This is a genomic window from Rhodococcus sp. RS1C4 (assembly GCF_002258225.1).
Taxonomy (GTDB): domain Bacteria; phylum Actinomycetota; class Actinomycetes; order Mycobacteriales; family Mycobacteriaceae; genus Rhodococcoides; species Rhodococcoides fascians_E.
Window position 1 is genome coordinate 1 of the sequence record NZ_NOXZ01000031.1, and the last position, 112,983, is coordinate 112,983.

Sequence of the window (112,983 nt, forward strand, 5' to 3'; positions counted from 1 at the left end):
GGGGTGGTCGTCGTCGGGTTCGCAGGTGCAGGCGATGTGGGTTTCGCTGCGCATGAGGGCGGTGTACGCGGCGGCGCGGCGTTGTCCTCGGGTACGGGGGTCGCGGGGGCAGAGGGTGTCGGCTACTTCGTTGATGCGTTGCCAGCTGGCGGCGGCGTCTGCGGCTTCGAGGTCGGCTTCGATGGTGGCGATCATGTCTTTGTCGCGGTATTTCACTGTGGTCAGGCGGGTGAGGTCCGCGCGTAGTTGTGCGGCTTCGTCGGGTGCGCAGCGGTGCATGATGGCGTTGATTTCGGTGGCGAGTGGTCCGGGGGACAGGTGTAGTGCGGCGGTGAGGATGTCGGTTTGTGCGTGTTCGACGGCGGGGGTGCTGTAGGGGCCGGTGACGCGGTGGATGGCGCGTACTCGGGGTAGATCGAGGTCTCCGGCGTCGAAGGCTGCTTTGATGTGTGGGAGGCGTAGGCGCAGGTCCATTCCGATGTCGGAGTAGGTGTCTGCGACTGTTTTCGAGCAGCCGAGTGCGGCTGCGGTTTCGGAGGATGCGTAGTTGCCGGCGTCGGTGATGCGTTCGCCGATGTGGACGGTCTGTTCGATGCAGGTTTCCCAGATGCGTGCGGCGTGGGCGACTTTGCGTGCGCAAGCTTTGTTTTCTTCTCTGGCTGCGTCGGCAAGTTCGGTCAGGAGTGTTGGGTCGATGGTGGGTGGTGTGTGCGGGCCCAGGTAGCGGGCGTATCTGCTGGGCGTGGTGGTGTGTGGCATGTGGTGAACCCCCCGGTTCATGGGAACGTATGTTCGAATATACCGCCCGTTCTGTTCGACTGCAAGGCCTTTCGGTTTGCGGGGCAACCGTTTTCGAAGTTCGATCTACTAGCGCACGACACCGACAAAAATGCCTACAAGGCGCCGTTCGACTAGCGGGGCTGGATCAGTCGAAAGGATTCCAGAACTACTTTCGTGTCGTCGTCGATGTCTTCTTGCCGTCGAGGACAGTCTTCACGAGGGAGTCGCGCAGCGGACCGGGGAAGGCGAACTCTACTGCGGGTGGCTGGGTCATGGCGTAACGGGCCGAGGGTCATTGCCGGTGTTCTGAATACGAAAGCTGATGGCTTCGAGTGTAATTCGGCGTATCTCGTTCACGGCCTGTCCGATCACGACGGTTCCTATGGCCATGGCCTCCACGGCGGAGGCGCGGTCCGGTCGCGTACGGGCGTAGTTCACCTCACCCCAGGCAGTTGCCTCGGCAGCGTCGGCCACGTCGTCGAAGTAGTTCAAGTCGATCGGGAAGTCGAAGCGTCTCAACGTCGCCACGAGTTCTGCCAGCCTGAAGGGAGCGGGAGCCGCAGGATCCACGTGCCAATCACGCGCGGAAATCCATTCTCGCACTTCGTCGTAGGTTCGGGCGACGTCCGGTGCCGCGTCGTCGGGGTCGATGTCGTCCAGCCCGTGCATCACGGCTCCGAACGTGTCGTGAGCGGAGGCTGATTCGTGATCGATCGTTGCCAAAGTGGCGCGGGCGACGGAAATGGAGAGTCCGCCGACGTCGATCAAGGCGCGGATGAGGCGCAACCGTCGTACGTGCTGGTCGTTGTAGTCGGCCTGATTGGGTGCGGTCTGCTTGCCTGCGGGGAGGAGGCCCTCGCGCAGGTAGAACTTGATGGAGGCTGTCGACACGCCGGAGTGCTTGCTCAGCTCGGAGATCCTCATCCGAGCACCCTTGACTTCACGAACGGAGAGTATCACTATCTATTACAGATAGTTCCTCTATCCATAGTCTGGAGGTTCGACATCGTGAACCGCAACGGAGTGCAAGCCGGCCGCTACACGGCCTCGATGGACGGCGATTTCGTCGTCTTTCTCATCGGCATGCGGATAAACAAGCTGTGGAAGGTGCACAAGTGGTTTCCGCCGTTCGTCGCCATGCCGAAAATGTTGCGCGAGTTGAGGAAGCATCCGGAGAAGGGGCTCTTGGGCGCTCGCCTGTCCTTCGGCGGACGTACGGTAACGGTGGTCCAGTACTGGCGGAGCTTCGATCGGCTCGAGGCGTTCGCCCGGAACCCGAGTGATCCACACTTGCCGTCGTGGAGGGCGTTCAACACCAGAGTCGGCAGTAGCGGTGACGTCGGCGCTTATCACGAGACCTATCGGGTGGGCCCCGGCAGTCACGAGTCGATCTACTCGAACATGCCCATCATGGGTTTGGCTGCCGCGGGAACTTCCGTCGTCGTCGGAAAACGAACCGAATCAGCAAGGGCGCGAATCTCGAAGTGACTGTGCGACGGCATCCTGCGTCAGGGCATGTCCGCAATGCTGTCGATTCTGTGGTCGAACTCGCCCCTCGCATCGTCCACCGAATGATCGATTCGGCCGAATTCCAACGGGCGATGAACGAACACGGTCTTCATGCCGACGGCCCTGGCGGCCCGGAGGTCGTACGGGTGTGATGCGACCATCGCTGCACGGTCGGGTTCGACCCCGAGGTAACGACACGTTCGCTCGTACAGGAAAGAAGCCGGCTTGAAAGCGCCGAACACTTCGGCGGTCAGCACTGCGTCCCAGTCCATCCCGGCTCGCTTGAACAGATGCACCATGGTCGCCATGTCGGTGTTGGACAAGCTCGCGACGACCGAGGTCTGTCGTAGATCTCGCAGGCCGTCCACTGAATCGGGCCACGGCCGCAGGTTCTTCCATGTATCGGCCAACGCCGTCCGGGCAGGAGAAGGGATCTGTAGCCCGAGTTTTTTCGCGACCGAATCCAGGCCGTCTCGGTAGACGTTCTGCACCGGCTGCCAATGCTCGGCCGACTGCGTCAGGGTGGACGTTCGCTCGAAATAGTCCTGACGCCAGGCTCGCACTGCATCGCCGACGACTTCGTCGTCCACCCATTCGGACAAGGCGTCGGCTACCGGCCCGAAGAAGTCGAACAGTGTGCCCTGAATGTCGAAGACATACGCGTCGTAGACCCCCATGGGCATCGATGGTACCGACGAGAGCCCTGGCCGAACCGTCAGGCGCGATCGTGGAGGGTGATGTGGTAGCCGTCGGGGTCGGCGAAGGTGAAGGTGCGGCCGAAGGGGCCGTCGATGGGTTCCGACACGATGACCTGAGTGTTGCTGTCGGGGTCGCTCTGCGCACTCCGCTCCTGGTCCGCTACGAGGGTGTCGTGGATGGATTGAACGTCGTTGGCGTGCAGCCAGATTGCGGCGCCGATGCCCGGCCGGTCCGCGGAGGCGAGATCGGTTCCGGCGACGATCTCCCGCAGAGCGAAAGCGATGGGAGTGGTCTCGAAGACCACGGAGTGGGGTGGGCCGGCGGGCGAACGCACGAGGCCGAGGTACTTCTCGTAGAACGCCTGCGATGCGGCGAGGTCGCTTACTTGGAGGGAGATGAAATCGGGACCGGTGACTACCATGGAAACTCCTTCGACGTGTGTCAGTTATCTGACACGAACGAATCTATGTCAGAATGCTGACATGAGTCAAGCCGACCGAGGGATCGACCTGAACACCTCGTTGGGGTACCTGCTGAAGGAAGCGTCCAGTGTCCTGCGGGCCGCGATGGACGAAGTCCTTCGGCCGCTCGGGATGAGCGTGACGCACTACTCGTGCCTCGAACTGCTCGCTCAGCGGCCGGGCCTGTCCAACTCCGAACTCGCCCGCGGCGCCTTCGTCACCAGGCAATCGATGAACGTGCTGTTGCAGGCTCTCGAACGGGACGGGGTCGTCGTCAGGCCGACGGAGGCTCCCGTCGGAAAGGCCCTTCCGGCCCGGCTCACCGAACGCGGCCGGCGGGAGCTCGAGAAGGCGACTGCCGCGGTCAGGTCCGTGGAGGACCGGATGCTGGCCGGTATGTCCGGCGACGAACGCGAGACGGCGTTCCGGCTCCTCGGCGGAATGATCCGATCGCTCAACGACCGCGGAGACGCATCCTGAGTCAGAGCTTCAGATCCACCCACACCATTCGGTGATCCGAGGGGTGCGAGGCATCGGTCGGCCAGAAGACCTCCGAGCCCGTGACGGTCAGGTCAGCCGACGGCAATGCGTAGTCGACGCGTAGGTCGCCGGGAGTCGGGTCGGAAAAGTCGGCGGTATCGGTGTTGCCGTCGGCTCCCGACGTCGGCGCCGGATCCTGGATGCGGGGGTTGTCGAGCAATTGCTGAATCGACCCTGCTACCGAGTCGCCGTCGACCGGATCGCTGTTCTGGTCGCCCAGAACGACGAACGATGCGTTCTGCGTCAAGCCTCCGCGAACGCCGTTGTCGTCGTACAGGTATCCAGCGCCGTCGATGTAGTCGGCGGTGAGGCGGATCTCGTCGTGATTGCGTTTTCCGTTGCGGTCCTCCGGTCCGTCGAACGACGGGGGAGTCGGGTGCGACGCCAGAATGTGCACGGTCTTGCCGTCGATGTCGACGGGCACGTCCCAGTGAGACTTGCTCGACAAGCGCAGTGCGTCCGAGTTCGCGCCGTAGTAGTCGCGAGGCAGAAGCGAATCCGGCATGTCCTTCCACAGGAAGTTCTGGAATGTCCGGACGTCGGAGGTGTCGATCGGGAACTTCGACAGCACGACCATGCCGTACTGGCCGGGAAACTGCCCGAAACCGAATGCGTCGTTCGGTCCTCCGGTAGCACCGTCGGAATCGAGGTCGAGTCCGGAGTCGACGCCGGTGTTCACGGGTGCCGTGAAGGAGTAGGGGTACGCGCCACCCAGGTAGTTCTCACGAAACAGATCCAGTGCCTCGGGCGAATAGTCGAATTCGTTGATCAACAGAACATCCGGCGAATTGTGGTCGATCACGTCGGCGACGGCTCGGGCCTGCGCGTTCTCGCCGTGCAGTTCGGTGGCCAGTTGTCCCTCGGCGGGTCGGTTGAGGCTTGCATTGAACGTCGCGACGCGTACCTGACGGGGCTCGGCGTCGCTCGCTCCCGGCGTCGAACATCCGGCGAGTAGTCCAGTGGCAAGTAGGGCTGCGGCAAGTCCGGCGGTCTTCACGATCGGAGACCGTACCGACGTTGTCTGAACAACACGTAAATTAACAAGCAGGCATGCTTGCTTTTTACGCGGTGTGGTGTGAAGCTGTTCCCATGGCCGACCTCGACTCGATCATCGATGACCTCCGCGCCGAGGGTGACGACCTCGACGCCCTGGTCAGCGACCTGACCGACCAACAATGGTCGACGCTCACGCCCGCCGAGGGCTGGACCGTCGCCCATCAGATAGGTCATCTGTCCTGGACGGACAATGTCGCCGAGCGCACGACGTCGGGTGCCGCAGGAGACGATTGCGCCAAAGCCGAGTTCGACATCGTTCTGAAGCAGGCCTGGTCCGATCCGACCGGTTTCGTCGACGTCGCGGCCGAGGAGGAAGCGCGGCGGCCCGACCTCCTCGAAACCTGGCGCTCACGTCGTCACGCAATGACGGATGCCCTCGCGACGGTGCCCGCCGGAGTGAAGATTCCGTGGTTCGGACCGCCGATGAGCGCGGCCTCGATGGCGACGGCACGACTGATGGAGACGTGGGCACACGGACAGGACGTCGCCGACGCACTCGGCGTCCGCCGCGAGCCCACCGAGCGCATCAGAGGCGTCGCGCACATCGGAGTCAGAACCCGCGACTTCGCGTACGCCGTCAACCACCAGACCCCGCCGACCGAGCCGTTCCGGGTCGAGCTGACCTCCCCCTTGGGTGAGCTCTGGACCTGGGGCCCCGGTGACGCGTCTCAGCGCGTCACCGGCTCGGCGGCGGACTTCTGCCTGCTCGTCACTCAGCGCGCCCATCGCGACGACCTCGACGTCCACGCCGAGGGCGCCGACGCCCAGCACTGGCTCACCATCGCCCAAGCCTTCGCAGGCCCTCCAGGACCAGGACGATCCCAGAAATGAGTACCCCCCACGTCAGAATCGGCAACTGTTCCGGTTTCTACGGTGACCGACTCTCCGCGATGCGGGAGATGCTCGAAGGTGGTGAACTCGACTACCTCACCGGCGACTACCTCGCCGAACTCACGATGCTCATCCTCGGCCGCGATCGCATGAAGGACGCATCCCGCGGATACGCCAAAACCTTTCTCCGCCAGGCAGAGGACTGCCTCGGTCTCGCTCTCGACAGGGGCATGAAGATCGTCGCGAACGCCGGCGGACTCAACCCGAAAGGCCTCGCCGACGCGCTGACCCAGCTCGACTCCGGTGCGAAGATCGCGTACGTCGACGGCGACGATCTCCTGTCCCGCGCGGACGAGCTCGGCCTGGGTAGCCCTCTCACCGCCAACGCGTACCTCGGCGCGTGGGGAATCGTCGAAGCGCTGAAGTCCGGCGCCGACGTCGTCGTCACCGGCCGCGTCACCGACGCCTCGGTCATCGTCGGCCCCGCGGCGTACCACTTCGGTTGGAACAGAACCGACTACGACGCTCTGGCCGGTGCCGTGGTGGCCGGTCACGTCATCGAGTGCGGCACCCAGGCGACCGGTGGCAACTACTCGTTCTTCACCGAGATCGCCGACATGGGACGTCCCGGGTTCCCGATCGCCGAGATCCATGCCGACGGATCGTCGGTCATCACCAAGCACGACGGCACCGGCGGCGCAGTCAGCGTCGGAACCGTCACCGCGCAGTTGCTCTACGAAATCACCGGCGGGCGATACGCGAACCCCGACGTCACTGCTCGTATCGACACCGCTGTACTGACTCAGGAGTCCAGCGACCGCGTCAGGATCTCCCAGGTGAAGGGCGAGGCCCCGCCGCCCACGCTGAAGGTCTCGCTCAACTCGCTCGGCGGATTCCGCAACGAGTTCACCCTCGTTCTGACCGGTCTCGACATCGACGCGAAAGCCGAACTCGCGCAGAAGCAATTCGAATCCTGGCTGCCGACCAGACCCAAGGAACTCGAATGGACGCTGGTGCGGACCGACAAGCCCGACGCGCCCACCGAGGAAACCGCAAGCGCGCTCCTGAGGTGCGTGGCCCGCGACAGTGATCCGAACATCGTCGGCCGCCAGTTCTCATCGGTAGCAGTGGAGCTCGCTCTCGCCAGCTATCCCGGCTTCTCGTTGACCGCGCCGCCCGGACACGGTGCGCCGTTCGGTGTCTTCACCGCCGGATACGTCGATGCAGGCGAGGTACCGCACACGGTCACCCTCGCCGACGGCACCCGGGTCGACATTCCACCGGCCACCGACACTGAAGTACTCGAACCGCTCCCGGAGCCCGAACTTCCACCGAAACGACCTGGCGAGTCGACGATCACAGTGCCACTCGGTACCGTCGCCGCCGCACGAAGCGGCGACAAAGGCGGCAACGCGAACGTCGGAGTGTGGGTGCGCAGCGACGACGAATTCGCCTGGCTGGCCCACGCTCTCACCGTCGAAGAACTGAAGTCGCTGCTCCCCGAAGCCGCAGACCTCACCGTCACCCGGCATGTGCTGCCGCACCTCAAGGCCCTCAACTTCGTCATCGAAGGCATCCTCGGCCAAGGCGTCGCATCGCAGGCACGATTCGATCCACAGGCCAAGGGGTTGGGCGAATGGCTCAGGTCCCGGTACATCGCCATTCCCGAAACTCTCGTATTCCAAGGACAGATATGACCGTGTGGACCACGCCGGAGCGTGAACAGCTCCGCAAGACCGTGCGCAGTTTCGTCGAACAGGACATCCTGCCGCACTTGAACCAGTGGGAGTCGGACGGTGAACTCCCACGCGATCTCCACCGTAAAGCTGCGGCTCTCGGTCTCATCGGAGCGGGCTTTCCCGAGGAGGTCGGCGGCGACGGGGGAGACCTCGCCGACGCTGTGGTCATCTGCGAGGAAATGCACCAGGCAGGCGCGTCGGGAGGACTCTTCGCTTCGCTGTTCACCAGCGGAATTGCGTTGCCGCACTTGGTGGCCGCGGGTGATCCGGACCAGATCGAGAAGTGGGTACGCCCTACCCTCGCAGGCGAAAAGATCGGATCGCTCGCGATCACCGAACCGGGCGGCGGATCCGACGTCGGCCATCTGCGGACGAGGGCCGTCAAGGACGGCGATCACTACGTCGTCAACGGTGCGAAGACGTACATCACGTCGGGGTGCCGCGCAGATTTCGTGGTGACGGCGGTCCGCACCGGCGGTGACGGCGCCGGAGGGGTCTCGCTTCTGGTCGTGGAGAAGGGCACGCCTGGATTCGAGGTGACGAGCAAGCTGGACAAGATGGGCTGGCGGGCGTCGGACACGGCCGAGCTCTCCTTCGTCGACGCCCGGGTGCCCGTGAGCAATCTGGTGGGCGCGGAGAACACGGGCTTCGCGCAGATCGCGCAGGCGTTCCTGACCGAACGCATCGCGCTCGCCGCGCAGGCCTATTCGAGCGCTCAGCGGTGCCTCGACCTGACGCTGCAGTGGGTTCGCGACCGCGAGACGTTCGGAAAGCCGCTCATCAAACGGCAATCCGTACAGAACACCGTCACCGAGATGGCGCGCAAGATCGACATCGCGCGGGTCTACACCCGCAGCATCGTCGAACGGTCCATGACCGAGAACAACGACTTCATCGCCGAAGTGTGCTTTGCCAAGAACACTGCCGTCGAATCCGGCGAATGGGTCGCGAACCAGGCCGTCCAGTTGTTCGGCGGCCTCGGCTACATGCGGGAGAGCGAAGTCGAACGTCAGTACCGCGACATGCGCATCCTCGGTATCGGCGGAGGCACCACCGAGATCCTGACCGGACTGGCTGCAAAACGATTGGGGTACCAGGCATGAGCGTGCTGAAGTCCACCCTCGACACCGCGTCGGAGCAATTCACCGGTGCCGCCGAGGCGATGAACACCAAGCTGGCGGAGATCGACGTCGAGCACGGTAAAGCGCTTCTCGGTGGCGGTGAGAAATACGTCGAGCGGCACCGCAAGCGCGGCAAACTCCTGGCGCGTGAACGAATAGAACTACTGATCGACGAGGACTCGGCGTTCCTCGAGCTGTGCCCACTTGCCGCGTGGGGCAGCGACTTTCCTGTCGGTGCGAGCACGGTCATGGGCATCGGCGTCGTCAGCGGTGTCGAATGCCTCATCGTCGCCAACGATCCGACGGTGCGCGGCGGTGCCAGCAACCCGTGGACCCTCAAGAAGGGTTTCCGGGCCAACGACATCGCGACGCAGAACCGGTTGCCGGTCATCTCCCTCGTCGAGTCCGGTGGTGCCGACCTGCCGACTCAGAAGGAGGTGTTCATTCCAGGCGGACGCATGTTCCGTGACCTGACGCAATTGTCCGCCAAAGGAATTCCGACGATTGCCCTGGTTTTCGGCAACTCCACCGCCGGCGGTGCCTACATTCCCGGCATGTCGGATCACGTCGTCATGATCAAGGAACGCTCCAAGGTTTTCCTGGCCGGACCGCCACTGGTCAAGATGGCGACCGGTGAGGACTCCGACGACGAATCCCTCGGCGGCGCCGAGATGCATGCCCGAAAGTCCGGTCTCGCCGACTACTTCGCGGTCGACGAGCAGGACGCCATCCGCATCGGTCGCAGCATCGTCAAGAGACTCAACTGGAAGAAGAAGGGCCCGGAACCGCGAGCAGAGGTCATCGAACCACTCGCCGATCCCGAGGACCTGCTCGGCATCGTGCCGACCGACTTGAAGATTCCGTTCGATCCCCGTGAGGTCATCGCACGCATCGTCGACGGCAGCGATTTCGACGAGTTCAAGCCGATGTACGGCGGGTCGCTGGTGACCGGCTGGGCCGAACTGCACGGCTACCCCATCGGCATCCTCGCCAACGCACGTGGCGTCCTGTTCAGCGAAGAATCGCAGAAGGCAACCCAGTTCATTCAACTTGCCAATCGATCGAACACGCCGTTGTTGTTCCTGCACAACACCACCGGCTACATGGTCGGAAAGGAGTACGAGGAAGGCGGCATGATCAAACACGGCTCGATGATGATCAACGCCGTCTCGAACTCCAAGGTCCCACACATCTCGATTCTGCTCGGAGCGTCGTACGGCGCCGGCCACTACGGCATGTGCGGCCGCGCCTTCGATCCCCGGTTCCTCTTCGCGTGGCCCAGCAGCAAATCCGCTGTCATGGGCGGAGCCCAACTTGCGGGCGTCATTTCCATCGTCGGACGGGCAGCAGCGGAAGCCCGCGGCCAAGCATTCGACGAGGAAGCCGACGCAGGCCTGCGCGCGATGATCGAGAACCAGATCGAAGCCGAGTCGCTGCCGATGTTTCTCTCCGGACGCCTCTACGACGACGGCGTCATCGACCCCCGTGACACCCGAACGGTGGTGGGAATGTGCCTGTCGGCTATTGCCACCGCCCCGATCGAAGGCACCGAGAACTTCGGCGTCTTCCGGATGTGAAGCGCAGATGACAAACCAATCTGGTCACTCCGCAGGCTCCGCTCCTGCCACTTCGGTACTCGTCGCAAACCGCGGTGAAATCGCCCGCCGTGTCTTCGCTACCTGCCGCGCCGAAGGCATCGACACCGTCGCAGTCTTCTCCGACGCCGACGCGAACTCCCCGCACGTCCGGGAAGCCGACGTCGCGGTCAACCTGCCGGGGAACTCGCCCGGCGAGACGTACCTGCGCGGTGAACTCGTCATCGCCGCAGCCGTACAAGCAGGCGCCGACGCGGTTCACCCCGGCTACGGATTCCTCTCCGAGAACGCCGAATTCGCCCAGCAGGTCCAGAACGCCGGACTGACGTGGATCGGACCACCCGTCAAAGCCATCGAACTCATGGGCTCGAAGGTGGAGTCCAAAGCGATGATGGCCGACGCCGGGGTGCCGGTCCTGACCCGACTCGATCCGTCGCAGATCACCGAGGACGAACTGCCGGTGCTCGTCAAGGCGTCGGCGGGCGGTGGTGGACGCGGCATGCGTATCGTCCGCGATCTGAAGGACCTGCAGCGGGAAATCGAGACGGCAGGGCGAGAAGCTCTTTCGGCCTTCGGCGACGGAACGGTGTTCGTCGAGCGGTACATCGAAACCGGCCGACACATCGAAGTTCAGGTCATGGCCGACCGCCACGGCACCGTGTGGACGGTCGGAGAACGCGAGTGCTCCATCCAGCGTCGGCACCAGAAGGTGGTCGAGGAGGCGCCCTCACCGCTCGTCGAACGTATCGACGGGATGCGCGAGAGGTTGTTCGACGCCGCCAGACTCGCCACCGAGGCCATCGGGTACGAGGGCGCAGGTACCGTCGAGTTCCTCGCCGACGAGAAGGGCAACTTCTTCTTCCTCGAGATGAACACCCGTCTGCAGGTGGAGCATCCCGTCACCGAATGTACGACGGGCCTCGACCTGGTTGCGTTGCAGATCAGCGTGGCGTCGGGCGAACCTCTCCCGGCCCATCAGCCGGCGACGCGGGGGCACTCCATCGAAGTTCGGCTGTACGCCGAGGATCCCAGTCAGGACTGGCAGCCCCAGAGCGGGCCGGTGCACACGTTCGACATCCCCGGCGAGCGGTTCTCCGTGCTGAACAAATCCGGAATTCGTGTGGATTCCGGCGTCGAAACAGGGTCACACGTGGGCACCTTCTACGACCCCATGCTCGCGAAGGTGATCTCGTTCGCGCCCACCCGAGAGCAGGCCGCGAATCTGCTGGCGAAGTCGCTGCAGAAAGCCACGATTCACGGGCTTGTCACCAACCGAGATCTGCTCGTCAACGTCCTGCAGCACCCGGCATTCCTCGCCGGTGACACCGATACGGCGTTCTTCGACACCCACGGTCTGGACGTCCTGGCGCAGCCGATCGCTCAGGGACGTGCAGTGCGGCTGTCGGCACTGGCAGCCGCACTGGCCGACGCCGCCCACAACCGGGCGTCGGCTCGCGTGAACAAGGGGCTCCCCAGCGGCTGGCGCAACCTCCCGTCGCAACCGCAGCGAAAGCAGTACGGGGATGAGATTGTCGAATACACCCTCGGGCGCTACGGCCTGAAGACCGATCTCGACGGCGTCGCGCTGATCGAGAACACTCCGAATCGAGTGGTGCTGGACGACAACAAGCTTCGTCGAACGTTCCACGTCGCGCGGTACGGACCGGATGTCTTCATCGACTCCTCGCTCGGTCCGGTGCGGCTGGTCAAGGCGCCGCGATTCGTCGATCCCACCGAGGAGGTCGCAGCCGGATCGTTGCTCGCTCCGATGCCGGGCAGCGTCGTCAGAGTGGCTGCAGCGCAGGGTGACACCGTCACGGCCGGGCAGCCGATTCTCTGGCTCGAAGCAATGAAAATGGAACACACCGTCACTGCGCCGGCCGACGGTGTGCTCACCGAACTGAACGTTTCCGAAGGCCAGCAAGTCGAGGTCGGCGCCGTCCTAGCAGTCGTAACAGCAGGAGTGGAGCCCGCGGAATGACCATTTCAACAGGAGTGGAGCCCGCGGAATGACCATTTCAAAAGGAGAATCATGAGTTTCATCGAAACCGAAGAGCAGAAGGGCCTGCGGACCTCGGTCTCCTCGCTCGGCAAGCGCTACAACTACATCGACTACGTGCTGCCGAAGGCTCGCAAGGGTGAACCCCTCAGTGAATTGTGGAACGAGGCAGGCAAACTCGGATTCCTCGGCGTGAACCTGCCCGAGGAGTACGGCGGCGGAGGCGCAGGGATCTACGAACTCGCCCTCGTCCAGGAGGAACTCGCGGCACACGGGGCGGGGTTGCTGCTGGTCGTCGTCAGCCCGGCGATCTGCGGCACCATCATCGGGAAGTACGGCACGGCGGATCAGAAGCAGACGTGGCTCACCGCTCTCGCCGACGGTTCGAAGATCATGGCCTTCGGCATCACCGAACCCGACGCCGGATCCAACTCGCACCAGATCACCACGACCGCCAGGCGAGACGGTGACGACTGGATCCTCAAGGGCAGCAAGATCTACATCTCCGGCGTCGACCAGGCCGACGCGGTGTTGATCGTCGCTCGCACCGAAGATTCCAAGACCGGCAAGCTGAAGCCGGCGCTGTTCATCGTCCCCACCGATTCCGAGGGCTTGCAGAAGACTCGGATGGAGATGGACATCATCGAGCCGGATCATCAGTTCACGTTGTTCCTCGACGACGTGCGGCTCCCGGCAGAGGCCCTCGTCGGTGAGGCCGACGCCGCGCTGATGCAGCTGTTCGCGGGTCTGAATCCCGAGCGCATTCTCGGCGCGGCGATGGCCGTCGGGATGGGCCGCTACGCACTCGACGCGGCGGTGAAATACGCCAACGAGCGCACGGTCTGGAAGACGCCGATCGGCGCGCACCAGGGCATTTCGCATCCGCTGGCGCAGGTCAAGATCGAACTCGAGCTCGCCAAGCTGATGATGCAGAAGGCCGCGGTCCTGTACGACTCCGGCGACGATTTCGGTGCTGCCGAGGCCGCCAACATGGCCAAGTACGCGGCCGCGGAAGCGAGTATCAAAGCGCTCGATCAGGCCATCCAGACCCACGGCGGGGCGGGCTTGACCGAGGAATACGGTCTCGCCGCGATGCTCGGTGCAGCGCGGATCGCGAGGGTGGCGCCGGTCAGCCGGGAGATGATCCTCAACTTCGTCTCCCAACACTCCCTCGGACTACCCAGGTCGTACTGATGGCAGTTCAGGTACATACAGCCGACGCAGTCACCACCCTCACTCTCGACACCCCGCACAACAGGAACGCCCTGTCCACGGCCCTCGTCGACGAACTGACGGCAGGGCTGCACGATGCGGGCGAGGATCCCGACGTTCGGGCAATCGTCCTCACTCACACCGGTGGAACGTTCTGCGCGGGGGCCGACCTCACCGAAGCCGGCGGAACCGTCGAAGGACGCACGGCGCAGATGCTCGGACTGCTTCGTACACTCCTCGAGACCCCGAAGCCTGTCGTCGGACAGATCGACGGCCACGTGCGCGCGGGAGGCATGGGGCTTGTCGGTGCATGCGACATCGTCGTCGCAGGACCGAACTCCACATTCGCGCTGACGGAGGCCCGCCTGGGTCTGGCCCCGTCCATCGTGTCGCTGACGCTGTTGCCTCGGATGAACTCCCGCGCGGCAGGCCGCTACTTCGTCACCGGTGAGAAGTTCGGCTCCCACGAGGCCGAGGCCATCGGCCTGATCAGCGAGGCCGCAGCCGACCCGGCATCCACCGTCGGAGACATTCTCGAGGCTCTCCGGAAAGGATCCCCGCAGGGCCTCGCCGAGTCGAAGCGGCTCACGACGTCGGCGATTCTGGCGGACTTCGACGCTCACGGAACCGACTTGTCGGACCGTTCTGCGAGGCTGTTTGCATCCGAGGAAGCGCGAGAGGGGATGATGTCCTTCTTGGAGAAGCGACCGCCCAGGTGGGTGGCCTCGCGAGTGGCGCCCGCGGAATGAGCGGGCCGGTGCAGAAGTAGGGAGAAGCAGGACCGATGGTGACGGCGCGGGAACCCAAGCAGGATCGAAGTAGGGCGACGCGTCAGCGGCTGTTGGAGTCCACTATCGACTCGCTCGCCGAGCAGGGATGGGGCCCGACGACGGTGGGCGTCGTCGCGGCGCGAGCAGGAGTCTCCCGCGGGGCGACCCAGCACCATTTTCCCACCCGAGAAGACCTGATCACCGCGGCGTTGGACTACATGTTCGACACTCGCATGGACGACGCACGCCGTGAATCCGCGGCGCTGCCACACGGCCCGGCCCGCACCGAACGCGTCGTCGAAAGGCTCGTCGAGTACTACACCGGTTCCGTCTTCAAAGCGGCCCTGCAGGTGTGGACCGCTGCCGCCGCGGACCCGGACATGCGGGCCAGGGTGCTGCCGCTCGAGGAGAAGTTCGGTCGAGTTGCCCACCGCATGGCCGTCGACCAACTCGGCGCCGACGACAGCGACCCGCAGACACACCGGCTCGTGCAGGCGACCCTCGACCTCGCGCGCGGGCTCGGCCTCGCCGACGTCCTGAGCGACGACTCACGCCGACGCAGCGAAATCGTCAAGGCATGGGCAGGCGTCCTCGACGCAAGCCTGAAGATCGACCACGCCACCACCGCGGCCGGGTAGGCGAGCGCTCGATCTGCGGCGGTGCCAGGTTCGTGGTTCGCTCTCACCGTGAGTCGGATACGCAGTGCACCTGAAAAACACAGCGCACCTGAGAAACACAGCGCACCTGAAATACATCGGGGCCATGTTTTCCATATCGCCGGATCGCCGACGGTGACCGCTGCTGCGGACGCGTTGGTCTCCATCCCCGACGGTGCCCTGGTGGTCGACGACGACGGTGTCATCACCTATTCGGGACCGTTCGACGCGGTCACGGTCGGGGGCGGCACCGTCGTCGACCATCGTCCTGGTTTTCTTCTTCCCGGGTTCATCGACACTCACGTGCATTTCCCGCAGACGTTCGCCGGCGACGCCTACGGCGGCGGGCAGCTGCTCGAGTGGCTGAACACCTGCATCTTCCCGTCGGAATCGATGTTCGAGGACCCGGAGTTCGCGGCGGAGGCGGCGGCCGCGTTCTGCGATCGACGTATCGCGGCCGGTACGACGCAGGCCATGGTGTTCGGGTCGGCGTTCCCACACGCGCAGGATGCATTGTTCGAGGAGACCCTTCGTAGAGGACTGCGCGCCGTCAGCGGCAGGGGAGTGCAGACGACGGGCCCCGACTCGGCGAAGGCACTCGTGACCACCGAACAGGACGCGGTACGGCTGGTGTCGGAGGAGATCGAGAAGTGGCATGCCGCCGACACCGGTGACGTCGACACCGCTCTGCTGCACGTCGCCGTCGTTCCGCGGTTCTCTCTGTCGGTGACCACGGAGACACTGAGGAACCTCGGCGAGCTGTACGACTCCGTACGGGACCGCGGCGTCTACTTCCACACCCACCTCAACGAGAACAACAGGCCCGGCACGGGCGAGATCGCAACGACGCTCGAGACGTACCAGGTCGACTCGTACCTCGATACCTACGACGGCAAGTTCCTCCCCGGCTCGGTGGCCGGTGGCAAGAGCTTCCTCGGCAAGCGGACGATTCTCGCCCACGCCGTGCACTGCCAGGACGACGAGCTCGCACGGATGGCGGAGACGGGCACGTCCATCGCGCACTGCCCGACATCGCAGCAATTCCTCGGGTCGGGCACCATGCCGTGGAACCGAACCGTGGCCGCAGGGGTGAACATCGCCCTCGGTTCCGACTACGGAGGCGGTGACGAGTTCCTTCTCTCTCGCGTCCTCGGCGACGCGTACAAGGTGCACATCTCCGAACCCGGAGACGCGGGCGTACCCCTGCATCCCGCCGAGCTGCTCTTCACCGGCACCCTGGCCGGCGCGCGGGCGCTCGACATGGAGGACCGCATCGGCAACCTCGACGTGGGCAAGGAAGCCGATTTCATCGTCGTCGATCCAGCGAAGTGGCAGCCCCTCGACGATCTGATTCGTCGTGGCATCCGTTCCGTCGACCCGGACATGGCTCGCGACCAGACTCTGTTCGCCCTGCTCATGGCGATGCGCGAGCCTGCGATCACGGAGGTCTACGTGCGGGGTCGACGCGTCGACTCCGTCTGATCGGTGTCGGTCCGACTGGGTAGGGTCTGAAGACCATGCGGCGGACGGTGATTCTCCTGGGTGTGCTCGCTGCCGGCTTGGCCGGATGCGGATCGGGTGACGACGCCTCGCCGCAGCAGAACTCCACGCCGGCGTCGCCGGGGGAGGCCGGTCCGTTCTTCGGGCAGTGCGGTTCGGTGAACGACGACGAAGTTCTGAGTACCTTCGCCGTACCGGCATTCACGATGATCACCAGGAATTCGGTGGGATGCGAATGGGAGGTCGCGGGCAGCACCGGCCCCTCGGTGAGTTTCTCCTGGTACCGCGGCAGCCCCATCGATCGGGAGCGATCCGGGTCCGAGCTGATCGGTCGACCCGCCGACGACATCGAGATCGACGGGAACCCTGGTTTCTCCGCGGCCACGGACAACTACCTGTGCGAGGTCGGGGTCCAGTTCGGGAAGGATTTCATGCACTGGTCGGTTACGTACGGTGACCAGCCGCCGTCGTCCGATCCGTGCGACGTCGCCACTCGATTGGCAACCCTCACCGTGGAGCGCGCGCAGTGAAACGGCTGTGGATGTCCGCGCTCGTCGTGGTGCTGGCGGGATGCAGCACGACGGTTCAGGGCACCGCGACACCCGAAACGTTCGACAGCGGCGGCGACACGGAGTTCCGAGATCTCCTGACCGAATGCGACGCCGTCGCCGACGATCGAATCGCCGCGACGGTGGGTGGCGACGCCATCGCTCGCGGTTTCTTCGGGGCGATCTGCCGGTGGGACGTGGCCGGTCCCAACGGCATCGTGAAGGTGACGTTCAACTGGTTCGAGAACGGCTCGCTCGACGCCGAGCGAGAGGCCAACGAGAAGATGATGTACCTGGTCCAGGACATAACCGTGCAGGGCCGCAAGGCAATTCGAACCCAGCCGCCGAACGAGCCGACGTCCTGCGGTGTCACGGCCGGGTCTCCGGACTCCGGCGTGGTCGGATGGTGGGTGCAGTACCTGCCTGGATCGGGCGCGCCTGATCCGTGTGAGGCTGCGACGACGCTGATGGATCTGACGATCAATCTGAGTCGGTAGCACGGCGGGGCCCGTTTTGACCCGAAGGCGCGCCGCCGGGTATCGTTATGGGTCGTGTCCGGCCTGGCCGGTCCGTCTGTGTGCCTATGCGAGGTACAGCCGTGCTCATGTTCAGTTCCGAGCGTGCGATGCGGCTGCCGTGTGGGGGTATGCGACACACCCGACCGCGGGGTGCAAGAGACCCGCGGTATGCAGTACAAGAACGACAGTAGTACGGGTGAGGAGCAGTGTTCTCTTGCTCCAACTGCTAGATCCCTGGGTCTTTCGAGAAGAAGACTCGCGACACAAAGAAAGCCGGTTCATGCCAACTATCAACCAGCTGGTCCGCAAGGGTCGCACCGACAAGGTTGCGAAGCTGAAGACCGCTGCCCTCAAGGGCAGTCCCCAGCGTCGTGGTGTGTGCACTCGCGTGTACACCACCACTCCGAAGAAGCCGAACTCTGCTCTGCGTAAGGTCGCGCGTGTGCGCTTGACCAGCTCGGTAGAGGTCACCGCCTACATCCCCGGTGAGGGCCACAACCTGCAGGAGCACTCCATGGTGCTCGTTCGCGGTGGTCGTGTGAAGGACCTCCCGGGTGTGCGTTACAAGATCATCCGCGGCTCGCTCGACACCCAGGGTGTCAAGAACCGCAAGCAGGCTCGCAGCCGCTACGGCGCCAAGAAGGAGAAGAGCTAATGCCACGCAAGGGCCCAGCACCCAAGCGGCCGCTGATCAACGACCCGGTCTACGGATCCCCGTTGGTCACGCAGCTCGTCAACAAGATCCTTCTCGACGGCAAGAAGTCCACCGCCGAGCGCATCGTCTACCAGGCTCTCGAGCAGGCTCGTGAGAAGACCGGCACCGACCCCGTCGTCACGCTCAAGCGTGCACTCGACAACGTCAAGCCGGCCCTCGAGGTTCGCAGCCGTCGCGTCGGTGGCGCGACCTACCAGGTCCCCGTCGAGGTTCGCCCCGGTCGCTCGACCACGCTGGCACTGCGCTGGCTGGTCACCTTCTCGCGCGCTCGTCGTGAGAAGACCATGGTCGAGCGTCTGGCCAACGAGCTTCTCGACGCCAGCAACGGCCTCGGTGCCGCTGTGAAGCGTCGCGAGGACACGCACAAGATGGCTGAAGCCAACAAGGCGTTCGCGCACTACCGCTGGTGACTTCCGGCCGGGAGGGTGCGGTGAAACTTTCCGCACCTTTCCGGCGTTGTACCGAGTACCTGGTCCGGCCCGGCTCACCGTTCACATACTGGTGACAAGCTGGCCCAGTCCCACTTCTTCGACTTACAAGGCGGGATGAATTCCGTGGCACAGGACGTGCTGACAGACCTCAACAAGGTCCGCAACATCGGCATCATGGCCCACATCGATGCTGGTAAAACCACCACTACCGAACGCATCCTCTTCTACACCGGTATCTCGTACAAGATCGGTGAGGTCCACGACGGCGCAGCCACGATGGACTGGATGGAGCAGGAGCAGGAGCGTGGCATCACGATCACCTCTGCTGCCACGACGTGCTTCTGGAACGACAACCAGATCAACATCATCGATACGCCCGGACACGTCGACTTCACCGTCGAGGTCGAGCGTTCGCTGCGTGTTCTCGACGGCGCCGTCGCAGTGTTCGACGGCAAGGAAGGCGTCGAGCCGCAGTCGGAGCAGGTCTGGCGTCAGGCCGACAAGTACGACGTCCCGCGCATCTGCTTCGTCAACAAGATGGACAAGCTGGGCGCTGACTTCTACTTCACCGTGCAGACCATCAAGGACCGCCTCGGAGCCAAGCCGCTGGTCATCCAGCTGCCCATCGGCGCCGAGAACGACTTCGAAGGCATCGTCGACCTCGTCGAGATGAAGGCGAAGGTCTGGAGCGGTGAGACCAAGCTCGGTGAGAAGTACGAGGTTCAGGACATCCCGGCCGACCTCCAGGAGAAGGCGGAGCAGTACCGCCAGGAACTCCTCGAGATCGTCGCCGAGTCCGACGAAGCTCTGCTGGAGAAGTTCTTCGGTGGCGAAGAGCTCTCGATCGACGAGATCAAGGGCGCCATCCGCAAGATGACCGTCAACAGCGAGCTGTACCCGGTTCTCTGTGGCTCCGCGTTCAAGAACAAGGGCGTTCAGCCCATGCTCGACGCGGTCATCGACTACCTCCCGTCGCCTCTCGACGTCGAGTCGGTCCAGGGTCACGCACCCGGCAACGAAGAGGAACTCCTCCTCCGTAAGCCGTCTGCCGACGAGCCGTTCTCGGCTCTCGCGTTCAAGATCGCGACCCACCCCTTCTTCGGCAAGCTGACCTACGTCCGCGTGTACTCGGGCAAGGTCGACTCCGGCGCTCAGGTCATCAACTCGACCAAGGGCAAGAAGGAGCGTCTGGGCAAGCTCTTCCAGATGCACTCCAACAAGGAGAACGCGATCGCGACCGCTTCGGCAGGTCACATCTACGCCGTGATCGGTCTGAAGGACACGACGACGGGTGACACCCTCTGCGATCCGCAGAACCAGGTGATCCTCGAGTCGATGACCTTCCCGGACCCGGTCATCGAGGTCTCCATCGAGCCCAAGACCAAGTCCGACCAGGAGAAGCTGGGAACAGCCATCCAGAAGCTCGCCGAAGAGGATCCCACCTTCTCGGTGAAGCTGGACGAGGACACCGGCCAGACCGTCATCGGCGGCATGGGCGAGCTCCACCTCGACATCCTGGTCGACCGTATGAAGCGTGAGTTCAAGGTCGAGGCCAACGTCGGTAAGCCGCAGGTTGCGTACCGCGAGACCATTCGCAAGAAGGTCGAAAAGCTCGACTACACCCACAAGAAGCAGACCGGTGGCTCCGGCCAGTTCGCGAAGGTCATCATCAGTCTCGAGCCTTTCGAGGGCGAAGACGGTGCGACCTACGAGTTCGAGAACAAGGTCACCGGTGGTCGTGTGCCGAGGGAGTACATCCCTTCGGTGGACGCCGGAGCTCAGGACGCCATGCAGTACGGTGTCCTCGCCGGATACCCGCTCGTCAACGTCAAGGTCACACTGCTCGACGGTGCATACCACGACGTCGACTCGTCGGAAATGGCCTTCAAGGTCGCCGGCTCACAAGCGTTCAAGGAAGCCGCCAAGAAGGCCAGCCCGGTCATTCTCGAGCCCGTCATGGCCGTCGAGGTCACGACCCCCGAGGATTACATGGGTGAGGTCATCGGCGACCTGAACTCCCGCCGTGGTCAGATTCAGGCCATGGAGGAACGTAGCGGCGCTCGTGTCGTCAAGGCACAGGTTCCGCTGTCGGAGATGTTCGGCTACATCGGAGACCTTCGGTCGAAGACTCAGGGCCGCGCTAACTACTCCATGGTGTTCGATTCCTACGCCGAGGTTCCTGCGAACGTCGCGAAGGAAATCATCGCGAAGGCGACCGGAGAGTAGATCTCTCCCGAGCTGGACACGCTGGATCCGTAACACCGCACGACCATGCAGCTCAAAAGAGCTGTACGAGACAACCGCACTGCTGCATTTCAAGCAAGCACCAACAGTCCAGGAGGACACACAGTGGCGAAGGCGAAGTTCGAGCGGACGAAGCCGCACGTCAACATCGGGACCATCGGTCACGTTGACCACGGCAAGACGACGCTGACGGCAGCAATCACCAAGGTTCTGCACGACAAGTTCCCGGACCTCAACGAGGCCTCGGCCTTCGACGAGATCGACAAGGCGCCTGAGGAGAAGGCTCGTGGTATCACGATCAACATCTCCCACGTCGAGTACCAGACCGACAAGCGCCACTACGCGCACGTCGACGCTCCGGGACACGCCGACTACATCAAGAACATGATCACCGGTGCTGCCCAGATGGACGGCGCAATCCTGGTCGTGGCAGCTACGGACGGCCCGATGCCGCAGACGCGTGAGCACGTGCTCCTCGCCAAGCAGGTCGGCGTTCCGTACATCCTCGTCGCCCTCAACAAGGCCGACATGGTCGACGACGACGAGATCATCGAGCTCGTCGAGATGGAGGTCCGCGAGCTCCTCGCTGCGCAGGACTTCGACGAGGACGCACCGGTCGTCAAGGTCTCCGCACTGAAGGCACTCGAGGGTGACCCGAAGTGGGCCGAGAGCGTTGCAGAGCTCATGCAGGCTGTCGACGACTCCATCCCGGACCCCGTCCGTGAGACCGACAAGCCGTTCCTCATGCCCGTCGAGGACGTCTTCACGATCACCGGTCGTGGAACCGTCGTCACCGGTCGTATCGAGCGTGGCGCGATCAACGTCAACGAAGAGGTCGAGATCGTCGGCATCCGTCCCGGCTCGACCAAGACCACGGTCACCGGCATCGAGATGTTCCGCAAGCTGCTCGACTCGGGCCAGGCAGGCGACAACGTCGGCCTCCTCGTTCGTGGCATCAAGCGCGAAGACGTCGAGCGTGGACAGGTCATCATCAAGCCGGGCACCACGACTCCTCACACGGAGTTCGAGGGCAACGCTTACATCCTGTCCAAGGACGAAGGCGGCCGCCACACGCCGTTCTTCAACAACTACCGCCCGCAGTTCTACTTCCGTACCACGGACGTTACGGGCGTCGTCACCCTCCCCGAGGGCACCGAGATGGTCATGCCCGGTGACAACACCGAGATGTCCGTCACGCTGATCCAGCCGGTCGCCATGGACGAGGGCCTGCGTTTCGCTATCCGCGAGGGCGGTCGTACCGTCGGCGCCGGTCGCGTCACCAAGATCATCAAGTGATCTAGTTTCACCCAGCAACACCGAGAGCGGCACTCACCTTCGGGTGGGTGCCGCTTTTCGTTGTGCCAAGGGGTGTTTCGCACAGGTTGCAGGCCCCCGCACAGGATGCAACATGAGCGAGGAACTCGAAACTGTGCGAGTAGCAGCCGTCCCCTGGGTGCAGCTGCGCGCTCAGACGTGCAGCTGCACCCGCAGGGCTACGTCGCTGCCCTCGACTGCGCCGGCGAGGTATACGGCGCGCTCTTCGGCAGTACGAGTGAATGCCTCGATGTCGATGCCCGGTGAAGTCTGCACCGTGACGGCCAACGTCGGGGTGCCGCGATCGTCGATGGCTCGACCCCGGGCCGATTCGACGCCGGGGAAGTCGGCGAGGTCCGCGGCAATGCCACGGGCCAACGCGCCCAGGTCGATTCGTAGCGAATGAGATTCGCTCGTCGAGATCTCGACGGTGCCTGTTCTTCTGGGGGAGAGGTTCCCGATCAGGAGCGCGACGCCGACGAGTGTGCCGATGACGGCGGTCGCGGCCAGTGCGGCCTCCCACCACGATTGCGCAGGAAACGCCGCGAAGACGTCACGGTCGAATCTGGACAGGGATTCCACGGCGAAGGGAACGTCGTAGTACCACGCGACCGCGAACGCCCCTGCGCCGACGAGTGCGACGCCGAGAAGCGTGACCAACAGGCGATCGATCAACGTTGTCGCGCGCTTCACGCCTTGCTCTCCTTCACTCGGACGCGGACGGTCCTCGTGTCGGCCAGCAATGCGATTGTGGGTTCCACTGCAGCGCGGACGGATTCGACCGCAGCGGTGGAACCGTTGGTACCACCGGCGGCACGATGCACGTCGACGGTCACCCGCTTCGGCGTCACGGTGGTCCGCGCGGAATCCACGCCGGGCACCGAGCCCGCATGATCGCTACAGATCCGGGCGACGTCGGTGGGACGCAACCACACCATCGGATACTGCGATGCCTTCGACCCGGCGCCAGTGTGAGTTTTCGTCCGCGGCTTCAGACCGAGAACGACGAGTATCGCACCCACCACGACGCAGGCAGCCGCCGCACCGATCATCCATGGCTGCCAATGCAACTCCGCGATCCAGTTCACGGCGTTGGCGATCCACGGTGAGCCGTCGATGGTGTCGTGCGCGATCAGGAACTCTCGTCCGGCGACGAAGGCGACACCGAGCAGAACGAGCGACAGGACAAGAGCGACCGGTACAGCGGCCGGGCTCGCCGTCGGGGGCCTCGGACGAAACGCAGCAGCGTCGGACGGCGCAGACGGTTCAGGCGAACCAGCGGGCGACGTACCGACCACCAGAACGTTGAGCTGATGCAGCGGCAGACCGATGATGTCGTTCAACGCGCGTCCGACCTTCTCGGCGATCGCAGCCCCGGCGTCGGCGATCCGGCAGGGCCAGGCCAGTGCCACGTACAGGTTGACCGACACCGAATGCTCGCCGACGGACACATCCGCACGCGGCAGTTCACGTCCGGTCAGCTTCGACATCCCGCCGACCTGCCGTACGACCGCAGGAACGGTCAGCGCCGCGGCGACCGCGACACGGGAGACGGCGCGCTCCTTGATGACCAGCGTGCCGGGGCCGCCGGTTCCCGGGACCTCCTCGGCCACGAAGTCCGGATCGACACTCGGGGTCGCTACGTCCTTGCCGCCGTCAGCCACGGCCGCGGCTGCGCAGCAGGGACGTCAGATCGAGGCGACCGTCGAAGTGAGCGCCGACAGCCAACCCGACCGCGCCGAGGAACAGTGCGAGCACGAATCCGCTGAACCCGCCGATGATCCCGGCGAGAGCGAGCAGCAGACCGGTGAGCAGTCCGACGACGGTGTAACTCATGAACCCTCCCCTGAATCGATGTCCCCTGAATCGATGTCCTCGACGACGACCGCGACGGGTACCGACACCAGCTGCCCGATCGCTGCCTGGACTCCGCGGGCGACGCCGTGTACGTCGGACGGGTATTCGGCGGTGATGTGCACTTCGCACCGCTCGTCGTCGACGCGGACACCGACGACCTTTCTGCCGGGCAGATAGGTCGCGATCTCGCCGAACTCCCCGGCGTGCAGGCCTGCTACGCCGGACACGGTCGTCGCGGCGGCGGCGATGGCGTCGGCGAGCTGGTAATCCGCTTCGGCGCTCACTGGACCCGAGGTGCGATGTCCGGGTCCACGCCGGTCTCGAGCTCGTCGAACAGGATGACGTCGTAGACGGTGATGTTCACTTCGGTGACCTCGAGGCCCGTCATCCGCTCGACGGCGGTGATGACGTTGCGTCGGATGCCCGCCGCGAGTTCGTGCAATGCGACGCCGTACTCGGCGACGATGCCGATGTCGATGGCAGCCTGTTTCTCACCGACCTCGACGGCGACGCCCTGGCTGTGGTTGACGCGGGCGCCGGGGATGCGGTCCCGGAGCGCACCGACGACCCGAGCGGTTCCGCCACCGACGTCGTGGACGCCGTCGATCTCACGCGTCGCGATTCCGGCGATCTTCGCGACGACCGCGTCGGCGATGATCGTTCGACCCTGCGTGGTGGTCAGCGCGGCCGAACTGGCGGCCGCGAAGCTGGGGTCTGTGGTCATGGTCTCGATCGTAGACGCGCAACCGAGCCTCCGTTGCTCAGTGGACGGAGTTCGTTCTCTGGTAGAGATCTCCCCATGACGATCGTGATCGTAGGAGCAGGCCTCGGCGGATTACGTACGGCTCAGGAACTGCGCAAACAGGGGTACGACGGCGGTCTTGTGCTCGTCGGAGACGAACCGCACCTTCCGTACGACAGGCCGCCGCTGTCGAAGGAGGTGATCCGCGGGGAGCGGGAGGACACCACCTTCGAAAGCGAGGAGTACTTCGCCGAGAACCGCATCGAGCTGCGGTTGGGTGTGGCAGCGGTCCGAGTGGATACCGAGAACACGACGCTCGAGCTGGCCGACGGCTCGACGCTCCCGTACGACCAGCTGGTGATCGCGACGGGCCTACGGCCGAGACGGGTGCCGTCGTTGCCGGACCTGCACGGAGTGCACGTCCTTCGCAGCCGCGACGACGCCGAGTCGTTGCGCCGTGACGCCTCTGCTGCCGCACGCGCCGTCGTGGTGGGGGCCGGATTCGTCGGGTGCGAGGTCGCCGCAGGCCTACGGCACCTCGGCGTCGATGTCACGCTCGTCGAGCCGCAAGCCACCCCTCTCGCGTCGGTCCTCGGCTCCGACGTCGGCGAGCTGGTGTCGAGGCTTCACCGCGACGAGGGCGTGACGGTGCGCACCGGAGTCGGCGTCGACACTCTGCGCGGAACGGACCGGGTCACGCACGTCGTGCTGAGCGACGGAACCGAAGTCGAGGCAGACCTGGTGGTGATCGGAATCGGGTCGACACCGGTGGTCGAGGTGCTGGAGGCATCGGGAGTCACCGTCGACAACGGCATCGTTGCCGACGCGTACGGGCGCACCGATATCCTGGGCGTCTGGGCGGTCGGCGACGTCGCAGCCTGGGATCACCCGCAGCACGGTCGCCGACGGGTCGAGCACTGGAGCAATGTCGGTGACCAGGTTCGCGTCATGGTTCCGGCTCTACTGGGCAAGGAACCGGCGGCCGCACCTCGGCCTGTCGTTCCGTACTTCTGGAGTGATCAGTACGACGTCAAGATCCAGGCGTTGGGCAGCCCATCCGCCGATGATTCCGTCGAGATCGTCGAGGACGACGGCAGAAAATTCCTGGCATACTACGTCCGTGACGGAATTCTTACGGCCGTGGTCGGCGCCGGTATGGCAGGAGCAGTGATGAAGATGCGTGCGAAGATCGGTCAGCCCACGTGAGCGGTGCGCTGCTGACGGCGTCGGACATCGCCGACGCCGAGGAATTGCTCGAGCCGGTCATGCGAAGAACCCCTGTCGTGGCGTCACGGATTCTGTCCGATACGACCGAACACGAAGTGCGACTCAAATGCGAGAATCTGCAACGCACAGGCTCTTTCAAGCCCCGCGGAGCGTACAACCGCATAGCACGGCTCTCACCGGAGGAACGCGCACACGGTGTAGTGGCCGCCAGCGCGGGCAACCACGCGCAAGGTGTCGCCTGGGCTGCGACGCAGCTGGGTACGACGTCGACGGTCTTCATGCCTACCGGCGTCTCGTTGCCGAAGCTCGTCGCCACCAAGGCCTACGGCGCGGACGTCCACCTGACCGGCCGCACGGTCGACGAAGCGCTCACGCACGCGCACGAATTCGCCGCTCGCACCGGCGCCGTGCTGATCCACCCGTTCGACCACGCGGACATCGTTGCGGGACAAGCAACTCTGGGGACCGAGCTACTTCGTCAGATGCCCGACGTCGGCACCATCGTCGTTCCGACGGGCGGCGGTGGATTGCTGGCAGGCGTCGCAGCCGCGGTTCACCTGCACAAGCCGAACGTTCGCGTCGTCGGCGTGCAAGCCGAAGGCGCCGCCGCCTGGCCGGTGTCGCTGAAAGCCGGGTATCCCGTTGCCGCACAGTCGATGTCGACGATGGCCGACGGTATCGCCGTCGGCCTACCCGGTAGCGTTCCGTTCGACCACGTGGTGGACCGCGTCGACGAGATCGTGACAGTCTCAGAAGACGCGCTGTCCCGAGCGCTGCTGCTCTGCATCGAACGGGCGAAGCTGATCGTCGAGCCCGCGGGCGCCGCCGCCGTTGCCGCGCTGATGACCAGGCAGGACCTCCGGCTGGACGGACCGGTGTGTGCCATCCTGTCCGGCGGCAACATCGACCCCCTTCTGCTGACCCACGTCATCACCCACGGATTGCGAGCCGCAGGACGCTATCTCGCTGTCCGCGTCACCATTTCGGACAGGCCTGGCGGACTGATCGGGCTCCTCGACGTCGTCAAGGGAGTCGGCGCGAGCGTCGTCGACGTCGTTCACTCCCGCACCGGCGGTCAGCTGGGACTCGAGGAAGTCGATGTCATGCTCACCGTCGAAACCCGCGGCCCGGCACATCGCCAGGACGTCCTCGACGCACTCGGCGCCGCGGGATTCGCCGTCGACATCTCGTCCTAGGCGCGACGCGGGTACTCCCGGTCCGGTCAGAAATAGCGCTTCGTGATGATCTCGAGGTAGTTCCCGCCCGGATCGAGGAAATACACTCCTCGTCCGCCGTGCTCGGTGTTGGTTTCACCCGGACGGGTCCGTTGCGGATCCGCCCAGTGTGGGGCGCCGCGCTCCCGGAGACGGGCGTACGCCCGGTCGAACAGTGCGTCGTCGACCAGAAATGCGTAATGCTGAGGGTGGTAATCGATCGGTGGAGTCGCGAATTGGAGCATCACCGAATCGTCGAGAGTGATGTTGACGAACGGACCCCAGGACGGGGCGTGTTTCGCTTCGAGAACGTCGACGTAGAACTCTGCGGTCGACCGTGTGTCGGTAGTGGCAATGATGGTGTGATCGAACGTGATCGACATGGTGTGCCTTCTGCTAGGCCCATCGGGGGCGCAGGTGCGAGACTAACGCGAGTCACGGCGGCGAAGCAAGAGATTGTCGGTGGCTGCACGTAGGATCTCCGTCGTCGGTTCTCGGGAGGGCCGATGAGTTCTCGTCGGGCATCGAGTCTGCAGTACGTAAGCACCAAATGAATGGGGAACAGATCATGGCGAACGCCATCGAAGTCGAGAATTTGGTACTCGAGTACGGCAAGAACACGGCGCTGAACGGAATCAGTTTCTCCGTGCCGGAGGGCACGGTTCTGGGCGTCCTCGGACCCAACGGGGCGGGGAAGACGACGGCGGTCCGCATTCTCGCGACCCTCCTGAAAGCGACGTCCGGGTCCGCGCGGGTGCATGGAATCGACGTCGGCGACAACCCGAACGAGGTCCGTAACACCATCGGGCTGACGGGACAGTTCGCGGCCGTCGACGAATACCTGACCGGGTACGAGAACCTGGAGATGGTGGGCAGGCTGTTCGGCCTGAAGAAGTCGGAAGCGAAGACACGGGCGGACCAGTTGCTCGCGCGCTTCGATCTGGAATACGCACGTGACCGCACCGCGAAGCAGTACTCCGGCGGTATGCGTCGTCGCCTCGACATCGCGGCCAGCCTAATCGGCAGGCCGAAGGTGGTGTTCCTCGACGAGCCGACGACAGGCCTCGACCCTCGAAGTCGAATGGCCATGTGGGACTTCATCTCCGACCTCGTCAAGGACGGTACGACGATTCTGCTGACGACGCAGTACCTCGAAGAAGCGGACCGCCTCGCCGATCGGATCATCGTCCTCGACAAGGGGTCGATCATCGCCGAGGGCACAGCGGATCAGCTCAAGGCGCAGGTCGGTGGTGAACGCCTCGAATTCGTCCTCACCGACGAATCGCAGAAGGACCGGGCGCTCGAGATCCTCACTCCCATCGGCCTCGACGCGCCGTCGTACGACGCGCAGACCCGGCGACTCGGCATGCCGGTCAGCGGCGGAGCCGACGATCTGACGACCGCTCTCGTCGCACTCAAGGAAGCCGACATCCACGTCGTCGACGTCGGGCTACGACGGCCGAATCTCGACGACGTTTTTCTCACCCTCACCGGCCGCGCCGCCGAGGACGAACAAGCAGTGGAGGAAGAGAAATGAGCGTGCTGCGCGATTCCCTCATCATCACCAAACGGAACCTGATCAAGCTCAAGCGAGTTCCGGATCTACTGTTCTTCGCGACGCTGTCACCGATCATGTTCGTGTTGCTGTTCGCGTACGTGTTCGGAAGCGCCATCGACATCCCCGGCGTCGACTACAAGAGCTTCCTCATGGGCGGCATCTTCGTGCAGACCATGATCTTCGGTGCATCCATCACCGGGTCCTCGCTCGCCGAGGATCTGCAGAAGGGCGTGATGGACAGGTTCCGGTCCCTGCCGATGGCACGGTCCGCCGTCGTGATCGGTAGAACCGCAGCGGATGTCGGCAACAACATCGTGACGATCACCATCATGTCCATCACCGGTTTGATCGTCGGGTGGCGCATCACGTCGTCGTTCCTCGAAGCCGTCGCCGGCTACGTCTTGCTGCTGCTGTTCGCGTACTCCATCTCGTGGGTGATGGCATTCGTCGGATTGACCGTCCGATCGCCGGAGATCTTCAACAACGCGTCGTTCATCGTGATCTTCCCGTTGACGTTCATCGCGAACACGTTCGTACCCATCGAAGGCTTCCCGACGGTCCTCAAGACCATCGCGGAGTGGAACCCGATCTCCTCGGTGGCTCTCGCCGTACGCGAGCTGTTCGGCAACACCAACCCGCTCGCCCCACCGCCGGAAGCCTGGCCACTGCAGAACCCGATTCTGTACACGCTCATCTGGGTTGTGCTGTTCCTCGTCATCTTCGTGCCGCTGTCGGTACGCAAGTACGAAAGAACTCTCACCGCCTGAGGCCGAGACACGAGAAAGCCCCCGACCACCAACGGTCGGGGGCTTTCTCGTACGTCGCTCTTAGGTGTGGTACGGCTCGGCACTGAGCAGCGTGACCTTCATGGTCTTGCCGTTCGGCAGAGCGTATTCGCGAGTGTCGCCGACCTTGGCGTCGATGAGAGCGCCACCCAGCGGCGAGCTGGGGGAGTAGACCTCGAGCTTGCCGTCGCGGGCACCCTCTTCACGGGTGGCGATGAGGAACGTCTCGGTATCGGACTCGTCACCGTCGTAGTAGACCTTGACGACGGATCCGGGCAGTGCCACGCCGGACTGAGTGGGCGCCTCGCCGACCTTCGCCGAGTTGAGCAGCTCCTGCAGCTGACGGATACGAGCTTCCTGCTGGCCCTGCTCCTCGCGTGCAGCGTGGTAGCCGCCGTTCTCCTTCAGATCGCCCTCTTCGCGTCGCTCGTTGATCTCGGCGGCGATGACCGGGCGATTGGAAATGAGTTGGTCGAGTTCGCTCTTGAGCCTGTCGTGGGATTCCTGGGTAAGCCAGGTCACCTGGGTCTCGGTCATCTCGATCACTCCCTTGTAGTCGAAGTCGCGGTGGACTCCCGGTCTGTTGCTGACGGAGGGCATGCCTCTAGGCGGGTCCCCCTGGAATTGGGCGGATCCCCCTGGTGCGGCCCACTGCCTGAGCCGGCTGCTCCAGCGGTCGCTGTCGGCGTCGTGCAGGGCCAACTCGGCAACCCCGCAGGCCTGAAGGGCCGTCAATGCAGCAATACACGGTTCCAGTGCGGAACCGTGTACAGGCCTATCTTACCACGAGACGGCGGGAGGTCAGCCTGCCCGTAAATACTCGGGAACATTCGTGCTGCATCCGTACACGTCACCGACGGCAGGAGGCTGCGATGTGCGCAGAACGGTGGTCACCTGGACCTCCTGATCCGAGGAACCCGGTACGAAGACCTCGCGGCGGCCGGTTTCCGAGCCGTCGCGGGAGCGCGCTCGAACGATGCAAACAGCTTCCTGCTCCGGGTCCGCCCGGGTGACGCTGAAGCTGATGGAGATGGTCTCGTCGTCCATCAGATCGAACGTCAACGCCTTGCCCTCGACGTCCTGCACCGCGAATCGCTGGTACGCGAGGTATGCGACCACGAGCCCGACCAACACGGCCACGACGAGCAGAAGATTTCTCGTCCGGGGTGCCACTCCCCGCCGCGAGCTGGACGCCGGGTAGCGGCCTTCGGGAAGGGTGGCAGTCATGGGAACGTCGCTTTCGAGGGGGAACCGTCGATTTCCTTGCGGCAGCCGGTGCGTGCAGCGTCGGCGCCAAGTGGAACTATAGGGGGAGGATAAGTTTCCGGTGAAGCTGAGGTGAGGAAAGAACGTGTCCGGACTACGGCTCATGGCGGTGCACGCCCATCCCGACGACGAGTCGAGCAAGGGTGCCGCAACGACGGCTCGGTACGCAGCCGAAGGTAACGACGTCCTGATCGTCACCCTCACCGGCGGCGAGCGCGGCGACATTCTCAACCCCGCGATGGACATTCCGGGTGTCAAGGACCGAATCAACGAAGTTCGGCGGGAGGAGATGGCCGAGGCCGCTCGCATTCTCGGCGTCCGGCAGACGTGGCTCGGCTACGTCGACTCCGGCCTGCCCGAGGGTGATCCACTACCGCCGCTTCCCGAGGGATGCTTCGCACTGGTGCCGCTCGAGGAATCCACCGAAGCGCTTGTCAAAGTAGTTCGCGAATTCAAACCCCACGTCATCACGACCTACGACGAGAAGGGCGGCTACCCGCACCCGGACCACATCCGGTGCCACGAGGTGTCGGTCACGGCGTACGAGGCAGCGGGTGATCCCAGCAAGTTCCCCGACGCCGGCGAACCCTGGACGCCGTTGAAGCTGTACTACTCCCACGGATTTCTGCGGAAGAAGATGCAGCTCTTCCACGATTGGTTCATCGACCGCGGTGAGGAAAGCCCCTTCGTCGACTGGCTGAAGAGGTGGACCACGGACCGCGACGAGATCATGGAACGCATCACCACGCAGGTCACCGTCGGCGACTACTTCGAGCAGCGGGACGACGCACTGCGCGCGCACGCAACACAGATCGATCCCAACGGATCGTTCTTCGCCGTGCCGATCGAGGTGCAGCGCAAGCTGTGGCCGACGGAGGAGTACGAGCTCGCTCGCACCCGCGTCAAGACGTCCATCCCGGAGACCGAGCTCTTCGCCGGGATCGATCCGGAGACCGCCACATGATCGTGTCGCTGCTGGCGCAGGGCGCCCCGGGCCCGGAGTTCGGTAAATCCTCGCCCGTCGGCCTGGTCATCATCGTCGCCCTGCTCGTGGGAACAGCGTTGCTGATCTGGTCGATGAACAAACAGATCAAGAAGCTGCCCGAGTCCTTCGAAAAGGACGATCCGGGGCCGGACCAGGCGCTCGACGAAGGCACGGACCGCGGCGCCGTACGCGAAGAGGCACGCGAGACCAAGCCCGGCGAGAGCTGATCGTGCTCGGGGCCAACGCGCTCGACAGGTCCACCAGCCCCTACCTGCGTCAGCACGCGGACAATCCGGTGCACTGGCAGGAGTGGACGACGGAGGCGTTGGAGTCCGCCCGCGAGCGCGACGTCCCGATCCTGCTGTCCATCGGGTACTCGGCGTGCCACTGGTGCCACGTCATGGCACACGAATCGTTCGAAGACGCCGAGACGGCCGCGTCGATGAACGCGAACTTCGTCTGCATCAAGGTCGATCGCGAAGAGCGTCCCGACCTGGATGCCGTGTACATGAGCGCAACCGTCGCGATGACCGGCCAGGGCGGTTGGCCGATGACATGCTTTCTCACTCCGGACGCCGAGCCGTTCTACTGCGGAACCTACTTCCCGCCCCGACCGCGAGCGGGAACCCCGTCGTTCACACAGTTGCTCGAGGCAGTCTCGGACACCTGGACGACCCGCCGCGCCGAGGTGTTCGACGCCTCCGCCGCGATCACCGAGGCCCTCCGGGACAACTCCGGCCGGCTCCCGGCGTCGGGCAAACCCGTCGACGCGGACCTGCTCGCGGATGCAGTGTCCTCGGTGTTGGCCGACGAGGACGCAGAGCGAGGCGGATTCGGTGGCGCGCCCAAATTCCCGCCGAGCTCGCTGTTGGAAGGTCTGCTCCGACACTACGAGCGAACCGGGTCGACGTCGGTGCGGGGCGCCGTCACGCGCACCGCGTCGGCGATGGCTCGCGGCGGGATTCACGATCAGATCGGCGGCGGATTCGCGCGATACGCCGTCGATGCGGAGTGGATCGTTCCGCATTTCGAGAAGATGCTCTACGACAATGCCTTGCTGCTCAGGTTCTACGGTCACCTCGCCCGCGTCACCGGTGACGCGCTGGCAACGCGGGTAGCCGACGCCACCGCTGCTTTCGTTCTCGGCGCGATGCGCACCGAGGAGGGGTGTTTCGCCGCTGCGCTGGACGCGGACACCGAAGGCGTCGAGGGTCTCACGTACGTGTGGACTCCCGAGCAACTCGTGGAAACCCTCGGCTTCGAGGACGGCGTGTGGGCAGCGGGGCTGTTCGCCGTCGACTCGTCGGGCACGTTCGAGGCCGGCATGTCGGTGCTCCAACTACCGGAGGATCCCGACGACACCGAGCGCTTCGAGCAAGTGCGCGCAACCCTGATGGCCGCTCGTGACCTGCGCCCACAACCGGGACGCGACAACAAGGTGATCACCGCGTGGAACGGCCTGGCCATCACCGCTCTCGCCGAGGCAGGCTCCGGACTCGGACGCAGTACCTGGGTCGATGCCGCCGCCGAATGCGGCGAACAGATCTTCGCCCGGCACGAGGAGAACGGCCGGCTGCGTCGGGCATCGCTCGGACCTCACGTGGGCGAGGCGGCCGGAGTGCTCGAGGACTACGCCTGCATGGCCGTCGGATCGCTGTCGCTGCTGTCCGCGACCGGGGACACGGTGTGGTTGGAACGCGCCGTCCGACTCGTCGACGCAGCCATCGAGCACTTCGCCGACCCGGACAACCCCGGCAGCTGGTTCGACACCGCCGACGACGCCGAAGCATTGGTCACCCGGCCCAGGGACCCCCTCGACAACGCCACCCCGTCCGGCGCGTCGACCATCACCGAGGCATTGCTCGCGATCGAAGCGCTCGTGCCGCCGGAGTCCGCCGACGCATACGGTGACCTGGCGGCAGCCGGCCTGGCTCGGGCGTCGGTCGTGATGGAACGCGCGCCTCGGTCGGCAGGGCACTGGCTGGCCGTAGCCGAGGCATCCGTACGCGGTCCGCTGCAGGTAGCGATATCGGTCGATGGTGACAGCCGACTGCTGGATGTTGCTCGCAGGCACGCACCGGGCGGCACCACCATCGTTGCGGGCGCCGTCGATTCGTCTCCGCTGCTTTCGGACCGGCCGACCGTCGACGGCAACGAGGCAGCCTACGTGTGCCGTGGGTTCGTCTGTGACAGACCGGTGACGACGGAGGAAGAACTGATTGCGGCGTTGCGCCGCTAGAACAGCACGAGCCACACCGCGACGAGGTGGCAGATCGCGGCGAGAACGGTAGCGGCGTGGAAGAACTCGTGGTGGCCGAATGTCGTCGGCCACGGGTTCGGCCACTTCGTGGCGTACAGAACAGCTCCCACGCTGTACAGAATGCCGCCGACCAGCAGCAGAACGAACGGTGCATAGCCGACGTGATCGATGAGCGTCGGCGCGACCGGGACAATCGCCCACCCCAGAATGAGGTAGAGCGGAACACCGACCCACCGCGGCGCCTGCGGCCACAACATCTTCAGCGCAACCCCGCCGAGAGCACCCAGCCAGACGATGATCAACAGGGTCCGGCCGGTGCTCGTCGGTAGGCCCAGTATCGCGAACGGGGTGTAACTGCCCGCGATGAACACGAAAATCATCGAATGGTCGGCGCGTTTCATCCACACACGGTGGGCCGGGTTGTCCCAGTGGACACGGTGGTAGGTAGCGCTGACGCCGAACACACCGCAGACGGTGACCGCGTACACGGCCGTCGCGATCCCCGCGCCGACCGACACCAGTGTGAAGGCCAACGTGACCAACACGATGCCGGACACCACCGCCACTCCGAACGCATAGAGATGGATCCAACCGCGCATGCGTGGTTTGACCGGTAGCTCGTCGATCCCGAACATCGTCATAGCCCCACCTCCGACTCGAAACGCAAGATCCGCTCCCTGGAGAACCTACGCAACCGTAAGTTCGCTGCCTACTGTACCGGCGAGTAGCTCGACACGGTCGAACGAGACGGTCATCCCGCAGGCTCCACTCCTGCTTCCCGGGTCATTCCGCAGGCTCCACTCCTGCCGGGCGTAAGGTTGTGCCCCGTGGTGATGTCTCGGTGAAGATTCTCCCGACCAAGGTGCGCAGCGTCCTCTACAACGTGTACGAGCGACGCCTGTTGACACAGCTCGACGACGTGGCGCATCCCCGCCACGTCGCTGTGATGTGCGACGGCAACCGCCGCTGGGCTCGGGAGAACGGCTTCACCGATGTCGCGCACGGGCACCGGATGGGGGCCCTGAAGATCGCCGAGATGCTGGGGTGGTGTGACGCAGCGGGCATCGAGATGGCGACGATCTACCTGCTGTCCACCGAGAACCTCCGTCGCGACCCCGACGAGTTGGAATCGCTGCTCGAGATCATCACCGACGTCGTCGAGGAAATTTCCGGCCCGGAACAGAACTGGACCGTCAAGATCGTCGGGACACTCGACCTTCTCCCGGCCGCAACTGCACGTCGTCTCAAGGAAGCCGCGGAACTGACGGCCGGTCGGACCGGAACCCACGTCAACGTCGCAGTCGGGTACGGCGGCAGACAGGAAATCGCCGACGCTGTCCAAGCGCTGCTGAGCGAGAAGATCGCCGAGGGATTGACCGGCGAAGAGCTCATCGGCTCGGTCAACGTCGACGGCATCGACACCCACCTGTACACGTCGGGTCAGCCCGATCCGGACCTGGTGATCCGGACCTCCGGCGAACAGCGGCTCTCGGGGTTTCTGCTGTGGCAGAGCGCGTACTCGGAAATCTGGTTCACCGAGGCGTACTGGCCGGAGTTCAGGCGCGTCGACTTCCTGCGCGCACTGCGCGACTACGCCGCCCGGCACCGCCGCTTCGGCATCTAGATGAGCGGAAATGTGTCTCGTGGCCACTCCGCAGGCTCCGCTCCTGCCGACCCTGGCCCACATTTCCGCTCACAGCTTGCGTAGCCGCAGCCTGTTGATGGTGTGGTCGGCGTCCTTGCGCAACACCATCGTCGCGCGCGGACGCGTCGGAAGAATGTTCTCCACCAGATTCGGCAGGTTGATCGAGTGCCACAGGTCTTCGGCCGCGATCTTCGCGTGCTCGTCCGAAAGATTCGCGTAGTGGTGGAAGTGTGCGTCCGGATCGGCGAACGACGTCTCGCGCAGTGCAAGAAAGCGTTTGACGTACCAGTGCTCGATGTCCTCGATGCGCGCGTCGACGTAGATCGAGAAGTCGAACAGATCCGACACCATCAACCGTGAGCCGGTCTGCAGAACGTTGAGGCCCTCGACGATCAGGATGTCCGGCTGGCGAACCATGTGGAACTGACCCTTGATGATGTCGTACGACACGTGCGAGTACACCGGCGCCGACACTTCCTCCGCACCGGACTTCACCTCGGTCACGAAGCGCAGAAGCTTGCGTCGGTCGTAGCTCTCCGGAAAGCCCTTGCGGTGCAGGATTCCGCGGCGCATCAGCTCGGCCGTCGAATACAGGAAACCGTCGGTCGTCACCAGGTCGACACGAGGATGGTGATCCCACCGTGCCAGAAGCGCCTGCAGCACACGGGCCGTCGTCGATTTGCCGACGGCGACGCTTCCCGCCACACCGATGACGAACGGCACCTGTCGATCCGGGTGTTTCTCACCGAGGAACGTTGCGGTAGCCGCGAACAACCGTTGCCGCGCCGCGACCTGAAGGTGGATGAGTCTGGCCAACGGCAGATACACCTCGGCCACCTCGTCGAGGTCGATCTGCTCACCCAGTCCGCGAAGCCCGACCAGTTCCTCTTCGGTCAGAACCAGCGGGGTGGACTGACGGAGCGTTCTCCACTGCGCACGGTCGAACTCGACGTACGGGCTGGTCTCGCTCATGCGCGCCGTCCACCACGATGGGTCCGTTCCTGCAGGCGTGAACTCCGGGGGAGCGCGAGTCGCATGAATGACGATTGTGCTCGGTGCCACGAGGACTCGCACGGGCGGGGTAGTTCACTGGTTGTTCACCCGGTCGGTGACGCTAGTGTCGGACAGCATGAACGCCGATTCCTTCGTCCGCGACTACCTCACCCTCGGCCTGAAATTCGATCGCCTCGAAGAGGGGTTCGTCGACGCGTACACCGGTGACCCCGAGCTACGACGGCAGGTGGAGAACGCACCGGCGCCCGAGCCGAAGGAGCTTGCGCGTCGAGCAGGGGAGCTTCGCAAGGAACTGGGCAACACAGGCCTGCCCGAGCAGCGTGCCGAGTTCGTCGACGTTCATCTTCGGGCGCTCGAATGCTCGGCCCGCAAGTTCGCCGGCGAGGACATCGGCTTCGTCGACGAGGTCTTCGCGTACTTCGACGTCCACATCGAGCCGGGCGATCAGGACGAGTACCGCCAGGCCCACCGAAAGATGGACGACGTGTTGGCCGGCCCCGGTTCGCTCGCCGAACGTCTTGCCGCACACCGGGCGCAGGACGTCGTACCCGCGGATCGGTTGCAGGAGTGCGTCGACGCCTTCTCCAGTGCCCTGCGGGACCGCGTGCGTGCCGAATACACGCTGCCGGACACCGAACAGGTCACCTACGAGGTCGTCGGAGACAAACCGTGGTCGGGGTTCAACTACTACCTCGGTGATTACAAGTCCACCGTCGCGATCAACTCCGACCTGCAGCAGCAGATGGCGAACCTGCCTCACCTGATCGCGCACGAGGCGTACCCGGGTCATCACACCGAGCACTGCCGCAAGGAAGCCGGGCTGGTGGCGTCGGGCCAGACGGAGCAGACCCTGTTCCTGGTCAACACTCCGCAATGCCTGATGGCCGAGGGGCTCGCCGACCTCGCGTTGAAGTCGATCGTCGGGCCGGGGTGGGGTGTGTGGGCGCAGGAGATCTACGCCGACCTGGGGCTGCGCTTCGACGGTGAGAAGGCGGAACGGTTGTCCGAGGCGTCGGGGCAGCTGCTCGGTGTGCGTCAGGACGCGGCGTTGCTGCTGCACGATCAGCACAAGTCGCAGGACGACGTCGCTGCCTACCTCGAACGCTGGTCGCTGACGTCGCCGCAGCGCGCCCGGCAGAGTCTGAAGTTTCTGTCCTCGCCGTTGTGGCGCGCGTACATCAGTACCTACGTCGAGGGCTACAAGCTTCTCGGTGGGTGGCTCGACAAGGGCAAAACGGTCAGCGAGCGATCCGCGCTGTTCGGCCGCCTGCTCGACGAACCGCTCATCCCCAGCGCGCTGCGTGAGCACTGAGGTGCATCTCGTAAACTGAATGCGCCAATCCCGCAGCTCACCCTTGGAGACACCTGTAATGACCGACGTCAACACCCAGTCGCTCGCCGAACTCGACCCCGAGGTAGCCGAAGCCATGGCTGGCGAACTCGGTCGTCAGCGCGACACGCTCGAGATGATCGCGTCGGAGAACTTCGTTCCACGCGCAGTCCTCCAGGCACAGGGCAGCGTGTTGACGAACAAGTACGCCGAGGGCTACCCGGGACGCCGCTACTACGGCGGGTGCGAGCACGTCGACGTCGTCGAGGATCTGGCGCGCAATCGTGCCAAGGAACTGTTCGGTGCCGAATTCGCCAACGTGCAACCCCACGCAGGCGCGCAGGCCAACGCCGCGGTCCTGATGGCACTGATCAACCCGGGTGACAAGATCATGGGCCTCGACCTGGCGCACGGCGGTCACCTGACGCACGGTATGAAGCTGAACTTCTCCGGCAAGCTGTACGAGGTCGAGTCCTATGGAGTCAGCAAGGAAGACCACCGCATCGACATGGACGAGGTACGCAAGCAGGCACTGACGTCCAAGCCGCAGGTTCTCATCGCCGGCTGGTCCGCCTACCCGCGCCACCAGGACTTCGAGGCGTTCCGTTCCATCGCGGACGAGGTCGGTGCGCTCCTGTGGGTCGACATGGCCCACTTCGCCGGTCTGGTCGCCGCAGGTGTCCACCCGTCCCCCGTGCCGTACGCCGACGTCGTGTCCTCGACGGTGCACAAGACGCTCGGTGGCCCCCGCTCCGGCCTGATCCTCGCCAAGAAGGAATGGGCCAAGAAGATCAACTCCGCCGTCTTCCCCGGTCAGCAGGGTGGGCCGCTCATGCATGCCGTCGCAGCGAAGGCCGTTGCCTTCAAGATCGCGGCGACGCCGGAGTTCAAGGAACGTCAGGAGCGCACCCTGCTCGGTGCATCCCTCCTCGCCGATCGGTTGAACGCCAAGGACGTCGCGGACAAGGGCATCTCCGTCCTCACCGGTGGCACCGACGTCCACCTCGCGCTCGTCGACCTGCGTAGCTCGGACCTCGACGGCCAGCAGGCAGAGGATCTGTTGCACGAGGTCGGAATCACCGTGAACCGCAATGCCGTTCCGTTCGATCCTCGCCCGCCGATGATCACCTCGGGTCTGCGCATCGGAACAGCGGCACTCGCTACCCGCGGATTCGGCGAAGCCGAGTTCACCGAGGTCGCGGACATCATCGCCACTGCTCTCGCCACCGGCGAGGCAAGCGACTCGCTCAAGGAGCGCGTCGTCAAGGTCGCTCAGTCCAAGCCGCTCTACGACGGTCTGGAGGACTGGGGACTGCTGGGCTAGGCACCCGTCGTCGCACGAAAGGCTCACTCGTTCGAGTGGGCCTTTCGTGCGTTCTGGTCCGTTTTTCGCCGTTCGGTCCCGCCCGGACAGTGCGGAGGTGGTACATGTAGAAGAAGGAGCAGTCGAACGCCGAGTGCTCACCGACCGGGCGCCGCAGAACGGACGCGGACACGCCTGGTTTCGTTGCGTTTCAGCGATTCTGGTACGCCTGACCCGGTTAACGTGTTGTTCACCGACACGCCCTGAACTCGCCGAGCCAATTGCTGGTTTCGGCTGTACCGTCGGCAGTAACAGGCAGCGGGGAAGCTACCTGTGCGGGAGGTTCTGATACGTGACTGAGCTAGTGAGCGCGAGAGGGCCGGCACCCGGCCCTCGTGTCATCTGACACGCCAGGACCGACCGGCCGAGCGACAAATGTCCGCGCGGTGCCGCGCCGGACGTAGGAGCCCCACGTGACCACTTCACGCTCCGTTTCCGCCCCCCTTCGGACATTCGTGCTGGACACCTCGGTTCTGCTGTCGGATCCCTGGGCTGTCATCCGGTTCGCCGAGCACAATGTGGTTCTTCCGCTGATCGTGATCAGCGAACTGGAGGGTAAACGCCACCACCACGAATTGGGATGGTTCGCGCGGGAATCCTTGCGTATGCTCGACGATCTTCGCGTCGAGCACGGCCGCCTCGATCAGCCGGTTCCCATCGGAACCGACGGGGGCACACTGCAAGTCGAGCTCAACCACACCGATCCGTCCGTGCTTCCCGTCGGGTTCCGCACCGACTCCAACGACTCTCGCATCCTCGCCTGCGCCCTCAACCTCGCCGCCGAAGGCAAGGACGTCGTCCTGGTCAGCAAGGACATCCCACTTCGCGTCAAAGCAGGTGCCGTGGGCCTCCCCGCCGACGAGTACCACGCACACGACGTCGTCCCGTCGGGCTGGACCGGAATGGCCGAGCTCGACGTGCAGGCAAGCGACATCGATCGACTGTTCGCCGAAGGCGTCATCGACCTCGACGGTGCACGGGACATGCCGTGCCACACCGGTGTTCGACTGCTCGGTGGACGCTCCAGCGCACTCGGACGCGTCACGGCGGACAAGCAGATCCAGCTCGTCCGCGGCGAGCGTGAAGCATTCGGGTTGCACGGTCGATCAGCGGAACAGCGCGTCGCACTCGACCTTCTGCTCGACGAGAGCATCGGCATCGTCTCGCTCGGCGGCAAGGCCGGAACCGGCAAGTCCGCGCTGGCGTTGACCGCAGGTCTCGAAGCCGTCCTCGAACGCCGAACCCACCGGAAAGTCGTCGTGTTCCGACCGCTGTACGCCGTCGGTGGTCAAGAGCTGGGTTACCTGCCGGGCAGCGAAAGCGAGAAGATGGGTCCGTGGGCCCAGGCCGTCTTCGACACCCTCGACGGTCTCGCCAGCCCCGAGGTGATGGAAGAGGTCATTGCCCGCGGAATGCTGGAAGTGCTGCCGCTGACGCACATTCGCGGCCGTTCGCTGCACGACTCCTTCGTGATCGTCGACGAGGCACAGTCACTCGAACGCAACGTGCTGCTGACCGTACTGTCCCGGCTCGGAAGCGGCTCACGCGTCGTCCTCACCCACGACGTCGCGCAGCGAGACAACCTGCGCGTCGGGCGTCACGACGGCGTCGCTGCCGTCATCGAAAAGCTCAAAGGTCATCCGCTTTTCGCGCACATCACCCTCACCCGAAGCGAGCGGTCCCCGATCGCGGCACTGGTGACCGAAATGCTCGAAGAGTTCGGCCCCGCCGGCGCCTGACGTGAGTGGAAATGTAGGCCCTGGCCTACATTTCCACTCACAGCGCGCGGAGCGCGCCTCTGATCAGGCCCTTGAGGAAATCGACGTTGTCGAAGTAATCACGCCAGACGAGGATTTTGCCGTCGCGTAGTTCGAAGGTGCCGCACACCCAGAACTCGATGCGCAGCCGCCGCCAGATCAGCACGTCGGTTCGTTCGGTGAGCACGGTGTCGCCGTCGGACGCGATGTTGTGGATGGTGACGTCGAAGCCGTACTGGGGTTTCGCGAGAAGTCGCATGAACTTGCCGACCCTTCTCTTGCCGCGAACCCGAGGCAATCCCACGTTGTGCCACACCACCGCGTCGTCGAGACGGTCGACGACCCTCTCGACGTCGCGGTTCCTCAGGGCGTCGAACATGCCCTCCACTACCTCGTTCGCCTTCGTCGTATCGATCACTCGGTCCGCTCCTTCACCTAGGACGTGAGCCCGCAGTCTATGAAAGTTCACAGACGTCCGGGGCACTACTCCGCGCTCACCGGGCCAGACGCTACGGTTGCTGGTATGTCTACGAATCTGACGGACGGTGACCTGCTGCTTCGACTCGAGCCAGCCGTCGAAGAGAACCTCAGCCGCCACATCGAGGAGGCGGAGGACTGGCATCCGCACGACTTCGCACCCTGGGACGAGGGCCGCAACTTCGCGTTCCTCGGCGGCGAGGACTGGGCTCCCGAGCAGTCGCACCTGTCCGATGTGGAGATCCTGTCCGCAACCGTCGGGGTGCTGGTCGCAGACAATCTGCCCGCATACCACCGCGAACTCGCTCGTGCGCTCTCCGGCCTCGGCGCCTGGTGGAAGTGGACGGGTCGCTGGACGTCGGAAGAGAACCGTCAAGCCATCGTGCTGCGCGACTACCTGGTACTGACGCGCGCAGTGGACCCCGTCGCGCTCGAACGGGTGCGCATGGAGGAAATGACGAGGGGCTACAGCGCCCCGAGCCTGCACGTCCTGGACATCATCTCGCACTTCGCCATCGACGAGACCGCGGCAGCGTTGCGCAACACCAACACCGTCGCCCTCGGCGGCGACGAGGTGCTGGGCAAGATCCTGACCAAGATCGCGGCCGACGACACCCGTCAGGCAACGTTCTACGTCAACGTCGTCAACGAGGCGTTCGGCGTCGCACCGGACCAGATGGCTCGTGCTATCGCGGATCGAGTGAGCGGCTTCGCGATCCCCGTCGTCGACCTGCCGAGCAAGAAGAACAGCACCGAGGCTCTCGCGGAAGCCGGCATCTACGACGAGGACCAGCAGCGAGACAAGGTGTTCAAGCCGCTTCTGGAGCGCTGGAACTTCTTCGGCCGCGACGACCTCGGCGACGACGGCAAGAAAGCTCGTGAGGAGCTAGCTCACCTCGCCTGAGCTCGACCCCCCGAACATGACTGTGCCACCGCAACTGTATGACCGTTGCGGTGGCACACTCATGCCGGAAGGGAGCGGACGAAACTAGTCCTTGACCTTTGCCATGGCGAGGACGTCGAGACGCTTGTCGAGTTCTTCCTCGCTGAGCTTGTCGCCGATGAGCCCGCGGTCGATGACGGTCTGACGGATGGTCTTCTTCTCCTTCAGAGCCTGCTTGGCGACGGCGGCTGCTTCCTCGTAGCCGATTGCGGAGTTCAGCGGCGTCACGATGGACGGCGAGGACTCGGCGAGGGTCTTGAGGTGGTCGACGTTGGCTTCGAGGCCGACGATGCACTTGTCCGCGAAGAGGACCGAGACGTTGGCGAGTAGCTTGAACGACTCGAGGACGTTGCGCGCCATCATCGGGATGTAGACGTTGAGCTCGAAGGCACCCGATGCACCGCCGAATGCGACGGCGGCGTCGTTGCCGATGACCTGTGCGGCGACCTGCGTGACTGCCTCGGGCAGAACGGGATTGACCTTGCCGGGCATGATGGAGCTACCGGGCTGCAGGTCGGGGAGGGCGATTTCGCCGAGGCCGGTGAGTGGTCCCGAGCCCATCCAGCGGACGTCGTTGGCGATCTTGGTCAGCGACACGGCGATGGTGCGCAGTGCGCCCGATGCCTCGACGAGGCCGTCGCGTGCTGCCTGTGCCTCGAAGGAGTCCTTCGCGGCGGTCAGGGCGTCGATTCCGGTCGACTTCACCAGTTCGGCAACAACTTTGGGGCCGAAGCCGTCGGGTGCGTTGAGACCGGTGCCGACGGCGGTGCCGCCGATGGGCAGCTCGCCCAGGCGGGGAAGGGTGGCCTCGACGCGCTCGATGCCTGCTTCGATCTGACGGGCGTAGCCGCCGAATTCCTGACCGAGCGTGACCGGCACGGCGTCCATGAGGTGCGTGCGGCCGGACTTCACGACGGTCTTCCACTCGGTCGCCTTGGCGGCCAGTGCCTCGTGCAGGTGCTTCAGCGCAGGCACCAGTGAGGTGACGGCTGCCTCGGTGGCGGCGACGTGCGTGGCCGTCGGGAAGGTGTCGTTGGAGCTCTGCGACATGTTGACGTGGTCGTTGGGGTGAACCTCGACACCGTTGGCCTTGGCGATGGACGCGATGACCTCGTTGGCGTTCATGTTGGAGCTGGTGCCGGAACCGGTCTGGAAGACGTCGATGGGGAACTGATCGTCGTGCTTGCCGTCGGCGATCTCGGTTGCCGCGGAGATGATGGCGTCGGCGAGGGTGCCGTCGAGCAGCCCGAGGTCCTTGTTGACCTGTGCGCAAGCAGCCTTCAGCAAGCCCATTGCGCGGATCTGAGTGCGCTCGAGGGGGCGGAAGGAGATGGGGAAGTTCTCCACCGCGCGCTGCGTCTGTGCACGCCACAGCGCGTCGACGGGGACGCGAACCTCTCCCATGGTGTCGTGCTCGATCCGGTACTGCTGTTCGTCTGTCTGCGTCATGAGCCTTACTTTGCCAGTTGAAGTTGCGGAGGGGTGAGCGCGCCCTGGGCCGGGAGTGGAGCCTGCGGGAACGACCCGGATCAGAACGACGGAGCTTGCCCTGATTCGTCGCCGTCGAAGTCGACGGAACTGTATTCGCGTAGCTTTTCGAGGCGGTGGTAGGCGTCGATCATGCGCACGGTGCCGGACTTGGAGCGCATCACGATGGACTGGGTGTGTGCACCCCCGCCTGCGTAGCGGACGCCGCGCAGAAGGTCGCCGTCGGTGACGCCGGTGGCAGTGAAGAAGACGTTCTCGCCGGAGACCAGGTCGCGGGTGTTCAGCACGCGATCGAGGTCGTGACCTGCGTCGATGGCCTTCTGGCGCTCGGCGTCGTCGGTCGGGGCGAGGCGTCCCTGCAGGGCGCCGTCCATGCACCGCATCGCGGCGGCGGCGATGATGCCCTCGGGAGTTCCGCCGATACCGATGAGCAGATCGGTGCCGGAATCGGGTCGTGCTGCGGCGATGGCGCCCGCGACGTCACCGTCGGAGATGAGGCGGATGCGGGAGCCGGCGTCGCGGACCTGCTGGATCAGTTCGGCGTGGCGCGGACGGTCCAGGATGCACACCGTGACGTCGGATGCGGAGCCCTTCTTGACCTTCGCGATCCGAGCGATGTTCTCCTTGACCGGTGCAGTGATATCGACGACATCGGCGTACTCGGGGCCGACGGCGATCTTCTCCATGTAGAACACCGCCGACGGATCGAACATCGCGCCGCGCTCGGCGACAGCCAGCACCGAGATCGCGTTGGGCATGCCCTTGGCCATCAACGTGGTTCCGTCGACGGGATCGACGGCGAAGTCGACGTCGGGACCGTTGCCGTTACCGACCTGCTCGCCGTTGTAGAGCATCGGCGCTTCGTCCTTCTCGCCTTCGCCGATGACGACGACGCCGCGCATCGAGACGGAACTGACCAGCTGACGCATGGCGTCGACAGCGGCCCCGTCGCCACCTTCCTTGTCGCCACGTCCCACCCAGCGACCCGACGCGAGCGCACCGGCCTCGGTGACACGAACGAGCTCGAGGGCGAGGTTGCGATCTGGCGCCATGGCGCGAGTGGACTCGGTGCTGGCCGTCATCGGTTTGTAGCCTCCTGGTAGATGGGGGTCTTACCCAGGCGCGATTATCTCATTCGTGAGCCGCGTCATGCGAGCTAGGGCATGCGCCGACCGAGCGCTGGCATGCAGCGGACACCCTGGGTCGTTCCGCAGGCTGCTCTCGCGGGATACTGGAGGCGTGGCGAACAGCAAACCCCGGATCCTCAACAACAACCGCGACATGGTGTGGTCCCTCATTCCGCTTGTCATCGCCTGTCTGCTGATCGCCGGTATCGCCTCCCAGTGCTCTCTCAGCCCCGGCGGACCGACGCAGGGCCCCATCCCGAACTTCGACGTCGACGCTGCCCTGCAGTACGACGCCTCCGAGCTGAACTTCCCGGTCCGCAACCCTCGGGTGCCTGAAGGGTGGACTCCGAACTCCGGCAGCCGCCAGTCCATCGCGGGGGATCAGGGCGGCGACGTCAGCAACGTCGGTTTCATCTCCGACGCTGGTCGCTACATCAAGTTGACGCAGTCCAGCGCGAGCGAGGAGGTCCTCGTTCCGTTCGCCGTCGGCGAGGCGCGCTACGCGTCGGGCACCGAATCGATCGACGGTGCGGAGTGGATCGTCTACGACCAGGAGGGAAGCGAGGCGGTATGGGTCACCGATCTGGGTGACGTCCGATTGTTGGTGACCGGTAGCGGCAGCACCGAGGAATTCACGACGCTTGCCGCCGCAACGACGAGCGCCGAGCCGCTCACTCCCTAGTTCTCTTCTTCCTCGATGTGCGCGAGTGCGTTCTCGACGCGCTTGCGTGCACCGGCAAGGTGTTCCTCGCACCGGGTGGCCAACTGTTCGCCGCGCTCCCACAGCGCAAGCGAGGCGTCGAGATCCAGTCCGCCCTGCTCCAGGACCTTCACCACGTCGACCAGTTCGTCGCGGGCTGCTTCGTAGCCGAGTTCGGTGACCGGTGTTTCCTCGCTCATGGTGTTCCTCTCATTTGACTTTGCCCATGACCGCGGCGGTGACTGCGCCGTCGGCCACTCGTACTCGGATCTGGGTACCCGGAGGGGCGTCGTCCACCGACCTCAACACCTCTGGATCGGTGCCCGCCACCACGCGCTGGACGACGGCATAACCCCTCGCCAGCGTCGCTGCGGGCCCGAGCGTCTGCAGACGTGCCCGCAGATGTTCGACGAGAGTCTCCTGCTTCGCCAACTCGCGCAGGACGTCGCGCCTCCCTGCGTCGACGAGTCTGGTGATCTCTTCGCTGCGCCGGTCGATGCCCGCGACGGGGTCGGCCAGTGCGGGCCGGTGTCGGATCATCTCGAGCGCACGTGCTTCGCGTTGGACCCAGTTGCGCAGTGCAGCAGCTGTTCTGGAGCGCAGCTCGGCGATCAGATTCTGTTCGGCGACGGCGTCGGGAACCACCAGCTTGGCCGCGTCGGTCGGTGTTGCGGCGCGGAGATCGGCGACGTGGTCGCTGAGCGGGCTGTCGGGTTCGTGTCCGATGGCGCTGACGATCGGGGTCGTGGCCTTCGAGATGGCACGGCACAGGGCCTCGTCCGAGAACGGCAGGAGGTCTTCGACGCTGCCGCCGCCGCGAGCGAGGATGATGACGTCGACATTGCCGTCGAGGTCGGAGAGTGCGTCGAGGATCGCCGGTACTGCGGTCGGCCCTTGGACCGGGGTGTGGCGAACCTCGAAGTGCACTGCGGGCCAACGCCGTCGGGCGACAGTGAGAACGTCCTTCTCGGCTGCCGACGCGCGGGCCGTGACCAGTCCGATGGTGCGGGGGAGGAACGGCAACGGGCGCTTGAGGCGAGGATCGAACAGTCCCTCGGCGGCGAGAAGGGCCCGCAGGCGTTCGATGCGTGCCAGCAGTTCGCCGACGCCGAGGGCACGAATGTCGGTGGCGCGCAACGAAATGGTTCCACGGCCCGTGTAGAACGACAACTTGCCGTACAGGATCACCCGCGCGCCCTCGGTGAGCGGGACGGGGGAGCGGTCGAGCAACTGAGGCGAACACGTCACCGACAGCGACATGTCCGCGGACGGATCACGAAGAACGAGAAATGCAGTGCGTGTACCCGGCCGAGCGTTGATCTGCGTCAGCTGACCTTCGACCCATACGCTGCCGAGCTTGTCGATCCATCCCGCCACCTTCATGGCGACGGTTCGGACAGGCCACGGCTCCTCTGCAGTACTTGCGGTCACTTGGCCTTCGCGGTGGTGATTCGATTGTCGAGCATGGTCAGAAACGGAGCGCGGCGCAGCGACGCATCCTCGTACTCACGCAGGGCCTCGAGGTCCGCGAGAGACAGCGACCGCAGCCGGGCACGCAGCTGAGCGAGGGCGAGGGTGTCGTAATCCACCATCTCGACGATTTCCGGACGGTCGGCTGCGACCGTCGGCACGTCGTCTTTCTGGATCTCCTCCGGAGGCGTCGAGTACAGCGCGAAGCGCCCTGACGCAGCGACCGGCTCGCCGGCGACATCGTCGTGATCGGGGATGTCGACGTCACCGTCGGTGGCCCCGGGAACGTCGTCCTCGAACACCGCCCAGGACGGCTGCTCCTGATCCGGTGTCCCGATGAGCGGAAGCGACGAGATCGCCTGATCGCCCTTGATGGCCAGCGCCGTCACTTGCTGCTGAAAGCGCATCGTGCTCGCCAGAACTTCGCTGACGACGGTCATCGGAAGCGTGATCGCAGTACTGGGGAGTTTGCGAGCTTCTTCGACGACCGTCACGGCCACACCGGCAGCTACGCGTGCGGCGAACGGAACACGAGTCATGCGCACCAGAGTGCCTGAATTCCGAGTGTTTGGGTAGCCGACATGCTGTGCTCGGCCGGTGAAGCCGAGCCGGGCACGTATCCTTGGGGACATGTCTTCGGCTGTTCCCTTGAATCTCGGTATCGCACGTCCGTCCGGCGACGGCGCACCTGCGTACTCCGGTGCCAAACGAGTCCTCCTCGCAGAGCCACGCGGCTACTGCGCTGGGGTGGACCGCGCCGTCGAGACGGTGGAGAAAGCGCTGGAGAAGCACGGTGCGCCCGTCTACGTCCGCAAGGAGATAGTGCACAACAGGCACGTCGTGGAGACGTTGGCGGACCGCGGCGCCGTCTTCGTCGAGGAGACCGACGAAGTTCCCGAGGGCTCTCTGCTCGTCTTCTCCGCGCACGGGGTGTCCCCGGCTGTGCACGCATCGGCGGCCGAGCGCCAGCTCCGCACCATCGACGCCACCTGCCCGCTGGTGACGAAGGTGCATCAGGAAGCCAAGCGCTTCGCCCGTGACGACTACGACATTCTGCTGATCGGTCACGAAGGACACGAAGAGGTCGAGGGCACAGCAGGCGAGGCTCCGGACCACGTTCAGCTCGTCGACGGCCCCGACTCGGTCGACAACGTCACCGTGCGCGACGAGAACAAGGTGATCTGGCTGTCCCAGACGACGCTCAGTGTCGACGAAACGATGATGACGGTTGCTCGCCTGCGCGAGAAGTTCCCGACGCTGCAGGATCCGCCGAGCGACGACATCTGCTACGCGACGCAGAACCGTCAGGTCGCCGTCAAGGCGATGGCACCCGAGTGCGACCTCGTCATCGTGGTGGGATCGAAGAACTCGTCCAACTCGGTGCGCCTCGTCGAGGTCGCACTGACGGCAGGCGCTCGCGCCAGCTACCTCGTCGACTACGCCAAGGAGGTGGACACCGCCTGGTTGGACGGCATCACCACCGTGGGCATCACCTCGGGCGCGTCGGTGCCGGAGATCCTGGTGCAGGGCGTCATCGAATTGCTCGCCGAGCACGGCTTCGGGGATGTTCAACCGGTCACCACGGCCAACGAAACCTTGGTGTTCTCCCTTCCCCGCGAGCTGCGCCCGGCGAAGGCCTGAGCCGGTTCCGGTCAGCCCCGATCGCGACGCCTCAGGCGTCTCCGCGATCGCGGTAGCGCACCTGCGGTACGGGATGCGGCGGGATGTGCGCGCCGCCTTGCGAAGCGGGTCGGGGTGTCGGAGTCGGTCTGGGTGTAGCTGCCGGCCTCGGTGTGGCAGCGCGAGGGGCCGAGTACGGGTCCACCTCGGGTGGCCGAGGAACCCGCGGGGGCTGTGACCTGGGGACGGGTCGGCGCGCGGGATCTGCAGCAGGCTGTTCGGTCCGCGCTGGCCGGTACGGATCAGCGGCCGGCCGATCGAGCAGAGGGTCGACGCGTTCGCGACGGCTCCTGCGACCCTCGCCTGCATCGGCACGTGTCGCGGTCACGGCTTCGCCGCGGCCGTGGGCAGCGCGAGTGTCGGCGCCCCGGCGCCCGGCAGCTCTGGTCTGCGTCCGCTGGCCGCCGTCTCGGGACGTCCGACGACTGTCCTGGGCCGCCCGGCGGTTGTCTTGTGCCGTCTGACGGTTGTCACGGGCGCGCTGGCGGGTTTCCTGCGCTCGGTCACGGATGGTTCGTTTGGCAGCGCCTGCCGGTGCGTGGCTCGCCTGCTTCTTCAGGAAGATGCGTGCCCCGCCGACGGCAAGGGCAAGTACCGTGCCGAGCAGCATCAGCGGGAACCGGTTGACCAGCGGAATCGCGACGTTCAGCAGAATGTCGCGCAGGCTCGTCCCTGCGTTCTCGATCATGAACTGATACGAGAGCGGCACAGCGACGAACAGAATCAGCGGTGCTTGCACCATCGCGGTGAACAACCCGCGGTAGCGCACCAGCACGACGGCAGCGACGGTGCCGACGATGTAGAAGGACGCGAAAGCCGACGTCAGTTCCGATCCGCGTGCAGCATCGATGGCGACACCGAGAAACGTCGCGCCGACGGCGATGGCCACTGCCCCCCAAGCAGGGACGCCGGGCACGGAAGCGAGAGCTGAACGTTGATCCAGCGGTACCCCGGAACGGGCACGTTGGGAGGTAGACACCCCTCGAGGTTAGCGGCTGTTCACCCCACCGCGTCGCTGACATGACCGAACTGCCCCCGAGAGTGCGACGAATCGGACGTTCTCGGGCGTTGATCGATCCGCTTCACGTCCACGACGTCCGCGTCGAACAGTTCCAGTTCGTGAAGCTTGCGGGCGGTGACGCCTACACGTGCGTCCACCGAGGACACCGTCGAGTTGAAGGAGTCGACGGCCTTGCCGAGATGCGATCCGAGCTTGTCGAGGTGCGAGGACACGACGCCGAGCCGGGTGTACAGCTCGCGTCCGAGCTGCTGGATACGAGCAGCGTCCTCGGCGAGTGATTCCTGCTTCCACGTGTACGCCACCGTCCGCAGCAGCGCGACCAAAGTGGTCGGGGTGGCAAGTATCACGTTCCGGGTGAAGGCGTACTCCAGAAGCGACGAATCGGATGTCAACGCTGCGTCGAGGAACGGGTCTCCGGGAACGAACAGAACGACGAACTCCGGCGTCGGCTCGAACGAACGCCAGTACTCCTTGGCCGCCAACTGATCGACGTGGGTCCTGAGGTGGCGTGCGTGACGCGTCATCGCTTTGCCGCGCCGCTCCGGGTCCTCCTCCTGCGCTGCGTCGAGGTAGGCGGCGAACGGAACCTTGGCGTCCACGACGATCTGCCGACCACCGGCGAGCCTGACGATCATGTCCGGACGAATCCCGTCCTTGGAGACCTGCGTGTCGAAGTCGCAGTGTTTGACCATGCCTGCCAGCTCGACCACACGCTCCAGCTGCATCTCACCCCACCGGCCGCGGATCTGCGGAGCCCGCAGCGCAGTGACCAATTGCGAAGTCTGGGTCGACAGCTGCACCGACGCACGGTGCATACCCGTCACCTGCTCGCTGAGCCCCGCGTAGGCGCGGATGCGACTGTGCTCGACCTGGCGAACGTGCTCGGTCAACGCGTCGACAGCGTCGTGCAACGGCTCGACGAGGTGCGAGACCTGCTGGCCGATGGCTCCCGAGTGTCTGCGTGCCGAGTCCTCGTTCACCGCAGCGAGAGACCGACGAAGAAGCGCCTCGTTGTCCCGCAACGCGGCCAACTGCGCTTCGGCTCGAACCGCGCGATCCCCGGTGCGGGACGCGTGCAGCAGCCACCCGATGGCGGCCCCGACGAGCAGCGCCAGCATCATCCCGAGGGCAGTCAGAGCGTTCATGACGCCGATGATGCACGAGGGCACCGACACACCCGCCGCTCCGCAGGCTCCACTCCCGACCCTGTAGGTCGTTCCGCAGTCCGACGATTGCGGCACACAGTTCCGCCGGACGCTCCACTCCCGCCCCCCGGGTCGTTCCGCAGGCTCCACTCCCGCCGACAGGCCGCGCCACGTCACGGAGTTTGTCGGTAGGTGAAGTTAGCGTCTTGTTCCATGAGGATCCTGCACACGTCGGACTGGCACATCGGCCGCACGTTTCACGGCACCGATCTGCTTGCCGACCAGGCTGCTGCGTTGAGCGCCATTGCAGATCTGGTTGCCGAGCGCACTGTGGACGTCGTCGTCGTGCCGGGCGACATCTACGACAGGGCGGTGCCCAGCGCCGACGCTGTGCTCGTGTGCAACCGCGGGCTCGAGGCCATCCGTGCCGCGGGAGCGGTCATCGTCGCGACGTCGGGCAACCACGATTCGCCTGCACGCCTGGGCGCTGGGTCCGCGTTCGCCGCTGCAGGCGGGTTGCATCTGATGACCCGCGTGTCCGAGGTGGGCACACCGGTGCTGCTCGAGGACCGGTTCGGCCCCGTCGCGTTCTACGGCATCCCGTATCTCGAGCCGGAGACCACCCGCGGCGAGCTCGACATCCCGGGCGCACGTAGCCACGCCGAGGTGCTCGAGGCCGCGATGAGTCGAGTGACGGCAGACCTGGAGCAGAGACGCAGCAACGGTGATGCGGTGCGGTCGGTCGTACTGGCGCACGCGTTCGTCGTCGGCGGGGAAGCAACCGGCTCGGAACGGTCGATCTCCGTCGGCGGGGTGGAGACGGCGCCGGCATCGGCGTTCGACGGTGTGGACTACGTGGCGCTGGGTCACCTGCATTCTCCGCAGACTCTGACGGACCGGGTCCGCTACTCCGGGTCGCCGCTGCCGTATTCGTTCGGCGAGCGCAGCCACCGTAAGGCCGTCTGGATTCTCGATCTCGACGCTCAGGGTCTCGCCGACGTCGAACGCGTGGACCTTCCCATCGTTCGCGGACTGAGCCAGGTCCAGGGGACGGTCGAGGAACTGCTCACCGACGATCGCTTCACCGAGGCCGAGGATCATTACGTCTCTGCCGTGCTGACCGACGCCGTACGGCCGGTCGACGCGATGCGTTCCTTGCAGACGAGGTTTCCCCATGCAATTCACCTCGAATGGAAGCGTCCCGCAGACGATTCCACTGTTCGCTACCGTGACCGCGTGCGCGGCCGGACCGACAGCGAGATCATGGCCTCGTTCGTGACGGACATGCGCAGCGCGCCCAGTGCGTCGGAGATCCGCTTGCTCGAACGCGCCCTGGCCAGCGTTCAGCGAGACGAGGTCACAGCCGACGAGGCGACCGGCCAGTACGAGCTGTTCGGGAAGTCCGCGTGAGGCTGCATTCTCTGGAGATCACTGCATTCGGGCCGTTCGCCGGTACGGAGAAAGTGGATTTCGACGCTCTCGGAGCAGACGGGCTTTTTCTGCTGCACGGTCGTACCGGCGCCGGCAAGACCACTGTGCTCGACGCCGTTGCGTTCGCCCTGTACGGGACGGTGCCCGGTGCCAGGAAAGAAGGCAAGCGTCTGCTGTCCGATCACGCGGAGATCGGCGCCGTCCCCACGGTCACATTGGAAGCGACGTTGGGCGGCAGGCGGATTCGCATCGTTCGCAGCCCGGAGTTCCACCGCCCGAAGAAGCGCGGAACGGGCACCACGAAGCAGAACGCCAAGGCGTCGATGACGTGGCTGGACGGCAAGAGTCAGAACTTGACGCGGCTGGACGAGATCGGCGACGCCGTCGGCGCGGCTCTTGGTATGAGTGCGGATCAGTTCTTCCAGGTGGTGTTGCTTCCCCAGGGTGAGTTCGCCCGGTTCCTCCGGGCGGACAGCGACGAGCGCGGCAACTTGCTCGAGCGATTGTTCGACACGGCACGGTTCGGTGACATCGAGGAATGGTTCGCGGAGCAACGTCGTACCAGCGCCGCGGCTCTCGAATCGAGCCGGATTGCAACGGACAAACTACTGGGGCAGATTTCCACGGCGTCGGGCGTGGCGGAGGAGCTGGATCGACCGCCGGTGGAGTGGGCGGGCGACGTTCTCGAATCGGCGCGGCACGCATCGGTGGACGCTGCGCGCACGCTGGCCCTCGCCCGTGAGGTGTCCGAGTCGGCAACCAAAGAACTCGCGGCACTGGACGCAACTCGGCAACTGCAGACACGCAGAGAGCTGGCCCGGCAGCAGCTGGCGGAATTCCACGCCGCCGCGTCCGCGAGGGACGCACTCGCCAAGGAACTGGAGCAATCCGCAGCGGCAGGCCCCATCGCAGCTCTTGCCGCGGACTGCGCGCGTATCACCTCGGCGAGCGAGGCCGCGACGCGGGAATTCGACTCCGTCCGAACGCTGTTCGAGCGCACCGAAGGATCGACCGTCGTGCTCGACGCCCTGGCGGTGGATCGGTCGCCCGACGCCTCGGACACGCCCGAGGCCCGGGCCGTCGTCGCGGCAGCAGTACGGCAGTGGACGACGGAGGTCGCGGCCTTCGAAGAGCTTCGTGTGCTGACGCGCAAGGCCGACGCAGCGGACAGATCGGCTCGGTCTCTTCTGGCCGAGCACGCAGCCGTCGAGAAGAAGTCGAGCGCTCACCGCGCCGATCGCAACGTCCTGCCCGAGCAGATCGCTCAGGCCGAATCGTCGTTGCGCGCGGCCGTGCACGCGGCTGCCGAAGTGCCTGCGCTCGAGGCAGAGTGGTCTCGTATCACGAGCGCCGTGGAAGCAGCGATCGAACTCGCGAAGACTCGGAAGCGGCTCGTTGCTGCGGAGAAGGCGCATCACGTAGCGGTCGCGTCGTTCAACGATGCGCGCGCTCACACCCTGGACCTGCGCGAGCAACGGCTGTCCGGAATGGCCGCCGAGTTGGCGTCGAGCCTGGTCGACGGTGCGCCGTGCGGAGTGTGTGGGTCACTGTCGCATCCCGCGCCGACCCGCGCCGAGGAGTCGACCGTCACCAAGGACGACGAGGCGGACGCCGCAGCCAGCGAGCGTCGGGCGGGAACCATCGCCGAGAAGAAGGCGGAGGAGGTCACCGCCCTGCTGCGTACCCGCGACGTGCTGGTTCAGCAATCGGGAGACCGTGACAGCGCAGAGTTGGTCGCTTCCCTGGACAAGGTCTCCGTAGCGCTCCGATCCGCACGGACGGCCGCGGAGCAACGAGAGAGCCTGGACGCACGGCTGACGCACCTGCGCGGCGAGGATCAGAGACTCGCCGCCGCGATAGCCGATGAGCAGGCCGCGGCAGCAGGATTGAGTGCGCGGGCCGCGCAGATGGCCGACGACGTGGCGCAGATGAGAGCCACGATTGCCGCAGCCGTCGACGGGACGGAGGGAATCGACGCCGAGGTGAAGCGGCTGGAGACGCTCATCTCACTGTCGTCCGTCGTCGTCGAGCGGCGAGAGGAGGCTTCGCGCGCGCTCCTCGACATGGAGGACGTGACTCGAAGGCTGGATGCGCTGATCGCGGAGTCGGGCTTCTCGACTGCCCGCGAGGCTGCGGCCGCCGTGGTGTCTCCGGCGCGGGCGCAGTCCATCGAAAAGCAGCTCGCGCAAGCCAACGACATCCGCGCCCACGCCGAGCAAGTGCTCGCCGAACCCGCGATCGCGGCCGTCGCGAACCTCGACCCCGTCGACACCGCGGCGGCGCGGGTCGCCGTCGAGGACGCGCAAGTACGCTTGCATGCTGCCGTTGCCGAGCACGCCGAGTGCAAGCGGCGGGCCGAACAGTTGGAGGAGTTGACGGCAGGCTTGTGGGCGGCCATCGACCGTGCTGCGCCCATGCAGACCAAGCACGACGAACTCGCGGCACTCGCCGACGTAGTGGCCGGACGCGGTCAGAACTCGCGGAAGATGTCCCTCCGGTCGTACGTGTTGGCGTCGCGGTTGGAGGAGGTCGCGGAATCCGCGTCGGCGAGACTGCGTCGAATGTCCTCGGGCCGATACGATTTCGTCCACTCCGACGAGGCGGAATCGCGGGGTCGACGCGGTGGGCTCGGTCTCGACATCCGCGACGACTACACCGGTGCCGTGCGCTCGGCGAAGACTCTGTCCGGGGGTGAATCGTTTCTGGCCTCGCTGGCTTTGGCACTCGGCCTTGCCGACGTCGTCGCAGCGGAGAGCGGCGGTGTCGTCCTGGACACCATGTTCATCGACGAGGGCTTCGGCACGCTGGACGCCGACACCCTGGAATCGGTGATGGGAGTTCTGGACGAACTACGTGCAGGCGGCCGGGTGGTGGGCATTGTCAGCCACGTCGACGAGATGCGTCAACGCATCCCGACGCGCCTGCACGTCATTCGTGAGCGAGAGGGATCGAGGCTTCAGCTCTTCGCGGCGTCCTGATCCTTCTGTTTCTTCTCCTTGGAATCCTTGTTGACACCGTCCTCGTCGGTGACGAGATCCTCCGTGTCCGGAGCCTGTTCCTCGAGCTCCACTCGGTCTGATTCGTTGGAGTGCCTGTCGATCTGTTCCGACACGTAGCGGATCAGCACAGCTGCCACGGCTGCTGCGGGGACAGCCAGGAACGCGCCGATGATGCCGAAGACGGAACCACCGCCGGTGACCGCCAACAGAACGATCGCGGGATGCAGGTTCATGCTGCGGCTCTGCAGAATCGGTTGCAGCACATTACCTTCGAGTTGCTGCACCGCGATGATGATGACGAGCACGATGAGTGCCGTAGTCGGCCCGTTCGCGACGAGCGCGACCAACACGGCCAACGCACCTGCGACGAACGCACCGACGATCGGGATGAAGCCACCCAGGAACGTCAACGTCGCCATCACCAGGGCCAGCGGCACGCCCAGAATGACCAAGCCGAGGCCGATGAAGAAGGCGTCGATCAGACTCACGATGGCCTGAGTGCGGATGAAGCCGCCGAGCGTCGCCCACATACGCGCGAGGACCTCGGCGAGGTGGCGACCAGCGCGGCCGCCGGCGATTCCGTGCAGCCACGGAATGAACCGGACGCCGTCCTTGACGAAGAAGAACGACAGAACGAGCACCAACGCGAGCGTGACGAGAATCGAACCCGCAGCGGAGACGCCGGTGAACACGCCCGAGGCGATCGCGGTGCCACTGTCCTGCAGTCGCGAGGTGATCGCCGACACGGCGTTGTCGATCTGCTCGTCCTGCAAGTTGACCGGCGGGCCCTTGAGCCAATCCTGAACCTGCGCGACGCCGTCGGTCGCCTTGTCAGCGAGTTCGGGTGCCGAGTCCACCACCGACGGCACGATCAACGTGATGATGCCGCCGATGACGAGGAAGAACACGACGAGTGCGGCAGTCGCGGACAACGCCGGAGGCAGCCCGACGCGCATCATCCATTTGGTCGGTGGCCACAGGACCGTCGCGACGATGATCGCGAGCAGAGCCGGCAGGATCACCACCCACAACGCCGAGATGAGCCAGCCGAGAACCCAGGCACCCGCCGAGACGGACACCAGGATCAGCGACCATTTCGCCAACCAGATTCCGCCGACACCGATGAGGTCGCCACGATCACGCCCCGGTTTCACTTCGGGCGCTGTCTTGTCCGTCACGCTGCACGTTCCTTCCGTCGCCCCGCCGCTCGGTGCATCGTTCGATCCACCCGAGTGACCTTAACGTTTCATGACTCCACTCCCGCTCCCCTGGTCATTCCGCAGGCTCCACTCCTGCCTCCACCGGTCATTCCGCAGGCTCCACTCCTGCGTGCCTGGTCATTCCGCAGGCTCCACTCCTGCCTCCACCGGTCATTCCGCAGGCTCCACTCCTGCGTGCCTGGTCATTCCGCAGGCTCCACTCCTGCTTCCCTGGTCATTCCGCAGGCTCCACTCCTGCTTCGTGTGTCAGGAGCCATTCCTTCGCCGGCAGACCCCATCTGAATCCGCCGAGCGCGCCGCCGATTCGGAACACTCGGTGGCACGGCACGAACAGTGCGGCAGCATTGCGCGCGCAGGCGGACGCAGCCCCTCGAATTGCCGCCGGGCGCCCGGCCATTTCCGCGAATTGCGAGTACGTCACCGGCGACCCGGCAGGCACTGTCCGCAGAACCTTCCAGGCGTGGACCAGAAATTCTCCCGACTGTTGCGATACCGGTACGTCGTCGATGGCGTGCACGTCGCCGCGGTGATAGGCGTCGACGGCTGCGGTCACGCTGCCGAGCGTCGAGGCCTGCCGAAGATCGGTAGGCCGGAGACTTGCGTGGATCAGCGGGCCCAGATTGTCGATCGAGTCCGTCCATCCGGCGGCGAGCACCGACCCCGCGTCGTCGACGACGGTCGTGAACGGGCCGATCGGGGTGTCGGTGGTGGCGAACGATGCAGTCATGCTGCTCTCCTTGTCAGGGCGATGTTCCACAGGTGCATGGAGACGTAGGACCGCCACGGCGCCCAGCGGTCCGAGTCCTTCAGCGAAAGTCCGAGTGCCTCGGCGCCCTGGCGGACGACGAGATCGGTGTCGAGCAATACATCCGGGTCGGCGAGAGTGCGCATGACGACGTACCGCGCCGTCCACGGGCCGATCCCTTTGAGCGCGAGCAAGTCCCGTTCCAGCTCCTCGGCCGGCCGGGCCGGATGAAGGACGATCTTGCCCGACGCCACCGCGTCGGCGACCCCGATGATCGAACTGACCCGTGCACGCGGGCCGGTGAGTACCTCGTGTCCGCGTTCGGCGATGACGGCCGCGCTGGGAAACAACCGCGTGACGGTGCCGCCGAGTGGATCCTCGATGTGGTCGCCGAGCGCGTCGACCAGGCGCGCGGTGTGGGTGGCGGCGGCGCGTAGTGAGATCTGCTGCCCGATCATGGTGCGCAGCAACAGTTCCTCACCGTCGATGCTGCCGGGCGCTCGCATCCCGCGGTGTGCGGCGATGTTCGACGCCAACGCCTGGTCCTCGGACAGCGCGGAGTCGACGGCTTCGGGGTCGGCGTCCAGATCGAGCAGGTGACGGATCCGGGCGACGGCGGGGGCGAGGTCTCGCATGTCCATCAGGCTCAGCGTTGCCTCGACGTACCCGTCGACGAAGCGCATCCCGACGACGGCATGACCGTGGGGGAGACGCAGTGACCGCCGGTAGAGGCCGTTCTCGAACGATTCGATGCCGGGTACCGCGTGGCCTTCGAGGAACCACTCGAGCCACCCGGTGTCCATCGGCTGCCGATAGGGGAGTCTCACCGACACGGTTCCGTTGGACGAGATGGTCTTTCGGCGATTCGCTTCGTCGCGCAACGTCGTGGGGTTGACGGCGAATACTTCCCGAACGGTGTCGTTGAACTGCCTGATGCTCGAGAACCCCGATGCGAATGCGATGTCGCTCATCGACATGTCGGTCGTCTGGATCAGGGTGCGGGCCGTGTGGGCGCGGTGGGCCCTGGCCAGCGCGAGCGGGCCCGCGCCGATCTCTGTGGTCAGCACCCGCGTCAACTGCCGGGTCGAGTACCCGAGAGTATCGGCGAGGGCGTCGACGCCACCGCGCTCCACCGCGCCGTCGGAAATCAAGCGCATGGCGCGCGACGTCAGATCCGAGTGGATGTTCCATCGCGGTGAGCCCGGAGTGGCGTCGGGCTGACAGCGTCGACACGCACGGTATCCCTCGTGCTGCGCGGCGGCAGCGGTCGGAACGAACGTGACGTTCTGTGCCTTGGGGGTGGTCGCCGGGCACGACGGGCGACAGTAGATGCCCGTCGTGCGCACGGCAGTGAAGAACTGCCCGTCGAAACGGGTGTCTCGTGCCGAGACGGCGCGGTAACACCGGTCGAAGTCCAATTCCATGGACTCCACTGTGTCACCGCGCCCCCTGTAGTCGCTAGCGGGAATCGGACACGCATGTACGACGCCAGTTCACCTCAACAGCAGCGGGCGCCGGGGTTCGTGTCGGCGTCGGCGTAGCGGTCCCGCCAGAACTGACGTTCGGACGGAACCGGTTCGTCGGGGTGGACCCGCTGCATGTGGGCGACGTAGCGCTCGTAGTCCTTGTCGCCCATCACCGAAGTGATCCACCACAGAAGCCCGCGCATGTCAGTGATGCCCTGCGTGCGCCGCACCCGGTGCGCGGACGGTGCCGTCGGCGATGAGCTTGTCCCATTCGCCCTGGATTTCCTTCTCTGCCGCGGTCGGGACGAAGCCTGCGGGTCCGAAGATCTTCGACGGAACCTCGGGTTCTTCGTTGTCCGGGAGTCCGCCTGCTCGAACAGCCTTGATGCAGACCAGAATGCCGGCTGCGGCGACGATGATGACCAGCACGGCGAAGATGATCGACAACGTTCCCTGGATGAACGTGTTCCTGATGACGGCGTCGATTGCTTCGGCGGACTTGGCGCTGCCGAATTCGGTGAGGCCCTGGTTCTTGGCGTCGACGAACTGGGAGTGCTGCGCCCAGTATCCGATGGCGGGCACCGACGAGAAGATCTTCTGGTACGACGCGGTCATCGTCACGATCAGATCCCAGGCAAGGGGGACACCGGGAATCCAGGCCCACTTGAACAGGCCGCGCTTCATCACGATGGTCAGGACCACCGTCAAGGCGATCGCGGCGAGCAACTGATTTGCGATGCCGAAGAGCGGGAACAGCGTGTTGATGCCGCCGAGCGGGTCGGTGACGCCCATGAGAAGGATTGCGCCCCACGCTGCGACGACGATGAATGAGCACACCCATGCGCCGGGTCGCCACGACGGGTCCTTGAACTTCTTGGCCGACGAGCCGGGCAGGTTGCCGATGCTGTCGGAGAGCATGAAGCGTGCAACGCGCGTGCCTGCGTCGACCGTCGTGAGAATGAACAGTGCCTCGAACATGATCGCGAAGTGGTACCAGAACGACTTGAGGCTTTCGCCGCCGAAGACCTGATGCAGCACCTCGGACATACCGAATGCGAGCGTCGGTGCACCACCGGTGCGGGAAATGATCGATTCCTCGCCGACGTCGGATGCCGCCTGGCTCAATTCCGCTGCGGTGATGTCCCCGCCGCTCAAGCCGAGCCCGTTGACGTAGTCCGCCGCGGTTTCCGGGGTTCCGCCGGTGAGCGTCGCCGGAGCGTTGAGCGCGAAGTAGATGTGCTGATCGAGAACACATGCGGTGACGAGCGCCATGATCGCGACGAAGGATTCGGTGAGCATGCCGCCGTAGCCGATCATCCGCATCTGCTTTTCCTTCTCCAGCAGCTTCGGAGTGGTGCCGGAGCAGATGAGGGCGTGGAACCCGGACAGGGCGCCGCAGGCGATGGTGATGAACAGGAACGGGAACAGCGAGCCGGAGAACGCAGGACCGTTGCCCTCGGTGGCGAACGACGTCATCGCGGGCATCTGGATCTCGGGCCGTGCGATGAGGATGCCGACGGCCAGCAGTGCAATGGTGCCGACCTTCATGAACGTGGACAGGTAGTCACGCGGAGCGAGAAGCAGCCACACCGGCAGGATCGAGGCGGCGAGGCCGTATCCGATCAGGCACCAGGCGACGGTGACCTTCGAGAGAGTGAACCAATCGGTGCCCCATTCGGTTTCGGCGACCCAGCCGCCGGCGACGATGGCGAACAGCAGCAGCACGACGCCGATCAACGACACCTCGGACACCTTGCCGGGACGCAGGTAGCGCAGGTAGACGCCCATGAACAACGCGATGGGGATGGTCAGTGCGATGGAGAAGACGCCCCACGGGCTCTCCGCGAGAGCGTTGACGACCACCAGCGCGAGCACGGCGATGATGATGATCATGATGACGAAGACGCCGATGAGTGCCGCGGTGCCGCCGACCACTCCCAGCTCGTCGCGGGCCATCTGGCCGAGGCTGCGGCCCCGGCGTCGCGTCGAGATCCACAGGACGAGGAAATCCTGCACGGCACCGGCGAACACGACGCCGATGATGATCCACATCGTGCCCGGAAGGTAGCCCATCTGAGCGGCCAGAACAGGGCCGACGAGGGGGCCTGCACCGGCGATCGCGGCGAAGTGGTGACCGAAGAGCACCCGCCGATCCGTCGGCATGTAATCCTTGCCGTTCTCGAGGATCTCGGCAGGCGTGGCTCGGTCGTCGCGAGGGAAGACGATCTTACGCTCGATCAACCGTGCGTAGAACCGGAACGCGATGATGTAGGTGCAGACCGCTGCGATCACGAACCACACCGCATTGGGGTTCTCGCCTCGGACGATCGCGACGACCGTCCAGGCCACACCACCGAGCAATCCGATGAGGACGAACAGGACGCGTTTGGCGGGAGTCATCGGAGATTTGTCGACTACTCCGACCGGGGGCAGATCCGCATCGGTCTTCAACAACTCGATGTTCGGATCGTCTGCCGCTTTCAAAGCCATGGGGACCGCTTTCAGCATTCGCGAATGTGACAGCGATCACCCTAGACGCTCCTGGTGACAGCCCGGCCACATTCCGGTGTAGCTGCGGTCAATGGTTCCGATCCTGCGCCGAACGGGAGAAGCGCCGTGGGCGGACGTCAGCCGCCCAGTGCGTCGTCGACCGCTCGCGCGCTCAGTACCTGGTCCAATACCATTGCCGCGCTACCTATGACACCGGAGTAGTCGCCGTGTGTTGTCGCTTGAATGGTCAAGGCCTTGGTGGCCAGTGCCGTCGCATTTCCGTAGACGGTCTCACGTAACCCGGCGACGAAGATGTCGTAGGCCTTGGCCATGTCTCCGCCGACGATGAGGACCTCGGGGTTGAGTAGGTTCACGGCGCCTGCCAGCGTCTCGCCGATGTGGCGGCCGCTGTCGCGAATGAGCCGACGCGCCTCGGGGTCGCCGCTCACCGCCAGGTCGACGACGCCTCGAATGTGGCCGACACTTCTGCCCTGTTCCTGCAATGCGCGTACCAGTGCCCAGCCGCCTGCGATGGCTTCCAGGCAGCCGCTGTCTCCGCATCGACATGCGACTCCGGCCGCGGCGGAGGTTTTGGTATGGCCGAATTCTCCTGCTGCGCCGAGCGATCCGCGCTGCAGTTCGCCGCCGGCGACAATCCCCGCGCCGAGACCCGTCGACGCCTTGACCAGCAGCGCATTCGTGAATCGATGCCGGTTGTCGCGGCGTTCGGCCAGCACCATCGCGTTGGCGTCGTTGTCGAGAAAGACCGGCGCGTCGGTCGTGTCGGCGAAGAACGGTGCGAGGGGAACTCCGTCCCAGCCGTGCATGATCGGGGAGTCGAGACTGCACCCACGAGCGGTGTCCGCGGTGCCGGGGATGGACAGGCCGACTCCGAGAATGCGGTGATCACTGCGTGCAGCGTCGTCGACGAGCGCTTCCAGTCGCTTGGTGATCTGCGGCATCAACTCGTCCGGTCCGATGCCGATCTCCTGGTCGACGGTGTCGCCGAGGAGGAATTCGCCACCGAGGGTGAACACGCCCAGTTGTGAACGACTTCGGCCGATGGCTGCAGCGAGCACGATTCCCGCGTCGACGTCGAACGACAACCGGGCAGGTGGCCTGCCCCCGGTCGAGAGAGTGTCCTCGGTTTCGACGATCAATCCGAGTGTGGTGAGCGCAGTGACGCGTGCGGCGACGGCCGATCGCGACAGGCCGGTCGTCTTTCCGAGGTCCGCTCGGGTGTCGGCATCACCGTCACGGATCAGCGCGAACATCTCACCTGCTGTCGCAGGTGGAGCACTTGCACGTGACATTCGCATATACGTCATTCAACCAATCCGCAACCTTTGCGGCAACAACGCAAGATCGCGGACTTAGGACTTTGAAAAACGTAAGTTGGGTTGTCGTGACGCGTAAGTGCCTCTAGTCTGAATCGTGAAAGACCGAACAGGGAGACACCTCATGGACACCATCCACCCGGTCCTGCGTCAGGTCACCGACCGCATCGCAGCCCGCAGCCAGTCCGCCCGGGCCACCTACCTCGATCGCATCGCCGCAGCAGGAAGTCGAGGCCCCGCTCGCGGGCGGCTTGCCTGCGCCAACATCGCCCACGGTTTCGCCGCGTCGGGAAAAGCCGACAAGCAAGCCCTGCGCGGCATGGTGAAGCCGAACATCGCCATCGTGTCCGCGTACAACGACATGCTCTCGGCGCACAAGCCGTTCGAGACCTACCCGGCTGCACTCAAGGCCGCTGTCATCGAAGCAGGCGGAATCGCGCAGTTCGCCGGGGGAGTGCCCGCGATGTGCGACGGCATCACCCAGGGCCGCGACGGGATGCAACTCTCGCTCTTCAGTCGTGACATCATCGCGATGTCCACCGCAATTGCGCTGTCGCACGACATGTTCGACGCCACCCTCATGCTGGGCGTGTGCGACAAGATCGTGCCAGGAATGCTCATGGGCGCCTTGAGCTTCGGCCACCTGCCCGCCGTGTTCGTCCCCGCGGGCCCGATGACCTCCGGACTTCCCAACGGCGAGAAGGCGAAAGCTCGCCAGCTCTACGCCGAAGGCAAGGTGGGACGAGAAGCGTTGCTGGACGCGGAGGCGGCGTCGTACCACGGCAGTGGCACGTGCACGTTCTTCGGAACTGCGAATTCCAATCAGTTGCTGATGGAGGTCATGGGTCTGCACCTACCCGGCTCGTCCTTCGTCAATCCCGGAACCCCGTTGCGCGACGCCCTGACTCGCGAAGCCGCCCATGTCGTCACCGGTCTGACCGATCTCGGTGAGAACTACACACCGGTCGGCGAAATCGTCGACGAGAAGGCGATCGTCAACGGCTGTGTTGCACTCCTGGCCACCGGCGGCTCGACCAACCACACCATGCACCTCGTTGCGATCGCCCGCGCCGCCGGTATCACGCTGACCTGGCAAGACCTGTCGGATCTATCGGCTGTCGTGCCACTGATGGCACGGATCTACCCCAACGGCAAGGCGGACGTGAACCACTTCCACGCCGCAGGCGGCCTCGGTTTCGTGATCGGTTCGCTTCTCGATGCCGGTCTGATGCACGACGACGTGAAAACCATTGCGGGATTCGGTCTTCGGCGTTACACGCAGGAACCCAAGCTCGACGGCGAGGGTGTGATGTGGCAAGACGGTACGCGAATGAGCCACGACGACAGTGTGCTTCGCGGCGCCGACGAACCGTTCAGCGCCGACGGCGGCCTGAAGATGCTGACCGGCCCGATCGGGAAGAGCGTCATCAAGACCTCCGCGCTGGCGGCCGAGCACCGCGTGGTCACCGCGCCCGCGAAGGTGTTCGACGACCAGGCGGACTTCCTTGCAGCGTTCGACGCAGGAGATCTGGAAGGCGACTTCGTCGCAGTGCTGCGTTACCAGGGGCCGCAGGCCAACGGAATGCCTGAACTACACAAGCTGACGCCGGCCTTGGGAATCCTGCAGGATCGCGGCTACCGCGTCGCGCTCATCACCGACGGGCGCATGTCCGGAGCGTCCGGGAAAGTTCCTGCAGCAATTCATCTCACGCCCGAAGCAGCCAGTGGGGGTGCGATCGCGAAGATCGAGGACGGTGACATGATCACCCTCGACTCCGTCGCCGGAACGCTCGACATCGACGTGCCACTTGCGGACTTCGAGGTCAGAGTGGTCACCGGCCGGGCGCCGGCGCAGGACGAGTGGGTCTCCACCGGCCGAGACCTGTTCTCCGGCATGCGCGCTCTTGTCGGCCCCGCCGACGAAGGCGCCATGTTCGTGATGCGCTGACAGTTCCGCCGTTCAGAAGACCCGACGCACAGAAGAAGGACTACACATGACCGAATCCCTGCTGGACCGCGTACCCGTCATCCCCGTGGTGGTGGTCGAAAATCTCGACCACGCCGTGCCGATCGCCCGCGCCCTCGTCGCCGGCGGCCTGCCCGTCATCGAACTCACCCTGCGCACCCCGGTGGCCCTCGACGCGATCGAACGCATTGCCGCCGAGGTGCCCGAGATCCTTCTCGGTGCGGGCACGATCGTCACGCCCGGCCAGGCGAAGCAGGCATCCGACGCCGGCGCGCAGTTCCTCGTCTCACCCGGCAGCACACCAGGGTTGACACAGGCGATGCGCGACACCGGTCTGCCCCACCTACCCGGTGCCGCCACCGTGTCCGAGGTGCTCGCCCTGCTGGAAGCCGGCTACACCGACCTGAAGTTCTTCCCGGCCGAGGCGTCGGGCGGCGCGAACTTCCTGAAGTCGATCCACTCACCCGTTCCAGCGGCCCGCTTCTGCCCGACGGGCGGGATCTCCACGGCCAATGCGTCGACGTACCTGTCGCTGCCGAACGTCGGATGCGTCGGAGGGTCATGGATCACCCCGGCGCCCGTTCTCGCTGCCGAAGATTGGGACGCCGTGACCACCCTCGCCCACGCGGCACGCGCCCTCACCTAGGGTGGCGATGATTCTCCCGTCGTCACGTCCTCCGACGAAGATCCTGGGCGACGCGGTGCTGGTCCCGACGTCAAAGTAGACTCCATAGACCGTGAGCCTCACCCTCGGAATCGTCGGACTGCCCAACGTCGGCAAGTCCACCCTCTTCAACGCATTGACCAAGAACGATGTGCTGGCCGCGAACTACCCGTTCGCGACCATCGAGCCCAACGTCGGTGTCGTGCCGTTGCCGGATCCGCGGCTGGGCAAGCTCGCTGAGGTCTTCGGCTCCGAGAAGGAGGTTCCGGCGCTCGTGTCGTTCGTCGACATCGCCGGCATCGTCAAGGGCGCGTCCGAAGGCGCTGGCCTCGGCAACAAGTTCCTCGCCAACATCCGTGAGGCCGACGCTATCTGCCAGGTGGTGCGCGTCTTCGCCGACGACGACGTGGTGCACGTCGACGGCCGCGTCGATCCCGCCGCCGACATCGAGGTCATCGAGACCGAGCTCGCGATCGCCGACCTCCAGACGCTCGAAAAGGCCATCCCGCGCGTCGAGAAGGAAGCGCGGATCAAGAAGGACCGCAAGCCTGCACTCGACGCCGCCATCGCTGCGCAGGCAGTACTGAACGACGGCAAGACTCTGTTCTCCGCGAAGGACAAGCTCGACTTCGAGCTCCTCAAGGAGTTCCAGCTGCTCACCACGAAGCCGTTCCTCTACGTCTTCAACGCCGATGAATCGATCCTCACCGACGACGCACGCGTCGGCGAGCTCGCACGATCCGTCGCACCCGCAGACGCGGTGTTCCTCGACGCCAAGATCGAATCCGAGCTCCTCGAACTCGACGCCGAATCGGCCGCCGAACTGCTCGAGAGCGTCGGCCAGACCGAACCGGGCCTCGATGCTCTCGCCCGCGCCGGCTTCCACACCCTCGGTCTGCAGACCTACCTCACGGCAGGACCGAAAGAAGCCCGCGCGTGGACGATCCACCAGGGCGACACCGCTCCCCAGGCTGCGGGAGTCATCCACACCGATTTCGAGCGTGGCTTCATCAAGGCCGAAATCGTCAGCTACGACGACCTCATCGAAGCCGGCTCCATGGCCTCGGCCAAGGCCGCAGGCAAAGTCCGTATGGAGGGCAAGGACTACATCATGGTCGACGGCGACGTCGTCGAATTCCGCTTCAACGTCTAGACAACGCCTAACCCGCTTCGAATATCCTTTCGGAGAACGGAACGTACGGCGGTCGGTGATCACGGACGAGGCGATCGATGAAGAAGACCTTGGCGGCAGTGGCGTGTGTGCTGTTGGTAGGCGGATGCGCTACTGCGACGGACAACCAGCCCGAACCACGGGACCCTCTGTCCGTGGACACCACGACGGGCCTGCTGCGCGGTAGCGAGGTCGGTGGCACGCGGCAGTTTCTCGGAGTTCGATATGCGCAGCCACCAGTCGGTGATCTGCGGTGGGCGTTGCCGGAAGCTGCTCCGGACACCGAGGACACCGTCGACGCCACGTCGTTCGGCGCGCGGTGCCCGCAGGGGACAGGTCCGGATGTGCAGACCGACGAGGACTGCCTGTTTCTGAACGTGACGGTTCCTTCGGACGCGGGTGACGGTCAGCTCCCGGTCGTCGTGTGGTGGCACGGGGGCGGTTTCACCAGCGGCGCGGGCTCGGACTACGACGCCACGCGTTTCGCCGAACAGGGCAACGTGATCGTAGTGACGGTCAACTATCGGCTCGGAATGCTCGGCTATCTCGGTCTTCCCGGCCTGGAGGGCTCCGGTAACTTCGGGCTCGCCGATCAGCTCCTTGCGCTGAAGTGGGCGAACGACAATGCCGAGGCGTTCGGTGGCGATCCCGACAACGTGACCGTGATGGGGGAGTCGGCCGGAGGAATGTCTGCCTGTGCAGCGCTGGGATCCCCTGCTGCGGAGGGGCTCGTCGACAAAGCGATCATCCAATCGGGGTCGTGCCTGATCGACTGGCCCGCCGGAACTCTCTACCCGGGGCTGCCCGAGTTGACGCCGTACGCTCCGCTTGCCGAAAGCGAAGCAACGGGCAGTGCAATCGCAGACGCTCTGGGCTGCACCGACGATCGGCTGCGTTGCCTGCGGGAGTTGCCCGTCGAGAAGGTTGTCGAGCAATCGTCGTCGTTCGGCAATGGTCTGGCCTACGGTACGGACCTACAACCGACAAATCCGGCAGACGCAGTTCGAGACGGACGCACGATGCCGATCCCAGTGATCATGGGTGGTAACGCGGACGAGCACCGATCGTTCGTCGGGGGTGCATTGCTGGCAGATCCGACGTCCGTCACCGACGAGACCTACAGGTCGCTCATCCAGCAGGCATTCGGCACGCGTGCGGGCGAGGTGGAACAGCGCTACCCGAGAACCGAATTCGACAGTGCAGCGCTGGCATGGTCCACCCTGGTCACCGATGCGGCCTGGTCGTGCCCGATGCTGAACACGTCCGCGTTGCTTTCTACGAACGCCGACGTGTGGTCCTACGAATTCGCCGACGAGACAGCCCCGGATGTGAGCGGTGTATCGGCCACGGGATTGGCTCAGGGCGCTGCACATGCGACCGATCTGCCGTACACGTTCGACCTGAACGGCAGTGACCTTCTCACCGGTCCCGGCCAGAAAGACCTGTCGGAGAAGATGATCGAGGCTTGGTCCGAGTTCGCACGATCCGGCGACCCGGGGGAGGGCTGGCCGAAGACAACGGACGCCAGCGGTCCGGTGTTGGAATTCGGCAACCCGGACACCGTCGTGGGCAACTACTACGACGCGCACCAATGTGGGTTCTGGAGCGATCGGGGTTAGCCCATCATCGGCTTCGCGTCACCGCGTCTTCGACCATTTCGACAGCCTCTGCCGCTGTCGACGCCAGTCGCACTGTGTCGAACCGATGTAGGTATGCGCTGTAGATGCCGGACACCTTCTTGTTCGCGTTGTCGAGTGCAACCACTCGCTTTCCCATCATCGCGGCCAATACGGCCGCGTGAAGTCTGTCCGTCAGGACGACGGAACCTTGATTCAGAATGCGTTGAGCAACACGAAGATTGAGCTGCGCGGCGAAGGGGTAGGACCGGGCGAGAGCCGGACAGAGAATCCGGGTGGTTCGTGGCACGTTGTACGCAATTCTGGTGGGCAGCGTGATCGCGTTCCACAGCGCGCGATCCGGTCCGCGTAGACCCCAATCTGCTTGGACTGAAGACGCGCCGAGGTCGAGGGCGCCGTGGTCGATGCCCTCGGAATCGACGCGCAGCAGCTTCACGACATCCACCGCCGAGCCGCCTGGACTGCTGTCGATCTGCGCGCCGAAGGCCAGGTCGGGGCAGTATTCGACCCGATTGTCGGGGAATGCGGCTATGGCGAGATCGTAGGATTTTCGTTCACGGAGCAAGAGCGTCAGATCGGAATGCTTCGAGTACAGGTCCGCCGTCCGCCTCAGTGCCGCGGGATCGGCGTAGTCGATTCCTTGCGGAAGGCACACGATCGTGTTGTGCGGGAAGCGCTCTACGATCCCCTCACGAAACCGTTGATGCGCAGGCCATCGGTCGCCGAAGTTGCCACCGCCGTGCAACAAGATCGTTCGGCTGCCCACTCGCTGTCGAAACAGACTGTCGTCATGAGTGACGAGATCCGAGATGAAATCGACTCGAACATTCAGTTGCGACAGGTAATCGATCTCGCCCGCATAGATGAGCGAGTCGCCTGCGTTGTCGTGAATGGGGAAGTCCAAGAGAGCAATACCCTCGCCGGGAGCGACGTGATTGCGCAAGACCGCCAATGTCTCGTCTCGAATGGATGCGAGTGCGCGCTGGGTCATGAGGCGCTCACGATTCCTGCCATTGTCCCTCGATTTCGGTTCGAACACGCGGATTGAGCAGGCGCAGACGCATCACCATCGCGCCGTACTGAAGGCCGAGGTGCTGAGCCCAGATCTCGCGCGGCACTGAGTGGGATCGTCTGCGCAACCACGGATTTCGAGCGACCAACATGAACGCAAGGCTGGCCAGATGTGCCGGAACCTGTACGAACGGGGACAACTGCGGGCAGCCACGCGACCGATGCTTGACGGCAACCACGCAGGCTGCCCCACCGTATTTGCGTCCCTGTGCGAAACATCCACCGAGCGTAGTCCTCAGGCGGTACGCGACGACGGCTTCCGGTGCGTGCCCCAGCGTCAATCCGGCCTCTTGAATCCGCCACGAATAGTCGACGTCGTCGCCGCCGCTGGTCAATTCTTCGTCGTAGTAACCGACCTGTTGCACGACGTTGCGCCACATACCGAAGTTGTTGCCCTGAGCCCACGGAAGGTGGAAGGTGTCGAGGCGTTGTTCCGGAGTGGGGGCGCCTGGCCAGGACGCGACCTCGGGGGAATTCAGTGAATACAGCTCGATCGGGCCCCCTACTGCGTCGAAGTTCTCCGCTTCGCGGGTCAGGGCGGTCAGCCAACCGGGATGGACCGAATCGTCGTGGTCGACGATGGCAATGAACTCGCCTCGGGCGGCGTCCATGCCGACGTTTCGTGCATGCGACACACCCCGGATCCGGGACGCGTCGACGCAACGGACTGTGAGGGATGAAGACAGGCAGGCGACGTACTCACGCGTACCATCGGTCGAGCCGTTGTCGCTCACGATCACCTCGAACGCGCCCTTGTAATCCTGAGCCTCCAGGGCCCTGAGCTGCACGTCCAAGTGCGGCAAGCCGTTGTAGACCGGCACGATGACGGAAACGAGACTGATCGGCATGGTTTAAAACTGTACTGGGTGCACTTTCGCATCGAGTCGCTTACCTACCGCGCAGTCGTTTTTCCAACGGCGTCGGGAAGGACGGTACGACGGCGGTGCCGTCGAGGAGTGTTGTGATCCGCTCGGCTTCGGCGGTGACGTCGGCGGTGTTGGATCCGATGTCCTCGAACAGTTCGGTCGCGACTTCGCCTGCCGGAGTGACTGCCCATCCGCCGACGATTCGGCCGTCGAGCCAGATGGTCGGACCGATGTTGCCGAAGGTGTCGAACAACGGTGGCTTGTAGTCACCGAGGTACCAGTCGCGGTGCTTCCAGCCCATCGGCGTCGGGTCGAGGGCGGGGAGCAGCACGACGCCGCGCGCGCAGCCGGACAGGTCTGTATCCGGCAGCATGATGCCTTCGCCTGCGGTCAGTTCGACGGCGACCGTGTCGATGGCTGCCGCCGCCGCACGTGTCTGGGTCTTGTTCCATCCGGTCCACCATTGGATGTCGTCCATGGTGGCCGGACCGAACACTTCGAGCCACCTGCGCACGAGTTCTCGGCGACTGTCGGTCTCGTCGACGGCGGGGATGCCGCCTGGCCACCAGTGATCGATCGGAGCCCATGCGTGCCGCCGTGACGTCCAGGCGCCGCGAGGTTCGACCCTCACCATTTTTCCTTCGGCTGCCGTCATCACCAGGACTTCGGAGGTGACGTAGCGCCTGACGTCGTACGATTTGTCGGTCGTGGGCAGAAACGCGGTCTTGAGCAGTGGAACCGCGGCGGACAACTCGGCTCCCGTTGCTGTGCCGACGGCCTTCAGGCGTGTCTCGGTCTCCTGTTCGACCTGCGCGATCCATGCCGCGGGGTTCTCGACCACCGGATCGGTCGGTCCCTTCTCGACTTGGGTGAGCAGCCGTTTGCGCATCGTTCGTGCGACGCCGAGACTCGCTGCGGCATGGACGAGCGGTAGGTCGTCGTGTGCGAGAACGAACAGCGTGCGGCGCATCGCCATCGAGCGGACCAATGTCCGACGCTCGTACATCGCGGCGCGGACGTCGTCGATGCCCAGCGACCGGGCACGCGCGAGAACGGACAGGTAGACCGTCGCCGGATCGGTGGCGTGCAGGGCCAACACGGACTCGACGACGGCCTCCGGCGTCGATGCCGCCGCGAACTGCCGTGACACCAACCGGGCGCGGCGTTGTGCATCGGTGATCTTCATCCGAACAGTGTGCCTCGCGGGGCCGACATGGCACGATCCGTGCGTGGACGAATCGCAGAACTTGAAGGATCTCGCGCGGCTGCGACGCGTGCGCGACCGGATGGATCGCGACTACGCTCAGCCGCTGGACGTCGAGGCGTTGGCGCGCGGTGTGCACGTGTCGGCCGGCTACCTGAGTCGGCAGTTCAAGCGTGCCTACGGCGAATCTCCTTACTCGTACTTAATGACTCGCCGGATCGAACGTGCAATGGCGCTGCTGCGACGAGGAGATCTCTCGGTCACCGACGTGTGCTTCGAAGTGGGGTGTTCCTCGCTCGGCACGTTCAGCACGCGCTTCACCGAGCTGGTGGGAATGTCGCCGAGCGTCTACAAGCGACGTGCGGCCGGAGACGCGGCAGGCATACCGTCGTGCGTCGTGAAACAGGTGACGAGGCCGATCAGAAGCGGCGCACGCCGATGACGTGTCGAGATGCTCGCCCGTACAGCTCCGTCTACAACTCGATTCCGGTTGCCTCCACCACCGTCGACCACAGGGCATCCCTGGCGTCGGGGGAGTCCTTGCGCCACGACGGGTAGTGGGTCGGCCGAATGGCTCGGTCGTGCCAGAACTTTCCGGTGCTGGTGAGCGCTTCGTCGCCGGCGGCGAGCCAGACGATGGTGTCCGCGCCTTCGTCGGGTGTGCGGAGGATGGGTTTCATGACCGTGCCGAACATCGGAATCGAATCGGTCACTCCCGGTGTCGCGGCCCAGCCGGGGTGCATGCTGTGCACCACCGGATCGTGTTCTTCGGTCATTCGCTGAGCCAGCTGCTCGGCGACGACCACCTGCATACGTTTGGTGCGGGCGTACGCCGTCATGCCGGAGTACTTTCCGGAGGCGAACTCGAAGTCGCGCGTGTGCAACGGCACCGGATACATGCCGCCGCTGGAGACGAAGACGACTCGGGATCCGGCGTCGAACAGTTCCCTGGCGCCGACGGTCAGGGCGACGGGGCCGAGGACGTGGGTCGCGAATGCGGCCTCGTGGTTCTGTGCTGTCGACGTGCGCTCCTCGGGCATGACGCCCGCACAGTGGACGATGGCATGCAGCCCGGTCAGCTCCGACGTCAGGTCCGTCACCAGCCGTGCGACGGAATCGAGATCGCTGACATCGCATTCTCGGACGACGATCGACGCTTCCGATGCAGCTGTCTTGATGATCCCGGCGGACTTCTCGAGTCTTTCGGCCGATCGCCCGACGAGGTGTACCCGGGCGCCGAGTTTCGCGAGGGACGTCGCTGTGGCGGCCCCGAGCCCGGAGCTGCCGCCGGTGACGACGACGTCGATCGGTTCGGGAAACGGTGCCGGGTCCGACGCCCAGAACCTGCTGCGCACCGTCGACCCGATGCGGGAGTAACCGGGTACGACGGTTCGATCGAGGACGGTGTCGAGGATGCGCGTCACGGAGACCATGCGTCCTTCGTACCCCACCGTGTCATCATGCAAGCATGGTTCTCTCCGAGGAGGCACGCGATCTGCTCGCGGATCTACCTGCGCACAGACGTCAGACGTTCGAGCTGCGTCTGCAGCAGTGGGGGCCGGATCTGCTCGACGCGGTGACCGCGCTGTATTCCGCACCGGACGACGTGGCGTCGGCTCTCGTCACCGTCGCGGCCCGGGGGTTCGCCGCGCGGTCCGACGAGTTGCACCGGCTCGACGAACGCAGGTTGTTGCAGCCGGACTGGTTCCAGCGGCCGAACATGTTCGGGTACGCCTGCTACGTCGACAGGTACGCGAAGACGTTGAAGGGCTTGGGGGACAGGCTCGATCATCTGACCGACCTGGGGGTCACGTATCTGCACATGATGCCGTTGCTGAAGCCTCGTCCCGGTGACAACGACGGCGGATATGCCGTCATGGACTTCTCCTCGGTGCGTGAGGATCTCGGTACCAACGAGGATCTGGCGCAATTGGCCGCCACGTTGCGTAGCCGCGGAATCAGCCCCGTCGTCGACCTGGTTCTCAATCACGTTGCTCGCGAACACGACTGGGCGGTCGCCGCGCGCGCAGGTGACGCGAAGTATCGTGACTACTTCCTGATCTATCCCGATCGCGACACTCCCGACAGGTTCGAGCGCACCCTGCCCGAGGTGTTCCCGGACTTCGCGCCCGGTAGCTTCACCGAGGTCGACGGCGAATGGGTGTGGACGACGTTCAACGAGTGGCAGTGGGACCTGAACTGGGCGAATCCCGCCGTGCTGCTCGAATTCGCCGAAGTAGTGGTGCATCTGGCGAACCTGGGAATCGAGGTGCTGCGCCTCGACGCCATCGCATTTCTGTGGAAGAGGCTCGGGACCAACTGTCAGAACCAGCCGGAGGTGCACGCCGTCACGCAGGCGCTGCGGGCGACCTGCCGGTTGACCGCTCCTGCGACGTTGTTCAAGGCCGAGGCCATCGTCGGGCCCCGCGAACTCATGCCCTATCTGGGCGAGGGGCGCCATGCGGGACGCGTGTCGGACATCGCCTATCACAACAGCCTGATGGTGCACGTGTGGTCGATGTTGGCGTCCGGCTCCACCGATCTGGCCCGGCACGCGCTCGCTGGGTTGCCGCCGACACCGCCCGGCGGTACCTGGGTGACCTATGTCCGCTGTCACGACGACATCGGCTGGGCCATCGATGATTCCGACGCCTCCGCCCGGGGTGTCACCGGCGTCGGGCATCGGCAGTTCCTCGCGGACTGGTACTCCGGCGAGTTCGACGGATCGTGGGCGGAAGGGCTTGTCTTCCAACACAACAGGGAGACCGGTGATCGGCGGATCAGCGGCACGGCCGCGGCCCTCACCGGTCTCGGCCCGTCGAGGAAGGATCCCGCGGGCGGGTTCGCGCGCATTTTCCTCGCGCACGCCGTCGTCGCCGCATGGGGAGGCATTCCCGTCGTGTGGAGCGGCGACGAGATCGGGTCACCGGGCGACCCCGAGTGGGCGTCGGAGGACGGACACTCCGCCGACAACCGCTGGGTTCACCGGCCGCGGATGACCGACGCCGACCGAGCCCGCCGCCACGAACAGGGCTCCGACGCCCAACGCGTTTTCGACGGTGTAGCTCACATCGCACGTGTCCGAGCCGGCCTGCCGATGCTTCATTCCGAGGCTCCGACGCGGGTCCTCACCGACGCGGACATCGACGACGGCCTCCTCGTCGTACAGCGTCGACACCCGAGCGGGACTCTCGTCGGTGTCTTCAACGTGACTGCCGATCACCGACCACTCGCCCGTGCCCGGTTGGCGGACCTGGGGTCGGTCGATGTCCGCGAAGTGCTGTCCGGCCACGATCTGGCAGAGCACGGACTGCACGATCCCGGCGGAACGCTGTGGGTCCCGCCGTACGCCGCGTGGTGGATCGTCTGAGAATCGGCGAAGAGGCGCAGGCGTTATATCCCTGTTACCCTGCCTCCCGAAGGTCGTCGGATTCGGACGTTAGGGACTCGTTGATGTTTTCTCGTGCTCGTAGCTCGGTCGGCGTGCTCCGGGGGCTGCGCTCCCGCCTGCTGTTGGGTCTCGTCACCGTGCTGGTCGCTGCATTCGGCGCCACCTTCGTGGGGACGGGTGTTGCGCAGGCCGATTCCGCTCTGGTCTACGTCCACTCGGATGCAATGAACAAGGACATCCCCGTCAAGGTCCTGAAGGCTGCAGGTGAGGGTCCTGCTCCGACGATCTACCTGCTCGACGGCCTGCGCGCGCCGGACGACAACAACGGCTGGCTCATCGAGACCGACGTGGAGCAGTTCTTCGCCGACAAGCACGTCAACGTGGTCATCCCGTTCGGTGGCGGCGGAACGTTCTACACCGACTGGGAGCGCCCCGACCCCAAGCTGGGCGTCGTGAAATGGGAGACCTTCCTGACGCAGGAGCTGCCGCCGGTCATGTCCGCGCAGTTCGGCAGTGACGGCGTCAACAATGCAGTCGCCGGTCTGTCCATGAGCGGCACCTCCGCGCTGAACCTGGCCGCGAACCACCCCGACTTCTACAAGGCCGTTGCATCGTTCAGCGGCTACCCGACGGCCAGCAGCCCCGGCTACGCGCAGGGCATCCAGGTGTCGGTCGGCGAGATGGGCGGCAACGCGCGCAACATGTGGGGCGCATGGCCGTCGGCGTCGTGGCTCGCCAATGATCCGCTGCTCAACGTCGGCAAGCTCCGCAACACCAAGGTGTTCGTCTCGGCCGGTACCGGTTCGCCGTTGACCGACCCGACCGTCAACCCGGTCAGCGCCAGCTTCGACCCGGTCAAGTTCGCACAGATGGTTCCACTCGAGACTGCGTCGGGTCTGTCCAGTCGCGCCTACGTCGGAGCTCTCCGCGCAACCGGCAACAACCCGGAGGTGCGCATCACCGGAGTCGGAACGCACTGGTGGAACTTCTGGGAAGAGCACCTGAAGGACGCGTGGTTCACCACCTTCGCACCGTCCCTGGGACAGTAGGCATTCCCTCGTATTAGCGTGCACGCATGACTGCACCCAAGATCGAGGTCGACTACACCGTTCTGGACTGCCCGGACCCGGCTGCACTCGCCGGGTTCTACGCGAAGGTTCTCGGATGGAAGCCCACGAGTGACGACGGCGACTGGGTCGTGATTCAGGGACCGGGGGAACTTCGCCTCGCGTTCCAACGAGCCCCCGAGTTCACACCGATCGACTGGCCGTCCGACGGCATCAAGATCCACCTGGATTTCGTCGTCGACGACATGAAGGAAGCCGAGGACTACGTTCTCGAAATCGGCGCGACGAAGGTCGAGGGCAACGAGAACCACCCCGGCTTCGCCGTGTTCCGGGATCCTGTCGGCCATCTGTTCTGCCTGTGCCGCAGAGGGTGACTACTATTCGCGCATGAGTTCCTTCCTGGTACAACGCACTACGGTGGTCAACGCGTCGCCGGACAAGATCCACCCGTTGATCAACGACTTCCGTGAGTGGCGTACCTGGTCACCGTGGGAAGGCGCCGATCCTGATCTGTCACGGACCTACACGGGTCCGAGCAGTGGCGTCGGCGCCTCCTACGCCTGGTCCGGCAACCGCAAGGCAGGAGCGGGATCGATGACGATCACGGATTCGAAGCCGGGGCAGATCGTCGTCCTCGACCTGGTGTTCACCAAACCCTTCAAGGCGAAGAACGTCACCACGTTCACCATCGACCCGGGCGCGAACGGATCCGAGATCACCTGGTCCATGACCGGCGAGAACAACCTCTTCTTCACTCTTCTCGGGAAGATCTTCCCGATGGACAAGGTCGTGGGGAAGGACTTCGACAAGGGTCTGGCTCAGCTCAAAGCACGGGCGGAAGGTCAGGCGACCAGTTCGTGACTGCGGGGTGACCGATGATCGGCGTGCACCTGCAGCCACTGCGCGAGTAGCTGGCAGCCGGTGAGGCCGCTTCCGTCGACATCTGCGGCGTCGAGCGGTTCGGTCGCGTACGCGATGTGGCGGTCGCCCGACGGATTGGCCACCGACCAACGACGCCACGCCAGGGTCTTCGGAAGGTACCCCGAAAGTTCCCGCAGGGCGACGCGTACGCGTCGGGCATCCTTTCTCCATTGCCGCGGCGAGAAGCTGGTCTTCGACGCGTTCTGAAAACCGTTGGTGCGGATGAGATGCCACACCTGTCGAAGCCACAACCGGGTCGTGCGGAACGACATCCACCTCGTGAGATCGGCGATGTCGCGGATGTAGCTGTCCTCGCTGGCGTTGCAGATCATGTCGTGTGGGTGCCCGATCCACATCGTCTCGACCTCGGCCGGTACGTTCGGGCCGACGCCCGCGACTCCGCGACCGGTACAACCGTCGACGGCACCCGCGGGTTGCTGAGGATCGGAGATCAGCCCCGCTGCCGTCACCGTGGGCAGGTGGATCGCCCCGGAAGCCATCTGTCCCAGAACTTCGCGGATGACCGAGCAGCCCTGCGAGTAGCCGATCAGTGCGACCGGGCCTGGGGTCGCTTCGACGGCAGCGATGAGTCGGCGGACTCCCAGTGCGGTGCTGTGCCGATAGCTCAGCCCACCGACCGCGACGGGACCGTACGACGCCGGGTATCCCACCCATCGGCAGGCGAACCGATCGTCCAGCGCGCCGGTGACGTGGCCGAGCAGTCCCGTGACGAAAGTACGGTGGTCGTCCGGTCGGGACTCTCCGGTTCCACCTACGGCGAGAACGGTCAGCTGGGTCATGTCCTCGACTATGACGCGGCATTCTGTGAAATCTCTGGGAAGACGACCGCTACCGGGCGCAGCTCCGGCGAAGCGCGGTCGAGACCTCGTCGATCGCGCGGTCCAGGAACGAGCAGTAGACGTCGGGATCCGGCATCGCCGACGCCGCCGATGTCACGCTGACGGTCACGGCGTCGCCGATGCCGTGGACTCCGTGCGTGAGGCCCATGATCGGAGACAGCGCGGGGAAGCCGGCGGTGAAACGAACCGGTCCGCCACCGACCTCGAGGTCCGCGGCACCACGCGCGACGCTCGACAGGACCGTGTTTCCGGTGACCGTGTCCGGAACGGCGGTGGCGTCGAACTGGCGGACACCCCAGTGCAGCAGTACAGCTGGAACGGCTTCGGATGCGAGCGACTGAGCCTCGGCTGCGGGATGGGCTGCGCGGCGACGACGAGCCTGCAGTGACTCGGAGATGGCGTGCGCTCGGGCGGCGAGATCGGTGATGTCGGGGCGTAGGTCCACTCCGGCATTGCCGAAGTGGTTGCGCGCCCGGCGTTCACCGTGCTTGCCTAGTGTCGCCTCGGCACCGAGCTCGGGAGGTACCGGGTCTCCGTGGTGTGCGAGGTAGCGTTCCAGGGCGAGTGATATCGCGGTTGCGGCACCGACCGTGACGCTGATGCCCGGGGCGGTGAAGTCGCTGCGATCACGAACGAGGCATCGCACGGACGTGCGGCCCGCCGGTGCGACGTTGACTCGGATCCTGGGCCTACCCGGCGCAGAAGCGGGGACGGTTCCCGCGGCGGTGTCGGCTGCCAGTTGTCGTTCGAGATCGTATGCGCGAGTAGCTCTTCGGAAGAATTCGCGCGGGCCGATTCGGGTCCGGTCGGCGATGGGGGCCGGCGCGGACCGGTCGTCTCCGAAGAGTCTTCGGGCCAGGCTCGACGCGACACGGCCGTCGCCGAGCGCATGTGAGATCTGCAGTATCGCAACGAGTGCCGGGCCGTCGCACCGCGGAGCGCCGGTGACGCCACCGACAAGGTGCAGACGCCAGACGGATCGGTGGGGGTCGAGCTGATCGGTGAATGCCTCGGCAACGGTGTCGAGGCAGTCCCTCCACGTGCGGCCCGTCTCCCGGATGTGTACGAGGTCCGTTGTGTCGGGTGCCCGAAGAAGACTCGGATAGCGAAGCGAGAGTGGGAAATCGACGATCCGCATACCGAGGTCGCTGATCTGTTCCGCGCGGCGCAGCAGTTCTTCGCGGACGGACTCCGCAGGCGAGTCGGTGTCGAAGCAGTACAACAGAAATTGATCGTTGGGAATCTTCGCGGACATCCAGTACGTCTGGGCATCGGTGGGATGCAGACGAACGGTCACCTGCCGAGACCAGCTGCGGCAGGTGACCGGTGCGTGGACGACGTGAGAGACGTCAGGCTACGTTCACCAGCCCGACCGTCGGGAAGAAGAAGCAGCTCTTGTCGCTACCGTCGACTGCCTTGTGGTTCACGGTGCCGAAGACCGCGGCGAGTACGGTGCCGGCGCCGGTCTCGACCGGGACGGCCCGCGCGCCTGCAGCGGGCAGCACGGCGAGTGCGTCGGTCAGTGGTCCGCGAACCAATTCCTTGACGGCCGGGTTGACGTCGAGGTTGTCCAGAATCGACTGCACCAGAGTCGATGTCGCGCCGCCGAAGTCCGCGAAGCCGCCCTTCAGGGTGTTGACGTTGAACCACGCCACCTGCATGCCGCTCTTGTCGCCGGAATCGTCGACGATGCCTGCCGGAACGAATGCGAACAGTGTCTCTCCGGCCTCGGCCGCATTGAGTGCCGGCAGCGGGACGGGCGAGGGGATGGTCAGGTTGGGCCACGGGCCTGCGGCCCCGCCTGCCACACCGGGCACGATGCCGAGCGGTGCGCCGGGCGCGGCGGCGCAGTTGATTGCAGCCGTCGGGTAGAAGAACGGCGTGATGCCGACTTCAGTCAGAATGCCGTTCACCGTGTCGAGTGCAGCGAGCGGATTGGCGCCGGTCGGTTCGGCGACCTCCGTGCGAGTCGCCGCGATGGCGTCGGCAGCAGCCTGGGACACGGCATCGAGAGCTGCGGGTGCAGGCGACGCGGGGCCGGGATCGGCCGCCGCGGTCGCGGGAACCGCGAGTAGAGCCGCGCACGACAATGCGACGGTTCCCGCTAAACGGCTGAGGCGACGAGACATATGTGACTCCTGGGACTCATGAGGTTAAAGTTACGAATGGGGTGATAGGACCACAATTCTTACGAAGTTCTCAAGCCCAGGAGTTCACGGTTATGCAATTGCAACGTCCGCCTACGCGGAGTTCGGTGCGTCAGCTTGCGTTGATTCCGTAGTCACGCACAATGCCGGCGAGGCCGGAGGCATAACCCTGGCCGATAGCTCGGAACTTCCATTCCTGGCCGCGGCGGTAGAGCTCGCCGAACACCATCGCGGTCTCGGTGGAGGCGTCTTCGGTCAGGTCGAATCGCGCGAGTTCACGACCGTCGGCCCGGTCCACGACACGAATGAATGCATTGATGACCTGGCCGAAACTCTGCCCCAACGCGTCGGCGTCGTGGATGGATACCGGAAAGACGATGGAATCGATCTGCGGGGACAGTGCGACGAGGTCGATGTCGATCGACTCGTCGTCGCCCTCACCTTCACCGGTGCGGTTGTCGCCGGTGTGCTCGATGGCGCCGTCGGGGGAACGGAGATTGTTGTAGAAGACGAAGAACTGATCGCCCGCGGACTTCTTGTCCGCGCCGAGTCCGATGGCGCTGGCGTCGAGGTCGAAATCCCCGCCCGTCGTGCTGCGCACATCCCAGCCCAATCCGATGGTCACGGCAGTCAGGTTCGGGGCTTCCTTCGACAGCGATACGTTTCCGCCCTTGGCCAGGGTGACGCCCATTCACTTACTCCTTCATTCGTAGATGAATTGCCTGCTCTCCACAGTAGGTGGTGAAGAGAGGGGAGGGTGTGACTAGCGATGCTGGAGTGATTGTGGTGAAATACCGAAACCGAAAAAGTTATCAGGGCGGCCGGCGTGCGCGTCGGCGACACGCCGAGCGAAACTATCGATCTGGGGACTTACGTGCACGTATCGCGTCGAGACTTGTTCAAGTACGCCGCTGTGGGATCGGCGGCCGCCGTCGGTCTGGCCGCAGTGTCCACCCAGGCGGCACGCGCCGACGGGCTGGGGACGTTGATCGATTACTCGGGCGGGGTTCCGTCGCCGGAGTCCATCCGCGCTGCCGGGCACCTGGGCGCGATCAGATACGTGTCGGACCGTAGGCCGGGAGCCGAATGGATGCTCGGCAAGCCCATGAAGCGTGACGAGGCGGACGCCCTCACCGAGGCAGGCCTCGAAGTGGTGTCCAACTACCAGTTCGGCAAGGGCGAAACCTCGGACTGGAAGGGCGGATTCGCGGCCGGCGTCAAGCATGCGAAGCGCGGCCTCGAACTGCACCGAGCAGCAGGGGGACCGGAGAATCGCCCGATCTACGTCTCCATCGACGACAACCCCACCGCGGTGCAGTTCGCGACCCTGATCGCGCCGTACATCCTGGGCTGGGAATCGATCGTCGGCCCGGAGAACACCGGCATCTACGCCAATTCGCCCACGATCGAACTGGCGTCCATCGCCGGGCTCGGTCAGTGGTACTGGCAGCACAACTGGGGCACTCCGAAAGGATTCCGCCACCCGGCTGCGCATTTGCATCAGGTTCAGATCGACAAAGCGAAAATCGACGGAATCGGCATCGACCTGAATGTAATTCTGAAGCCCGATTACGGCCAGTGGTCGTTGGCCTGAACCGGAAAGAATTCCGCAATGAATCTCATCGATGTCATTTATTCGATCGCGGCGTATTTTTATCAGCTACTCTCGGATTCGCTCGGCTCCTGATTCGCTGTCGTTCTTCCGAACAGCAGAATCAACGACACGACGGCCAATGCTGCGACCGCCGCAGAGAACACGACACCTGCGGTGACCAGACCCCACGCCGTCGCTGCAGCACCTGCGCCGATGACGGGGACAGAAATGGCGATGTAGAGGACGACGAACAGCGTCGACGTCACCTCGGCGCGGCGGTCCGGGGGTAGTTCCTCGGTCACCGACGCCAATCCCTTGCTGAACGTGATGCCCTGACCGATGCCGCACACCACCGCGGCGACCAACAGTACGGGCAGGGATGCGGTGGCCAGAGCCAGGCACAGAGCGCCGACGCCGACGATCAGCGTGACGCACCCACCGCGTAGTGCGACGGTGGTGTCGAGACCGCGCAGGGCGATCTGCGCGGCCGCCGAGGACGCGAACGTCACGAAGACGACGGCGCCGACGACGGCGTGGTTCTGCACTCCCAGAATCTGCGTGACGAAGCCGGGGGAGACGCCCGTGAACAGCCCGAGAACGGCGAAGCCGGCGAACCCACCGATCGATGCCCGGACGAACGTGGCCCGGACCGGGCCGGGCACGGACAACCTCTGCATGTGCGGACGCGCTCCGGGCAGCACGGTCACCGGCTCCGGAGTCAGGAACACGGCGACGCCTGCGACCGCCAGCAGGACGAGGTTCACGACGAACGTCAGCTGCGTCGGCTCGGGGAGGTACTCGACCAGCAGTCCCGCCACGAGCGGTCCGAGCCCGAGTCCGCCGATGTTCGCTGCCGTGGCTATCGCGGGAGCCCGGGACTTCCACGTCGAGGCGCTCGAACCTGCAGGCCTCGGACGTGGATCGGGAGCCAGTTCCACCAGGGTGACCGTGGCCGTGCCGACGAAGATGCCCGCGGACAGGCCGGACAGGACACGTCCGACGAGAAGGGCAGCGAGGGACCCGGCGAAGACGAACACCAGTGCGCTGGCGATGCCGAGCGCAATGCCTGCAAGCAGGAGCGGGCGCCTACCCAGCGAATCGGACCAACGTCCGAACGCCAGGAGGGCGGCGAGGACGCCGAGCGCGTACGCCGCGAAGATCACGGTCACGACGAACACCGAGAACCCGAACTCGGCCTGGTACAGCGAGTACACCGGGGTGGGCATCGTCGTGCCCATCATCGCGATCGTGAACGCGTAGGTGATCGCTACGAATGCAACAGGTTTGCTCACCAGCAAACCTTAGTGGGCAATGCCGGCCAGGGAACGACCAGGCTCGGTCGATCAGGGAACGAACACGGTCCCGATGGTCGGCAGGAATCCGCACGTGCGTGCCGGAGCGGCCGGATCTTCCTTGGACTGCGTCGTGATGGAACCCGAGACGACGGCGAGCACGCGGCCGGGGCCGGTGTCGGCGATAGCCGAGACGGTGGCCGGTCCGTCCGGGTTGATGTTCGATGCCCCGGTGAGTTCCGTGGTGCCTGTTCGACGGTTGTCGAGGTTGAGCCACGTGACCGTCAGCGGAGCTTCCTGGACCTGCGCGATGGGCGCGGTGCCGAGCGCGGTGAAGACGAAACCTGCCTGGCCGGCGGGCGGACCGGGAGGGGGCAGCGTTGCCGGGCCGGGTACTGCGAGTGCTGTGCCGACCGAGTCCGCGCTGTCGGAGATGCATCCCTTACCGATGGTGGGGTACAGGAACTGCGCGATGACCGGACCGTCCGCGGGAGGAAGCTCCGGGCCACCGCCGCCGGAACCGTCGAGGAACGTGATGACCCGCTCGAGGGTGGACTTGACCTGATCCGGCAGAGCCGAGTTCTCGAGGAGCGCGCGCGCCTGGGCGAGAAGATCCGCCTGAGGTGCGGCGGCGACATCCGTCGGACCGGCTGCAGCGCCGAGAATGGCCGGCGCGAACGAGGCGAGAGCTTCGATCTGTGCGTAATCGGGAAGCGGCTGATCCGGAGTAGGGAGGAAGAAGGGAGGTACCTGCGTCCCGGGAGTCGGGGACTCGGGAGCGGTGGGGGCCTGCAGTGCAGGTTCGGCCGATGCGGTGGCCGGCACTGCCAGCGCGGCAGCGATTGTCACAGCCACTGCGGTGACGGTCCTGCGCGTTACCCCGTTACGAAGCACTTGATTTCCCCATCCTCATCGAAAGCGGGCCGTGGAACTGTTGCTGGCTCGAGGGGTCACTCTATGTATACGGCCCATCGTTGTACAGCCGATGCCGATGCCAGACTGCCACCGTAGATTAGCCTGTTACAGAAGTGAATAGTGTTACTGGTGATGAAACTGTTATTTGTGACAACCCAACACGAGGCCGCGGAATTGTTGTGAACGGCTGTTTCGGAACCGGATCCGGCGGCCTATAGGCTCAGGCGTCAATCGCGGTCGAATCGAACGGGAGCAGTTACTTCAGTGAACCCCCCGCCCCGTCTGTCGCTCCTCCGGCTCGCACCTCTCCTGCTGGCTGTGTCGGTGATCGCGCGTCTCGTCTGGGCGTTCGCAACCGAGAACGGCATGAACCTCGTCGACCTGCACGTCTACGTCGACGGATCCGCGGCGCTGCTGCGGGACGACCTCTACGACTTCACGTATTCCGAAGAGACTCCGGACTTTCCGCTTCCGTTCACGTATCCGCCGTTCGCGGCACTCGTGTTCTTCCCGCTGCACTACCTGCCCTTCACGTTCGTCGGCGTGTGCTGGCAGCTCGCGACGATGGCCGCACTGTGCCTGCTGATCAAGCTCGCACTCGAGATGATCCTCGGCGACGACGCGGCAACCGTGCGACCCGCCATGGCGTGGACCGCGCTGGCTCTGTGGACCGAACCGGTACGCACCACGCTCGACTACGGGCAGGTCAACGTCTTCCTCGCCCTGGGGGCCGTGCTCGCGGTACGCAGCTCCAGATGGTGGGTCGCAGGCGGCATCGTCGGTTTCGTCGCCGGCATCAAGCTGACGCCCGCGATCACCGGACTGTTCTTCCTCGCAACCCGACGATGGAAGGCCGCTGCATTCTCGGCCGTCGCGTTCGGGGCGACTGTCGCCGTCAGTTACGCGGTCCTCGGACACCAGGCGGGCACGTACTTCACGACTCTGCTGGGCGACGCCGACCGCATCGGTCCCGTCGGATCGGTGTGGAACCAGTCGCTCCGAGGGGCGATGAGCCGCATCGCGGGATACGACGTCGAATCGTCCGTCGCCTGGATCGCCGGCGTACTGGTGATCGCTGCCCTCGCGGTCGCTGCGTGGCGGGCGCTGCCCCCCGGTGACCTCCTCGGCACGCTGATCATCGTCCAACTGCTCGGGCTCGCCGTCTCGCCCATCTCCTGGTCCCATCACTGGGTCTGGGTCATGCCGATGCTCGTGTGGTTGCTGCACGGCCCCGACCGCCGACGAATCGGAACCCGCATCGTCGCCGGATACTGGCTGCTCACGACGCTCGTCGGAGTGCCGTGGATACTCAGCTTCTTTCAGGAATCGATCTGGCTGGTCTCCCGGCCCGGAGTGCTCGCCTGGTTCGGTGCCGTCGACATCGTCGGAATCGTGCTTGTCTACGGCTGGGTCGTCTACCTCGGTCGAGATCGCCTGCGCGAGCAGTTGCTCAGTCTTCGGGCAGCAAGGCGTCGATCCGATGCGCCAGATCCACATCCTTCTGCGTGAGCCCGCCCGCCGAATGCGTCGACAGAGCGAACGTCAGCTTGCGCCATCGAATGTCGATGTCCGGGTGATGGTCGGCGGCCTCCGCGGCAGCCGCCACACTGGAGACGAACTCGATCGCGGACGGGAAGGTCGGAAGTTCGACGGTGCGGACGATCGACGAGTCCACCCGTCGCCACTGGGGGAGGGCGCGAAGGGCGTCGTCGACATCGGAATCGGAGAGTAGGTCGTCCATGACTGACGATGGTGGCACGAAGAAGCGTCTCGTGGTGGCAGGAGCGATCGTCTCCGACGGATTGTTGCTGCTCGCGCAGCGCTCGCGGCCCGCCGAACTCGCCGGCCTGTGGGAGCTTCCCGGCGGGAAAGTGGAGCCGGGCGAAACCCCCGAGGCGGCGTTGGCGCGCGAGCTGCGTGAGGAACTGGGCGTCGAGACCGCCGTAGGCGATGCGTTGACCGGTGATGTCGGTCTGGCCGAAGGCCGTGTGCTCCGCGCCTACCGCGTCGAGTTGATCTCCGGTAACCCGGTACCGCTCGATCACTCCGCGCTTCGCTGGGTGGATGCGTCGGCGCTGTCCACAATGGACCTCGTCGACGCCGATCGCGCCTGGGTCCCCGAATTGAGTGCCTTTCTCAGGCAGCCCGGGCCTTCTTGAGGCCCTTCTTCAAGTCCTTGCCGGTGGCGCCAGCATCTTCGAGTTTCTTCATACGCATGATGACGACGGGGCACTTCAAGCACCGTGTTTTCTTGCGGCAACACTTCTTCTTGGGCTTCAGACCCGAGATGTCCTTGGCCTTGACCTTGCCCATTTTGGTGGCTCCGCTTTGCTCGACTCGAAGGTGAATTCCTACCCAACAGTACTGCGTGGTGCAGGTCACCCTGTGCGAGCGGGTAAACTCGATCGGTCGCGAGAACCTCGCGGTGCAGCGCGCTTCTCTAGCGACATAAGCCCGCTAGCGAACAAGAGCCCGCATTCGACCCAGGAGAATTTTTCGCGTGAGCGCCCCAAGCAGTGCAGACAACATCGACAGCACCACAACCTTCCGCAACGTAGCCATCGTTGCACACGTCGACCACGGCAAGACCACGCTGGTCGACGCCATGCTGCGGCAGTCGGGAGCGTTCGAGGAACGCGCCGAACTCGTGGACCGAGTCATGGACTCCGGTGACCTCGAGAAGGAAAAAGGCATCACCATCCTGGCGAAGAACACCGCCGTTCACCGCCACAACCCGGACGGCACCATCACCGTCATCAACGTCATCGACACCCCCGGCCACGCCGACTTCGGTGGAGAGGTCGAACGCGGCCTCTCGATGGTCGACGGCGTCGTCCTGCTCGTCGACGCGTCCGAAGGCCCATTGCCGCAGACGCGCTTCGTGCTCCGCAAGGCGCTCGCCGCGTCGCTGCCCGTCATCCTGGTCGTGAACAAGACCGACCGTCCCGACGCGCGCATCGAAGAGGTCGTCTCCGAGAGCCACGACCTGCTGCTGGATCTGGCGTCGGACCTCGACGACGAAGCGTCCGAGGCAGCCGAGCTCGCCCTCGACCTTCCCGTTCTGTACGCCTCCGGCCGTGAGGGCAAGGCATCGAAGGTGCAGCCCGAGAACGGCAGCGCACCGGACGCCGAGAACCTCGACGAACTGTTCGACGTCCTCCTCAACTACGTTCCCGCGCCCAAGGGCAACGTCGACGCGCCGCTCCAGGCGCACGTCACCAACCTCGACGCGTCGGCCTTCCTCGGCCGCCTCGCGCTCGTCCGTATCCACAACGGCACGCTCAGCAAGGGCCAGACCGTCAGCTGGATGCGTGAAGTCGACGGCGAGCCCGTCGTCCAGAAGACCAAGGTCACCGAGCTGCTCAACACCATCGGTGTCGAGCGCGTCCCCGGCGAGAAGGGTGTCGCGGGCGACATCGTCGCTGTGGCCGGTTTCCCGGACATCATGATCGGTGACACCCTGGCCGACCTGGAAAACCCGGTCGCCCTGCCCCGCATCACTGTCGACCAGCCGGCCATCTCGGTCACCATCGGCACCAACACGAGCCCGCTCGTGGGACGCGTCAGCGGCCACAAGCTCACCGCTCGCATGGTCAAGAGCCGTCTGGATTCCGAGCTCGTCGGCAACGTCTCGCTCAAGGTCCTCGACATCGGTCGTCCCGACGCCTGGGAGGTGCAGGGTCGTGGTGAGCTCGCCCTCGCCATCCTCGTCGAGCAGATGCGCCGCGAAGGCTTCGAACTGACCGTCGGCAAGCCCCAGGTGGTCACCCGCCAGGTCGACGGCAAGATCCACGAGCCCTTCGAGGAGCTCACCATCGACACCCCCGAGGAATTCCTCGGCAGCGTCACCCAGCTCCTCGCGGCACGCAAGGGCAAGATGGTGCAGATGACGAACCACGGCGCAGGCTGGGTTCGGATGGAGTTCATCGTCCCGTCGCGAGGCCTGATCGGTTTCCGCACCGACTTCCTCACCGACACCCGCGGCACCGGTATCGCCAACGCCGTCTTCCACGGCTACGCACCGTGGGCAGGCGAGATCCGTGCACGCCACACCGGCTCGCTCGTCTCGGACCGCAGCGGAAGCGTCACCCCGTTCGCCATGATTCAGCTGGCCGACCGCGGAACGTTCTTCGTCGAGCCCGGCGCGGACACCTACGAGGGCATGGTCGTGGGTATCAACCCGCGTCAGGAAGACCTCGACATCAACGTGACCCGCGAGAAGAAGCTGACCAACATGCGTCAGTCCTCCGCCGACGTCATGGAGACCCTGGCCAAGCCGAAGAAGCTGGACCTGGAAATGGCCATGGAGTTCTGTGCAGGCGACGAGTGCGTCGAGGTGACCCCCGAGGTCGTTCGCGTCCGCAAGGTGCACCTCGACTCCAACGAGCGCGCTCGCGAGCGTTCGCGTAGCAAGTCCCGCGACAAGGCTGCTCTGTAATCAGCCTGTTTCGGTAAATTCTGGGCTGATGTCTCAGGTTCGAGCGTGGTGACCCTGCAGAGGGCCACCACGCTCGTGACAGGAGTGGAGCTCGAGGAGTGGACAGGTGCTGTGACGACGAAGGAGCGGCCATAGTGCGGCGGACGAAGAGTGGCATTGCAGTCGCAGCCATTGCACTGGCGTTGGCAGCCTGCACGGCCAATCCGCCGCCTCCCGTCGAGAGCGAACCCACTCCCGAGACCACGACGACCACTCCGGCGCCGACCGAAACCGGCGATCGGGTGGTCGTGGCCATCGACGACGTGGGGATCGGTTTCAATCCCCACCTGCTCTCGGATCAGTCGCCGGCCAATTCTGCTGTCAGTTCCCTCGTCCTACCGAGCCCCTTTCGTCCGATCGCCGATCCGAACGATCCGGCGAGCACCGTCTGGGCTCTGGATTCGACTGTCCTCGTGTCGGCCGAGGTGACGTCGCAGAACCCGTTCACGGTCAGATACCAGCTGCGCAACGACGCACAGTGGTCCGACAGTGCGCCGATCGCCGCCGAGGACTTCAGATACCTGTGGCAGCAGATGATCTCGCAGCCAGGCGTCGTCGATCCCGCTGGATACGCGCTGATCGAGGACGTCGCCTCGTCCGGTGGAGGCAAGACCGTCGACGTCACCCTGTCTCAGCCGTACCCGAACTGGCAGCGACTGTTCACCGACCTGCTGCCGAGTCATCTGCTCAAGGACTCGCCCGGCGGCTTCGAGACCGGCCTCAGCGACAACGTTCCCGTCTCCGGCAGTCAGTTCAACATCAAGTCCATCGACCGTGGGCGCGACGAAATCCTGCTCGAGCGCAACGACCGCTATTGGGGTGAGCCCGCCCTGCCGTTCCAGATTCTGCTTCGCCGGGGCGGAACTCCAGCTCAGCTCGCGGATTCGCTGCGTTCGGGCGACGCACAGGCTGCGCAGGTCCGAGCAGGAACGGCTACGGAAGCGCAACTGTCGGCAATCCCCGGTATTCGCACCGGCATTCGGTTCCAACCCCGCGTTCTGGATCTGACGCTGAACGGGCGCACGCCCGTGCTGGCCGACCCGGTCGTGCGGCGAGGGATGCTGGGTCTGCTCGACTCCTCGCTGTTGTCCACCGTCGCAGCAGGATCCGGATCTGCCGATCATCCTGCCCGTGCGCATCTGACCTCTCCGTCGGACACGCGCTACGACGCCACCGCGCCGGCTCCGATCTCTCGCGAGGCCGCGGTGACGCTGCTGGAACAGGCCGGGTACGTTCCCTTGGCCGACGGGTCTCTCGGAAAAGCCGGTGTGCCTCTCGATTTCGTGATCGGTGCCGTGGAGAACGACACGGTGTCGATCGCCGTCGCGAACACCGCGGCGGACCAGCTGTCCGGCGCAGGAATCAAGGCAACGGTCACTGCGCTGCCCGCGGAGGAGTTGTACAGCACCGCTCTGACCGACAGCGAGGTCGACGCGATCGTCGGGTGGTCCGCGGCCGGAGTGGATCCGGCAACCGTCATGGCGTCTCGATTCGGTTGCCCGGCAACGCAGACCGACGCGCCCGCGCAAGTGGAGACCGAGGGCGACGACGCGCCTCTGCCGTCACCGAGCAATCTGTCCGGGCTGTGTGTGCCGGAGCTCGAAGGCTCGGTGGACCGCGCGCTTCGAGGGGAACTACCGGTCGACCGCCTCGTCGCCGAAGCCGAGCCGAAGCTCTGGGAGTTGGCCGCGGTGCTCCCGATCATGCAGGATTCTTCCGTCGTCGCAGCGGGCACCGGCGTGGAAGGTGCGTCGTTGACCGGTCCCATCGAAACGGGGATCTTCGGCGACGCATCGAAATGGGTGAGGACACCGACCAAGTGAAACTGCTACTCGTTCACGCACATCCGGACGACGAGACCATCACCACCGGAGGCACCATCGCGCGTTACGCGCGAGCAGGCGTGGAAGTGACGGTCCTGACGTGCTCGCTCGGCGAGGAGGGCGAGGTCATCGGAGACACGTGGGCACACCTCGTGGTCGACGAAGCGAACCAGCTCGGTGGATACCGCATCCTCGAATTGGACAGGGCGCTGGCAGTTCTCGGTGCACAGCCTCCGAGATTCCTCGGTGGAGCAGGGAAGTACCGCGACTCGGGAATGGCCGGAACGGCGGCGGCGGCCAATCCGCGGGCGTTCGTCAACGCGAATCGAGACGAGGCGCTCGAAGCGATGCTGTCGGTGGTACGCAGTGTGCAGCCGGACGTGATCGTCGGCTACGACCCGGAGGGCGGCTACGGTCACCCGGATCACCAGCAGGTGCATTCTCTGGTGACGGAAGCGTTCGACCTGGCGGGAACGGACCACTATCCGGACGCGGGTGCGCCCTGCACGCCGAGGAAGTTCTACTGGACCGTCACCGGCGAGAAGCAGCTGCACGACGGTATCGACGCGATCGGCGAGGTGCCCGACGGTTGGAGGATGCCGGAGGACGGTGAACTCCCCTCGGTTCCGGAGAGTGTCGTGACGACGTCGATCGATGTGCGTGAGGTCTTCGACCTCAAGCGTGATGCCCTGCGTGCCCACGCCACTCAGGTGACCGTGGCGCCGTCGGGTGTCGAGTACGCGCTGTCCAACAACATCGTGCAACCCATCCTCGCCGACGAGCAGTACGTGCTGGTCCGCGGCGAGCCGGCGGACCTCGATTCGTCGGGTAGGGAAACGGATCTGTTCGCCGGCGTACTAGGATATGGCGTGAATCACTAATTTGATTGCATCTGGGGTGGGTCACACATGTACAACTGGATCGTGCAGGACGCCATAGTCGCGTTCGTCAACTCGCTCATGCCGGACTTTCCGCGGCAGGAAATGCTCTACCAGCAGGGACTGACCGATATCGCGTCGGCGCTGAGCAACCTACTGACCTCGTTGGGATACCCGCCGGTCTCCTGATCGATCTCGATACGTCAGTATTGGACGCATGATCTCGAAGGCCGCATCCAATGCTGTCGTCCTCGTGTCGAGGGCAACTCTCGCAGTACTGATCTTCGACGGTTTTCTGTGCGGCGTTCTGTCGATCCTGTTTCTTCCCACCTACCTCGGCTCGGTGCCGTTCCCGGTGAGTGCGCTCCTTGCCGGGGCTGCGAACGTTGCGTTGCTGTTCGCGGCCCGCAAGGTCGCCGAGGAACCGGTTGCCGTCGCGTCGCCGCTGATCGCGTGGTTCGTGGCCGTCCTGCTGTGCATGTTCGGTGGCCCCGGCGGAGACGTCCTGCTCCTGGCGGACTGGCGCACGGCGGTACTGCTTCTCGGCGGACTCGTTCCACCGGGTGTCCTGCTGTTCAGCTGGAGGCTGCAACGCCTCACAGCAGCCCCGCATGCTCACCCGCATCCCGGAGCACATTCTCGATCATCGTCGGGGTCAGCCTCCCGGTGAACGTGTTCTGCTGGCTGACGTGGTAGCTGCCGAACAAGCGGACGCCGTCGAGTTGGACGTGCACGCCGTGCCCGAACTTCGGCCGCGGTCGCGGGACTTCCCACCCGTTTCGTTCGAGCATCGGCAACAGTGATTGCCAGCCGAAGCCGCCGAGGACGACGATCGATCGCAGTGTCGGCTTCAGCAGGCGCAGTTCGATATCGAGCCACTTCTGGCACCGGTCACGCTCGGTGACCGTCGGCTTGTTGTCCGGGGGAGCACAGTGCACGGGAGCCGTGATCCGTACACCTCGTAGCTCGAGGCCGTCACCGATATGGGTCGACGTGGGCTGGTTGGCCAGCCCGACGGCGTGCAGCGCCGCATAGAGAAAATCTCCGCTTCGGTCGCCGGTGAACATGCGCCCGGTGCGATTGGCTCCGTGAGCTGCGGGCGCGAGCCCGACTATCAGAACGCGTGCATCCGCCGGCCCGAATCCAGGGACCGCTCTGCCCCAGTAGGTTTCGTCGCGGAACGCCGCCCGCTTCTCGACGGCCACCTTTTCACGCCAGTTCACCAGGCGTCGGCAGGCCCTGCACTGCGATACCGCCGCGTCGAGCTGAGGAATGTCTCGTGGGGTCATCGAGCCCACTTGTCACCGGCTCCCGGAGTCACCGCCTCGACGAGTGACCACGCCTGGTCGACGGGTACGTCGAGGATTTCGTAGTGCCCGACACCTGCGGGAGTCGCGGCGACGATGGTCGCGACCCCGGCGCGGCGCTGGAAGAAGCTCTGGCGCACGGTCCACCCGATGATTCCTGCAGCCTCGAGGCTGTGGCGCTTGCGATCCAGCGAACCGTGCTGCGTGATCAGCCAACCCGGTAGAACGGCGTGGCCGAGACCCCGACAGCGGTCCCAGGCAACCAGGAGTGCGCCGACGAACAGAACGGCCAGTGCGGCCCAGACGAGGATGGGGATCGGTGCACCTGCATACTCCGCGACGCCGACGCCTGCTGCGACGACGGCGACAGGTAGCACCGCCCGTGTGTAACGCCGACGCTGTGCAGCCGGGCCGTGCACCACCAAAGGTTTTCTGGCGTCCCCGTGAAGTCCCGCGTCACCGAGGACGACGGTCATCATTCGTCTGGCTTCGACAGCGGGAGCCTGGGGGAGCAGCAGTGACGACTCCTTCTTCTCCGCACTGACACCGGTCATGATGGCGTCGAGCTTCGCGCCTTTCGCGACCCGCAGCAGCAGCGGCTCGGACAGTGACGTCCCGCGCAGACGTTTACGGTCCAGTGTCGTCGACCGGGTCCTCAGCAGTCCGTGTGCGACGTGCAGTCGAGTGCCGTCGTCGGTGACCGTCAGGTTGCCGTACGCGATCAGGTAGCGGACGCAGGCGAACACGCTCGCTATCGCCAGCAGGACGAGGAGTCCGACCACGATCACCACTGCGATCCCGAATCGCTCGGCGGAGTCGATGCTGTCGGTGACGACCGAGGACTCGGTGATCGTTTCCGCGAATCCGTACTGGAACAGGACACCGATCGCTGCGGCGATGGTGACGACGCCGGTGAACGAGAACGGTGCATAGCGCACCCACGACGTCCGCCAGTGCGCGATCTCGTTCTCTGCCGGTGGCGCTTCGTTCGGAGAGTCCGGTCGTCTCGTGACTCGCTCGAGCAGCTCTTCGCGCAGGGCAGGTACGACCTTCGAGTCGAGTGCGTTCAGCTCGAACTTCTCACCCTTGCCCGCCTGCTGACCCGTGCCGATGCGCAGGATCGACAGACCGAGCACGCGGTGGAGCACACCGGCCTCGATGTCCACGGACCGAATGCGGCTGCGCGGCACCGACAGGAGCTTCTTCTGAAAAACGCCGGTACGCAGCTGCACGTGCACCGGGCCGATTCGGTAACTCGTGGTGAACCAGCGCAGAATCGCGAACACGACGACCACCGCGACGATGATCAAGCCCCACAGATGATTGCCGCTCTGACTACCGACGATGAACGACACCAGCAGGACCGGCAGAACCTTCACTGCCTCGTTGACCGGATGCACCAGCAGCATCCGCTTGTCGAGCCGCAACCACGGTTGCTGCTCTTCCTCGGCGAGAAGTTCGTTGCTCATGTGGCGTCGCCCAACGTCCGTCCCGCGATGTCGGTCAGCTGTGCGACGGTCTTGTCTGCAACCTCCTTGTCGAGGGCCGTGATCTTGACAGCACCCGCGGAGGACGCCGTCGTCACCGTCACCGTGGACAACCCGAGCAGGCGATCGATCGGACCACGCTCGGTGTCCACTGTCTGCACCCGGCTGATCGGGGCGACACGTCGCTCCTGGTTGAACCACCCCGTGCGGGTGTAGACCGCGGTGTCGCTGATCTCCCAGCGGTGCACTCGATACCGCCAGATCGGCGTCACCACGATGTCCAGTACCGCGAGCACAACCGACACCCCGAACACCGTGACGTGCGGCCACGTCGTCCACGTATCAACGACCACCGCCCACACGACCTGTGCGACGAACACCGGAATCCAGATCAACGTCGCATTGATCGCCCACAACTGCTTGGCACGGGGACTCGGACGCCACGCCGGGTCGGTCATCGTGATCATGCCTACAGACCCTATCCGCACACCCTGGCCGCGCGGGTTGTAGCGGGAGCGCGGGTTGCAACCTGCGCGGTGGAACGGAACGTGCGCGGGGAGTGCGGTGACGAGGGATGTTGCGCCGAGCACGTTTGCAGCGGGAAACCCCTGCAGGGTGATCCGGTCGTTGTCGTGACGATTCACCCGCGAAGCGGTCCCGGTGGCACGTCCGTGTGTCGGAGGAGCATGATCGACTAGTGACCATGTTGCCCGATCCCGTTTCCGTGCCGTCCGCAACAGAGAAAGCTTCCGCAGCCGAGAAAGCTCCTGCACCGTCCGCTATGCGTCGGGTGCTCCGGCGCGCGCGTGACGGTGTCAGCCTGAACGTCGACGAAGCCACTGTGCTGCTGCATGCTCGCGGTGACGACTTGGTGGACCTGATGGCGTCGGCGTCTCGGGTTCGCGACGCCGGTCTTCTTGCGGCCGGGCGGGAAGCCACCGTCAGTTATTCGCGCAAGGTGTTCGTGCCGATCACGCGGTTGTGCCGGGACAAGTGCCATTACTGCACGTTCGTGACGGTCCCGGGAAAGCTGAAGGCAGAAGGCCACGGGCTGTTCATGGATCCCGACGAGATCGTCGAGGTCGCTCGGCAGGGTGCGGCATTGGGCTGCAAGGAGGCGTTGTTCACGCTCGGTGATCGTCCCGAGGAGCGGTGGCCGGAGGCGAAGGAATGGCTCGATTCGCGTGGCTACGACTCGACGTTGGATTACGTGCGTGCCATGGCGATCAAGGTGCTCGAGGAGACCGGTCTTCTGCCGCACCTGAATCCGGGTGTGATGTCGTGGCAGGAACTCTCGCGTCTCAAGCCTGTCGCGCCGTCGATGGGCATGATGCTCGAGACCACGTCCCGTCGGTTGTTCGAGGAGAAGGGGCAGGCGCATTACGGCAGCCCTGACAAGGATCCCGAGGTGCGCTTGCGCACGCTGACCGACGCGGGCCGGTTGAACATTCCGTTCACCACGGGAATCCTCGTGGGTATCGGCGAGACCATCCGTGACCGCGCGGAGTCGATCATGGCAATCCGTAAGGTGCACAAGGCGTTCGGGCATGTGCAGGAAATCATCGTGCAGAACTTCCTCGCCAAGCCGGACACCGCGATGCGCCAGGCGCCGAATGCCGGCATGGAAGAGTTCCTCGCGACCATCGCGGTGACCCGGATCCTGCTGGGGCCGGCCATGCGAATTCAGGCTCCGCCCAACCTCGTCGAGGCAGCGGAGACGGCTGCGTTGCTGGGCGCGGGCGTCGACGACTGGGGCGGTGTGTCACCGTTGACGCCGGACCACGTCAATCCCGAGCGGCCGTGGCCGAATCTGGACACCCTCGCCGAGCTGAGCCAGGCCGCGGGATACACCCTCGTCGAGCGGACCGCGGCGCAGCCGCAGTACATCCTCGCCGGCGCGCCCTGGATCGATCCGAGGATCTCCGCGCACGTCAAGGCGCTGGCCGACCCCGAGACCGGGATGGCGCGCGAAGGCGTCATCCCGGAAGGGCAGCCGTGGCAGGAGCCGGACGAGGAGTGGGAATCGTCGGGACGTGTCGACCTGAACACCGAGATCGACACCGAAGGCCGAAACACCGACACTCGAAGCGATCTCGCGAACGCGTTCGGTGACTGGGAGTCGATCCGTGAGCAGGTTCGTGACCTGGCGGGCCTCGAGCGGGTCGACCGAGACCTGGTGTCGGCGTTGAATGCGGCGGAGAAAGACCCGGCAGGGCTGTCGGACGAGCAGTATCTCGCGTTGGCGACGGCCGAGGGCCCTGGCATGGATGCCGTTGCGGCGTTGGCCGACGATCTGCGCAAGCAGGTCAACGGAGACACCGTCACCTACGTCGTCAACCGGAACATCAACTTCACCAACATCTGCTACACCGGTTGCCGATTCTGCGCGTTCGCGCAACGTAAGGGCGACGCCGACGCCTTCACGCTGTCGACGTCCGAAGTCGCCGATCGTGCATGGGAGGCGCACGTCGCGGGGGCGAGCGAGGTGTGCATGCAGGGCGGCATCGATCCGGAGTTGCCGGTCACCGGCTACGCGGATCTGGTGCGTGCGGTGAAGGAGCGGGTGCCGTCGATGCATGTGCACGCGTTCTCTCCGATGGAAATCGTCAACGGGGCCTCGCGCGGCGGTCAATCGATCCGTGAGTGGCTGACGGAACTCCGGGCGGCAGGCCTGGACACCATCCCCGGCACCGCCGCCGAGATTCTCGACGACGAGGTCCGCTGGGTGTTGACCAAGGGCAAGTTGCCTGCAGCCGAGTGGATCGAGGTCGTCACCACCGCCCACGAAGTGGGACTGCGCTCGAGCTCGACGATGATGTACGGGCACGTGGACAACCCGTCGCACTGGGTCGGACACATGAACGTGCTCAAGAAGATTCAAGACAAGACCGGGGGATTCACGGAATTCGTGCCGCTGCCGTTCGTGCACCAGTCCTCGCCGTTGTACTTGGCGGGTGCGTCGCGTCCCGGCCCGACAAATCGGGACAACCGCGCTGTTCATGCGTTGGCGCGCATCATGCTGCACGGACGGATCGACTCCATCCAGACGTCCTGGGTCAAGCTCGGTATCACGGGAACTCAGGTGATGCTGAACGGCGGAGCGAACGACCTCGGCGGAACGCTGATGGAGGAGACCATCTCGCGGATGGCGGGCAGCCAGAACGGGTCGGAGAAGACCGTCGCCGAGTTGCACGAGATCGCTAACGGCATCGGGCGCCAGGCACGCGAGCGCACGACGACCTACGAACTCGTCGACCGTGTCCCTGCCGTGGAGCTGGTCTGACATGGAGGATCGCACCGTAGCGGCGGCTCTGGGGCGCGCCGTCGCCATCATCGACCCCGTACTCGACCTGCTGGCCCAACGGGACCCGGTGGGACTCAAAGGCAGAACGTTCAGGACATCGACGGACACCGACACGGCGCTCGACAAGGTTCTGGACACACTGGCGTCGGCGCTCGATGCGACCGACTTTCCGGGGACCAAGGGGTGGGAGGCTCTCGACGAGGACGCGCGATCGCAGTGGTGGGTGGCGCGCATCGGCGCGTTGAACACCGTCGCGGTCGCGTTCCCCGGAGTGTTCGGCGTTCTCGTCAACCGGCTTCCGCTGCAGGACCTGCTCGGTTTCGCCAACCAGGCGATGGTCCTGGTCGCGGTGGCGCGCGAGAGCGGCGTCACCGACCGAGCGGATCACGTCCGGATGCTCGCGTCGGTGCTGTGCGAACGTGAGATCGATCTCTCCGCCCCCGAACCCGAGCGTCCTGCCACACCGAGAGGTCGCGGTCCTTTCGCGTTGTTGCGCGGAATGTGGGACGTGGCGAACGTGCTGCGCGATGTGTCGGGCGAGCTGGCGAAACGCCCACGTAGCCGGGGTGTGCTCCGGGTGCTCTCCGCCATCCCGGTCGTCGGGGGCGTCGCCGGATACCTGGGAGAACGTGGTGCCCTGTCCCGGGCTGCGGAACAGGGGAGGCAGTGGATCCGTGCGCACCGGAACGACGCGAGCCACGTAGGCTCGAAAGTGACTGTGCGTAAGTGAGGACACCCTGCGCTGGTTGTCGGAATTCTCCGGCGCGATACTAGGATCTTCAGGGCGCCAGGTTCGATCGGATCGTGGCGCCGACTTTGCGGAAAGGGAGGGAGAGCAGCAGTGCCCTACACGATTGCGGAACCGTGCGTGGATGTGATGGACAAGGCATGCATCGAAGAATGCCCGGTGGACTGCATCTACGAGGGCAACCGAATGCTGTACATCCACCCCGACGAGTGCGTCGACTGCGGTGCCTGTGAGCCGGTCTGCCCGGTCGAAGCCATCTTCTACGAGGACGACGTTCCGGATCAGTGGAACGGCTACATCAGCGCCAACGTCGACTTCTTCGACGAACTCGGTTCGCCCGGCGGCGCGGCCAAGCTCGGCCGAGTCGACCACGACTCGCCGTTCGTCAAGGCACTTCCCCCCATGGCCGAGAACTGACGTTGGCGCGCATCTCCGTTGCCGCTGGACTCCCGGATTTTCCGTGGGATTCGCTGACCGCGGCCAAGGACAAGGCGTCGGCGCACCCGGACGGCATCGTCAATCTGTCGGTGGGCAATCCGGTCGACCCCGTCGCTCCGATCATCCGTGACGCTCTGAACTCGGTCTCGGACCAGCCCGGCTACCCGACGACCCTGGGAACGGATGCGCTGCGGAGCGCAGCAGCCGAGTCGTTGGCTCGCCGCTACGGAGTCACCGGTATCGACCCGTCCGCGGTGCTCCCGGCCATCGGTACCAAGGAAATGATCGCCTGGTTGCCGAAGCTGCTCGGCCTCGGCGCCGACGATCTCGTGGTGATCCCGGAACTCGCCTACCCGACGTACGAGGTCGGCGCTCTGCTCGCCGGCGCGCGCGTCACCCGGGCCGACGGGCTCAACCGTCTCGGGCCCGAGAACGCGTCCCTGGTCTTCGTGAACTCGCCGTCCAACCCCACCGGCAAAGTGCTGCCGGTCGATCACCTGCGGAAGGTGGTCGCGTGGGCGCGGGAGCGGGGTGCCGTCGTCGTGTCCGACGAGTGCTACCTCGGTCTGACGTGGGAGGCGGACGCCGTGTCCGTCCTCGACCCGCGTGTGTCCGACGGAGACCACACCAACTTGCTGGCGGTGCATTCGCTGTCCAAGACGTCGAACCTGGCCAGCTACCGTGCCGGGTTCGTGACCGGTGACCCGGTGCTGGTGAAGGATCTGCTCGAAGTGCGTAAGCACGCAGGCATGATGGTGCCTCTTCCGGTGCAGGCGGCCATGACCGCGGCCTTGAACGACGACGCGCACGAGAACGAGCAGCGTGAGCGATACCGTGCACGCCGTACCGAACTGAAGTCTGCCGTCGAGAAGGCCGGATTCACCGTCGACCACTCCGAGGCCGGTCTGTACCTGTGGGCGTCGCGCGGCGAGTACTGCCGTGACACGGTCGACTGGCTCGCCGAACGGGGCATCCTTGCTGCGCCGGGGGAGTTCTACGGCCCGGGCGGGACCCAGCATGTGCGCATTGCGCTGACGGCCACCGACGAGAGAATCCACGCGGCAGCGGAGCGGTTGCTCTCCTGACGTCGAACTCTACCCTCACGTGAGGGTAGAGTAGCGCTACGTGCCGACCGACGTACTGAGCGCTCTGCGTTCACCCAAGATCCTCAAAACCGAGATCCTCGCCGGACTCGTCGTTGCCTTGGCGTTGATTCCCGAGGCGATTTCGTTCTCGATCATCGCCGGTGTCGATCCGCGAGTCGGTCTGTTCTCCGCCTTCACGATGGCCGTCACCATCGCGATCGTCGGCGGCAGAACCGCAATGATCTCCGCCGCGACGGGTTCCGTCGCACTGGTCATCGCCCCGATCGTCCCGAAGTACGGTCTCGACTATCTGGTCGCGACGGTCTTGCTCGGTGGACTGATGCAGATCGTCCTCACCGCGTTCGGGGCAGTGAAGCTGATGAGGTTCATTCCCCGCAGCGTCATGGTCGGATTCGTCAACGCGCTGGCGATCCTGATCTTCATCGCCCAGATCCGATACTTCGTCGACGTGTCGTGGCTGGTGTTTCCGATCGCCGCGGCCGCGATCGTCATCATGGTGGTTCTGCCCCGACTCACCACCGCGATTCCGGCGCCGCTGGTTGCCGTCGCGGCTCTGACCGTCGTCACCATCGTGTTCGGAGTTCAGGTCCCGAACGTCGGCGACGAAGGGGAGTTGCCGTCGTCGCTGCCGTCGCTGTTCTTCCCGGACCTTCCGATGAACCTCGAGACGCTGAAGATCATCGCGCCCTTCGCTTTCGCCATGGCGCTCGTGGGACTGCTCGAATCCCTGTTGACCGCGAAACTCGTCGACGACGTGACCGACACACCGTCGAACAAGACGAGGGAAGGCGCCGGGCTCGGTGTCGCGAACATCGTGACCGGCACGTTCGGAGGCATGGGCGGGTGCGCATTGATCGGCCAGACGATGATCAACGTGAAGATCTCCGGAGCCCGGACGAGGATTTCGACGTTCCTCGCGGGAGCGTTCCTGCTCGTCCTCGTGGTGGTCTTCGGCGACGTCGTCGCGCGCATACCGATGGCCGTTCTCGGAGCCGTCATGATCATGGTCTGCTTCGCGACGTTCGACTGGCACTCGATCGCGCCGAAAACCCTGCGCCGCATGCCGCTCAGCGAAACCGCAGTGATGGTGGCGACGGTGGCGGTCACGGTCGCCACCGACAATCTGGCCTACGGCGTCATCGTCGGTGTCGTCGTCGCGATGATCCTGTTCGCACGTCGCGTCGCGCACGTCACGGAGGTCGTCGAGATCGCGCATCCCGACGACGACACTCGGGTCTACGGCGTACGCGGCGAACTGTTCTTCGCGTCGAGCAACGACCTGATCCACCAGTTCGACTACGCGACAGACCCGGCCAACGTCGTCATCGACCTGTCCGACGCGCACATCTGGGATGCGTCGACCGTTGCTACCCTCGATGCCGTGACGACGAAATACGCCAAGTACGGCACGCACGTCTCCATCGTCGGACTGGCCGGGGCAAGCAAGGAAAGGCATGATCGACTGACCGGACGCCTCGGCGGAGAAGGCTGAATCATGGCTGCGCACATGCAGATCGGTGAAGTCGCCGAACGTACCGGCTTGTCCATCAGAACGCTCCGCCACTACGACGAGGTGGGCTTGGTGCCGCCGTCGGAGCGCAGCGCCGGCGGGTTCAGGTTGTACACCGACACGGACGTCGAGCGACTGCTGGTGATTCGGCGCATGAAACCACTCGAATTCACGCTCGACGAGATGAGCAGACTACTGGCCTCGCTGGACACCATCGAGTCGGGCGGCGACGACGCCCAGGAGGCAGGCGCTTTCGTCGACGAATGCCATGCCAGGGCCGAGGCAGCGTGCGCGAACCTGCGGAAGAAGCTGGCGTACGCCGAGGAGTTGACCGCGGTTCTGGCCGCTAACCGACATCCCAGCCGCCGCGCCTGATACGCAGGATGTACACCAGCTCGGTGCTGCCGAACGCCTCGACCGTCGTGAACCTCTTCGGTTCGGTGTTCGTGGACGGGTTGCGGGCGAACTGCTCCTCGTAGAGTTGCCCGGCCCGAAGGTCGGCAAGTTCGACGCGTGTCCAGAAATCGTCGGACTGCACCGAATACACAAGCCGCGGCGCACTGTCGGTGACATGGTCGAAGTCGAGATCGTCGTCGTCGGCGGTGTCGTCCGCCAGTTCGTCCGACTCCTCGTCGGTATCGACGTCCTGTTCGGCGTCGGTGCCGATGAGGTACACCCCGGGTTGCAAGCTGCCGGCCGGGACCGTCAAATACTCGGCGTAGTCGCCGGAGTCGATTCCATCGGCGTCCATGTATGTACGGTAACCATGTGCTGCTTCGTTCACTGAACCCACTCGCCGTTGCGCGCGGAGACGATATTCCCGACGCCGTCACCATCGACGGAGTCTCGCTGTCACGAGGAGACATTCTCGGGGCGGCGACGTCGGTGGCGGAGCGTGTCGCCCAGGCGGACCGGCTTGCCGTGCTGGCGACGCCGTCGGTGAAGACGGTGCTGGCAGTGGTCGGGTGTCTGATCGCAGGCGTGACGATCGTTCCCGTGCCCCCGGACGCGGGGCCGGCGGAACGGGCTCACATTCTTCGAGACTCCGGTGCCCAGGCGTGGCTCGGAGCCGCTCCCGACGACACCGCCGGGTTACAGGTGCTGCCCGTGCGTCAACACGCTCGGTCGTGGCACAGCTACCCGGACCCGCATCCGTCGTCGACGGCGTTCGTTCTCTACACCTCGGGCACCACCGGCCCACCGAAAGGCGTGCTCCTCTCGCGTGAGGCCATCGCGGCGGGAATCGACGCCCTCGCCGAGGCCTGGCAATGGACGTGGAAAGACACACTGGTGCACGGTCTTCCGCTGTTCCACGTACACGGACTGATTCTCGGTCTGCTGGGACCGCTCCGGGTGGGAAGCCCCGTGATCCACACCGGCAAGCCGACGCCGGAGCTGTACGCCGCCGCGGGTGGCTCGCTCTACTTCGGAGTTCCGACTGTCTGGTCGAGGGTCGCCGCGGACGCCGACTCCGCTCGCGCACTGTCCGGTGCTCGTCTGCTGGTATCGGGGAGCGCGCCGTTGCCGGTACCCGTGTTCGAGAAACTGCGCGAGTTGACCGGTCAGGCACCGGTCGAGCGGTACGGCATGAGCGAAACGCTGATCACACTGTCGACGCGTGCCGACGGAGAACGCAGGCCGGGATCGGTGGGTCTTCCCGTTGCCGGCGTCGAAACCCGGTTGGTGGGCGAGGACGGCGCGGTGCTGCCGCACGACGGTGACTCCATCGGTGCGCTCCAGGTCCGCGGACCGATGGTGTTCGACGGCTACCTGAACAACCCCGAGGCAACGGCCGAGTCCTTCACTGCCGACGGCTGGTTCGACACCGGGGACGTCGCGGTGATCGAGCCCGACGGCTTCCACCGAATCGTCGGCCGCGCGTCGACGGATCTGATCAAGTCCGGCGGTTATCGCGTCGGGGCAGGGGAGATCGAGACGGTACTGCTCGGTCACGCGACGGTCGACGAGGTGGCCGTGGTGGGGCTTCCGGACGAAGACCTGGGGCAGAAAATCGTTGCATTCGTCGTCGGGACGGGTGTGGAGCCGACGGTGTTGATCGACCTGGTGGCGTCCGAATTGTCGAACCACAAGCGGCCCAGGGAAATTCGTGTCGTGGATTCGCTCCCGCGGAATGCGATGGGGAAAGTGCAGAAGAAGCAGCTCAGCTAGGAAAGTCGGCCGAAACCGACTATCGCGGAATCGGACAGAACGTCGACGGAGTGCACACGAATCTTTCCGAGTTCGTTGCCTCCCACCGTCGTTGCGGTGTCTCCGTCGACCGCCACGACGATGTTGGTGTGCTGGCCGACCCAGCTGCTGTTGTCGTACAGCACGACGTCGCCGACGGAGGGAACGTAACCCTTGGGCTCGAACGAGCCCTGCTGCTGGTAGTACTCGGTCAACGTGTACACCCCGGGGATGCGCCAACTGCCGGAATGCGGGTTGCTCAGCGGGCGGCTCGCTTCACGCATGATCCAGCTGACGAAGTTCGCGCACCAGGCCTCATCGACGCCCTCGGAATAGAAGGTGCCGGGGCGTTGCCGTTCGTGCTCCGCCCGAGTGAGGTCGACGACGGCCGCCTGCTCGGCAGTGAGCGTGGACGTGTCGACGTCAGGAAACGGCGTCGTGTCCCACGGCAGGTACCGGCTCGGGGCCGACCACAGCACGGCGCCCGCCACCACCACGACGACCGCGACGAACGCCACGAACCAGCGGCCGACGCGTCGGCGACCGCGTTGCGGGGCGGTGGGGACCTCGATGCTCATTCCTCGAATGTACCGGCAGGTCCGTTCGAGCCGACGGTGAAGAACCACGCTTGACCTTCGACCGACCGGAGACCCCAGGATGGGCTCGTGACCACATCGGAATTGATGACAATCGGCGCATTCGCCCGCGCAACAGGGTTGACCCCCGGTGCCCTGCGCTTCTACGCGGACTCGTCTCTCCTGGAGCCCGCCAGGATCGACGAGACCACCGGCTACCGCTACTACGCGCCGGGGCAGCTCGAGCAGGCCGAGGTGATCCGGAGCCTGCGGCAGATCGACATGCCGTTGGACATGATCGAGTCGGTCCTCGCCGGCGACGCCTCACCGATCGATCGGCACGTTGGCACCCTGACCGATCACGCGCGGCTGGCGGCCCGTTCCGCCACCGCCGTACACGCAACACTCGACACCGAAAGCAGGAAGCCAATGTTCACTGTCAACGGCCCGGTTCTCGCCGCCGCACTCGATCAGACCCTCACCGCGACGTCGCATCACCCCGAGCATCCCGTCCTCGCCGGGGTGTCCCTGGAATGGCGGGACGACACGCTGACCATGACCGCGACCGATCGATTCAGGCTGGTGTCCCGGTCGCTGGTCGCGAAAGCGGTTGCAACCGAGACCGAATGGACCGCAGTGGTCGACGGGGACGATCTGCGGTCCGCGGTCCAATCCATCAGGCAGCACCATCGAGTGCAGGTGGATCGCACCCCCTCGGCGGTGACCTTCCGGCCGGGCGACGACCGTGCCCGCATCCTTGCGGCCGAGTTTCCGGACTACCGCGCAATGCTCGGCGCGCTGCCGGACGTCACCACCCGGATGGTCGTCGCCAAGTCGACGTTGCTGTCCATGCTCGACACCGAGAACGAGTACATCGATTTCACCACGTCCGACATGGATGCAACCGTGTCCGGACCCGACGTGGACATGGCGTTCGCCGTGACCACCCTGTACCCGGCCGTCGTGGCAGCGCTCGGCCCCGACGTCATGATCGACGTGTCGGGTCCGGAGTACCCGGTGGTGATTCGCTCCGCGGACAGCGGCGACCTCACCACTCTCGCGATGCCCGTCGACCGGAAGCTGCTACTGTCGCGTTCGTGACCGCGACCCACGTGACAGCCGATGTGCTGGTGAGGCGTCGCACCGTCGATTTCGGACTGGTCTGCTCTTCGCGTTGTTGCGCGTCCTGATCCAACCAATCAGGTCAGCACCCAACACACCTCACGAAGGGGACAGTCATGTCCACAGCTCTGTCGCACCTCGGATCCGTCACCAGCGCAACCAAGAACGCAGTCGACGCCGATCCACACAACGCCCTCGTCGTCTTCCGTGCATCCGCAGCCGCGCACGATGCCGTCGCCAGCACGGTCACGCTCGGCAAGTTCAGTGTCGAGGTGGACGAACCGCCCGCCCTCGGCGGCGAGAACACCGCGGCCAACCCCGTCGAGTACTACCTGGCGTCTCTGCTGTCCTGCCAGGTCGTGACCTACCGGGTATGGGCGGACAAGCTCGGTATCGCGGTCGACGACATCACCGCGCGTGCCGAGGGTGACCTCGACGTTCGGGGCTTCTTCGGCTTCGACGACTCGGTTCGGGCCGGGTTCGGCGAGGTCCGAGTGATCGTCAAGGTCACCGGGCCGGAATCGCGTGAGCGCTACGAGGAACTGCAGGAAGCGGTGGACGCGCACTGCCCGGTCCTCGATCTCACACGCAACCGGACGCCGGTGCACACGACCCTCGAAACGGCCTGACGGATGAGCGAGAGGTCGTTCGGTCTCCGAACGCGCGCGATACATGCAGGTGCCAGACCCGATTCCGAGACCGGCGCGCGGGCGGTACCGATCTACTCGACCGCGAGCTACGTGTTCGAGGACTCGGCGGACGCCGGCGACCTCTTCGCTCTGCAGAAGTACGGAAACGTCTACAGCCGGATCGCCAATCCCACCGTCGCCGCCTTCGAGGAGCGCATCGCCAGCCTCGAAGGCGGCATCGGGGCGGTCGCATTCGCCAGCGGCCTGGCTGCGGAGTTCGCAGTGTTCGCCGCGCTCGCCGGCACCGGTGACCACATCGTCGCGGCAGCCGGGTTGTACGGCGGCACCATCACACAACTCGACGTCACGCTGCGACGGTTCGGTGTGGACACCACGTTCGTTCCGGGTACCGACCCGGCGGACTACGCAGCAGCGGTGACCGACCGGACGAAGCTGATCTACGTGGAGGTCATCGGCAACCCGTCGGGTGACATTGCCGATTTGGAAGGCCTCGCCGTCGTCGCCCACGAGCACGGAATCCCGCTCGTCGTGGACGCCACCATGGCAACGCCGGTGTTGTGCCGGCCGATCGAGTTCGGCGCCGACATCGTCGTCCACTCGGCGACGAAATTTCTCGGCGGTCACGGGTCGACGCTCGGAGGAGTGGTCGTCGAATCCGGCAGATTCGACTGGGGCTCGGGGCGATTCCCGCAGATGACCGAACCCGTCGCGTCGTACGGAGGCCTGTCCTGGTGGGGGAACTTCGGCGAGTACGGCTTCCTGACGAAACTTCGCAGTGAACAACTCCGCGACATCGGTGGGTCCTTGGCCGCGCAGTCGGCGTTCACCCTGATACAGGGCGTGGAGACCTTGCCGCAGCGGATGGAGGCACACGTGCAGAACGCCCGCGACGTGGCAGCCTGGCTCGACGCCGATCCGCGAGTGGACTACGTCGCGTTCTCGGGTCTGCCGAGCCATCCCCACCACGAGCGTGCCGCGAAATACCTTCCGTCGGGACCTGGTGCAGTGTTCACCTTCGGGGTCGACGGCGGCAGGGACGCCGGCCGAGCATTCGTCGAGAACCTCCGAATCGCGAGCCACGTAGCGAACATCGGCGATGTGCGCACACTCGTCATTCACCCGGCCAGTACGACACACCGCCAGTTGACCGACGATCAACTACACGAGGCCGGTGTCCGGCCCGAGGCCGTCCGCATCAGCGTCGGGCTCGAGGACGTCGACGACATCGAGTGGGACCTCGACCAGGCGCTCACGGCGGCAACGGGACGGGAGCGGTCATGACCATCAGGCAGATCCTTCAGCAGACCACGTCGGTCGCGATCGTCGGCGCATCGAAAAATCCATCGCGTGCAAGCTATTTCGTGAACAAGTATCTGTCGTCGACGAGCGCGTACGACATCTACCTCGTCAACCCCACGATCACCGGGATCGAGGGCACGCCGGTGTATCCCACACTTGCCGACCTCCCGGTGAGACCGGACCTCGTCGACGTCTTTCGCAAACACGACGACCTGCCGGCCGTGTTGGCGGAAACAATTGCCGTCCAAGCGAAAACGATCTGGCTGCAACTCGGACTCGTACACGACGAGGTCGCGCGCGACGCCGAACGCGCAGGACTGTCCGTGGTGATGGACAAGTGCCTGAAGATCGAGCACGCACGGTTCCACGGCGGACTTCACCTTGCCGGTTTCGATACCGGCGTCATCGACTCACGGAGGCGTCTAGCATTATGACCATGACCGAGCAGCCCCGAACCGTCGCATTCGTGCAAGCCACCTGGCACAAGGAACTCGTCGATCGCGCACGCGAGGGTTTCGTCGCCGAATTCGGTGCCGACGTCGAGATTTTCGAGGTACCGGGCGCGTTCGAAATTCCGCTGCACGCCCAGCGACTCGCACGGACCGGCCGCTACGCGGCCATCGTCGCCGCAGCCCTGGTGGTCGACGGCGGAATCTACCGACACGAATTCGTGGAAACCGCCGTCATCGACGGCCTCATGCGGGTCCAACTGGACACCGACGTTCCCGTCTTCTCGGTGGTGCTGACTCCGCACCACTTCCACGAACACGCCGATCACACCGACTTCTTCGCCGACCACCTCGAGAAGAAAGGCGTCGAGGCGGCACGGGCAGTCACACGAACCCTGGTATCGCTGAACTCGATCGGCTAGAGCGCGCACCTGGCATCGCCGGCGCTCGGGGTGATCGAGCGCTGCCGAACCCTCATGCGCATGTTCTGCGGCTTCAGCGTCAACGATTCCTGGATGTCCAGTTCGTAGCCGTCTTCGAGGTCGAAGTCGAAGGACCGCACCAAGTGCGCGAGCGTCAGCACAGATTCGTGCAGCGCGAACTGACGCCCGATGCAGCCGCGCATTCCGGTTCCGAACGGCTTGTACGCCTGCGCCGGGCGAGATTTCGAGCGGGCCGACGAGAAACGATCAGGATCGAAGACGTGAGAATCCGGGCCCCAGATCGGGTCGCGGTGCAACCCGAGTGTCAGTACGAATGCCCACTCACCGGCCTTCATCGGATATTTGCCGTCCGCCAACGACGTGTCCTGACGCGCCTTACGGAAGTAACCGGGAGCCGACGGCCAGAGACGTAGCGTCTCGTCGACGACGCTGCGGGTGTAGCGCAACTTGGAGACGTCCGCGTAGCTCACCACGTCGGATGCGTGGTCCGCCTCTTGGCGGACTCGGGCGGCGACATGGGGATGTGTCGCGAGGAAGTACAACGCGAACGCCAAGGTACCCGCGGTGGTTTCGTTTCCCGCGACGAGGAACGTCAGAACCTGGTGGCGAATGTTCACCTTGTCGAGCAGTTCCCCGGTCTCGGGATCGGGGGTGTGCAGCATGAGATCGAGCAGGTCGTCGTGACGAGTCTCTGTGTCCAGCATCCTTTTCCGAATGACGTCGTCGACCACGCCGTGCACGTACTCGATGTCGCGCTCGTTCCGGACCCGAGCTTTCCTGTCGAACAACCGCATGAACGGCAGGTCGTTCGACGTCCGGTTCACGTGACCGAGCACGCGGACTATCGCGGATACGAATGCGTCGTCGTCTCGTCGGAACGAGTCGAAGCTGTAGCCGAACCCGGCGCGGGCCATGTTCTCCAGTGTCAGCTTGGTCAGATCCGCCGTCACGTCGATCGACTGGTCGGAGCGCGTCCGCCAGTGCGAGGTGAGCTCGTTCGCCACGCCCTGCATGACGTGGTGATGACGTTGCATTGCATCCCGGCTGAATCCTGGCATCAGAACTCGATGTGCCGCACCCCAGTTGGGCTCGGAGTTGAACGCGGTGAACAAGCCGTCGCCACCCAGTGCGCGCAGCTTGCGATGCGGGAGTGCGAGAAACTTGGCGAACCGTGTCTCGTCGTTCAGCTCGGCCACCAGATCAGCACCGCTGACCACGACAAGGCGGTGCGACAGGATCTCCCGTTCGAATATCGGTCCCAATTCCGACGCCATCTTCAGTTCACGCTGGGTCGGTTTTGCCGCATCGATGCTGAGGATGTCACCCACTATCGGGAGGCGGAATCGAGGTTTGGGAATTGTCACGCCGACAGTGTGCCCCATACCGAGCGGATGGTCGATGTGAGAATGCGCGCGTAAGCCTGTGTCGTGGAAGGCGACAGATCAGCTGCGGTGACAGTGGATCCGGACGAGAGGTGCGGATCGTAGGGCACCTCGAGAACGTCGAAGACTCGGTCGAGGTCGCGCCGCACGTCGTCGACCGCCGAGGTGTTCGGTCCTGGAGTGCACTGCGCGACCACAACAGTGGTGCGGCGCAGTGCTTTCTCACCGGCAGCCAACCCGATCGTGTGGAGCGCAGCCCTCGAGCGTCGAACGGCATCGGGCCTCGCAGGGACCACGAGCACCACAGCTGCCGACGGCCCGCTCCGCAGTGGGCTCGCACTGTCGCGTTCCACACTTCCGTGCCCGAAATCGTAGATCGCCGCGTCGGTCGTGCAGGTCAGATGCCAATCGAGACGGCCGAAGTCGGGGTCGATCGAGTCCGGCCACGCCCGACCCAGCACTTGTGCCCCGGTACTGGTGGTCGACAACTCGACGCCGACATACCCCGATTCGACGGTCGCTGCGGTGACAGTGTTGTCGGCGGCGCGTTCGACGAGATCACCGCCGCCGACGGTCGCGTCGACGACCACCACGGACTTCCCGTGCAGCGAAAGAGCATTGGCAAGACCGACCGACGTCGTCGTGGTCCCGGCCCCGCCGCACGCCCCGAGTACCAACGTCACACTCATGGAGCGCCTTCTCGACAGATTCGGTGCAACGTCCGGGCCGAGCGTCAAGCCGCGGGAAGCTCCCAAGCGGAAGCGCGGGGGTCAGTATACAACCGGCAAATCAGTCGTTCGCGTGCAGAGCAGCGTTCAACTCGACGCCGGTGCCCTTCCACGGAACGACCTCCACCGCACCGGACACGGAGTTCCGACGGAAGAGCAGATTGCTCTTTCCGCTGAGCGTCGCAGCCTTGACCACGGTGCCGTCGGGACCGGACACCTTGGTGCCCGCGGTGATGTAGAGACCGGCCTCCACCACGCAGTCGTCACCGAGCGAGATACCCAGACCGGAGTTGGCGCCGAGCAGGCAGCTCTTACCCACCGAGATGACGTTCTTTCCGCCGCCGGACAACGTACCCATGATGGACGCGCCGCCGCCGACGTCGGAGCCGTCGCCGACGACGACTCCGGCCGAGATGCGACCCTCGACCATCGAGTTACCGAGCGTCCCGGCGTTGAAGTTCACGAAGCCCTCGTGCATGACGGTGGTACCGCTGGCCAGGTGTGCACCGAGGCGCACACGGTCGGCGTCGGCGATCCGCACGCCGGAGGGGGCGACGTAGTCGACGAGGCGGGGGAACTTGTCGATCGAGTACACGGTGACCTGGCCGCGGGCACGAAGGCGAGCGCGAACGGTCTCGAAGCCCTCCACCGCAGCCGGGCCGAAGTTGGTCCACACGACGTTGGCGAGGAATCCGAACTGGCCGTCGAGGTTGACACCGTGCGGCTGTACGAGCCGGTGAGAGAGCAGGTGAAGGCGAAGGTAGACGTCGTGCGCATCGACAGGTGCATCGTCGACGGACGCAATGGTGGTGCGCACGGCCACGACGTCGACGCCGCGAGCCTCGTCCGGGCCGACGAGTGCCGCGAGCTCGGCGGGGATGTCCGCACCGTCGAGTCGGGTGGTGCCGGAATCGGTGTAGTCCCCGAGCTCAGGGCTCGGGTACCAGGTGTCGAGTACGACTCCGCCGGTGGTGATGTTGGCAAGACCGATTGCAGATGCTCCCTGTGCGCTCACAGGTATCGAGAATACGGTGTGGGTCCGCAGGGTGTGGACACGGCCGATGGATGTCACCGCCGGGGTGTAGACATGAACGTGGGTAGCGGGGAGCCATCGACGTGTGGGGGACGAACGTGCGCGTAGCGAAACGAATTCGGACAGCAGTGACAGCAGTGACCGCGGCGGCGGTTGCCGCCACGGGCGCGGTGCTCGTCGGGACACCGGCCGCGTCCGCGGCACCGGACTGCGCGGCCGCTGCGGCACCGGTCCGAGTCGGTTCGGTCGGCGGCGCGGCGCTCGAAGGACTCGCCGTCGACTCGGCGGGCAGGCTCTACACGACGGACATCATCACCGGAGGCGTCTTCCGGATCGACGCACCTGGGCTTCCCGCCTACGAGATCGCGCGTGTCCCCGGCGGCGGTGGCGCGCTCGCCTGGATGCCCGACGGCACCCTGCTCGTCGGCTACGGAGCCAACCCGACCGTCATCGTCGGCGACATCGTCAAGGCAGCCGGGATCGTGCGGTTGAATATCGACACGCTCGAGACCAGCACGTTCGCCACCGGCCTCAGTGCGGCCAACGGTCTTGCCGTGGCCGACGACGGAACTGTGTACGCGACAAACGATTTCGGTAGCCTGGTCGGCCAGGTCGCGACGGACGGGACGGTGAACCCCGCGTGGGCGCGGCTACCCAGTGCCAACGGCGCGGTGCTGGACGAGGCTGGTCGGTACCTGTACGTGTCCAGAACGTTCGTGAACTCGGGCGTCAGCAGAATTCCCATCGCGAACCCGTCCGCACCGGAGAGCATTCTCGACCTGAACGGACTCGACTCGCTCAGCGCACCGGACGGGCTCACCCTCGATTCCGCCGGCCGTCCGGTCGTGCCGCTGAACACCCGAGGCCAGATCGTCCGAATCGATGCGCCCGGGCAGTACTGCGTCCTCGGCAGCGGAATCCCCACCTCGAGCGTCGTGATCTACGGACGGGGCGAGCAGGGCTTCTCCAGCGGACGGCTGTTCCGGGCGGGCTTCGACGGGTCGGTGTACGAGATCCCCGGCGGCCGCGACCTCGGCTAGAGCTTAAAATCGTCCGATGAGTGTTTCCCGCCTGGATTTGCACGCCGACCCGATCGACCTGACCGCCGCACTCGTCGACATCCCCAGCGTCTCCGAGGACGAGTCGGTGATCGCCGACGCCGTCGAAGCCGCACTGCGCGAGCAGACAACCGGGTTCGAGATCGTCAGGAACGGCAACGCTGTACTCGCGCGGACACACCGCGGCCTGCCCACTCGCGTGATGCTCGCCGGGCACCTCGACACCGTTCCGATCGCGGACAACGTGCCGAGCCGTCGTGAACGCGACCACGCCGACGGCGACGTGATCCACGGTTGCGGCACGGTCGACATGAAATCCGGGGACGCAGTCTTTCTGCACCTGGCGGCCACCGTCGACGCTGCCCACGACCTGACCTTGGTCTTCTACGACTGCGAGGAAATCGCGGCGTCCAAGAACGGGCTCGGCCGCATCGAACGTGAATTACCGGAGTGGTTGCAGGCGGACGTCGCCGTTCTGGGTGAGCCGTCGGGAGGGTTCATCGAGGCCGGCTGCCAGGGCACTCTGCGGGTGCGCCTGACGGCGAGTGGCACCCGTGCGCACAGTGCCCGATCATGGCTGGGAGACAACGCCGTTCACAAACTCGGTGCAGTGCTGGACCGACTGGCGGCGTACGAAGCCCGGCAGGTCGACATCGACGGCTGTGTCTACCGCGAAGGACTGCAAGCGGTGCGCATCTCCGGAGGTGTCGCGGGAAACGTCGTCCCCGACGCCGCCGAGCTCGACGTCAACTTCCGATTCGCCCCCGACCGCAGCGTCGAGCAGGCCGTCGGTCATGTTCGCGACGTGTTCGCCGGGCTCGATGTCGGCGTCGAGGTCACCGACTCCTCGCCCGGTGCACTGCCCGGCCTCGGAGCTCCTGCCGCGGCTGCGCTGATCGAGGCCGCAGGTGGCCAGTTCCGCGCCAAGTACGGGTGGACCGACGTCTCCAGGTTCTCCGCTCTCGGTATCCCCGCCGTGAACTACGGGCCGGGCGACCCGAATCTGGCGCACAAGCGTGACGAGCGGGTGCCGACAGCACAGATCACCGACGTCGCAGCAGTCCTTCGTGCCTATCTCTCGAAGTCGTGAAGGGCCGCCGGATAGCCTGTCCGCATGGACGACGACAAGGCAGCTAGGCACAAGGGTTCGGTGGTGTTGCGGCGCGGACGCAACTCCGAGACGTCCACGTCGGATCAGCGTCTGCTGGATCAACGCGGCCCCGGCAACTGGAT

Annotated in this window: 114 protein-coding genes (1 of these 114 only partly in view); 65 read left to right on the top strand and 49 right to left on the bottom strand. The window is 65.1% G+C overall.

What is annotated here, in order from left to right; translation table 11 throughout:
* Both CH289_RS15035 and CH289_RS15040 read right to left on the bottom strand, forming a co-directional pair.
* Positions 1-759, bottom strand: a 759-nt coding sequence (locus CH289_RS15035) for a DUF222 domain-containing protein (protein WP_143545085.1), incomplete at its 3' end; no start/stop codon positions are given.
* Positions 760-1,050: 291 nt separating this feature from the next.
* Positions 1,051-1,704: a MerR family transcriptional regulator gene (locus tag CH289_RS15040; protein ID WP_019665509.1), complete on the bottom strand. Its 654-nt coding sequence runs from the start codon at positions 1,702-1,704 to the stop codon at positions 1,051-1,053.
* Between the two features lie 84 nt (positions 1,705-1,788).
* On the opposite strand from CH289_RS15040, the gene CH289_RS15045 reads away from it, so the two are divergent.
* Complete coding sequence (locus CH289_RS15045) at positions 1,789-2,268, top strand: DUF4188 domain-containing protein (RefSeq protein ID WP_020112662.1); 480 nt, start codon at positions 1,789-1,791, stop codon at positions 2,266-2,268.
* A gap of 20 nt (positions 2,269-2,288) precedes the next feature.
* Here CH289_RS15045 and CH289_RS15050 read toward each other — a convergent pair whose 3' ends face one another.
* The gene (locus CH289_RS15050) at positions 2,289-2,966 is read right to left on the bottom strand and encodes a haloacid dehalogenase type II (protein WP_019665507.1); all 678 of its coding nucleotides are present in this window, start codon (positions 2,964-2,966) and stop codon (positions 2,289-2,291) included.
* 38 nt (positions 2,967-3,004) lie between these two features.
* Entirely contained in the window at positions 3,005-3,409 is a 405-nt protein-coding gene (locus CH289_RS15055; protein ID WP_094728102.1) for a VOC family protein, read from the bottom strand.
* 61 nt (positions 3,410-3,470) lie between these two features.
* On the opposite strand from CH289_RS15055, the gene CH289_RS15060 reads away from it, so the two are divergent.
* Positions 3,471-3,929: a MarR family winged helix-turn-helix transcriptional regulator gene (locus CH289_RS15060; protein WP_020112660.1), complete on the top strand. Its 459-nt coding sequence runs from the start codon at positions 3,471-3,473 to the stop codon at positions 3,927-3,929.
* 1 nt (position 3,930) lies between these two features.
* Here CH289_RS15060 and CH289_RS15065 read toward each other — a convergent pair whose 3' ends face one another.
* A complete protein-coding gene (locus tag CH289_RS15065; protein WP_094710109.1) occupies positions 3,931-4,986 on the bottom strand; it encodes an endonuclease/exonuclease/phosphatase family protein in 1,056 nt (351 codons plus the stop codon).
* A gap of 92 nt (positions 4,987-5,078) precedes the next feature.
* Between CH289_RS15065 and CH289_RS15070 the strand changes: the two genes are divergently transcribed.
* From CH289_RS15070 to tuf, 15 genes are all read left to right on the top strand, one after another.
* Positions 5,079-5,876 carry a TIGR03084 family metal-binding protein gene (locus CH289_RS15070; protein ID WP_094710111.1) on the top strand — a complete coding sequence of 266 codons (798 nt, stop codon included), beginning with the start codon at positions 5,079-5,081 and terminating at the stop codon, positions 5,874-5,876.
* Positions 5,873-7,573 carry an acyclic terpene utilization AtuA family protein gene (locus tag CH289_RS15075; RefSeq protein ID WP_094728103.1) on the top strand — a complete coding sequence of 567 codons (1,701 nt, stop codon included), beginning with the start codon at positions 5,873-5,875 and terminating at the stop codon, positions 7,571-7,573. Before CH289_RS15070 ends, CH289_RS15075 begins: the two co-directional genes overlap by 4 nt.
* Positions 7,570-8,718, top strand: a complete 1,149-nt coding sequence (locus CH289_RS15080) for an acyl-CoA dehydrogenase family protein (protein ID WP_019665501.1) — start codon at positions 7,570-7,572, stop codon at positions 8,716-8,718. The genes CH289_RS15075 and CH289_RS15080 overlap by 4 nt, the downstream gene beginning before the upstream one ends.
* Entirely contained in the window at positions 8,715-10,313 is a 1,599-nt protein-coding gene (locus tag CH289_RS15085; RefSeq protein WP_019665500.1) for an acyl-CoA carboxylase subunit beta, read from the top strand. The genes CH289_RS15080 and CH289_RS15085 overlap by 4 nt, the downstream gene beginning before the upstream one ends.
* Positions 10,314-10,320: 7 nt before the next feature.
* Positions 10,321-12,312 carry an acetyl/propionyl/methylcrotonyl-CoA carboxylase subunit alpha gene (locus tag CH289_RS15090; RefSeq protein WP_020112657.1) on the top strand — a complete coding sequence of 664 codons (1,992 nt, stop codon included), beginning with the start codon at positions 10,321-10,323 and terminating at the stop codon, positions 12,310-12,312.
* 51 nt (positions 12,313-12,363) lie between these two features.
* Positions 12,364-13,524 (top strand): acyl-CoA dehydrogenase family protein, encoded by a 1,161-nt coding sequence (locus CH289_RS15095; RefSeq protein WP_019665498.1) that lies wholly within the window; start codon positions 12,364-12,366, stop codon positions 13,522-13,524.
* Positions 13,524-14,291 (top strand): enoyl-CoA hydratase family protein, encoded by a 768-nt coding sequence (locus tag CH289_RS15100; protein WP_019665497.1) that lies wholly within the window; start codon positions 13,524-13,526, stop codon positions 14,289-14,291. The genes CH289_RS15095 and CH289_RS15100 overlap by 1 nt, the downstream gene beginning before the upstream one ends.
* A 35-nt stretch (positions 14,292-14,326) precedes the next feature.
* A complete protein-coding gene (locus CH289_RS15105; RefSeq protein ID WP_026347861.1) occupies positions 14,327-14,950 on the top strand; it encodes a TetR/AcrR family transcriptional regulator in 624 nt (207 codons plus the stop codon).
* 111 nt (positions 14,951-15,061) lie between these two features.
* Positions 15,062-16,450 (top strand): guanine deaminase, encoded by a 1,389-nt coding sequence (locus CH289_RS15110; protein WP_094728181.1) that lies wholly within the window; start codon positions 15,062-15,064, stop codon positions 16,448-16,450.
* A gap of 35 nt (positions 16,451-16,485) precedes the next feature.
* Positions 16,486-16,998 carry a DUF3558 domain-containing protein gene (locus CH289_RS15115; protein WP_037159383.1) on the top strand — a complete coding sequence of 171 codons (513 nt, stop codon included), beginning with the start codon at positions 16,486-16,488 and terminating at the stop codon, positions 16,996-16,998.
* Positions 16,995-17,513, top strand: coding sequence for a DUF3558 domain-containing protein (locus CH289_RS15120; protein ID WP_037159380.1), 519 nt, complete (start codon positions 16,995-16,997; stop codon positions 17,511-17,513). Before CH289_RS15115 ends, CH289_RS15120 begins: the two co-directional genes overlap by 4 nt.
* 301 nt (positions 17,514-17,814) lie before the next feature.
* Positions 17,815-18,189: a 30S ribosomal protein S12 gene (rpsL, locus tag CH289_RS15125; protein ID WP_008714048.1), complete on the top strand. Its 375-nt coding sequence runs from the start codon at positions 17,815-17,817 to the stop codon at positions 18,187-18,189.
* The gene (gene rpsG, locus CH289_RS15130; RefSeq protein ID WP_003941856.1) at positions 18,189-18,659 is read left to right on the top strand and encodes a 30S ribosomal protein S7; all 471 of its coding nucleotides are present in this window, start codon (positions 18,189-18,191) and stop codon (positions 18,657-18,659) included. Before rpsL ends, rpsG begins: the two co-directional genes overlap by 1 nt.
* Before the next feature lie 135 nt (positions 18,660-18,794).
* Complete coding sequence (fusA, locus tag CH289_RS15135) at positions 18,795-20,906, top strand: elongation factor G (RefSeq protein WP_019665492.1); 2,112 nt, start codon at positions 18,795-18,797, stop codon at positions 20,904-20,906.
* Between the two features lie 123 nt (positions 20,907-21,029).
* On the top strand, positions 21,030-22,220 hold the full coding sequence (gene tuf, locus CH289_RS15140; protein WP_019665491.1) for an elongation factor Tu: 1,191 nt from the start codon (positions 21,030-21,032) through the stop codon (positions 22,218-22,220).
* Positions 22,221-22,391: 171 nt separating this feature from the next.
* Here the strand turns inward: tuf and CH289_RS15145 are convergent, their stop codons facing one another.
* Genes CH289_RS15145 through CH289_RS15165 form a run of 5 tightly spaced genes read right to left on the bottom strand, consistent with a single transcriptional unit; the run spans position 22,392 to position 24,819 of the window.
* Positions 22,392-22,931 carry an Asp23/Gls24 family envelope stress response protein gene (locus tag CH289_RS15145; RefSeq protein WP_094728104.1) on the bottom strand — a complete coding sequence of 180 codons (540 nt, stop codon included), beginning with the start codon at positions 22,929-22,931 and terminating at the stop codon, positions 22,392-22,394.
* Entirely contained in the window at positions 22,928-23,902 is a 975-nt protein-coding gene (locus tag CH289_RS15150) for a DUF6286 domain-containing Asp23/Gls24 family envelope stress response protein (RefSeq protein ID WP_094728105.1), read from the bottom strand. Before CH289_RS15150 ends, CH289_RS15145 begins: the two co-directional genes overlap by 4 nt.
* Positions 23,895-24,074 carry a hypothetical protein gene (locus tag CH289_RS15155; RefSeq protein ID WP_019665488.1) on the bottom strand — a complete coding sequence of 60 codons (180 nt, stop codon included), beginning with the start codon at positions 24,072-24,074 and terminating at the stop codon, positions 23,895-23,897. The genes CH289_RS15150 and CH289_RS15155 overlap by 8 nt, the downstream gene beginning before the upstream one ends.
* Positions 24,071-24,379 carry a hypothetical protein gene (locus CH289_RS15160; protein ID WP_019665487.1) on the bottom strand — a complete coding sequence of 103 codons (309 nt, stop codon included), beginning with the start codon at positions 24,377-24,379 and terminating at the stop codon, positions 24,071-24,073. The genes CH289_RS15155 and CH289_RS15160 overlap by 4 nt, the downstream gene beginning before the upstream one ends.
* On the bottom strand, positions 24,376-24,819 hold the full coding sequence (locus tag CH289_RS15165) for an Asp23/Gls24 family envelope stress response protein (RefSeq protein WP_019665486.1): 444 nt from the start codon (positions 24,817-24,819) through the stop codon (positions 24,376-24,378). The genes CH289_RS15160 and CH289_RS15165 overlap by 4 nt, the downstream gene beginning before the upstream one ends.
* Before the next feature lie 75 nt (positions 24,820-24,894).
* On the opposite strand from CH289_RS15165, the gene CH289_RS15170 reads away from it, so the two are divergent.
* A complete protein-coding gene (locus tag CH289_RS15170) occupies positions 24,895-26,043 on the top strand; it encodes an NAD(P)/FAD-dependent oxidoreductase (protein WP_094728106.1) in 1,149 nt (382 codons plus the stop codon).
* A gap of 59 nt (positions 26,044-26,102) precedes the next feature.
* Positions 26,103-27,260, top strand: a complete 1,158-nt coding sequence (gene ilvA, locus CH289_RS15175) for a threonine ammonia-lyase (RefSeq protein WP_256977263.1) — start codon at positions 26,103-26,105, stop codon at positions 27,258-27,260.
* A 26-nt stretch (positions 27,261-27,286) separates the two neighbouring features.
* On the opposite strand, the gene CH289_RS15180 is transcribed toward ilvA, so the two are convergent.
* The gene (locus CH289_RS15180) at positions 27,287-27,661 is read right to left on the bottom strand and encodes a VOC family protein (RefSeq protein ID WP_019665483.1); all 375 of its coding nucleotides are present in this window, start codon (positions 27,659-27,661) and stop codon (positions 27,287-27,289) included.
* Between the two features lie 185 nt (positions 27,662-27,846).
* Between CH289_RS15180 and CH289_RS15185 the strand changes: the two genes are divergently transcribed.
* Positions 27,847-28,815 (top strand): ATP-binding cassette domain-containing protein, encoded by a 969-nt coding sequence (locus CH289_RS15185; protein ID WP_026347857.1) that lies wholly within the window; start codon positions 27,847-27,849, stop codon positions 28,813-28,815.
* Positions 28,812-29,603: an ABC transporter permease gene (locus tag CH289_RS15190; RefSeq protein WP_019665481.1), complete on the top strand. Its 792-nt coding sequence runs from the start codon at positions 28,812-28,814 to the stop codon at positions 29,601-29,603. The genes CH289_RS15185 and CH289_RS15190 overlap by 4 nt, the downstream gene beginning before the upstream one ends.
* Before the next feature lie 60 nt (positions 29,604-29,663).
* On the opposite strand, the gene greA is transcribed toward CH289_RS15190, so the two are convergent.
* The gene (gene greA, locus CH289_RS15195) at positions 29,664-30,158 is read right to left on the bottom strand and encodes a transcription elongation factor GreA (protein WP_026347856.1); all 495 of its coding nucleotides are present in this window, start codon (positions 30,156-30,158) and stop codon (positions 29,664-29,666) included.
* Positions 30,159-30,422: 264 nt separating this feature from the next.
* Positions 30,423-30,848 (bottom strand): DUF4307 domain-containing protein, encoded by a 426-nt coding sequence (locus CH289_RS15200; protein ID WP_094728108.1) that lies wholly within the window; start codon positions 30,846-30,848, stop codon positions 30,423-30,425.
* A 124-nt stretch (positions 30,849-30,972) separates the two neighbouring features.
* On the opposite strand from CH289_RS15200, the gene mca reads away from it, so the two are divergent.
* Genes mca through CH289_RS15215 form a run of 3 tightly spaced genes read left to right on the top strand, consistent with a single transcriptional unit; the run spans position 30,973 to position 34,111 of the window.
* Positions 30,973-31,851 (top strand): mycothiol conjugate amidase Mca, encoded by an 879-nt coding sequence (gene mca, locus CH289_RS15205; protein ID WP_179276812.1) that lies wholly within the window; start codon positions 30,973-30,975, stop codon positions 31,849-31,851.
* Positions 31,848-32,099: a hypothetical protein gene (locus CH289_RS15210; RefSeq protein ID WP_019665477.1), complete on the top strand. Its 252-nt coding sequence runs from the start codon at positions 31,848-31,850 to the stop codon at positions 32,097-32,099. The genes mca and CH289_RS15210 overlap by 4 nt, the downstream gene beginning before the upstream one ends.
* Before the next feature lie 2 nt (positions 32,100-32,101).
* On the top strand, positions 32,102-34,111 hold the full coding sequence (locus CH289_RS15215) for a thioredoxin domain-containing protein (RefSeq protein ID WP_094713752.1): 2,010 nt from the start codon (positions 32,102-32,104) through the stop codon (positions 34,109-34,111).
* Here the strand turns inward: CH289_RS15215 and trhA are convergent.
* The gene (gene trhA, locus CH289_RS15220) at positions 34,108-34,773 is read right to left on the bottom strand and encodes a PAQR family membrane homeostasis protein TrhA (RefSeq protein WP_019665475.1); all 666 of its coding nucleotides are present in this window, start codon (positions 34,771-34,773) and stop codon (positions 34,108-34,110) included. The genes CH289_RS15215 and trhA overlap by 4 nt on opposite strands.
* A gap of 200 nt (positions 34,774-34,973) precedes the next feature.
* On the opposite strand from trhA, the gene CH289_RS15225 reads away from it, so the two are divergent.
* Positions 34,974-35,756, top strand: a complete 783-nt coding sequence (locus CH289_RS15225) for an isoprenyl transferase (protein ID WP_094728110.1) — start codon at positions 34,974-34,976, stop codon at positions 35,754-35,756.
* 69 nt (positions 35,757-35,825) lie between these two features.
* Here the strand turns inward: CH289_RS15225 and coaA are convergent, their stop codons facing one another.
* Entirely contained in the window at positions 35,826-36,749 is a 924-nt protein-coding gene (gene coaA / locus CH289_RS15230) for a type I pantothenate kinase (RefSeq protein ID WP_026347854.1), read from the bottom strand.
* A 157-nt stretch (positions 36,750-36,906) separates the two neighbouring features.
* Here coaA and CH289_RS15235 point away from each other — a divergent pair, with 157 nt between their 5' ends.
* From CH289_RS15235 to CH289_RS15245, 3 genes are all read left to right on the top strand, one after another.
* Entirely contained in the window at positions 36,907-38,103 is a 1,197-nt protein-coding gene (locus CH289_RS15235) for a hypothetical protein (RefSeq protein ID WP_026347853.1), read from the top strand.
* Between the two features lie 58 nt (positions 38,104-38,161).
* A complete protein-coding gene (gene glyA / locus CH289_RS15240) occupies positions 38,162-39,445 on the top strand; it encodes a serine hydroxymethyltransferase (RefSeq protein ID WP_019665471.1) in 1,284 nt (427 codons plus the stop codon).
* Positions 39,446-39,897: 452 nt separating this feature from the next.
* Positions 39,898-41,223 carry a PhoH family protein gene (locus CH289_RS15245; protein ID WP_170947447.1) on the top strand — a complete coding sequence of 442 codons (1,326 nt, stop codon included), beginning with the start codon at positions 39,898-39,900 and terminating at the stop codon, positions 41,221-41,223.
* 37 nt (positions 41,224-41,260) lie between these two features.
* On the opposite strand, the gene CH289_RS15250 is transcribed toward CH289_RS15245, so the two are convergent.
* Positions 41,261-41,629 (bottom strand): limonene-1,2-epoxide hydrolase family protein, encoded by a 369-nt coding sequence (locus tag CH289_RS15250; RefSeq protein ID WP_020112644.1) that lies wholly within the window; start codon positions 41,627-41,629, stop codon positions 41,261-41,263.
* Positions 41,630-41,764: 135 nt separating this feature from the next.
* Between CH289_RS15250 and CH289_RS15255 the strand changes: the two genes are divergently transcribed.
* Positions 41,765-42,622, top strand: a complete 858-nt coding sequence (locus CH289_RS15255; protein ID WP_020112643.1) for an acyl-ACP desaturase — start codon at positions 41,765-41,767, stop codon at positions 42,620-42,622.
* An 84-nt stretch (positions 42,623-42,706) separates the two neighbouring features.
* On the opposite strand, the gene CH289_RS15260 is transcribed toward CH289_RS15255, so the two are convergent.
* Positions 42,707-44,110 (bottom strand): class II fumarate hydratase, encoded by a 1,404-nt coding sequence (locus CH289_RS15260; RefSeq protein WP_019665467.1) that lies wholly within the window; start codon positions 44,108-44,110, stop codon positions 42,707-42,709.
* Between the two features lie 80 nt (positions 44,111-44,190).
* Positions 44,191-45,231 carry a class II fructose-bisphosphatase gene (gene glpX, locus CH289_RS15265; RefSeq protein ID WP_026347852.1) on the bottom strand — a complete coding sequence of 347 codons (1,041 nt, stop codon included), beginning with the start codon at positions 45,229-45,231 and terminating at the stop codon, positions 44,191-44,193.
* Between the two features lie 157 nt (positions 45,232-45,388).
* Between glpX and CH289_RS15270 the strand changes: the two genes are divergently transcribed.
* Complete coding sequence (locus tag CH289_RS15270) at positions 45,389-45,958, top strand: DUF4245 domain-containing protein (RefSeq protein WP_020112642.1); 570 nt, start codon at positions 45,389-45,391, stop codon at positions 45,956-45,958.
* Here the strand turns inward: CH289_RS15270 and CH289_RS15275 are convergent.
* The 3 genes from CH289_RS15275 to CH289_RS15285 are packed head-to-tail and all read right to left on the bottom strand — an operon-like array spanning position 45,955 to position 47,985.
* Entirely contained in the window at positions 45,955-46,176 is a 222-nt protein-coding gene (locus CH289_RS15275) for an exodeoxyribonuclease VII small subunit (protein ID WP_019665464.1), read from the bottom strand. The genes CH289_RS15270 and CH289_RS15275 overlap by 4 nt on opposite strands.
* Positions 46,177-46,186: 10 nt before the next feature.
* Positions 46,187-47,407 (bottom strand): exodeoxyribonuclease VII large subunit, encoded by a 1,221-nt coding sequence (xseA, locus tag CH289_RS15280; protein ID WP_094728111.1) that lies wholly within the window; start codon positions 47,405-47,407, stop codon positions 46,187-46,189.
* Positions 47,404-47,985 carry a lipid droplet-associated protein gene (locus tag CH289_RS15285; protein ID WP_020112640.1) on the bottom strand — a complete coding sequence of 194 codons (582 nt, stop codon included), beginning with the start codon at positions 47,983-47,985 and terminating at the stop codon, positions 47,404-47,406. The genes xseA and CH289_RS15285 overlap by 4 nt, the downstream gene beginning before the upstream one ends.
* Positions 47,986-48,076: 91 nt before the next feature.
* Here CH289_RS15285 and CH289_RS15290 point away from each other — a divergent pair, with 91 nt between their 5' ends.
* Positions 48,077-49,087, top strand: coding sequence for a 4-hydroxy-3-methylbut-2-enyl diphosphate reductase (locus CH289_RS15290; protein WP_019665461.1), 1,011 nt, complete (start codon positions 48,077-48,079; stop codon positions 49,085-49,087).
* A 31-nt stretch (positions 49,088-49,118) separates the two neighbouring features.
* Here CH289_RS15290 and CH289_RS15295 read toward each other — a convergent pair whose 3' ends face one another.
* Together CH289_RS15295 and CH289_RS15300 are read right to left on the bottom strand one after the other, a co-directional pair.
* Entirely contained in the window at positions 49,119-50,105 is a 987-nt protein-coding gene (locus CH289_RS15295; RefSeq protein WP_179276813.1) for a DUF6542 domain-containing protein, read from the bottom strand.
* A 20-nt stretch (positions 50,106-50,125) separates the two neighbouring features.
* Positions 50,126-51,292 (bottom strand): DNA recombination protein RmuC, encoded by a 1,167-nt coding sequence (locus CH289_RS15300; protein ID WP_094724317.1) that lies wholly within the window; start codon positions 51,290-51,292, stop codon positions 50,126-50,128.
* A 213-nt stretch (positions 51,293-51,505) separates the two neighbouring features.
* On the opposite strand from CH289_RS15300, the gene CH289_RS15305 reads away from it, so the two are divergent.
* Both CH289_RS15305 and CH289_RS15310 read left to right on the top strand, forming a co-directional pair.
* Complete coding sequence (locus tag CH289_RS15305; protein ID WP_020112637.1) at positions 51,506-52,702, top strand: metallophosphoesterase family protein; 1,197 nt, start codon at positions 51,506-51,508, stop codon at positions 52,700-52,702.
* Positions 52,699-55,701 (top strand): AAA family ATPase, encoded by a 3,003-nt coding sequence (locus CH289_RS15310; RefSeq protein ID WP_020112636.1) that lies wholly within the window; start codon positions 52,699-52,701, stop codon positions 55,699-55,701. Before CH289_RS15305 ends, CH289_RS15310 begins: the two co-directional genes overlap by 4 nt.
* On the opposite strand, the gene CH289_RS15315 is transcribed toward CH289_RS15310, so the two are convergent.
* From CH289_RS15315 to CH289_RS15340, 6 genes are all read right to left on the bottom strand, one after another.
* Positions 55,680-56,900, bottom strand: a complete 1,221-nt coding sequence (locus tag CH289_RS15315) for an AI-2E family transporter (RefSeq protein WP_094728113.1) — start codon at positions 56,898-56,900, stop codon at positions 55,680-55,682. The two genes, CH289_RS15310 and CH289_RS15315, sit on opposite strands and share 22 nt — an antisense overlap.
* Positions 56,901-57,156: 256 nt before the next feature.
* Positions 57,157-57,669 (bottom strand): methylated-DNA--[protein]-cysteine S-methyltransferase, encoded by a 513-nt coding sequence (locus CH289_RS15320; RefSeq protein WP_020112635.1) that lies wholly within the window; start codon positions 57,667-57,669, stop codon positions 57,157-57,159.
* Complete coding sequence (locus tag CH289_RS15325; RefSeq protein WP_037158478.1) at positions 57,666-59,111, bottom strand: DNA-3-methyladenine glycosylase 2 family protein; 1,446 nt, start codon at positions 59,109-59,111, stop codon at positions 57,666-57,668. The genes CH289_RS15320 and CH289_RS15325 overlap by 4 nt, the downstream gene beginning before the upstream one ends.
* A 74-nt stretch (positions 59,112-59,185) precedes the next feature.
* Complete coding sequence (locus CH289_RS15330; protein ID WP_442978572.1) at positions 59,186-59,356, bottom strand: YbdD/YjiX family protein; 171 nt, start codon at positions 59,354-59,356, stop codon at positions 59,186-59,188.
* Between the two features lies 1 nt (position 59,357).
* Positions 59,358-61,643, bottom strand: a complete 2,286-nt coding sequence (locus CH289_RS15335; protein WP_026347850.1) for a carbon starvation CstA family protein — start codon at positions 61,641-61,643, stop codon at positions 59,358-59,360.
* A gap of 137 nt (positions 61,644-61,780) precedes the next feature.
* Positions 61,781-62,956 (bottom strand): ROK family protein, encoded by a 1,176-nt coding sequence (locus tag CH289_RS15340; RefSeq protein WP_020112630.1) that lies wholly within the window; start codon positions 62,954-62,956, stop codon positions 61,781-61,783.
* A gap of 148 nt (positions 62,957-63,104) precedes the next feature.
* Between CH289_RS15340 and edd the strand changes: the two genes are divergently transcribed.
* The 4 genes from edd (at position 63,105) to CH289_RS15360 (ending at position 68,400) form a co-directional block, all read left to right on the top strand.
* Positions 63,105-64,928 (top strand): phosphogluconate dehydratase, encoded by a 1,824-nt coding sequence (gene edd / locus CH289_RS15345; RefSeq protein ID WP_020112629.1) that lies wholly within the window; start codon positions 63,105-63,107, stop codon positions 64,926-64,928.
* A 46-nt stretch (positions 64,929-64,974) separates the two neighbouring features.
* Positions 64,975-65,592: a bifunctional 4-hydroxy-2-oxoglutarate aldolase/2-dehydro-3-deoxy-phosphogluconate aldolase gene (eda, locus tag CH289_RS15350; protein WP_020112628.1), complete on the top strand. Its 618-nt coding sequence runs from the start codon at positions 64,975-64,977 to the stop codon at positions 65,590-65,592.
* Positions 65,593-65,683: 91 nt separating this feature from the next.
* Complete coding sequence (gene ychF, locus CH289_RS15355; protein WP_019665448.1) at positions 65,684-66,763, top strand: redox-regulated ATPase YchF; 1,080 nt, start codon at positions 65,684-65,686, stop codon at positions 66,761-66,763.
* Between the two features lie 77 nt (positions 66,764-66,840).
* Entirely contained in the window at positions 66,841-68,400 is a 1,560-nt protein-coding gene (locus CH289_RS15360) for a carboxylesterase/lipase family protein (RefSeq protein WP_020112627.1), read from the top strand.
* A gap of 4 nt (positions 68,401-68,404) precedes the next feature.
* Here CH289_RS15360 and CH289_RS15365 read toward each other — a convergent pair whose 3' ends face one another.
* From CH289_RS15365 to CH289_RS15375, 3 genes are read right to left on the bottom strand one after another with little or no spacing between them, the layout of a single operon-like run.
* Positions 68,405-69,409 carry a polysaccharide pyruvyl transferase family protein gene (locus tag CH289_RS15365; RefSeq protein WP_020112626.1) on the bottom strand — a complete coding sequence of 335 codons (1,005 nt, stop codon included), beginning with the start codon at positions 69,407-69,409 and terminating at the stop codon, positions 68,405-68,407.
* Between the two features lie 7 nt (positions 69,410-69,416).
* Positions 69,417-70,337, bottom strand: a complete 921-nt coding sequence (locus CH289_RS15370) for a glycosyltransferase family 2 protein (RefSeq protein WP_094728114.1) — start codon at positions 70,335-70,337, stop codon at positions 69,417-69,419.
* 40 nt (positions 70,338-70,377) lie between these two features.
* Positions 70,378-71,541, bottom strand: coding sequence for a winged helix DNA-binding domain-containing protein (locus CH289_RS15375; protein ID WP_094728115.1), 1,164 nt, complete (start codon positions 71,539-71,541; stop codon positions 70,378-70,380).
* Positions 71,542-71,641: 100 nt separating this feature from the next.
* On the opposite strand from CH289_RS15375, the gene CH289_RS15380 reads away from it, so the two are divergent.
* Entirely contained in the window at positions 71,642-72,001 is a 360-nt protein-coding gene (locus CH289_RS15380; RefSeq protein WP_230620848.1) for a helix-turn-helix transcriptional regulator, read from the top strand.
* Between the two features lie 31 nt (positions 72,002-72,032).
* Here CH289_RS15380 and CH289_RS15385 read toward each other — a convergent pair whose 3' ends face one another.
* Positions 72,033-72,992, bottom strand: a complete 960-nt coding sequence (locus CH289_RS15385) for an SDR family NAD(P)-dependent oxidoreductase (RefSeq protein ID WP_020112623.1) — start codon at positions 72,990-72,992, stop codon at positions 72,033-72,035.
* 35 nt (positions 72,993-73,027) lie between these two features.
* On the opposite strand from CH289_RS15385, the gene CH289_RS15390 reads away from it, so the two are divergent.
* The 4 genes from CH289_RS15390 (at position 73,028) to CH289_RS15405 (ending at position 76,878) form a co-directional block, all read left to right on the top strand.
* Positions 73,028-74,929, top strand: a complete 1,902-nt coding sequence (locus tag CH289_RS15390; RefSeq protein ID WP_020112622.1) for an alpha-amylase family protein — start codon at positions 73,028-73,030, stop codon at positions 74,927-74,929.
* 83 nt (positions 74,930-75,012) lie between these two features.
* Entirely contained in the window at positions 75,013-75,999 is a 987-nt protein-coding gene (locus CH289_RS15395; RefSeq protein WP_019665440.1) for an alpha/beta hydrolase, read from the top strand.
* A 26-nt stretch (positions 76,000-76,025) separates the two neighbouring features.
* The gene (locus CH289_RS15400; protein ID WP_020112621.1) at positions 76,026-76,391 is read left to right on the top strand and encodes a VOC family protein; all 366 of its coding nucleotides are present in this window, start codon (positions 76,026-76,028) and stop codon (positions 76,389-76,391) included.
* 13 nt (positions 76,392-76,404) lie between these two features.
* Positions 76,405-76,878 carry an SRPBCC family protein gene (locus CH289_RS15405; RefSeq protein WP_027498958.1) on the top strand — a complete coding sequence of 158 codons (474 nt, stop codon included), beginning with the start codon at positions 76,405-76,407 and terminating at the stop codon, positions 76,876-76,878.
* Here the strand turns inward: CH289_RS15405 and CH289_RS15410 are convergent.
* The 4 genes from CH289_RS15410 to CH289_RS15425 all read right to left on the bottom strand — a co-directional run bounded on the left by CH289_RS15410 (position 76,860) and on the right by CH289_RS15425 (position 80,636).
* The gene (locus CH289_RS15410) at positions 76,860-77,738 is read right to left on the bottom strand and encodes a PE-PPE domain-containing protein (protein WP_020112619.1); all 879 of its coding nucleotides are present in this window, start codon (positions 77,736-77,738) and stop codon (positions 76,860-76,862) included. The two genes, CH289_RS15405 and CH289_RS15410, sit on opposite strands and share 19 nt — an antisense overlap.
* Before the next feature lie 49 nt (positions 77,739-77,787).
* Complete coding sequence (locus tag CH289_RS15415) at positions 77,788-79,095, bottom strand: wax ester/triacylglycerol synthase domain-containing protein (RefSeq protein WP_020112618.1); 1,308 nt, start codon at positions 79,093-79,095, stop codon at positions 77,788-77,790.
* Positions 79,096-79,147: 52 nt separating this feature from the next.
* Complete coding sequence (locus CH289_RS15420; RefSeq protein WP_019665435.1) at positions 79,148-79,927, bottom strand: hypothetical protein; 780 nt, start codon at positions 79,925-79,927, stop codon at positions 79,148-79,150.
* A 130-nt stretch (positions 79,928-80,057) separates the two neighbouring features.
* A complete protein-coding gene (locus CH289_RS15425; RefSeq protein WP_019665434.1) occupies positions 80,058-80,636 on the bottom strand; it encodes a TerD family protein in 579 nt (192 codons plus the stop codon).
* A gap of 135 nt (positions 80,637-80,771) precedes the next feature.
* Here CH289_RS15425 and CH289_RS15430 point away from each other — a divergent pair, with 135 nt between their 5' ends.
* Positions 80,772-81,539 carry a DUF1906 domain-containing protein gene (locus tag CH289_RS15430; RefSeq protein ID WP_019665433.1) on the top strand — a complete coding sequence of 256 codons (768 nt, stop codon included), beginning with the start codon at positions 80,772-80,774 and terminating at the stop codon, positions 81,537-81,539.
* A gap of 62 nt (positions 81,540-81,601) precedes the next feature.
* On the opposite strand, the gene CH289_RS15435 is transcribed toward CH289_RS15430, so the two are convergent.
* Both CH289_RS15435 and CH289_RS15440 read right to left on the bottom strand, forming a co-directional pair.
* Positions 81,602-82,831 carry an MFS transporter gene (locus CH289_RS15435; RefSeq protein WP_020112617.1) on the bottom strand — a complete coding sequence of 410 codons (1,230 nt, stop codon included), beginning with the start codon at positions 82,829-82,831 and terminating at the stop codon, positions 81,602-81,604.
* Between the two features lie 51 nt (positions 82,832-82,882).
* Positions 82,883-83,725, bottom strand: a complete 843-nt coding sequence (locus CH289_RS15440) for an Rv1157c family protein (protein ID WP_027498957.1) — start codon at positions 83,723-83,725, stop codon at positions 82,883-82,885.
* A 285-nt stretch (positions 83,726-84,010) separates the two neighbouring features.
* Between CH289_RS15440 and CH289_RS15445 the strand changes: the two genes are divergently transcribed.
* The gene (locus tag CH289_RS15445) at positions 84,011-85,255 is read left to right on the top strand and encodes a mannosyltransferase (RefSeq protein WP_020112615.1); all 1,245 of its coding nucleotides are present in this window, start codon (positions 84,011-84,013) and stop codon (positions 85,253-85,255) included.
* Here CH289_RS15445 and CH289_RS15450 read toward each other — a convergent pair.
* Complete coding sequence (locus tag CH289_RS15450; RefSeq protein WP_019665429.1) at positions 85,197-85,487, bottom strand: 4a-hydroxytetrahydrobiopterin dehydratase; 291 nt, start codon at positions 85,485-85,487, stop codon at positions 85,197-85,199. The genes CH289_RS15445 and CH289_RS15450 overlap by 59 nt on opposite strands.
* On the opposite strand from CH289_RS15450, the gene CH289_RS15455 reads away from it, so the two are divergent.
* On the top strand, positions 85,486-85,905 hold the full coding sequence (locus CH289_RS15455; protein WP_020112614.1) for a (deoxy)nucleoside triphosphate pyrophosphohydrolase: 420 nt from the start codon (positions 85,486-85,488) through the stop codon (positions 85,903-85,905). The two genes, CH289_RS15450 and CH289_RS15455, sit on opposite strands and share 2 nt — an antisense overlap.
* Here CH289_RS15455 and CH289_RS28305 read toward each other — a convergent pair.
* Positions 85,883-86,059, bottom strand: a complete 177-nt coding sequence (locus tag CH289_RS28305) for a hypothetical protein (protein WP_019665427.1) — start codon at positions 86,057-86,059, stop codon at positions 85,883-85,885. The two genes, CH289_RS15455 and CH289_RS28305, sit on opposite strands and share 23 nt — an antisense overlap.
* Before the next feature lie 187 nt (positions 86,060-86,246).
* Between CH289_RS28305 and typA the strand changes: the two genes are divergently transcribed.
* From typA to CH289_RS15480, 5 genes are all read left to right on the top strand, one after another.
* Positions 86,247-88,184, top strand: a complete 1,938-nt coding sequence (gene typA / locus CH289_RS15465) for a translational GTPase TypA (RefSeq protein WP_020112613.1) — start codon at positions 86,247-86,249, stop codon at positions 88,182-88,184.
* A gap of 134 nt (positions 88,185-88,318) precedes the next feature.
* Complete coding sequence (locus CH289_RS15470) at positions 88,319-90,046, top strand: ABC transporter family substrate-binding protein (protein WP_019665424.1); 1,728 nt, start codon at positions 88,319-88,321, stop codon at positions 90,044-90,046.
* Entirely contained in the window at positions 90,022-90,927 is a 906-nt protein-coding gene (gene mshB, locus CH289_RS15475) for an N-acetyl-1-D-myo-inositol-2-amino-2-deoxy-alpha-D-glucopyranoside deacetylase (RefSeq protein WP_020112612.1), read from the top strand. The genes CH289_RS15470 and mshB overlap by 25 nt, the downstream gene beginning before the upstream one ends.
* A gap of 27 nt (positions 90,928-90,954) precedes the next feature.
* Entirely contained in the window at positions 90,955-91,113 is a 159-nt protein-coding gene (locus tag CH289_RS28310; RefSeq protein ID WP_019665422.1) for a hypothetical protein, read from the top strand.
* Positions 91,114-91,141: 28 nt separating this feature from the next.
* The gene (locus CH289_RS15480) at positions 91,142-91,594 is read left to right on the top strand and encodes a hypothetical protein (protein ID WP_019665421.1); all 453 of its coding nucleotides are present in this window, start codon (positions 91,142-91,144) and stop codon (positions 91,592-91,594) included.
* Here CH289_RS15480 and CH289_RS15485 read toward each other — a convergent pair.
* The 3 genes from CH289_RS15485 to CH289_RS15495 are packed head-to-tail and all read right to left on the bottom strand — an operon-like array spanning position 91,521 to position 94,185.
* Positions 91,521-92,213, bottom strand: coding sequence for a uracil-DNA glycosylase (locus CH289_RS15485; RefSeq protein ID WP_170947449.1), 693 nt, complete (start codon positions 92,211-92,213; stop codon positions 91,521-91,523). The genes CH289_RS15480 and CH289_RS15485 overlap by 74 nt on opposite strands.
* Positions 92,210-93,700, bottom strand: a complete 1,491-nt coding sequence (locus tag CH289_RS15490; protein WP_020112611.1) for a PH domain-containing protein — start codon at positions 93,698-93,700, stop codon at positions 92,210-92,212. Before CH289_RS15490 ends, CH289_RS15485 begins: the two co-directional genes overlap by 4 nt.
* Complete coding sequence (locus CH289_RS15495) at positions 93,697-94,185, bottom strand: PH domain-containing protein (protein WP_019665418.1); 489 nt, start codon at positions 94,183-94,185, stop codon at positions 93,697-93,699. Before CH289_RS15495 ends, CH289_RS15490 begins: the two co-directional genes overlap by 4 nt.
* A gap of 236 nt (positions 94,186-94,421) precedes the next feature.
* Between CH289_RS15495 and CH289_RS15500 the strand changes: the two genes are divergently transcribed.
* The 6 genes from CH289_RS15500 to CH289_RS15525 all read left to right on the top strand — a co-directional run bounded on the left by CH289_RS15500 (position 94,422) and on the right by CH289_RS15525 (position 101,199).
* Positions 94,422-97,001, top strand: a complete 2,580-nt coding sequence (locus CH289_RS15500) for a bifunctional FO biosynthesis protein CofGH (protein WP_051104911.1) — start codon at positions 94,422-94,424, stop codon at positions 96,999-97,001.
* Position 97,002: 1 nt separating this feature from the next.
* On the top strand, positions 97,003-97,752 hold the full coding sequence (locus CH289_RS15505) for a hypothetical protein (protein ID WP_020112609.1): 750 nt from the start codon (positions 97,003-97,005) through the stop codon (positions 97,750-97,752).
* A 111-nt stretch (positions 97,753-97,863) separates the two neighbouring features.
* On the top strand, positions 97,864-98,187 hold the full coding sequence (gene fdxA, locus CH289_RS15510; RefSeq protein ID WP_019665415.1) for a ferredoxin: 324 nt from the start codon (positions 97,864-97,866) through the stop codon (positions 98,185-98,187).
* Between the two features lie 2 nt (positions 98,188-98,189).
* Positions 98,190-99,293: a succinyldiaminopimelate transaminase gene (gene dapC, locus CH289_RS15515; RefSeq protein WP_094728116.1), complete on the top strand. Its 1,104-nt coding sequence runs from the start codon at positions 98,190-98,192 to the stop codon at positions 99,291-99,293.
* 40 nt (positions 99,294-99,333) lie between these two features.
* Positions 99,334-100,806: a SulP family inorganic anion transporter gene (locus tag CH289_RS15520; protein WP_020112608.1), complete on the top strand. Its 1,473-nt coding sequence runs from the start codon at positions 99,334-99,336 to the stop codon at positions 100,804-100,806.
* A gap of 3 nt (positions 100,807-100,809) precedes the next feature.
* Complete coding sequence (locus CH289_RS15525; RefSeq protein WP_019665412.1) at positions 100,810-101,199, top strand: MerR family transcriptional regulator; 390 nt, start codon at positions 100,810-100,812, stop codon at positions 101,197-101,199.
* Here the strand turns inward: CH289_RS15525 and CH289_RS15530 are convergent.
* Positions 101,171-101,575 (bottom strand): hypothetical protein, encoded by a 405-nt coding sequence (locus CH289_RS15530; RefSeq protein WP_033188048.1) that lies wholly within the window; start codon positions 101,573-101,575, stop codon positions 101,171-101,173. The two genes, CH289_RS15525 and CH289_RS15530, sit on opposite strands and share 29 nt — an antisense overlap.
* Positions 101,576-101,577: 2 nt before the next feature.
* Here CH289_RS15530 and CH289_RS15535 point away from each other — a divergent pair, with 2 nt between their 5' ends.
* Entirely contained in the window at positions 101,578-102,993 is a 1,416-nt protein-coding gene (locus CH289_RS15535) for an acyl-CoA synthetase (RefSeq protein WP_094728117.1), read from the top strand.
* Here CH289_RS15535 and CH289_RS15540 read toward each other — a convergent pair.
* Positions 102,990-103,589 (bottom strand): CHAP domain-containing protein, encoded by a 600-nt coding sequence (locus CH289_RS15540; RefSeq protein ID WP_094728118.1) that lies wholly within the window; start codon positions 103,587-103,589, stop codon positions 102,990-102,992. The two genes, CH289_RS15535 and CH289_RS15540, sit on opposite strands and share 4 nt — an antisense overlap.
* Positions 103,590-103,676: 87 nt before the next feature.
* Here CH289_RS15540 and CH289_RS15545 point away from each other — a divergent pair, with 87 nt between their 5' ends.
* The 5 genes from CH289_RS15545 (at position 103,677) to CH289_RS15565 (ending at position 107,528) form a co-directional block, all read left to right on the top strand.
* Positions 103,677-104,687, top strand: coding sequence for a DNA polymerase III subunit beta family protein (locus CH289_RS15545; protein WP_094728119.1), 1,011 nt, complete (start codon positions 103,677-103,679; stop codon positions 104,685-104,687).
* Between the two features lie 137 nt (positions 104,688-104,824).
* Positions 104,825-105,337, top strand: a complete 513-nt coding sequence (locus tag CH289_RS15550; protein WP_019665406.1) for an OsmC family protein — start codon at positions 104,825-104,827, stop codon at positions 105,335-105,337.
* Positions 105,338-105,340: 3 nt separating this feature from the next.
* Positions 105,341-106,639 carry an O-acetylhomoserine aminocarboxypropyltransferase/cysteine synthase family protein gene (locus CH289_RS15555; RefSeq protein WP_094728120.1) on the top strand — a complete coding sequence of 433 codons (1,299 nt, stop codon included), beginning with the start codon at positions 105,341-105,343 and terminating at the stop codon, positions 106,637-106,639.
* Entirely contained in the window at positions 106,636-107,091 is a 456-nt protein-coding gene (locus tag CH289_RS15560; RefSeq protein ID WP_094728121.1) for a CoA-binding protein, read from the top strand. Before CH289_RS15555 ends, CH289_RS15560 begins: the two co-directional genes overlap by 4 nt.
* Positions 107,088-107,528 (top strand): 6,7-dimethyl-8-ribityllumazine synthase, encoded by a 441-nt coding sequence (locus CH289_RS15565; RefSeq protein WP_094654518.1) that lies wholly within the window; start codon positions 107,088-107,090, stop codon positions 107,526-107,528. The genes CH289_RS15560 and CH289_RS15565 overlap by 4 nt, the downstream gene beginning before the upstream one ends.
* Here the strand turns inward: CH289_RS15565 and CH289_RS15570 are convergent.
* The 3 genes from CH289_RS15570 to dapD all read right to left on the bottom strand — a co-directional run bounded on the left by CH289_RS15570 (position 107,525) and on the right by dapD (position 110,674).
* Positions 107,525-108,931: a cytochrome P450 gene (locus tag CH289_RS15570; protein ID WP_094728122.1), complete on the bottom strand. Its 1,407-nt coding sequence runs from the start codon at positions 108,929-108,931 to the stop codon at positions 107,525-107,527. The genes CH289_RS15565 and CH289_RS15570 overlap by 4 nt on opposite strands.
* Positions 108,910-109,620: a MinD/ParA family ATP-binding protein gene (locus CH289_RS15575; protein ID WP_037158391.1), complete on the bottom strand. Its 711-nt coding sequence runs from the start codon at positions 109,618-109,620 to the stop codon at positions 108,910-108,912. Before CH289_RS15575 ends, CH289_RS15570 begins: the two co-directional genes overlap by 22 nt.
* A gap of 100 nt (positions 109,621-109,720) precedes the next feature.
* Positions 109,721-110,674 (bottom strand): 2,3,4,5-tetrahydropyridine-2,6-dicarboxylate N-succinyltransferase, encoded by a 954-nt coding sequence (gene dapD / locus CH289_RS15580; protein WP_019665400.1) that lies wholly within the window; start codon positions 110,672-110,674, stop codon positions 109,721-109,723.
* A 155-nt stretch (positions 110,675-110,829) separates the two neighbouring features.
* Here dapD and CH289_RS15585 point away from each other — a divergent pair, with 155 nt between their 5' ends.
* The 3 genes in view from CH289_RS15585 to CH289_RS15595 are tightly spaced (at most 24 nt apart) and all read left to right on the top strand, a layout consistent with a single transcriptional unit that may run on beyond the window.
* Positions 110,830-111,732 carry an SMP-30/gluconolactonase/LRE family protein gene (locus CH289_RS15585; RefSeq protein ID WP_256977264.1) on the top strand — a complete coding sequence of 301 codons (903 nt, stop codon included), beginning with the start codon at positions 110,830-110,832 and terminating at the stop codon, positions 111,730-111,732.
* Between the two features lie 16 nt (positions 111,733-111,748).
* Positions 111,749-112,840 carry a succinyl-diaminopimelate desuccinylase gene (gene dapE / locus CH289_RS15590; RefSeq protein ID WP_094728124.1) on the top strand — a complete coding sequence of 364 codons (1,092 nt, stop codon included), beginning with the start codon at positions 111,749-111,751 and terminating at the stop codon, positions 112,838-112,840.
* 24 nt (positions 112,841-112,864) lie between these two features.
* Positions 112,865-112,983, top strand: the 5' portion of a protein-coding gene (locus CH289_RS15595; RefSeq protein ID WP_019665397.1) for an LOG family protein. It continues 625 nt past the right edge of the window; the window shows 119 of its 744 coding nt (coding positions 1-119); it begins with the start codon at positions 112,865-112,867; the stop codon falls past the right edge of the window.

Excerpts from the sequence above, each read along its gene's own strand:
- CH289_RS15185 (WP_026347857.1), top strand. The coding sequence starts at position 27,847 with ATGGCGAACGCCATCGAAGTCGAGAATTTGGTACTCGAGTACGGCAAG.
- CH289_RS15070 (WP_094710111.1), top strand. The coding sequence starts at position 5,079 with ATGGCCGACCTCGACTCGATCATCGATGACCTCCGCGCCGAGGGTGAC.
- CH289_RS15550 (WP_019665406.1), top strand. The coding sequence starts at position 104,825 with ATGTCCACAGCTCTGTCGCACCTCGGATCCGTCACCAGCGCAACCAAG.
- rpsG (WP_003941856.1), top strand. The coding sequence starts at position 18,189 with ATGCCACGCAAGGGCCCAGCACCCAAGCGGCCGCTGATCAACGACCCG.
- CH289_RS15255 (WP_020112643.1), top strand. The coding sequence starts at position 41,765 with ATGTCTACGAATCTGACGGACGGTGACCTGCTGCTTCGACTCGAGCCA.
- CH289_RS15105 (WP_026347861.1), top strand. The coding sequence starts at position 14,327 with ATGGTGACGGCGCGGGAACCCAAGCAGGATCGAAGTAGGGCGACGCGT.
- glpX (WP_026347852.1), bottom strand. The coding sequence starts at position 45,231 with ATGACGGCCAGCACCGAGTCCACTCGCGCCATGGCGCCAGATCGCAAC.
- CH289_RS15480 (WP_019665421.1), top strand. The coding sequence starts at position 91,142 with ATGATCTCGAAGGCCGCATCCAATGCTGTCGTCCTCGTGTCGAGGGCA.
- CH289_RS15260 (WP_019665467.1), bottom strand. The coding sequence starts at position 44,110 with ATGACGCAGACAGACGAACAGCAGTACCGGATCGAGCACGACACCATG.
- CH289_RS15565 (WP_094654518.1), top strand. The coding sequence starts at position 107,088 with ATGACCATGACCGAGCAGCCCCGAACCGTCGCATTCGTGCAAGCCACC.
- CH289_RS15075 (WP_094728103.1), top strand. The coding sequence starts at position 5,873 with ATGAGTACCCCCCACGTCAGAATCGGCAACTGTTCCGGTTTCTACGGT.
- CH289_RS15400 (WP_020112621.1), top strand. The coding sequence starts at position 76,026 with ATGACTGCACCCAAGATCGAGGTCGACTACACCGTTCTGGACTGCCCG.
- CH289_RS15325 (WP_037158478.1), bottom strand. The coding sequence starts at position 59,111 with ATGGAATTGGACTTCGACCGGTGTTACCGCGCCGTCTCGGCACGAGAC.
- CH289_RS15490 (WP_020112611.1), bottom strand. The coding sequence starts at position 93,700 with ATGAGCAACGAACTTCTCGCCGAGGAAGAGCAGCAACCGTGGTTGCGG.
- dapE (WP_094728124.1), top strand. The coding sequence starts at position 111,749 with ATGAGTGTTTCCCGCCTGGATTTGCACGCCGACCCGATCGACCTGACC.
- CH289_RS15170 (WP_094728106.1), top strand. The coding sequence starts at position 24,895 with ATGACGATCGTGATCGTAGGAGCAGGCCTCGGCGGATTACGTACGGCT.
- CH289_RS15485 (WP_170947449.1), bottom strand. The coding sequence starts at position 92,213 with ATGACCCCACGAGACATTCCTCAGCTCGACGCGGCGGTATCGCAGTGC.
- CH289_RS15210 (WP_019665477.1), top strand. The coding sequence starts at position 31,848 with ATGATCGTGTCGCTGCTGGCGCAGGGCGCCCCGGGCCCGGAGTTCGGT.
- CH289_RS15155 (WP_019665488.1), bottom strand. The coding sequence starts at position 24,074 with ATGAGTTACACCGTCGTCGGACTGCTCACCGGTCTGCTGCTCGCTCTC.
- edd (WP_020112629.1), top strand. The coding sequence starts at position 63,105 with ATGGACACCATCCACCCGGTCCTGCGTCAGGTCACCGACCGCATCGCA.
- CH289_RS15535 (WP_094728117.1), top strand. The coding sequence starts at position 101,578 with ATGTACGGTAACCATGTGCTGCTTCGTTCACTGAACCCACTCGCCGTT.
- CH289_RS15095 (WP_019665498.1), top strand. The coding sequence starts at position 12,364 with ATGAGTTTCATCGAAACCGAAGAGCAGAAGGGCCTGCGGACCTCGGTC.
- CH289_RS15190 (WP_019665481.1), top strand. The coding sequence starts at position 28,812 with ATGAGCGTGCTGCGCGATTCCCTCATCATCACCAAACGGAACCTGATC.
- CH289_RS15055 (WP_094728102.1), bottom strand. The coding sequence starts at position 3,409 with ATGGTAGTCACCGGTCCCGATTTCATCTCCCTCCAAGTAAGCGACCTC.
- CH289_RS15570 (WP_094728122.1), bottom strand. The coding sequence starts at position 108,931 with ATGGGGCACACTGTCGGCGTGACAATTCCCAAACCTCGATTCCGCCTC.
- CH289_RS15360 (WP_020112627.1), top strand. The coding sequence starts at position 66,841 with ATGAAGAAGACCTTGGCGGCAGTGGCGTGTGTGCTGTTGGTAGGCGGA.
- CH289_RS15080 (WP_019665501.1), top strand. The coding sequence starts at position 7,570 with ATGACCGTGTGGACCACGCCGGAGCGTGAACAGCTCCGCAAGACCGTG.
- CH289_RS15235 (WP_026347853.1), top strand. The coding sequence starts at position 36,907 with ATGAACGCCGATTCCTTCGTCCGCGACTACCTCACCCTCGGCCTGAAA.
- CH289_RS28305 (WP_019665427.1), bottom strand. The coding sequence starts at position 86,059 with ATGGGCAAGGTCAAGGCCAAGGACATCTCGGGTCTGAAGCCCAAGAAG.
- CH289_RS15100 (WP_019665497.1), top strand. The coding sequence starts at position 13,524 with ATGGCAGTTCAGGTACATACAGCCGACGCAGTCACCACCCTCACTCTC.
- CH289_RS15425 (WP_019665434.1), bottom strand. The coding sequence starts at position 80,636 with ATGGGCGTCACCCTGGCCAAGGGCGGAAACGTATCGCTGTCGAAGGAA.
- CH289_RS15090 (WP_020112657.1), top strand. The coding sequence starts at position 10,321 with ATGACAAACCAATCTGGTCACTCCGCAGGCTCCGCTCCTGCCACTTCG.
- CH289_RS15085 (WP_019665500.1), top strand. The coding sequence starts at position 8,715 with ATGAGCGTGCTGAAGTCCACCCTCGACACCGCGTCGGAGCAATTCACC.
- CH289_RS15505 (WP_020112609.1), top strand. The coding sequence starts at position 97,003 with ATGGAGGATCGCACCGTAGCGGCGGCTCTGGGGCGCGCCGTCGCCATC.
- greA (WP_026347856.1), bottom strand. The coding sequence starts at position 30,158 with ATGACCGAGACCCAGGTGACCTGGCTTACCCAGGAATCCCACGACAGG.
- CH289_RS15300 (WP_094724317.1), bottom strand. The coding sequence starts at position 51,292 with ATGAACGCTCTGACTGCCCTCGGGATGATGCTGGCGCTGCTCGTCGGG.
- mshB (WP_020112612.1), top strand. The coding sequence starts at position 90,022 with ATGGGTGAGGACACCGACCAAGTGAAACTGCTACTCGTTCACGCACAT.
- CH289_RS15285 (WP_020112640.1), bottom strand. The coding sequence starts at position 47,985 with ATGACTCGTGTTCCGTTCGCCGCACGCGTAGCTGCCGGTGTGGCCGTG.
- CH289_RS15050 (WP_019665507.1), bottom strand. The coding sequence starts at position 2,966 with ATGGGGGTCTACGACGCGTATGTCTTCGACATTCAGGGCACACTGTTC.
- CH289_RS15380 (WP_230620848.1), top strand. The coding sequence starts at position 71,642 with ATGGATCGCGACTACGCTCAGCCGCTGGACGTCGAGGCGTTGGCGCGC.
- CH289_RS15560 (WP_094728121.1), top strand. The coding sequence starts at position 106,636 with ATGACCATCAGGCAGATCCTTCAGCAGACCACGTCGGTCGCGATCGTC.
- trhA (WP_019665475.1), bottom strand. The coding sequence starts at position 34,773 with ATGACGATGTTCGGGATCGACGAGCTACCGGTCAAACCACGCATGCGC.
- CH289_RS15540 (WP_094728118.1), bottom strand. The coding sequence starts at position 103,589 with ATGAGCATCGAGGTCCCCACCGCCCCGCAACGCGGTCGCCGACGCGTC.
- CH289_RS15335 (WP_026347850.1), bottom strand. The coding sequence starts at position 61,643 with ATGGCTTTGAAAGCGGCAGACGATCCGAACATCGAGTTGTTGAAGACC.
- CH289_RS15375 (WP_094728115.1), bottom strand. The coding sequence starts at position 71,541 with ATGAAGATCACCGATGCACAACGCCGCGCCCGGTTGGTGTCACGGCAG.
- CH289_RS15290 (WP_019665461.1), top strand. The coding sequence starts at position 48,077 with ATGTCTTCGGCTGTTCCCTTGAATCTCGGTATCGCACGTCCGTCCGGC.
- CH289_RS15200 (WP_094728108.1), bottom strand. The coding sequence starts at position 30,848 with ATGACTGCCACCCTTCCCGAAGGCCGCTACCCGGCGTCCAGCTCGCGG.
- CH289_RS15405 (WP_027498958.1), top strand. The coding sequence starts at position 76,405 with ATGAGTTCCTTCCTGGTACAACGCACTACGGTGGTCAACGCGTCGCCG.
- rpsL (WP_008714048.1), top strand. The coding sequence starts at position 17,815 with ATGCCAACTATCAACCAGCTGGTCCGCAAGGGTCGCACCGACAAGGTT.
- CH289_RS15275 (WP_019665464.1), bottom strand. The coding sequence starts at position 46,176 with ATGAGCGAGGAAACACCGGTCACCGAACTCGGCTACGAAGCAGCCCGC.
- glyA (WP_019665471.1), top strand. The coding sequence starts at position 38,162 with ATGACCGACGTCAACACCCAGTCGCTCGCCGAACTCGACCCCGAGGTA.
- CH289_RS15040 (WP_019665509.1), bottom strand. The coding sequence starts at position 1,704 with ATGAGGATCTCCGAGCTGAGCAAGCACTCCGGCGTGTCGACAGCCTCC.
- CH289_RS15115 (WP_037159383.1), top strand. The coding sequence starts at position 16,486 with ATGCGGCGGACGGTGATTCTCCTGGGTGTGCTCGCTGCCGGCTTGGCC.
- eda (WP_020112628.1), top strand. The coding sequence starts at position 64,975 with ATGACCGAATCCCTGCTGGACCGCGTACCCGTCATCCCCGTGGTGGTG.
- CH289_RS15410 (WP_020112619.1), bottom strand. The coding sequence starts at position 77,738 with ATGACCCAGCTGACCGTTCTCGCCGTAGGTGGAACCGGAGAGTCCCGA.
- ilvA (WP_256977263.1), top strand. The coding sequence starts at position 26,103 with ATGCGAAGAACCCCTGTCGTGGCGTCACGGATTCTGTCCGATACGACC.
- CH289_RS15390 (WP_020112622.1), top strand. The coding sequence starts at position 73,028 with ATGGTTCTCTCCGAGGAGGCACGCGATCTGCTCGCGGATCTACCTGCG.
- CH289_RS15500 (WP_051104911.1), top strand. The coding sequence starts at position 94,422 with ATGTTGCCCGATCCCGTTTCCGTGCCGTCCGCAACAGAGAAAGCTTCC.
- coaA (WP_026347854.1), bottom strand. The coding sequence starts at position 36,749 with ATGAGCGAGACCAGCCCGTACGTCGAGTTCGACCGTGCGCAGTGGAGA.
- CH289_RS15455 (WP_020112614.1), top strand. The coding sequence starts at position 85,486 with ATGACTGACGATGGTGGCACGAAGAAGCGTCTCGTGGTGGCAGGAGCG.
- CH289_RS15525 (WP_019665412.1), top strand. The coding sequence starts at position 100,810 with ATGGCTGCGCACATGCAGATCGGTGAAGTCGCCGAACGTACCGGCTTG.
- CH289_RS15060 (WP_020112660.1), top strand. The coding sequence starts at position 3,471 with ATGAGTCAAGCCGACCGAGGGATCGACCTGAACACCTCGTTGGGGTAC.
- CH289_RS15370 (WP_094728114.1), bottom strand. The coding sequence starts at position 70,337 with ATGCCGATCAGTCTCGTTTCCGTCATCGTGCCGGTCTACAACGGCTTG.
- CH289_RS15385 (WP_020112623.1), bottom strand. The coding sequence starts at position 72,992 with ATGGTCTCCGTGACGCGCATCCTCGACACCGTCCTCGATCGAACCGTC.
- CH289_RS15365 (WP_020112626.1), bottom strand. The coding sequence starts at position 69,409 with ATGACCCAGCGCGCACTCGCATCCATTCGAGACGAGACATTGGCGGTC.
- CH289_RS15555 (WP_094728120.1), top strand. The coding sequence starts at position 105,341 with ATGAGCGAGAGGTCGTTCGGTCTCCGAACGCGCGCGATACATGCAGGT.
- CH289_RS15305 (WP_020112637.1), top strand. The coding sequence starts at position 51,506 with ATGAGGATCCTGCACACGTCGGACTGGCACATCGGCCGCACGTTTCAC.
- CH289_RS15180 (WP_019665483.1), bottom strand. The coding sequence starts at position 27,661 with ATGTCGATCACGTTCGATCACACCATCATTGCCACTACCGACACACGG.
- CH289_RS15420 (WP_019665435.1), bottom strand. The coding sequence starts at position 79,927 with ATGTCTCGTCGCCTCAGCCGTTTAGCGGGAACCGTCGCATTGTCGTGC.
- CH289_RS15450 (WP_019665429.1), bottom strand. The coding sequence starts at position 85,487 with ATGGACGACCTACTCTCCGATTCCGATGTCGACGACGCCCTTCGCGCC.
- CH289_RS15495 (WP_019665418.1), bottom strand. The coding sequence starts at position 94,185 with ATGATCACGATGACCGACCCGGCGTGGCGTCCGAGTCCCCGTGCCAAG.
- fusA (WP_019665492.1), top strand. The coding sequence starts at position 18,795 with ATGAATTCCGTGGCACAGGACGTGCTGACAGACCTCAACAAGGTCCGC.
- CH289_RS15330 (WP_442978572.1), bottom strand. The coding sequence starts at position 59,356 with ATGCGCGGGCTTCTGTGGTGGATCACTTCGGTGATGGGCGACAAGGAC.
- CH289_RS15340 (WP_020112630.1), bottom strand. The coding sequence starts at position 62,956 with ATGTCACGTGCAAGTGCTCCACCTGCGACAGCAGGTGAGATGTTCGCG.
- CH289_RS15320 (WP_020112635.1), bottom strand. The coding sequence starts at position 57,669 with ATGACTGCATCGTTCGCCACCACCGACACCCCGATCGGCCCGTTCACG.
- CH289_RS28310 (WP_019665422.1), top strand. The coding sequence starts at position 90,955 with ATGTACAACTGGATCGTGCAGGACGCCATAGTCGCGTTCGTCAACTCG.
- CH289_RS15165 (WP_019665486.1), bottom strand. The coding sequence starts at position 24,819 with ATGACCACAGACCCCAGCTTCGCGGCCGCCAGTTCGGCCGCGCTGACC.
- CH289_RS15575 (WP_037158391.1), bottom strand. The coding sequence starts at position 109,620 with ATGAGTGTGACGTTGGTACTCGGGGCGTGCGGCGGGGCCGGGACCACG.
- CH289_RS15395 (WP_019665440.1), top strand. The coding sequence starts at position 75,013 with ATGTTTTCTCGTGCTCGTAGCTCGGTCGGCGTGCTCCGGGGGCTGCGC.
- CH289_RS15530 (WP_033188048.1), bottom strand. The coding sequence starts at position 101,575 with ATGGACGCCGATGGAATCGACTCCGGCGACTACGCCGAGTATTTGACG.